The organism is Rhizobium sp. CCGE531 (assembly GCF_003627795.1).
GTDB lineage: Bacteria > Pseudomonadota > Alphaproteobacteria > Rhizobiales > Rhizobiaceae > Rhizobium.
Map to the genome: position 1 here is coordinate 895,673 of NZ_CP032684.1, position 114,164 is coordinate 1,009,836.

The 114,164-nt window shown below is 61.0% G+C and carries 104 protein-coding genes and 1 riboswitch (2 of these 105 running past the window's edge); of the genes, 62 read left to right on the forward strand and 42 right to left on the reverse strand.

What is annotated here, in order from left to right:
- The 3 genes from CCGE531_RS04425 to groES all read right to left on the reverse strand — a co-directional run.
- Positions 1-317, reverse strand: partial view of a hypothetical protein gene (locus CCGE531_RS04425; protein WP_205586471.1) — the 5' portion only. 130 nt of this gene lie to the left of the window's left edge; the window shows 317 of its 447 coding nt (coding positions 1-317); the start codon lies at positions 315-317; its stop codon lies off the left edge, out of view.
- A 689-nt stretch (positions 318-1,006) separates the two neighbouring features.
- Positions 1,007-2,647 (reverse strand): chaperonin GroEL, encoded by a 1,641-nt coding sequence (gene groL / locus CCGE531_RS04430; protein WP_120663095.1) that lies wholly within the window; start codon positions 2,645-2,647, stop codon positions 1,007-1,009.
- A gap of 76 nt (positions 2,648-2,723) precedes the next feature.
- Complete coding sequence (groES, locus tag CCGE531_RS04435) at positions 2,724-3,020, reverse strand: co-chaperone GroES (RefSeq protein WP_034508496.1); 297 nt, start codon at positions 3,018-3,020, stop codon at positions 2,724-2,726.
- 390 nt (positions 3,021-3,410) lie between these two features.
- Between groES and CCGE531_RS04440 the strand changes: the two genes are divergently transcribed.
- The 6 genes from CCGE531_RS04440 (at position 3,411) to CCGE531_RS04465 (ending at position 10,998) form a co-directional block, all read left to right on the forward strand.
- Entirely contained in the window at positions 3,411-4,259 is an 849-nt protein-coding gene (locus CCGE531_RS04440) for a TIGR01459 family HAD-type hydrolase (RefSeq protein WP_120663096.1), read from the forward strand.
- A gap of 15 nt (positions 4,260-4,274) precedes the next feature.
- Entirely contained in the window at positions 4,275-5,258 is a 984-nt protein-coding gene (locus tag CCGE531_RS04445; protein WP_120663097.1) for a bifunctional riboflavin kinase/FAD synthetase, read from the forward strand.
- A gap of 131 nt (positions 5,259-5,389) precedes the next feature.
- Positions 5,390-5,587, forward strand: coding sequence for a DUF3311 domain-containing protein (locus tag CCGE531_RS04450; RefSeq protein WP_047627888.1), 198 nt, complete (start codon positions 5,390-5,392; stop codon positions 5,585-5,587).
- Positions 5,577-7,052 (forward strand): sodium:solute symporter family protein, encoded by a 1,476-nt coding sequence (locus CCGE531_RS04455; RefSeq protein ID WP_120663098.1) that lies wholly within the window; start codon positions 5,577-5,579, stop codon positions 7,050-7,052. Before CCGE531_RS04450 ends, CCGE531_RS04455 begins: the two co-directional genes overlap by 11 nt.
- A gap of 299 nt (positions 7,053-7,351) precedes the next feature.
- Positions 7,352-10,234, forward strand: coding sequence for an isoleucine--tRNA ligase (gene ileS / locus CCGE531_RS04460; RefSeq protein WP_120666485.1), 2,883 nt, complete (start codon positions 7,352-7,354; stop codon positions 10,232-10,234).
- 134 nt (positions 10,235-10,368) lie between these two features.
- The gene (locus tag CCGE531_RS04465; protein ID WP_120663099.1) at positions 10,369-10,998 is read left to right on the forward strand and encodes a hypothetical protein; all 630 of its coding nucleotides are present in this window, start codon (positions 10,369-10,371) and stop codon (positions 10,996-10,998) included.
- 36 nt (positions 10,999-11,034) lie between these two features.
- Here CCGE531_RS04465 and CCGE531_RS04470 read toward each other — a convergent pair whose 3' ends face one another.
- Entirely contained in the window at positions 11,035-11,493 is a 459-nt protein-coding gene (locus CCGE531_RS04470; RefSeq protein WP_120663100.1) for a nucleoside deaminase, read from the reverse strand.
- A 72-nt stretch (positions 11,494-11,565) separates the two neighbouring features.
- Between CCGE531_RS04470 and CCGE531_RS04475 the strand changes: the two genes are divergently transcribed.
- Genes CCGE531_RS04475 through CCGE531_RS04485 form a run of 3 tightly spaced genes read left to right on the forward strand, consistent with a single transcriptional unit; the run spans position 11,566 to position 15,051 of the window.
- Positions 11,566-13,593: a pseudouridine synthase gene (locus CCGE531_RS04475; RefSeq protein WP_120663101.1), complete on the forward strand. Its 2,028-nt coding sequence runs from the start codon at positions 11,566-11,568 to the stop codon at positions 13,591-13,593.
- Between the two features lie 6 nt (positions 13,594-13,599).
- A complete protein-coding gene (gene rsmD, locus CCGE531_RS04480) occupies positions 13,600-14,166 on the forward strand; it encodes a 16S rRNA (guanine(966)-N(2))-methyltransferase RsmD (RefSeq protein WP_120663102.1) in 567 nt (188 codons plus the stop codon).
- A gap of 18 nt (positions 14,167-14,184) precedes the next feature.
- Positions 14,185-15,051 carry a patatin-like phospholipase family protein gene (locus CCGE531_RS04485; RefSeq protein WP_120663103.1) on the forward strand — a complete coding sequence of 289 codons (867 nt, stop codon included), beginning with the start codon at positions 14,185-14,187 and terminating at the stop codon, positions 15,049-15,051.
- A gap of 159 nt (positions 15,052-15,210) precedes the next feature.
- Here the strand turns inward: CCGE531_RS04485 and CCGE531_RS04490 are convergent, their stop codons facing one another.
- Entirely contained in the window at positions 15,211-17,031 is a 1,821-nt protein-coding gene (locus CCGE531_RS04490) for a monovalent cation:proton antiporter-2 (CPA2) family protein (RefSeq protein ID WP_120666487.1), read from the reverse strand.
- Positions 17,032-17,181: 150 nt separating this feature from the next.
- Between CCGE531_RS04490 and CCGE531_RS04495 the strand changes: the two genes are divergently transcribed.
- The 6 genes from CCGE531_RS04495 (at position 17,182) to lpxK (ending at position 23,052) form a co-directional block, all read left to right on the forward strand.
- Positions 17,182-18,534 carry a TldD/PmbA family protein gene (locus tag CCGE531_RS04495; protein WP_120663104.1) on the forward strand — a complete coding sequence of 451 codons (1,353 nt, stop codon included), beginning with the start codon at positions 17,182-17,184 and terminating at the stop codon, positions 18,532-18,534.
- A 27-nt stretch (positions 18,535-18,561) separates the two neighbouring features.
- Positions 18,562-19,371, forward strand: a complete 810-nt coding sequence (locus tag CCGE531_RS04500; protein ID WP_120663105.1) for a 3'(2'),5'-bisphosphate nucleotidase CysQ — start codon at positions 18,562-18,564, stop codon at positions 19,369-19,371.
- A gap of 61 nt (positions 19,372-19,432) precedes the next feature.
- On the forward strand, positions 19,433-19,675 hold the full coding sequence (locus CCGE531_RS04505; protein ID WP_120663106.1) for a DUF4170 domain-containing protein: 243 nt from the start codon (positions 19,433-19,435) through the stop codon (positions 19,673-19,675).
- Between the two features lie 179 nt (positions 19,676-19,854).
- Positions 19,855-21,174, forward strand: a complete 1,320-nt coding sequence (waaA, locus tag CCGE531_RS04510; RefSeq protein WP_120663107.1) for a lipid IV(A) 3-deoxy-D-manno-octulosonic acid transferase — start codon at positions 19,855-19,857, stop codon at positions 21,172-21,174.
- A 12-nt stretch (positions 21,175-21,186) separates the two neighbouring features.
- Positions 21,187-21,918, forward strand: a complete 732-nt coding sequence (locus CCGE531_RS04515) for an HAD family hydrolase (RefSeq protein ID WP_120663108.1) — start codon at positions 21,187-21,189, stop codon at positions 21,916-21,918.
- A gap of 84 nt (positions 21,919-22,002) precedes the next feature.
- Positions 22,003-23,052 carry a tetraacyldisaccharide 4'-kinase gene (gene lpxK, locus CCGE531_RS04520; protein WP_120663109.1) on the forward strand — a complete coding sequence of 350 codons (1,050 nt, stop codon included), beginning with the start codon at positions 22,003-22,005 and terminating at the stop codon, positions 23,050-23,052.
- 28 nt (positions 23,053-23,080) lie between these two features.
- On the opposite strand, the gene CCGE531_RS04525 is transcribed toward lpxK, so the two are convergent.
- Both CCGE531_RS04525 and mutL read right to left on the reverse strand, forming a co-directional pair.
- Positions 23,081-23,311 (reverse strand): DUF2093 domain-containing protein, encoded by a 231-nt coding sequence (locus CCGE531_RS04525; protein WP_120663110.1) that lies wholly within the window; start codon positions 23,309-23,311, stop codon positions 23,081-23,083.
- Positions 23,312-23,520: 209 nt separating this feature from the next.
- The gene (mutL, locus tag CCGE531_RS04530) at positions 23,521-25,353 is read right to left on the reverse strand and encodes a DNA mismatch repair endonuclease MutL (protein ID WP_120666489.1); all 1,833 of its coding nucleotides are present in this window, start codon (positions 25,351-25,353) and stop codon (positions 23,521-23,523) included.
- 343 nt (positions 25,354-25,696) lie between these two features.
- Between mutL and CCGE531_RS04535 the strand changes: the two genes are divergently transcribed.
- Both CCGE531_RS04535 and CCGE531_RS04540 read left to right on the forward strand, forming a co-directional pair.
- Positions 25,697-27,430, forward strand: a complete 1,734-nt coding sequence (locus CCGE531_RS04535) for a response regulator (RefSeq protein ID WP_120663111.1) — start codon at positions 25,697-25,699, stop codon at positions 27,428-27,430.
- Between the two features lie 125 nt (positions 27,431-27,555).
- Positions 27,556-28,911: an EAL domain-containing protein gene (locus tag CCGE531_RS04540; protein ID WP_120663112.1), complete on the forward strand. Its 1,356-nt coding sequence runs from the start codon at positions 27,556-27,558 to the stop codon at positions 28,909-28,911.
- A 207-nt stretch (positions 28,912-29,118) separates the two neighbouring features.
- On the opposite strand, the gene CCGE531_RS04545 is transcribed toward CCGE531_RS04540, so the two are convergent.
- The 5 genes from CCGE531_RS04545 to CCGE531_RS04565 form a co-directional block, all read right to left on the reverse strand.
- Positions 29,119-29,751, reverse strand: a complete 633-nt coding sequence (locus CCGE531_RS04545) for a PRC-barrel domain-containing protein (RefSeq protein ID WP_120663113.1) — start codon at positions 29,749-29,751, stop codon at positions 29,119-29,121.
- A gap of 353 nt (positions 29,752-30,104) precedes the next feature.
- On the reverse strand, positions 30,105-30,992 hold the full coding sequence (locus CCGE531_RS04550) for an SMP-30/gluconolactonase/LRE family protein (protein ID WP_120663114.1): 888 nt from the start codon (positions 30,990-30,992) through the stop codon (positions 30,105-30,107).
- Between the two features lie 3 nt (positions 30,993-30,995).
- Positions 30,996-31,631, reverse strand: coding sequence for a 2-dehydro-3-deoxy-6-phosphogalactonate aldolase (locus tag CCGE531_RS04555; RefSeq protein WP_120663115.1), 636 nt, complete (start codon positions 31,629-31,631; stop codon positions 30,996-30,998).
- On the reverse strand, positions 31,631-32,563 hold the full coding sequence (locus CCGE531_RS04560; protein WP_120663116.1) for a 2-dehydro-3-deoxygalactonokinase: 933 nt from the start codon (positions 32,561-32,563) through the stop codon (positions 31,631-31,633). The genes CCGE531_RS04555 and CCGE531_RS04560 overlap by 1 nt, the downstream gene beginning before the upstream one ends.
- Before the next feature lie 23 nt (positions 32,564-32,586).
- Positions 32,587-33,357, reverse strand: coding sequence for an SDR family oxidoreductase (locus tag CCGE531_RS04565; protein ID WP_120663117.1), 771 nt, complete (start codon positions 33,355-33,357; stop codon positions 32,587-32,589).
- Positions 33,358-33,484: 127 nt separating this feature from the next.
- Between CCGE531_RS04565 and CCGE531_RS04570 the strand changes: the two genes are divergently transcribed.
- The 13 genes from CCGE531_RS04570 (at position 33,485) to CCGE531_RS04630 (ending at position 46,523) form a co-directional block, all read left to right on the forward strand.
- Complete coding sequence (locus CCGE531_RS04570; RefSeq protein ID WP_120663118.1) at positions 33,485-34,294, forward strand: IclR family transcriptional regulator; 810 nt, start codon at positions 33,485-33,487, stop codon at positions 34,292-34,294.
- Positions 34,295-34,617: 323 nt separating this feature from the next.
- Positions 34,618-35,355 (forward strand): LuxR family transcriptional regulator, encoded by a 738-nt coding sequence (locus CCGE531_RS04575; protein ID WP_120666490.1) that lies wholly within the window; start codon positions 34,618-34,620, stop codon positions 35,353-35,355.
- A 583-nt stretch (positions 35,356-35,938) separates the two neighbouring features.
- Positions 35,939-37,087, forward strand: a complete 1,149-nt coding sequence (gene apbC, locus CCGE531_RS04580; protein WP_120663119.1) for an iron-sulfur cluster carrier protein ApbC — start codon at positions 35,939-35,941, stop codon at positions 37,085-37,087.
- A gap of 414 nt (positions 37,088-37,501) precedes the next feature.
- Positions 37,502-38,479 carry a magnesium transporter CorA family protein gene (locus tag CCGE531_RS04585; RefSeq protein ID WP_120663120.1) on the forward strand — a complete coding sequence of 326 codons (978 nt, stop codon included), beginning with the start codon at positions 37,502-37,504 and terminating at the stop codon, positions 38,477-38,479.
- Positions 38,480-38,496: 17 nt separating this feature from the next.
- Complete coding sequence (locus CCGE531_RS04590; protein ID WP_120663121.1) at positions 38,497-40,398, forward strand: potassium transporter Kup; 1,902 nt, start codon at positions 38,497-38,499, stop codon at positions 40,396-40,398.
- A 140-nt stretch (positions 40,399-40,538) separates the two neighbouring features.
- Positions 40,539-41,312, forward strand: coding sequence for a hypothetical protein (locus CCGE531_RS04595; RefSeq protein WP_120663122.1), 774 nt, complete (start codon positions 40,539-40,541; stop codon positions 41,310-41,312).
- Between the two features lie 116 nt (positions 41,313-41,428).
- On the forward strand, positions 41,429-42,607 hold the full coding sequence (locus CCGE531_RS04600) for a cell wall hydrolase (RefSeq protein ID WP_120663123.1): 1,179 nt from the start codon (positions 41,429-41,431) through the stop codon (positions 42,605-42,607).
- Between the two features lie 311 nt (positions 42,608-42,918).
- Positions 42,919-43,263 carry an AtpZ/AtpI family protein gene (locus CCGE531_RS04605; protein ID WP_120663124.1) on the forward strand — a complete coding sequence of 115 codons (345 nt, stop codon included), beginning with the start codon at positions 42,919-42,921 and terminating at the stop codon, positions 43,261-43,263.
- Positions 43,264-43,341: 78 nt separating this feature from the next.
- Positions 43,342-44,094: a F0F1 ATP synthase subunit A gene (locus CCGE531_RS04610; protein ID WP_120663125.1), complete on the forward strand. Its 753-nt coding sequence runs from the start codon at positions 43,342-43,344 to the stop codon at positions 44,092-44,094.
- Between the two features lie 66 nt (positions 44,095-44,160).
- Positions 44,161-44,388, forward strand: a complete 228-nt coding sequence (locus tag CCGE531_RS04615; RefSeq protein WP_004109844.1) for a F0F1 ATP synthase subunit C — start codon at positions 44,161-44,163, stop codon at positions 44,386-44,388.
- Positions 44,389-44,466: 78 nt separating this feature from the next.
- Positions 44,467-45,060, forward strand: a complete 594-nt coding sequence (locus CCGE531_RS04620; protein WP_120663126.1) for a F0F1 ATP synthase subunit B — start codon at positions 44,467-44,469, stop codon at positions 45,058-45,060.
- 3 nt (positions 45,061-45,063) lie between these two features.
- Entirely contained in the window at positions 45,064-45,555 is a 492-nt protein-coding gene (locus CCGE531_RS04625) for a F0F1 ATP synthase subunit B (RefSeq protein WP_120663127.1), read from the forward strand.
- Between the two features lie 200 nt (positions 45,556-45,755).
- Complete coding sequence (locus tag CCGE531_RS04630; RefSeq protein WP_120663128.1) at positions 45,756-46,523, forward strand: phosphotransferase; 768 nt, start codon at positions 45,756-45,758, stop codon at positions 46,521-46,523.
- Positions 46,524-46,628: 105 nt separating this feature from the next.
- Here the strand turns inward: CCGE531_RS04630 and CCGE531_RS04635 are convergent, their stop codons facing one another.
- Positions 46,629-47,288 (reverse strand): ribonuclease HII, encoded by a 660-nt coding sequence (locus CCGE531_RS04635; RefSeq protein WP_120663129.1) that lies wholly within the window; start codon positions 47,286-47,288, stop codon positions 46,629-46,631.
- Between the two features lie 105 nt (positions 47,289-47,393).
- Positions 47,394-48,551: a PA0069 family radical SAM protein gene (locus CCGE531_RS04640; RefSeq protein WP_120663130.1), complete on the reverse strand. Its 1,158-nt coding sequence runs from the start codon at positions 48,549-48,551 to the stop codon at positions 47,394-47,396.
- 240 nt (positions 48,552-48,791) lie between these two features.
- On the opposite strand from CCGE531_RS04640, the gene CCGE531_RS04645 reads away from it, so the two are divergent.
- Entirely contained in the window at positions 48,792-49,310 is a 519-nt protein-coding gene (locus CCGE531_RS04645; protein ID WP_120663131.1) for a glycosyl transferase, read from the forward strand.
- A 178-nt stretch (positions 49,311-49,488) separates the two neighbouring features.
- Complete coding sequence (locus CCGE531_RS04650; RefSeq protein ID WP_120663132.1) at positions 49,489-49,803, forward strand: hypothetical protein; 315 nt, start codon at positions 49,489-49,491, stop codon at positions 49,801-49,803.
- Positions 49,804-49,933: 130 nt separating this feature from the next.
- On the opposite strand, the gene moaB is transcribed toward CCGE531_RS04650, so the two are convergent.
- The 4 genes from moaB to CCGE531_RS04670 all read right to left on the reverse strand — a co-directional run bounded on the left by moaB (position 49,934) and on the right by CCGE531_RS04670 (position 54,407).
- On the reverse strand, positions 49,934-50,491 hold the full coding sequence (moaB, locus tag CCGE531_RS04655) for a molybdenum cofactor biosynthesis protein B (protein ID WP_120663133.1): 558 nt from the start codon (positions 50,489-50,491) through the stop codon (positions 49,934-49,936).
- Positions 50,491-51,405, reverse strand: a complete 915-nt coding sequence (locus tag CCGE531_RS04660; protein WP_120663134.1) for a 4-(cytidine 5'-diphospho)-2-C-methyl-D-erythritol kinase — start codon at positions 51,403-51,405, stop codon at positions 50,491-50,493. Before CCGE531_RS04660 ends, moaB begins: the two co-directional genes overlap by 1 nt.
- Before the next feature lie 7 nt (positions 51,406-51,412).
- Positions 51,413-53,266: a tetratricopeptide repeat protein gene (locus CCGE531_RS04665; protein WP_120663135.1), complete on the reverse strand. Its 1,854-nt coding sequence runs from the start codon at positions 53,264-53,266 to the stop codon at positions 51,413-51,415.
- 124 nt (positions 53,267-53,390) lie between these two features.
- Positions 53,391-54,407, reverse strand: a complete 1,017-nt coding sequence (locus tag CCGE531_RS04670; protein WP_120663136.1) for a polyprenyl synthetase family protein — start codon at positions 54,405-54,407, stop codon at positions 53,391-53,393.
- Positions 54,408-54,515: 108 nt separating this feature from the next.
- Between CCGE531_RS04670 and CCGE531_RS04675 the strand changes: the two genes are divergently transcribed.
- From CCGE531_RS04675 to CCGE531_RS04690, 4 genes are all read left to right on the forward strand, one after another.
- Complete coding sequence (locus tag CCGE531_RS04675) at positions 54,516-54,746, forward strand: DUF2007 domain-containing protein (protein WP_120663137.1); 231 nt, start codon at positions 54,516-54,518, stop codon at positions 54,744-54,746.
- An 8-nt stretch (positions 54,747-54,754) separates the two neighbouring features.
- Positions 54,755-55,531, forward strand: a complete 777-nt coding sequence (locus tag CCGE531_RS04680; RefSeq protein WP_120663138.1) for a methyltransferase — start codon at positions 54,755-54,757, stop codon at positions 55,529-55,531.
- Positions 55,532-55,638: 107 nt separating this feature from the next.
- A complete protein-coding gene (locus CCGE531_RS04685) occupies positions 55,639-56,499 on the forward strand; it encodes a S49 family peptidase (RefSeq protein WP_120663139.1) in 861 nt (286 codons plus the stop codon).
- A 16-nt stretch (positions 56,500-56,515) separates the two neighbouring features.
- The gene (locus tag CCGE531_RS04690; protein WP_113383928.1) at positions 56,516-56,707 is read left to right on the forward strand and encodes a hypothetical protein; all 192 of its coding nucleotides are present in this window, start codon (positions 56,516-56,518) and stop codon (positions 56,705-56,707) included.
- Positions 56,708-56,844: 137 nt separating this feature from the next.
- On the opposite strand, the gene CCGE531_RS04695 is transcribed toward CCGE531_RS04690, so the two are convergent.
- Together CCGE531_RS04695 and CCGE531_RS04700 are read right to left on the reverse strand one after the other, a co-directional pair.
- Positions 56,845-57,141 carry a hypothetical protein gene (locus CCGE531_RS04695; RefSeq protein ID WP_245458978.1) on the reverse strand — a complete coding sequence of 99 codons (297 nt, stop codon included), beginning with the start codon at positions 57,139-57,141 and terminating at the stop codon, positions 56,845-56,847.
- Complete coding sequence (locus CCGE531_RS04700; protein ID WP_245458981.1) at positions 57,131-57,442, reverse strand: hypothetical protein; 312 nt, start codon at positions 57,440-57,442, stop codon at positions 57,131-57,133. The genes CCGE531_RS04695 and CCGE531_RS04700 overlap by 11 nt, the downstream gene beginning before the upstream one ends.
- 107 nt (positions 57,443-57,549) lie before the next feature.
- Between CCGE531_RS04700 and CCGE531_RS04705 the strand changes: the two genes are divergently transcribed.
- The 9 genes from CCGE531_RS04705 to CCGE531_RS04745 all read left to right on the forward strand — a co-directional run bounded on the left by CCGE531_RS04705 (position 57,550) and on the right by CCGE531_RS04745 (position 66,867).
- The gene (locus CCGE531_RS04705; protein WP_120663141.1) at positions 57,550-58,509 is read left to right on the forward strand and encodes a glycine--tRNA ligase subunit alpha; all 960 of its coding nucleotides are present in this window, start codon (positions 57,550-57,552) and stop codon (positions 58,507-58,509) included.
- A 206-nt stretch (positions 58,510-58,715) separates the two neighbouring features.
- Positions 58,716-59,267, forward strand: coding sequence for a LemA family protein (locus tag CCGE531_RS04710; protein WP_120663142.1), 552 nt, complete (start codon positions 58,716-58,718; stop codon positions 59,265-59,267).
- Between the two features lie 87 nt (positions 59,268-59,354).
- Complete coding sequence (locus CCGE531_RS04715; RefSeq protein WP_205586489.1) at positions 59,355-60,611, forward strand: 3-phosphoshikimate 1-carboxyvinyltransferase; 1,257 nt, start codon at positions 59,355-59,357, stop codon at positions 60,609-60,611.
- 94 nt (positions 60,612-60,705) lie between these two features.
- Positions 60,706-62,652, forward strand: coding sequence for a DUF2207 domain-containing protein (locus CCGE531_RS04720; RefSeq protein ID WP_120663143.1), 1,947 nt, complete (start codon positions 60,706-60,708; stop codon positions 62,650-62,652).
- The gene (locus CCGE531_RS04725) at positions 62,646-63,185 is read left to right on the forward strand and encodes an endonuclease domain-containing protein (protein ID WP_245458983.1); all 540 of its coding nucleotides are present in this window, start codon (positions 62,646-62,648) and stop codon (positions 63,183-63,185) included. The genes CCGE531_RS04720 and CCGE531_RS04725 overlap by 7 nt, the downstream gene beginning before the upstream one ends.
- Position 63,186: 1 nt before the next feature.
- Complete coding sequence (locus CCGE531_RS04730; protein ID WP_120663144.1) at positions 63,187-65,679, forward strand: glycine--tRNA ligase subunit beta; 2,493 nt, start codon at positions 63,187-63,189, stop codon at positions 65,677-65,679.
- A 60-nt stretch (positions 65,680-65,739) separates the two neighbouring features.
- Positions 65,740-66,060, forward strand: coding sequence for a type II toxin-antitoxin system RelE/ParE family toxin (locus CCGE531_RS04735; protein ID WP_120666496.1), 321 nt, complete (start codon positions 65,740-65,742; stop codon positions 66,058-66,060).
- 1 nt (position 66,061) lies between these two features.
- Entirely contained in the window at positions 66,062-66,379 is a 318-nt protein-coding gene (locus CCGE531_RS04740; protein ID WP_120663145.1) for a transcriptional regulator, read from the forward strand.
- Positions 66,376-66,867 carry a DUF523 domain-containing protein gene (locus CCGE531_RS04745; RefSeq protein ID WP_120663146.1) on the forward strand — a complete coding sequence of 164 codons (492 nt, stop codon included), beginning with the start codon at positions 66,376-66,378 and terminating at the stop codon, positions 66,865-66,867. Before CCGE531_RS04740 ends, CCGE531_RS04745 begins: the two co-directional genes overlap by 4 nt.
- A 69-nt stretch (positions 66,868-66,936) precedes the next feature.
- Here CCGE531_RS04745 and CCGE531_RS04750 read toward each other — a convergent pair whose 3' ends face one another.
- The 3 genes from CCGE531_RS04750 to purD form a co-directional block, all read right to left on the reverse strand.
- Positions 66,937-68,751 carry a methyl-accepting chemotaxis protein gene (locus CCGE531_RS04750; RefSeq protein ID WP_120663147.1) on the reverse strand — a complete coding sequence of 605 codons (1,815 nt, stop codon included), beginning with the start codon at positions 68,749-68,751 and terminating at the stop codon, positions 66,937-66,939.
- 374 nt (positions 68,752-69,125) lie between these two features.
- Entirely contained in the window at positions 69,126-69,548 is a 423-nt protein-coding gene (locus CCGE531_RS04755) for a plant virulence effector HPE1-like domain-containing protein (protein WP_120663148.1), read from the reverse strand.
- Between the two features lie 111 nt (positions 69,549-69,659).
- Positions 69,660-70,928: a phosphoribosylamine--glycine ligase gene (gene purD, locus CCGE531_RS04760; RefSeq protein ID WP_120663149.1), complete on the reverse strand. Its 1,269-nt coding sequence runs from the start codon at positions 70,926-70,928 to the stop codon at positions 69,660-69,662.
- 243 nt (positions 70,929-71,171) lie between these two features.
- Between purD and CCGE531_RS04765 the strand changes: the two genes are divergently transcribed.
- Together CCGE531_RS04765 and CCGE531_RS04770 are read left to right on the forward strand one after the other, a co-directional pair.
- Positions 71,172-73,481 carry a Tex family protein gene (locus CCGE531_RS04765; RefSeq protein ID WP_120663150.1) on the forward strand — a complete coding sequence of 770 codons (2,310 nt, stop codon included), beginning with the start codon at positions 71,172-71,174 and terminating at the stop codon, positions 73,479-73,481.
- Positions 73,482-73,626: 145 nt separating this feature from the next.
- Positions 73,627-74,886: a cyclopropane-fatty-acyl-phospholipid synthase family protein gene (locus CCGE531_RS04770; protein ID WP_120663151.1), complete on the forward strand. Its 1,260-nt coding sequence runs from the start codon at positions 73,627-73,629 to the stop codon at positions 74,884-74,886.
- An 81-nt stretch (positions 74,887-74,967) separates the two neighbouring features.
- Here the strand turns inward: CCGE531_RS04770 and CCGE531_RS04775 are convergent, their stop codons facing one another.
- Complete coding sequence (locus CCGE531_RS04775) at positions 74,968-75,402, reverse strand: hypothetical protein (protein ID WP_120663152.1); 435 nt, start codon at positions 75,400-75,402, stop codon at positions 74,968-74,970.
- A gap of 311 nt (positions 75,403-75,713) precedes the next feature.
- On the opposite strand from CCGE531_RS04775, the gene CCGE531_RS04780 reads away from it, so the two are divergent.
- A complete protein-coding gene (locus CCGE531_RS04780) occupies positions 75,714-76,496 on the forward strand; it encodes a MipA/OmpV family protein (protein ID WP_245459070.1) in 783 nt (260 codons plus the stop codon).
- A gap of 179 nt (positions 76,497-76,675) precedes the next feature.
- On the forward strand, positions 76,676-77,635 hold the full coding sequence (ubiA, locus tag CCGE531_RS04785) for a 4-hydroxybenzoate octaprenyltransferase (protein WP_120663154.1): 960 nt from the start codon (positions 76,676-76,678) through the stop codon (positions 77,633-77,635).
- 122 nt (positions 77,636-77,757) lie between these two features.
- Here the strand turns inward: ubiA and CCGE531_RS04790 are convergent, their stop codons facing one another.
- On the reverse strand, positions 77,758-78,324 hold the full coding sequence (locus CCGE531_RS04790) for a DUF6101 family protein (RefSeq protein ID WP_120663155.1): 567 nt from the start codon (positions 78,322-78,324) through the stop codon (positions 77,758-77,760).
- A 317-nt stretch (positions 78,325-78,641) separates the two neighbouring features.
- Between CCGE531_RS04790 and CCGE531_RS04795 the strand changes: the two genes are divergently transcribed.
- Positions 78,642-81,149, forward strand: a complete 2,508-nt coding sequence (locus tag CCGE531_RS04795) for a DUF1217 domain-containing protein (protein ID WP_120663156.1) — start codon at positions 78,642-78,644, stop codon at positions 81,147-81,149.
- Positions 81,150-81,370: 221 nt separating this feature from the next.
- Positions 81,371-84,361, forward strand: coding sequence for a DNA translocase FtsK (locus tag CCGE531_RS04800; protein ID WP_120663157.1), 2,991 nt, complete (start codon positions 81,371-81,373; stop codon positions 84,359-84,361).
- 326 nt (positions 84,362-84,687) lie between these two features.
- On the opposite strand, the gene CCGE531_RS04805 is transcribed toward CCGE531_RS04800, so the two are convergent.
- The 4 genes from CCGE531_RS04805 to CCGE531_RS04820 all read right to left on the reverse strand — a co-directional run bounded on the left by CCGE531_RS04805 (position 84,688) and on the right by CCGE531_RS04820 (position 88,409).
- Positions 84,688-85,239 carry an MOSC domain-containing protein gene (locus tag CCGE531_RS04805; RefSeq protein WP_120663158.1) on the reverse strand — a complete coding sequence of 184 codons (552 nt, stop codon included), beginning with the start codon at positions 85,237-85,239 and terminating at the stop codon, positions 84,688-84,690.
- 68 nt (positions 85,240-85,307) lie between these two features.
- Entirely contained in the window at positions 85,308-86,738 is a 1,431-nt protein-coding gene (locus CCGE531_RS04810; protein WP_120663159.1) for an FAD-binding oxidoreductase, read from the reverse strand.
- 20 nt (positions 86,739-86,758) lie between these two features.
- Positions 86,759-87,733, reverse strand: coding sequence for an L-threonylcarbamoyladenylate synthase (locus tag CCGE531_RS04815; RefSeq protein WP_120663160.1), 975 nt, complete (start codon positions 87,731-87,733; stop codon positions 86,759-86,761).
- 58 nt (positions 87,734-87,791) lie between these two features.
- The gene (locus CCGE531_RS04820; RefSeq protein ID WP_120663161.1) at positions 87,792-88,409 is read right to left on the reverse strand and encodes a DUF6656 family protein; all 618 of its coding nucleotides are present in this window, start codon (positions 88,407-88,409) and stop codon (positions 87,792-87,794) included.
- A gap of 348 nt (positions 88,410-88,757) precedes the next feature.
- A riboswitch (cobalamin riboswitch) is annotated at positions 88,758-88,962 on the forward strand.
- 96 nt (positions 88,963-89,058) lie between these two features.
- Between CCGE531_RS04820 and CCGE531_RS04825 the strand changes: the two genes are divergently transcribed.
- A complete protein-coding gene (locus CCGE531_RS04825; RefSeq protein WP_120663162.1) occupies positions 89,059-90,303 on the forward strand; it encodes an aromatic ring-hydroxylating dioxygenase subunit alpha in 1,245 nt (414 codons plus the stop codon).
- Between the two features lie 2 nt (positions 90,304-90,305).
- The gene (locus tag CCGE531_RS04830; RefSeq protein WP_120663163.1) at positions 90,306-91,394 is read left to right on the forward strand and encodes a hybrid-cluster NAD(P)-dependent oxidoreductase; all 1,089 of its coding nucleotides are present in this window, start codon (positions 90,306-90,308) and stop codon (positions 91,392-91,394) included.
- A gap of 100 nt (positions 91,395-91,494) precedes the next feature.
- Here CCGE531_RS04830 and CCGE531_RS04835 read toward each other — a convergent pair whose 3' ends face one another.
- A complete protein-coding gene (locus tag CCGE531_RS04835) occupies positions 91,495-92,439 on the reverse strand; it encodes a GH25 family lysozyme (RefSeq protein ID WP_245459072.1) in 945 nt (314 codons plus the stop codon).
- Between the two features lie 304 nt (positions 92,440-92,743).
- On the opposite strand from CCGE531_RS04835, the gene CCGE531_RS04840 reads away from it, so the two are divergent.
- Positions 92,744-93,220 (forward strand): BA14K family protein, encoded by a 477-nt coding sequence (locus CCGE531_RS04840; RefSeq protein ID WP_120666498.1) that lies wholly within the window; start codon positions 92,744-92,746, stop codon positions 93,218-93,220.
- 132 nt (positions 93,221-93,352) lie between these two features.
- On the opposite strand, the gene CCGE531_RS04845 is transcribed toward CCGE531_RS04840, so the two are convergent.
- Positions 93,353-94,354, reverse strand: coding sequence for a transporter (locus CCGE531_RS04845; protein WP_120663165.1), 1,002 nt, complete (start codon positions 94,352-94,354; stop codon positions 93,353-93,355).
- A 287-nt stretch (positions 94,355-94,641) separates the two neighbouring features.
- Here CCGE531_RS04845 and CCGE531_RS04850 point away from each other — a divergent pair, with 287 nt between their 5' ends.
- Both CCGE531_RS04850 and CCGE531_RS04855 read left to right on the forward strand, forming a co-directional pair.
- The gene (locus CCGE531_RS04850; protein WP_120663166.1) at positions 94,642-96,420 is read left to right on the forward strand and encodes an acyl-CoA dehydrogenase; all 1,779 of its coding nucleotides are present in this window, start codon (positions 94,642-94,644) and stop codon (positions 96,418-96,420) included.
- A gap of 9 nt (positions 96,421-96,429) precedes the next feature.
- A complete protein-coding gene (locus CCGE531_RS04855; RefSeq protein ID WP_120666500.1) occupies positions 96,430-97,182 on the forward strand; it encodes a crotonase/enoyl-CoA hydratase family protein in 753 nt (250 codons plus the stop codon).
- Positions 97,183-97,432: 250 nt separating this feature from the next.
- Here the strand turns inward: CCGE531_RS04855 and CCGE531_RS04860 are convergent, their stop codons facing one another.
- From CCGE531_RS04860 to CCGE531_RS04870, 3 genes are all read right to left on the reverse strand, one after another.
- The gene (locus CCGE531_RS04860; protein ID WP_120663167.1) at positions 97,433-97,741 is read right to left on the reverse strand and encodes a GIY-YIG nuclease family protein; all 309 of its coding nucleotides are present in this window, start codon (positions 97,739-97,741) and stop codon (positions 97,433-97,435) included.
- A gap of 334 nt (positions 97,742-98,075) precedes the next feature.
- On the reverse strand, positions 98,076-99,326 hold the full coding sequence (locus CCGE531_RS04865; protein ID WP_120663168.1) for a class I SAM-dependent RNA methyltransferase: 1,251 nt from the start codon (positions 99,324-99,326) through the stop codon (positions 98,076-98,078).
- Complete coding sequence (locus CCGE531_RS04870) at positions 99,323-100,063, reverse strand: TlyA family RNA methyltransferase (protein WP_120663169.1); 741 nt, start codon at positions 100,061-100,063, stop codon at positions 99,323-99,325. Before CCGE531_RS04870 ends, CCGE531_RS04865 begins: the two co-directional genes overlap by 4 nt.
- A 112-nt stretch (positions 100,064-100,175) precedes the next feature.
- On the opposite strand from CCGE531_RS04870, the gene CCGE531_RS04875 reads away from it, so the two are divergent.
- The gene (locus CCGE531_RS04875; protein ID WP_120663170.1) at positions 100,176-101,183 is read left to right on the forward strand and encodes a DUF4424 domain-containing protein; all 1,008 of its coding nucleotides are present in this window, start codon (positions 100,176-100,178) and stop codon (positions 101,181-101,183) included.
- 232 nt (positions 101,184-101,415) lie between these two features.
- Positions 101,416-103,362, forward strand: coding sequence for a methyl-accepting chemotaxis protein (locus tag CCGE531_RS04880; RefSeq protein WP_120663171.1), 1,947 nt, complete (start codon positions 101,416-101,418; stop codon positions 103,360-103,362).
- Between the two features lie 299 nt (positions 103,363-103,661).
- Here the strand turns inward: CCGE531_RS04880 and dxs are convergent, their stop codons facing one another.
- The 4 genes from dxs to CCGE531_RS04900 all read right to left on the reverse strand — a co-directional run bounded on the left by dxs (position 103,662) and on the right by CCGE531_RS04900 (position 107,907).
- Entirely contained in the window at positions 103,662-105,578 is a 1,917-nt protein-coding gene (gene dxs, locus CCGE531_RS04885) for a 1-deoxy-D-xylulose-5-phosphate synthase (RefSeq protein ID WP_120663172.1), read from the reverse strand.
- 125 nt (positions 105,579-105,703) lie between these two features.
- Positions 105,704-106,627, reverse strand: a complete 924-nt coding sequence (locus CCGE531_RS04890) for a pirin family protein (RefSeq protein WP_120663173.1) — start codon at positions 106,625-106,627, stop codon at positions 105,704-105,706.
- Between the two features lie 84 nt (positions 106,628-106,711).
- Entirely contained in the window at positions 106,712-106,963 is a 252-nt protein-coding gene (locus CCGE531_RS04895; RefSeq protein WP_095434136.1) for an exodeoxyribonuclease VII small subunit, read from the reverse strand.
- A 2-nt stretch (positions 106,964-106,965) separates the two neighbouring features.
- Entirely contained in the window at positions 106,966-107,907 is a 942-nt protein-coding gene (locus CCGE531_RS04900) for a histone deacetylase family protein (protein ID WP_120663174.1), read from the reverse strand.
- A gap of 167 nt (positions 107,908-108,074) precedes the next feature.
- Between CCGE531_RS04900 and CCGE531_RS04905 the strand changes: the two genes are divergently transcribed.
- Positions 108,075-108,476: a thioesterase family protein gene (locus CCGE531_RS04905; RefSeq protein WP_120663175.1), complete on the forward strand. Its 402-nt coding sequence runs from the start codon at positions 108,075-108,077 to the stop codon at positions 108,474-108,476.
- A gap of 8 nt (positions 108,477-108,484) precedes the next feature.
- Here the strand turns inward: CCGE531_RS04905 and CCGE531_RS04910 are convergent, their stop codons facing one another.
- Genes CCGE531_RS04910 through CCGE531_RS04920 form a run of 3 tightly spaced genes read right to left on the reverse strand, consistent with a single transcriptional unit; the run spans position 108,485 to position 110,350 of the window.
- Complete coding sequence (locus CCGE531_RS04910; protein WP_120663176.1) at positions 108,485-109,042, reverse strand: biotin transporter BioY; 558 nt, start codon at positions 109,040-109,042, stop codon at positions 108,485-108,487.
- A 28-nt stretch (positions 109,043-109,070) separates the two neighbouring features.
- Positions 109,071-109,673 (reverse strand): energy-coupling factor transporter transmembrane component T, encoded by a 603-nt coding sequence (locus CCGE531_RS04915; protein WP_120663177.1) that lies wholly within the window; start codon positions 109,671-109,673, stop codon positions 109,071-109,073.
- A complete protein-coding gene (locus CCGE531_RS04920) occupies positions 109,673-110,350 on the reverse strand; it encodes an ABC transporter ATP-binding protein (protein WP_120663178.1) in 678 nt (225 codons plus the stop codon). The genes CCGE531_RS04915 and CCGE531_RS04920 overlap by 1 nt, the downstream gene beginning before the upstream one ends.
- A gap of 107 nt (positions 110,351-110,457) precedes the next feature.
- Here CCGE531_RS04920 and CCGE531_RS04925 point away from each other — a divergent pair, with 107 nt between their 5' ends.
- The 3 genes from CCGE531_RS04925 (at position 110,458) to CCGE531_RS04940 (ending at position 113,658) form a co-directional block, all read left to right on the forward strand.
- Positions 110,458-111,648, forward strand: a complete 1,191-nt coding sequence (locus CCGE531_RS04925; RefSeq protein WP_162943846.1) for a winged helix-turn-helix domain-containing protein — start codon at positions 110,458-110,460, stop codon at positions 111,646-111,648.
- 86 nt (positions 111,649-111,734) lie between these two features.
- On the forward strand, positions 111,735-112,814 hold the full coding sequence (locus CCGE531_RS04930) for a dipeptidase (protein ID WP_120666502.1): 1,080 nt from the start codon (positions 111,735-111,737) through the stop codon (positions 112,812-112,814).
- Between the two features lie 298 nt (positions 112,815-113,112).
- The gene (locus CCGE531_RS04940) at positions 113,113-113,658 is read left to right on the forward strand and encodes a GNAT family protein (protein WP_245458985.1); all 546 of its coding nucleotides are present in this window, start codon (positions 113,113-113,115) and stop codon (positions 113,656-113,658) included.
- Positions 113,659-113,863: 205 nt separating this feature from the next.
- Here CCGE531_RS04940 and ribB read toward each other — a convergent pair whose 3' ends face one another.
- A protein-coding gene (gene ribB / locus CCGE531_RS04945; protein ID WP_120663182.1) for a 3,4-dihydroxy-2-butanone-4-phosphate synthase crosses the window boundary here: on the reverse strand, positions 113,864-114,164 show its end. Its footprint extends 803 nt past the window's final position; the window shows 301 of its 1,104 coding nt (coding positions 804-1,104); its start codon lies beyond the right edge, outside the window; it ends in the stop codon at positions 113,864-113,866.

Sequence of the window (114,164 nt, forward strand, 5' to 3'; positions counted from 1 at the left end):
TAACCGCCGGCGCCGAGCGTCGTGGTGGAATAGCAGAAACAGGAATTGGTGGTTGCCGCCTGTTCGAACAGATCGAGGATACGCACTCGATCATGGGCGTCGTAGCAGTGCATCAGGCTCAGGAGACCGCATTCCGAGGAAGTCAGGCCATGCAGCATCGTGCTCCATTGCCCAAGCTTGATGATGCCGCTCGACAGATCGCCCGTCCAGCCCTCGGAAACGCAGAACTGCGCGAGCAGGTCAGGATTGTGACCGTCAAACTCCAGCGAGCCCGGCGCAAACGGTGCGGCAAAATTGGCCTTGGCAATCTTGAACAAGATGATCCCCACTTGAGCGCATAGTCCTCCTGCGCTTCATCCAAATTCCCATGCATCTTCCGGTTGGAATGTCTTCCCGCACGCCGCGCTCCACGAAAAAGCGAGGCATTCGGCTCCATTGATTCCATTTTTCGCCGTGCTTCTTCCGGACTGTCGATCCCGTCCGCGAAGTCATTTCAAGTAAAAAATCCGGATGCCCATCAACTCTCAAGCTCATGACTGTGCACGGGCACTGATTAAGCCTGCCGAAAATAAGTAAAATTTGCGTGCATCGCAGCTAACCCTCCAAAGTCGCCGCGCCGGGATTTATAAGAGCTTTTTTGAAAACGGCAATGGGGCAATTTGCGTAAATTTGCGCTACCGTGAAACTTGCCGGACTTATATCGGAACATAGAGCGGTTCAGCTTTTCACGGAATCTCTGAACCGCTCTATCTCTTTGTTGTCTCGCAATTCCGGACGGAAAACCGCTACGCACTTTTCCTGGAATTGCTCTAGGCGCGCAAACGAAAAGGGCGGCCCGAGAGCCGCCCTTCGTCAATTCCGGATGTCGGATTGAACAATGGTTATAAGGCTAAAGCCTTATCACATCATGTCCATGCCGCCACTTCAGGCCGCTTGGCGGCCTGAAGCATCAAAGATGCATGGGCGAAGCTTTATGGACATTCCCGTGATGAGGCCGTTGGCCTTGTCACATCATGTCCATGCCGCCCATGCCGCCCATGCCGCCCGGCATGCCGCCAGGGACATCCTTCTTCGGCAGTTCGGCAATCATGGCTTCGGTGGTGATCAGCAGCGAAGCAACCGAAGCCGCGTCCTGCAGAGCCGTGCGAACGACCTTGACCGGGTCGACGATGCCCATGGCGATCATGTCGCCGTAGACGCCGGTCTGAGCGTTGTAGCCGAAGTTGTCTTCGTTCTTGTCGAGGATCTTGCCGACAACGATCGAAGCTTCATCACCAGCGTTTTCAGCGATCTGGCGGCAAGGAGCCTGCAGAGCGCGACGAACGATGTTGACGCCGGCTTCCTGGTCGTCGTTTTCACCCTTGACGGTGATCTTGACGGAGGAGCGCAGCAGAGCAGTGCCGCCGCCCGGTACGATGCCTTCCTGAACGGCAGCGCGCGTCGCGTTGAGAGCGTCGTCGATGCGGTCCTTCTTTTCCTTGACTTCGATTTCCGTCGAGCCGCCAACGCGGATAACGGCAACGCCGCCAGCGAGCTTGGCAAGACGTTCCTGCAGCTTCTCGCGGTCGTAGTCGGAGGTGGTTTCTTCGATCTGGGCCTTGATCTGGGCAACGCGGCCTTCGATGTCGGACTTGGCGCCGGCGCCGTCGACGATCGTGGTGTTTTCCTTGGAGATCGAAACCTTCTTGGAACGGCCGAGCATGTCGAGGGTAACCGACTCGAGCTTGATGCCGAGGTCTTCGGAGATGACAGTGCCGCCCGTCAGGATGGCGATGTCTTCCAGCATGGCCTTGCGGCGATCGCCGAAGCCCGGAGCCTTGACGGCAGCGATCTTCAGGCCGCCGCGCAGCTTGTTGACGACGAGCGTAGCAAGAGCTTCGCCTTCGACGTCTTCAGCGATGATGAGGAGCGGCTTGCCGGTCTGAACGACGGCTTCGAGAACCGGGAGCATGGCCTGCAGGTTCGAGAGCTTCTTCTCGTGCAGCAGGATGAACGCGTCTTCGAGGTCGGCGATCATCTTTTCCGGGTTGGTCACGAAGTAGGGGCTGAGGTAGCCACGGTCGAACTGCATGCCTTCGACGACTTCGAGTTCGGTTTCGGCGGTCTTGGCTTCTTCAACCGTGATGACGCCTTCGTTGCCGACCTTCTGCATGGCTTCGGCAATATCGAGACCGATCTGCTTTTCGCCGTTTGCCGAGATCGTGCCGACCTGTGCGACTTCTTCCGACGTGTTGATCTTCTTGGCCTTGGCCTGGAGATCCTTGACGACTTCGGCAACGGCGAGATCGATGCCGCGCTTCAGGTCCATCGGGTTCATGCCGGCCGCAACGGCCTTGGCGCCTTCGCGAACGATGGCCTGGGCGAGAACGGTTGCGGTCGTGGTGCCGTCGCCGGCGATGTCGTTGGTCTTCGAAGCAACTTCGCGGACCATCTGGGCGCCCATGTTTTCGAACTTGTCTTCGAGTTCGATTTCCTTGGCGACGGTGACGCCGTCCTTGGTGATGCGCGGAGCGCCGAAGGACTTGTCGATAACGACGTTACGACCCTTCGGGCCGAGCGTGACCTTCACTGCGTCAGCGAGGATATCGACGCCACGAAGCATCTTTTCGCGGGCGTTGCGGCCGAATTTTACTTCTTTAGCTGCCATGTCTAAAAACTCCTGAATTCGCATTGTCCGGGTTTATGGCCCGTCAGCTGTATCGGAAAAGGGGAAATCGGCTGGATTAGCCGATGATGCCCATGATGTCGGCTTCCTTCATGATGAGAAGGTCTTCGCCGTCAAGCTTGACTTCGGTGCCCGACCACTTGCCGAACAGGATGCGGTCGCCGGCCTTGACGTCGAGCGGGACGATCTTGCCGGAGTCATCGCGAACGCCGGAGCCGACGGCGACGATTTCGCCTTCCTGCGGCTTTTCCTTGGCGGTGTCGGGAATGATGATACCACCCTTGGTCTTTGCTTCGGACTCGACGCGACGAACGACGACGCGGTCATGAAGGGGGCGGAAATTGGTGCTTGCCATTGTCTAATCCCTCGATCAAATGACATTCACGGATCAGCGGGGGATCCGTATGGGCTATGTTAGCACTCAGCCTTTGGGAGTGCTAGCGACGGTGATTTAGGGGTGGCTCCCAGACGAGTCAAGAACAGCACTGTGAATTTTTTGCGGCGCGCCTCGGCTTGTGTCGAGGATAATTAACGGCGCTGGTGACCATCGTGGCTATCTTGTCAGGTGGGCGCCCTGCTTTTCACGTCCGGGGCGAAAGCCCGGATTGTCTCTCATTGATCGTCATCTTCCCGTTCCGGAGCCGCTTTCCGGGCCTTGTGCGTCGCAAAAACCTTGCGGGCCGCTCTTGTAATTTGCCGGCCGGTTTGCGATGTCAGCCCGTGATTTATTAGGTGCGAGGACGGCATGGGCAAACGGATCGAAAGCTTTCGCGAAATCGGCGGACTTTATGATGTGGCGCTCTGCGATGTCTGGGGGGTGCTGCACAACGGCGTCTCCGCCTATGAGGAAGCCCCCATCGCGCTGGAAGCCGCCCGCGGCGAAGGGCTAGCCGTCGTGCTCATCACCAACTCTCCGCGCGTTGCTCCCAAGGTGGTCGAGCAGTTGCGGGCGATCGGCATTCCCGACAGCGCCTACGATCGCATCGTCACGTCGGGCGATGTGACGCGTAAGCTGATCGCCGCAGGCCCGAAGAAGGTATTTCTCCTCGGTCCGGAGCGGGATACCGGCATCCTCGAAGGTCTTGATGTCGTGCGTGTCGATGCGGGCGAGGCCGAAAGCATCGTCTGCACTGGCTTCTTCGATGACGAGACCGAAACGCCCGACGACTATACCGATATGCTGACGGCCTGGTCGGCCCGCAACGTGCCGCTGATCTGCGCCAATCCGGATCTCGTGGTCGAGCGCGGCCACCGGATGATCCCCTGCGCCGGCGCCATGGCCGCCTATTACGAGCGGCTCGGGGGTGAGACGCGCATCGCCGGCAAGCCGCACCAGCCGATCTATGATGCAGCGCTCGCCGCGGCGCGCGAAGTGCGCAGTGAATTCCCGCTGTCCCGCGTGGTCGCGATCGGCGACGGCATGCCGACCGACGTGCGCGGCGCGCTCGATTATGGCCTCGATCTCCTTTATATCAGCCATGGCATCCACGCCCGCGAATATGTCGTCGAGGGGCATACGGATGAGGCCGCCCTCGGTGCCTTCCTGGCACGCGAGCAGGCTTCGCCGAAGTGGTGGATGCCGCGCCTTGTCTGAGGAGAGTGGCAGACGATGACCGTTTTCCATCGCAACGAGACCCGCGAGCCGCTTCCCGATGCCTTGAAGGGCGGTGTCATCGCCATCGGCAATTTCGACGGCGTGCATCGTGGCCATCAGTCCGTGCTCACGCGCGCGCTGGAGATCGCCAGGGAACGCGGCATTCCAGCTCTCGTGCTGACCTTCGAGCCGCATCCGCGCACCATATTCAAGCCCGAGCAGCCGGTCTTTCGGCTGACCCCAGCGCCGTTGAGGGCGCGTCTCCTGGAAGCGCTCGGCTTCAACGCCGTCATCGAATATCCCTTTGATCGCGCCTTCTCGCAGCGTTCGGCCGATGAATTCGTCCATTCGATCCTGATCGACTGGCTGCATGCCTCCGAAGTCGTCACCGGCTTCGATTTCCATTTCGGCCACGATCGCCAGGGCGGTCCGGCTTTTCTCATGAACGCCGGCAGCCACAACGGTTTCGGCGTGACGCTCATCGATGCCTTCCGCGATGAAAATACCGAGGTCATCTCGTCGAGCCGCATCCGCGCGCTGCTGGCCGAAGGCGATGTTGCTCAGGCCGCCGGCCTGCTTGGATACCGCTTCACCGTCGAGGCGCCCGTCATCGGCGGCGAGAAGCTGGGCCGCACGCTCGGCTTCCCCACGGCAAACATGCAGCTTCCATCGGAAATATCACTGAGATCAGGCATCTATGCCGTGCGCTTCCGCACGGCCGATGGCGTCATCCGTGATGCTGTTGCCAGCTACGGACGCCGCCCGACGGTAACAGACAACGGCGCCCCGCTGCTCGAGACCTTCGTCTTCGATTTCAGCGGCGATCTCTACGGCCAGATCTGCTCGGTCTCCTTCTTTGGCTACCTCCGCCCCGAACTGAAGTTCGACGGCCTCGACCCGCTGGTCGCACAGATCCGCAAGGATGAGGAAGAGGCGCGGGCGCTGCTCGCCGGCGTTCAGCCGCTCAGCGATCTCGATCGCATCATCGCGTTCAGCTGATTTTATTCGGCATTGCTGCGCGCAAGGATTGCGGCGGTGCAGTATGTTTTTGCCTTGAGCGGGTAGGAAGATGCTGCAATGCTCGCAGCTGGGTGCGAGTCGCCGCGCCCGTTTTCCGAAAGGCGCACGAGATGGATAAACGTTTCGGAACGGCGGCCTGCTGGCTGCTCGTTATTCCTTATATTGGTTTGCTTTGGGTCCCCTTTTACAACAGCCACGATCCGGTTCTGCTCGGGTTTCCGTTCTTCTATTGGTATCAGCTGGCCTGGGTGCCGATCACCGCCATCCTGACGTGGATCGCCTATCGGAGCATGCGCCATGACGACTGAGATCGATATGACCGCACTCGCCGTCTTCATCTTCTTCCTGGCGCTCGTGACCGTGATGGGCTTTGTCGCGGCGCGCTGGCGCCGACCGAAGACCCTTGCCCATATCGACGAATGGGGCCTTGGCGGACGCACTTTCGGTACCTGGATCACATGGTTCCTCGTCGGCGGCGACTTCTACACCGCCTATACCGTCATTGCTGTGCCGGCCCTGGTCTATACGGTCGGCGCCTACGGCTTCTTCGCGCTGCCCTATACGATCGTCGTCTATCCCTTCGTCTTCATGGTCATGCCGCTTCTGTGGAAGCGCGCGAAGGATCATGGCTATGTCACCGCTGGCGATGTCGTGCATGGCCAATACGGCTCGCGCGCGCTCGAATTGGCGGTTGCGCTGACCGGCGTCATCGCCACCATGCCCTATATCGCCTTGCAGCTCGTCGGCATGACGGCGGTCTTCAAGGCACTCGGGCTCCACGGCGAACTGCCGCTTGCGGTGGCCTTCATCATTCTGGCGCTCTATACCTATTCGGCCGGTCTTCGCGCGCCGGCGCTGATCGCCTTCGTCAAGGACATCATGATCTACATCGTGGTGATCGCAGCCATCGCCCTTATCCCCGCAAAGCTCGGTGGCTACGCCAATGTCTTCGCCGCGGCCGATGCGGATTTCCAGGCCAAGGGTGCGGGCAGCCTGCTGCTCGGCGGCAACCAGTACGTCGCCTATGCGACGCTTGCACTCGGCTCGGCGCTGGCCGCCTTCATGTATCCGCATACGCTCACCGGCATCTTTGCCTCCAACAGCGGCAATACCATCCGCAAGAATGCGGTGCTGCTGCCGGCCTATACGCTGCTGCTGGGTCTCCTGGCTCTGCTCGGCTATATGGGCCATGCAGCCCATCTGAAGCTGGACAGCGCCAATGACGTCGTTCCGGCGCTGTTCCAGACCTTGTTCTCGAGCTGGTTTGCGGGCTTTGCCTTTGCGGCGATTGCCATCGGTGCGCTCGTGCCGGCGGCCGTGATGAGCATTGGCGCCGCCAACCTCTTTACGCGCAACTTCTGGAAAGCCTACATCGATCCGCAGGTTTCCGATGCCGGCGAGGCAAAGGTGGCCAAGATGACCTCGCTCGTCGTCAAGGTCGGCGCGCTTCTAGTCATTATTTTCCTGCCGACACAGTTCGCGCTCGATCTGCAGCTGCTCGGCGGCATCTGGATACTGCAGACGCTGCCGGCCCTGGTCTTCGGCCTCTATACCAAGTGGTTTCGCGCGCCGGCCCTGCTTGTCGGCTGGTTCGTCGGCTTCTTCGGCGGCACCTATCTCGTCTGGGATGCCGGCTGGAAGCCGCTGCATTTGGTTCCGTTCGGAGACGCAAGCTTCACTGTCTATACGGGGCTGCTGGCGCTCGTGGCAAACATCCTTGTCTCGGTGGTCCTCAACGCCGTCATGCCGGCGCGAGCGACGGCACGCGCCTGACCGAAGCAATCTCCTATAGGCCGCGGGCGGAAACGTCCGCGGCTTTTCTATGGATTGCCGCAACTGTTTTCTCTTCCTTTCCTTGGAAAAAACGCCTATGAACCGGCGACCATGACCCAATTTCGGCCGAGCCTATCGATACGAATTATTGGCCCGGCCTTCCGCGCGCTGTAAGCTGCCGGAAGGTCCGGGTTTTTGGCGTCTCGTTCACGAGACGCTTTCCGCCGCCGAAAAATCCCCATATGGCTGCGCCAGTTCAGGCGCAAGACGCCCGAGACACCGAGGCAATTGTCACGACTATGACCGATACCGCTGAAAAGATGGATTACTCCAAGACCCTTTACCTGCCGGAAACCGATTTTCCGATGCGTGCCGGGCTGCCGCAGAAGGAGCCGGAGCTGGTGAAGCGCTGGGAGGAGATGAGCCTCTACAAGACGCTGCGCGCCTCCGCCGCCGGCCGCGAGAAGTTCGTGCTGCATGACGGCCCTCCCTATGCCAACGGCAACATCCATATCGGCCATGCCCTCAACAAGATCCTCAAGGACGTCATCACCCGCTCGTTCCAGATGCGCGGCTATGACAGCAACTACGTTCCCGGCTGGGATTGCCACGGCCTGCCGATCGAATGGAAGATCGAGGAAAAGTACCGCGAGAAGGGCAAGAACAAGGACGAGGTTCCGGTGAACGAGTTTCGCCAGGAATGCCGCGATTTTGCCGCCGGCTGGATCAAGATCCAGTCCGAGGAGTTCAAGCGCCTCGGCATCACGGGCGATTTCGAAAATCCCTATCTGACCATGAACTTCCATGCGGAATCCCGCATCGCCGGCGAACTCCTGAAGATCGCCCGCACCGGCCAGCTCTATCGTGGCTCCAAGCCGGTCATGTGGTCGGTGGTCGAGCGCACGGCTCTGGCGGAAGCCGAGGTCGAATATGCCGACGTCGAGAGCGACGCGATCTGGGTGAAATTCCCGGTTGCCGAAGGCTCGGCTGATCTCGTCGGCGCCTTCGTCGTCATCTGGACGACCACGCCCTGGACGATCCCCGGCAACCGCGCGATCGCCTATTCCTCGCGTGTGTCCTACGGGCTTTATGAAGTCACGGAAGCGGCTAATGATTTCGGTCCTCGCCCCGGCGAGAAGCTGATCTTCGCCGACAAGCTGGCTGAGGAATCCTTCGCCAAGGCAAAGCTGCAGTACAAGCGCCTGGGCGACGTCACCGCCGCCGATCTCGCCGCACTCACCTGCGCGCACCCGCTGGCCTCGCTCGGCTACGGCTTCAAGGTTCCGTTGCTCGACGGCGATCATGTGACCGACGACGCCGGCACCGGCTTCGTGCACACGTCTCCCAGCCATGGCCGCGAAGACTTTGACGCCTGGATGTCGCATGCGCGCGACCTCGAAAAGCGGGGCATCTCGTCCACCATCCCGTTCCCGGTCGATGACGCCGGCTTCTATACCGCCGATGCTCCCGGCTTCGAAGGCGGCCGCGTCATGGACGACAACGGCAAGAAGGGCAATGCCAACGATCTCGTCATCAAGGCGCTGATCGAGACGAACACGCTGTTTGCGCGCGGCCGGCTGAAGCATTCCTATCCGCATTCCTGGCGGTCGAAGAAGCCGGTCATCTTCCGCAATACGCCGCAGTGGTTCGTCTATATGGACAAGGACTTCGCTGACGGCTCGACGCTGCGCTCGCGCGCCCTGAAGGCGATCGACGATACGCGCTTCGTGCCATCAGCCGGCCAGAACCGCCTGCGCGCCATGATCGAGCAGCGTCCGGACTGGGTTCTGTCGCGCCAGCGCGCCTGGGGCGTACCGATCGCGATCTTCGTCGACGAGCATGGCAATATCCTGCAGGATGATGGTGTGAACGCCCGCATCCTCGAGGCTTTCGAGCAGGAAGGCGCCGACGCCTGGTTTGCCGAAGGCGCGCGCGAACGCTTCCTCGGCGAAAAGGCCAACGAGCCCTGGACGCAGGTCATGGACATCCTCGACGTGTGGTTCGATTCCGGTTCGACCCATTCCTTCACGCTGGAAGACCGCCCGGACCTGAAGTGGCCGGCGGACGTCTATCTCGAAGGCTCCGACCAGCATCGCGGCTGGTTCCATTCGTCGCTGCTCGAAAGTGCCGCGACGCGTGGCCGTGCGCCATACGATACTGTCGTCACGCATGGCTTCACCATGGACGAGCATGGCCGCAAGCAGTCGAAGTCGCTCGGCAATGTCGTCGCTCCGCAGGACGTGATGAAGGACGCCGGCGCCGATATCCTGCGTCTCTGGGTCATGACCACGGATTATTGGGAAGACCAGCGCCTCGGCAAGGCCATCATCCAGACCAATGTCGATGCCTATCGCAAGCTGCGCAACACCATCCGCTGGATGCTCGGCACGCTGGCGCACGACAAGGGCGAGGTGATCGCCTATGTCGACATGCCAGAGCTGGAGCGGCTGATGCTGCATCGCCTCGCCGAGCTCGACGAGCTGGTGCGCGAAAGCTACGACGCATTCGACTTCAAGCGCATTGCCCGCGCCCTCATCGATTTTGCCAATGTCGAGCTCTCGGCTTTCTATTTCGATGTTCGCAAGGATGCGCTCTATTGCGATGCGCCGTCGAGCCCGCGCCGCCGCGCCTCGCTCGCCGTCATCCGAACGATCTTCGATTGCATGGTGACATGGCTGGCGCCGATGCTGCCGTTCACGACGGAAGAGGCTTGGTTGTCGCGCAACCCGTCGGCGGTCTCCGTTCATCTCGAGCAGTTCGTGACCATTCCCGCCGACTGGAAAAACGAGTCGCTGGCCGAGAAATGGAAGAAGATCCGTGCCGTGCGCAGCGTCGTTACTGGCGCGCTGGAAATCGAGCGCAAGGACAAGCGCATCGGCTCCTCGCTGGAAGCCGCCCCGGTGGTCTATATCGCCGATCCGGAGCTGTTGAAGGTGCTCGAAGGGCAGGACTTCTCCGAGATCTGCATCACGTCGGGCATCACCGTCCTTGGTGGTAAGGGTCCGGCCGATGCCTTCCGCCTCGAAGATGATGCCAAGGTCGGTGTGGTTCCGAAGCTTGCCGAAGGCAGCAAATGCGCCCGTTCCTGGCGCATCACCACCGATGTCGGTTCCGATCCGGAATATCCGGATGTCTCGGCTCGCGATGCCGCGGCATTGCGCGAGCTGATGGCTGTCAACTGAAGAAACTTGCCGGATGAATTGCCTTTGCGGCGTTCATCCGGTAAAACCTGCCTGAAAATGGCCCGATTTTTGCGGCAGTTGCCGTCAAATGGGGTCTTGTTACGTTTATTCCGGCATGGCTGGGAAGGGTTTTCATGAGAGCGATGCATAGCGTTCGTGTCGGCGTCAGCTTGGCGGCACTTGTGATTGGCTGCGGTGCCATGTCCGGCTGCCTGAGCAGCCCGACTTACGGCACCGACAAGACGGCCGGCGTGCAGCTCCTGGATGACCTTGGCGATATCGCGTCTGTTTCGGCCGCAACGCCGAAAGAGAAGGGCGTGAAATATCCGAACCGCCCCGGCCTGGTCGTCGGTGGTGCAAAGGATACTCTGACCACGCCGCAGCAGTCGCTTGCAAGCAAGGACAATCCGGCCTGGCTGGAATCGCCGGAGGATGCGCGCAAGCGTCTTGCCACGGAAGCTGACGAGAAGAAGAACGACGTCAACTATCGTTCGCCCCTGGCTCAGGCCGACAGCGGCAGAAACCGCATGACCGAGGCGCAGCAGACGGCTGCCTATCGCGCCGCGCGTCAGGATCAAGCCGGCACCTATATCAACCAGCGCCGCTATCTGATCGACCCGCCGCAGCAATATCGCGAGGTTGCGGATCAGGCTGCCCTCAACGATCTTGGCACGCCCGAATCCAAGAAGGAAAAGAAGCGCAAGAAGGATGCGGAGGCTGCGCAGCAGTCCAACAACAGCAGCTGGTGGAAGCCCTTCCAGTAAGAAGTTCTCAAAGCGGCGGCTCTAAACTGCCGCTTTTCAGTCTTCGGAGCGTTTCGCTTGAAAGAAGCCTCTGAGGATATCGGCGGATGCGGTCTCGCCGAGGCCGGAATAGACCTCCGGCGCATGATGGCAGGTCGGCTGATGATAGAAGCGCACGCCGTTGTCGACGCCTCCGCCTTTCGGATCTTCGGCGCCATAGTAAAGACGACGGATGCGCGCGAACGAAATGGCCGCGGCGCACATGGTGCAGGGCTCCAGCGTGACGTAGAGATCGGCGCCTGCAAGACGCTCCTGGCCCAGCTCTTCGCAGGCCAGGCGGATGGCGACGATTTCCGCATGGGCTGTGACGTCGTGGAGTTCACGGGTGCGGTTGCTGGCGGTGGCGATGACCTTGCTGTCGAGAACGATAACGGCGCCGATCGGTACTTCGCCCCGCTCTCCGGCGCGGCGCGCTTCGGCCAAAGCAAGCTCCATGAATTGATTTGTAGCCGCCATTCAAGATTTTCCACTTAACCGCAAGGGCGTGACCTGATAGGAACACGCGTTAAAAATTCAGGCAAACAACAAATGACGATGAATGACAAGCCCAAGCGGCCTGGGCCTAAACCCTTTGCTCGCGACAAGCAGATGAAATCGGATGGCGCGAAGCCGGCAAAAGCCGCAACCGTCAAGGCCGCGGATGAAACCGTGGCAGGAGATGGGAAGGCCGAGCGCATTTCCAAGGTGATGGCGCGCGCCGGCGTGGCGTCGCGCCGCGATATCGAGCGCATGATCATGGACGGCCGCGTCAGGCTGAACGGCGTGCCGCTGGATACGCCTGTTGTCAACGTGACGCTGGCCGATAAGATCGAGGTCGACGGCGTGCCGATCCGCGGCATCGAGCGCACGCGCCTGTGGCTCTATCACAAGCCGGCCGGCCTGGTGACCACCAATGCCGATCCGGAAGGACGCCCGACTGTTTTCGACAATCTGCCGGAAGAGCTGCCACGGGTCATGTCGATCGGCCGCCTCGACATCAATACCGAAGGTTTGTTGCTGCTGACCAATGACGGCGGCCTGGCCCGCGTTCTGGAACTGCCGACGACCGGCTGGCTGCGCCGCTATCGCGTCCGCGCCCATGGCGAGATCGATCAGGAAGCGCTGGACAAGCTGAAGGAAGGCATTGCAGTCGACGGTGTGCTCTACGGCTCGATCGAGGCGACGCTCGACCGCACGCAAGGCTCCAACGTCTGGATCACCATGGGCCTGCGCGAAGGCAAGAACCGGGAGATCAAGAATGTCCTCGGCGCGCTCGGCCTCGAGGTCAACCGCCTGATCCGCATCTCCTACGGCCCGTTCCAGCTCGGCGAGCTGCCGGAAGGTCACGTCTTGGAAGTGCGCGGCCGCACGCTGCGCGATCAGCTTGGCCCACGTCTGGTCGAGGACGCCAAGGCGAATTTCGACGCGCCGCTCTACAATGCCCCGGCCGTTGCCGAAGCCGAAGAGGTGGATGCCAAGCCGGTTCGGACGGTCAAGGAAGAGCGTCCGAGGCGCGACCGCGAACGTCCCGAAGATAAGCGCGAACGCGCCTTGAGCCGTCTCGACACGAAGCGTGATGCCAAGCGCGACGATCGTCGCGAAGGCGGCCGCGATGGTGGTCACAAGGACGATGACCGTCAGAAGCGCCAGCCGCTCGGCCCGCGCCGCAGCGCCAATGTCTGGATGGCGCCTGGTGCCAGGCCGCTCGGTGAAAAGGCCGCGGCCAAGGCTGCCAAGAATGTAAAGACCGCCTCCCGGCGCGGCGAACCTGAACGCCCGCAGCGCAGTGGCTTCGACCGCCCGGACGAAGGCCCGCGCGTTCGCGTCAACCGCGTGGCCGAGGCGGATGGCGAATGGATTCGTTCGAGCGAGGAAGCTCCGCGCACGGGGCGTGGCGATGACCAAGGTTCGGACCGCAAGCGTTCCGATCGTCCCCGTGGCGACCGCCCGTTCGGCGATCGTCCTCCGCGGGGCGACCGGCCTTTTGGCGACAAGCCTCGCGGTGATCGTCCCTATGGTGACAAGCCACGTGGTTCGCGGCCGGAGGGCGGTGATCGTCCTCGCGCTAAGTCTTTCGATGGCGAAGGCCGTTCCGAGCGTCCTCGCGGTGATCGCCCGTTTGGCGACCGTCCGCCTCGCGGCGACCGGCCTTTCGGTGACAAGCCTCGTGGTGATCGCCCCTATGGCGATAAACCCCGTGGCGATCGTCCCTATGGCGAACGCCGGCCCCGCGCTGAGGGTGATGAGCGTCCTCGCGCCAGAGCTTTCGATGGTGAGCAGCGTTCGGAGCGCCCCCGTGGTGACCGTCCATTTGGCGATCGTCCGCCGCGTGGTGACCGGCCCTTCGGTGATCGCCCTCAAGGCGAGCGCTCTTTTGGCGACCGGCCGGCCGGCAAGCCCTTCGGCAAGAAGCCGGGCGGCGGTAAATCCTTTGGTGGCAAGCCGGGCGGGAAGCCCGGTGGCTCGCGTGGCTTTGGCGGCAAGCCGGGTGGCGCAGGTCGCCCATCCGGTGGTCCGCGCGGCGGCTCCGGTCGCGGTGGCCCCGGCAGGGGCGGCCCCAAGGGCGGCAGGGGCTGACGCGCGGTGAGGATCGTCGGCGGTGAATTTCGCGGTCGCTCTCTTGCAACGCCGAAATCGAACGATATTCGTCCGACGGCGGATCGCACGCGCGAAAGCCTGTTCAACATCCTGAGCCACGCCTATCCTGAAGCCATAGACGGCACCCGGATGATGGACGTGTTTGCCGGCACCGGCGCCGTCGGGCTGGAGGCGGCCTCGCGCGGCTGCCGTCATGTGCTCTTCGTCGAAAGCAGCGTCGAGGGCAGGGGCCTTCTCTGGGAAAACATCGATGCGCTCGGCCTGCACGGCCGCACGCGCATGCTGCGCCGTGACGCGACGGATCTCGGCAGCGTCGGCAATCTCGAACCTTTCGATTTTGTTTTCGCCGATCCGCCTTATGGCAAGGGATTGGGCGAGAAAGCCTTTGCCGCGGCGGCGGCGGGCGGCTGGCTGGTGCCCGGCGCGCTTGCGATCATCGAGGAGCGTGCCGACGTCACCGTTGCCGCGCCGTCGGATTTCCTGTTTCTGGAGGAACGGACCTTCGGCGACAGCAAGATGCATTTCTTCCGTTATCAGCCGCGGACGGCCTGACGGAGGAAGGAGAAAGATATGGGCGATTATGCTGATTTTGTCGGCAGCGATTACCCGGTTGCCGCCTCCGGCATCCCGAGCGTCGCGGTCGCCTTCGGCTGCGGCGGCGCGCGCGGGCTCGCCCATATCCACATCATCGAGGCGCTGGACGAACTCGGCATCCGCCCGGTCGCGATAGCCGGCTCTTCCATCGGCTCGATCATGGGCGCGGCCATGGCGGTCGGCATGAGCGGCGCGGAAATCCGCGACCATACGCTCGCAACGGTCGGCAATCGTCCCGCCGTGCTCAACAAGATCTGGAGCTTGCGGCCGGTCAACATGCGCAGCATCCGGTTCGGCCAGTTCAATCTCGAACGCATCCTGCGCACGTTCCTGCCGACCACATTCCCGGAGAATTTTTCGGAACTGCACATACCGCTGAAGGTGGTGACAACGGATTACTACGATCAGGCCGAAGTCGTGATCGAGAAGGGCGAGCTCTTTCCGGTGCTTGCCGCTTCCGCGGCCATTCCCGCCGTTTTCATGCCGGTCAAGCTCGGAGACCGCGTGATGATCGACGGCGGCATCATGAATCCGGTTCCCTATGAGCATCTGGCAGGCCTTGCCGATATCATCATCGGCATCGACGTCGTCGGCGGCCCGGAAGGCGCCGGCCGGCATATTCCGAACCGGATCGAAAGCCTGTTCGGCGCCGGCCAGCTCACCATGCAGTCCAACATCGCGCTGAAGCTGCGGCTGCAAGCGCCGCAGATCTTCCTCCGCCCGGCCATCGGCCGCACGGGCGTCCTCGATTTCCTGAAGGCGCGCGATATCCTCGCCATGTCGGCCGGCATCAAGGACGAGCTGAAATTCGCCCTCGATCGTGTGATGACGGCGAAGAATTAGGGCATTCCACCGGAATCGAGCAGCGCTACTTTCCCCGGCTATACAAACGACAGCGCCTGGAGCATTTCCGCTTTTCTTCGAATCGCGAAAACGCCCTATCTTCTTGTTTTGCTACGCATTCCGGACGGAAAACCGCTGCGCACTTTTCCTGGAATTGCTCTAAACCCGCTCCGGCTCCTCCTGGGGCAAAACGACGAGATCGTCGGCGTCGCTGTAGGTATCGGCGGCGCGTTTCGGCTTGACCAGCGGTTCGGGCTTGACCGGGCGGGAATAGAGCATGTCGGTGCCTGCCTGTAGTCCTTCGCTGACCTGCAGCACCAGCCTTTGCTCATCGCGCTTGCGGATGTCTTCGCCGATCTCATAGGCTTCGGCCTCGCTGACCCCGAGTGCTTCCAGGGTGCGGCGGCCGAAGAGCAGGCCGGATTCCACCGTCTCGCGCAACTCGTAGTCGACGCCCTTGCGACGCAGGTCGATCGAATGAACGCGGTCATAGGAGCGGACGAAGATGCGTGCGTGCGGATAATCCGTTTGCACGAGCTCGACGATCTTGTCTGTCAGCTCGCGCTGATGCGTGCTGACGATGACGATCTTGGCGCGGTCGATGCCCGCCGATCGCAGCACTTCCTTGCGGGTGCCATCGCCGAAATAGATGCGGAAGCCGAAGCTCGATGCCTGGCGGATGCGATCGGCGGAGAAATCGATGACGGTAACATCCCGGCCGCTGGCAAGCAGGATCTGCGCGGCGATCTGGCCGAAGCGCGAAAAGCCGATCATCAGCACTTCGGAACCGGCGCCTTCGAAATCCTCGTCCAGCTCCTCCTGCGTGTCGCCCTTCATCAGCCGCTTCGCAAGCGCGGAACTTAGCGGTGTCAGTGCCATCGACAGCGTGACGATGGCGATTAGCATCGAGGCGGTGTTGGCCGAGAAGAGGCCGCCGCTGGCACTGGCGGCGCTGAAGAGCACGAAGCCGAATTCGCCGCCTTGCGGCAGGAGGCCTGCGATGCGGACGGCATCATTGTGCGGCGAGCCCGTCACGCGGCAAAGGGCATAGATCACGATCGCCTTGATGATCATCATGACCGGTACGGCAAGCAGGATCAGCACCCAATTGTCGAGGATCACCTCGAGTTTCAGCGACAGGCCGACGGCAATGAAGAAAATGGCGAGCAGCACGCCGCGGAAAGGCTCGATATCCGCTTCCAGCTCGTGACGATAGGAGGATTCGGCAAGCATCACGCCGGAGAGAAAGGCGCCCATTGCCATGGAGAGGCCGGCAAGCTGCATCAGCGTTGCCGATCCCATGACGACGAGGAGGGCGGCGGCAATCATCGCTTCGCGCGCGCCGGTGCGCGCAATCACCTGAAACAGTGGCGTCAGCAGATAACGGCCGGCGATGACCATTGCCGCCACCGCCCCGATGGCGATCGCAAGATCGGGGAGCGGATTGGTGGTTTCCTTCGGCCCGTCGAGAACGGTGATGAGCGCCAGCAGCGGCACGATGGCAAGGTCCTGCAGCAGCAGCATCGAGAAGGAACGCTGCCCGTATTTCGTATTGACGTCGCCCTGCTGTTCCAGGATCTGCATCGCAAACGCGGTCGAGGAGAGCGCCAGGCCGAAGCCGATGATGATGCTGCCCTTCCATCCGGCAATCCCGCCGAAATAGGCGGCAAGCATCAGGGCAAGACCACTTAAGATCACCTGCGCCGAGCCTAGGCCGAAAATATCCCGCCGCATCTGCCAGAGGCGCGAAGGCTTCAATTCGAGGCCGATGATGAACAACAGGAAGACGACGCCCAGCTCCGCCACGGCAAGCACGGCTTCGCTGTCGCCGATGCCGTGCAGGACAGGGCCGATCACGACACCGGCCGCCAGATAGCCAAGCACTGTCCCCAGTCCGAGTTTTTTGAAGATCGGCGCCGTAACGACGGCACCTCCGAGCAGCATCAGGGTTTCGGTGAAGAGACTATTGGTGGCGGACATCGTCTGTTTCTTTCCATGGGGCAGGCGGTATTGCGGCGCATGATTATGATAAACAACCATGCGTGAAGGGATTAGAACAAGAATCGGCTTTGCCGCCCTTGATGCTTCATGTAGTGCACAATAAATGGAACGCGAAGGAAAGGCCAAGTCATGACCTCTGAAATCGATTCCGCCACTCTGCTTTCCCGCGCCAGCCAGTTGATCGATCTCGCCCGGAAGGCCGGCGCGGATGCGGCCGATGCCGTCGTGGTCCGATCGCGAGCCCATTCCGTCAGCGTGCGCCTCGGCAAGGTCGAGGGCACGGAGTCCTCCGAAAGCGACGATTTTTCGCTGAGGGTCTTCGTCGGCAACCGGGTGGCCAGCGTTTCGGCCAACCCCGGCTTCGATCTGACCGCTCTTGCCGAGCGCGCGGTCGCCATGGCGAAAGTGTCGCCGGAAGATCCCTTTGCCTGCTTGGCCGATGAGGCGGATCTCGCCAGGAACTATCCCGATCTCGAATTGTTCGACCCGACCGAGGTTTCCTCGGAGCAGCTGCGTGAAGCAGCCCTTGCGACCGAAGCGGCGGCACTCGCCGTTTCCGGCGTCACCAATTCTTCCGGGGGCGGCGCCTCGGCCGGCATGGGCGGTCTCGTGCTCGTCACGTCGCATGGTTTTGCCGGTCACTATATGGGCTCGCGCTTCGGACGGTCCGTCAGCGTCATTGCCGGCGAAGGCACCGGCATGGAGCGCGACTATGATTTCGACAGCCGCCTCTATTTCGCGGAGCTGGATGCAGCTGAGGAGATCGGCCGCCGCGCCGGCGAACGCGTGGTCAAGCGCCTCAATCCGCGCCAGGTGCCGACGGACAAGAACGTCACTGTCGTCTTCGATCCGCGCGTGGCGCGCGGCTTCGTCGGCCACATTGCCGGCGCGATCAACGGCGCTTCCGTCGCCCGCAAGACCAGCTTCCTGCGCGACAAGATGGGCCAGCAGGTGCTGAAATCAGGCCTCTCGATCACGGACGATCCGCTGATCGTGCGCGGCCCGTCCTCGCGCCCCTTCGACGGCGAGGGCGTATCCGGCAAGCGGCTCGTGATGATCGAGGATGGCGTCCTGAAATCCTGGTTCCTCTCCACGGCGACGGCGCGGGAGATTGGCGGCGGCCTGAAGACCAACGGCCGTGGCGTGCGCGGCGGCACGGCGGTATCGCCCGCATCCACCAACCTGGCGCTGGAGCCGGGCGATATTTCGCCGGAGGAATTGATCCGCAGCGTCGGAACGGGCTTCTACGTCACCGAGTTGATTGGTCAGGGCGTCAACATGATCACCGGCGAATACAGCAGGGGCGCGACCGGCTTCTGGATCGAGAACGGTGAATTGACCTTCGCGGTTTCGGAGGTGACCATCGCCTCCAACCTGAAGGACATGTTCATGCGCGTGACGCCGGCAAGCGATATCGATCGCGATTTCGGCGTCGCCGCTCCGACGCTTGCGATCGAAGGCATGACGCTGGCTGGCCGCTGAGAAACGAGCGGAGATTGGAATTCGTGAATGATCGATAGCCAGAAGGCCGGCCGATTGAGCGATGTGGACCTGATCGTGGGTGCTGCGCTCGAGGCGGGCAAGATCGCTCTCGGTTTCTTCCGGCAATCGCCGGAGGTCTGGTGGAAGAACAATGGCCAGTCCCCGGTCAGCGCCGCCGACTTTGCCGCCAATGAAAGCCTTGCCGCCACCCTGCGCTCGGCGCGGCCGGGTTATGGCTGGCTTTCCGAGGAAACCGATGACGATGCCGCACGGCCGAAGCACGCGACCGTTTTCGTCGTCGACCCAATCGACGGCACCCGGGGCTTTCTCTCGGGGTCGGATCTCTGGTGCGTCAGCGTCGCCGTCGTTACAGACGGGCGGCCCGTGGCGGGCGTTCTCTACGCGCCGGCGCTTGACGAACTGTTCGTGGCGACGGCCGATGGGCAGGCTTTGAAGAATGGCGAGCCGATCAGCGTTTCCCGCAGGGTCGGCGATGGCATCCATCGTCTTGCGACCGGCGAGGATATGCTGATGGGCTTCGATCCGGATTTCCGCAAGACGGTCGAGCGGGTAAAGCATGTTCCCTCGCTTGCCTATCGTCTCGCCATGGTGGCGGACGGGCGGCTGGAAGGGACCATCGTCAAGCGCAACTCGCATGACTGGGATCTGGCGGCTGCCGATCTCATTCTGGAGCGGGCCGGCGGCGCTCTCGTGGATCTCGCGGGCAATGCCCTGCGCTACAATCGCGCCGAGGTATCGCATGACGAACTTTGCGGAGCATCGGCATCGCAATTACCGGAGTTTCTCCGTCAGCTTTCCCACCGACGAGACGGTTGACCTTTTGGTCAAAATCCCTCAGATGAAGAGCGGAGGGGGACGACAGTAGAAAGAGACGAAAATGACTGATACCGGCAAAAAACAGCTCCTGCACCTAGTCTTCGGCGGTGAACTGGAAAACCTCGAAGAAGTTCAATTCCGTAATCTCAACGAGCTCGATATCGTCGGCATGTATCCCGACTATGCGAGCGCGCTGACGGCATGGAAATCCAAGGCGCAGCAGACTGTCGACAACGCCCATATGCGTTATTTCATCGTCCATCTGCATCGTTTGCTCGATCCGCAGGAAAAAGCGGCATCTTGAGGTCGCCTCATACCGAATTAGCATTTGATATCTCCATCCGGTGAGGCGTTCTCGCTTTAAATCCGGCCATGAAGCAGTATCCTTGACACAATAAGAACGAAAATCCGGCTGCTTATTCGGCCGTCTGACAATCGGGATTTGGCATAGATGATGATCAGCTGGGATCGGAGGCGATCGAAATGAGTAGCCTCAGGGCGCGTCTTGCCTTGAGCGCCTATCGTTTTGGCGGGATCGCCGTCTATCCGTTCATCGGGCCTTATCTTGCCGTTCGCGCGGCGAAGGGCAAGGAAGAGAGTTCCCGCAAACTGGAGCGTTCCGGCTATGCGAGCGCCAATCGTCCGCAAGGGCCGCTGATCTGGTTCCATGCGGCAAGCGTCGGCGAGACGTCTGCCGTCATCCCGCTGATCCGTGAAATCCGCCGCCGCGACATTCACGTCATGCTGACGACGGGCACGATCACCTCGGCCAAGGTCGCGCATCAGCGCCTCGGCGAGGAGGTCATCCATCAATATGTTCCTCTCGATCTCAAGCCGGCCATAAAGCGCTTCATCGACTACTGGCAGCCCGATTGCGCCATTTTCGCCGAATCCGAGATCTGGCCGACGACCATCACGGAGCTCGGCCGCCGGCGCATTCCGCAGATCCTCGTCAATGCCCGCATGTCGGATCGCTCCTTTGCCCGCTGGAGCCGCCATCCCACCCTTGCTGAGGCGCTGTTTGAAAACTTGGCTTTGGTCGTGGCCCAGTCGGACCTCGACGCCGAACGTTTCCGTGATCTCGGTGCCGTGCAGGTGATCAGGTCGGGCAATCTCAAGGTGGATACGGACGCGCCGTCCCACGATGCATCGACGCTTGCCGGCTACATGAAGCAGGTCGGCGACCGCAAGACCTGGGCCGCGGTCTCCACTTTCGATGGTGAGGAAAATGCCGCGGCATCCGTCCATAAGATGCTGAAGGAGCACAACGGCCAGCTCACCATCATCGTGCCGCGTCATCCCGAGCGCTGCGACGCGATCGAGGCGATGCTCGTGGAACAGGGCCTGAAGGTAGCGCGCCGCACCCGCAGCGATATTCTCTCGCCTGAAGTCGACGTCTTCCTCGGCGACACGATCGGCGAGATGGGGCTTTACCTGCGGATGACCGAAGTCGCCTTCATGGGCAAATCGCTGTTCAACGAAGGCGGCCAGAATCCGCTCGAGCCGGCCATGCTCGGCTGCGCGATCCTGACTGGCGGTCATGTCCAGAACTTCCGCGACTCCTATCAGTTGCTCGCCCGCCGCGGCAGCGCCCGAATGGTGCGTGATACCGAGATGCTGGCGCGCGGCGTGCATTATTTGCTGGCCAACGACACGGCGCGACGCAGCATGATCGACGCCGGCTTCGCAGCCGTGCATGAGATGCGTGGTGCACTGGCGGCAACGGTGAAAGGGCTGGAGCCCTATATCAATCCGCTTTCGGTGAAGGCGCGGCTGATGCCGAAGACGATGGCGAACGGTTAAGAAGGCAGGGGCATGGCGGCGGTCAAGCTGGGAGCGATTGCGGGCATTCTTTTCGACAAGGACGGCACGCTGCTCGACTATGACCAGAGCTGGCTGCCGGTCAATCGCGAGCTTGCCAGGATCGCCGCTCACGACGATCCGCTTCTCGCCGACCATCTTCTCTCCGCATGCGGCATGGACCCGATCTCCGGCCATATCGTGCCCGACAGCCTGCTGGCAGCCGGCAACACCAGGCAGATTTCCGAGGGGTTGGTGGCCGCCGGCTCGAAAATGGATGTCGCCGAGCTGGTGGAGAAGCTCGATGTGCTCTTTGCGCACGCGGCCGACTTCTCGTCGCCGGTCACTGATCTCGCCGGTTTCTTCCGCCGACTGCATGAACGGGGCTACAAGCTCGGCGTTGCCTCCAGCGACAACGAGCGCTCCATCCGCCAGACCGCCCGCCGCTTCGGCTTCATCGATTATCTCGATTACATCGCCGGCTATGACAGCGGTTTCGGCACCAAGCCGGAGCCGGGCATGGTGCTCGGCTTCTATGCGGCGACTGGTCTTTCGCCGGCGCAGGTCGCCGTCGTCGGCGACAACAATCACGACCTCCATATGGGGCGCAATGCCGGCGTCGGTCTGACCGTCGGCGTGCTGACGGGCACCGGCTCGCGCGAAACACTGACGGCCGCATCGGACTATTGCCTCAACGACATTACCGAGCTGGAAAACCTGCTCATGCCGGTCGCCCAATCGGCCTGATCCTGGCAATGGCTTGCTTTTTCACGCAATCTGGCTTTTCTTGCCGGTTTATCGCAGGCACAAGAATAGGGCTGGATTAGAGGTATGGTATCGGAAGCCCCACCTTTCTGGTGGCGAAAACCGGATTGGCGCGCCTGGGGGCTCTCACCCTTTTCTTTCCTGTATGGCCGCATCGCCGGGCACCGGATGGTGCATGGCAAACGTGCTTCCGTGCCGGTGCCGGTCATCTGCGTCGGCAATTTCACGGTCGGCGGCGCCGGCAAGACGCCGACGGCGCTTGCGCTCGCCCAGGCGGCAAAGGCAAAGGGGCTGACGCCGGGCTTCCTGAGCCGAGGCTACGGCGGCTCGCTCGATATCACGACGGTCGTCGATCCCTCGCATCACCACGCCACGGCCGTCGGCGACGAACCGCTGCTGCTTGCCCGCGAGGCGCTGACGGTGATCGCCCGTCGGCGGGCCGATGGCGCGGAAAGGCTCGTGCGCGAAGGCGCCGACATCATCATCATGGATGACGGTTTCCAGAGCGCGCAGCTCGCCATCGACTACGCTCTTGTGGTGATCGATGCCGGCAGAGGCATCGGCAACGGCCATCTCGTTCCTGGCGGTCCGGTGCGCGCGCCGCTGCGCACCCAGCTTCTCTATGCGTCCGCTCTCTTGAAGGTTGGTGATGGCAACGCCGCCGATCGCGTCGTTCGGCTTGCGGCAAGGGCCGGAAAGCCCTTCTTTGCCGCGAGCGTCAGAGTGCGCGGGCAGGAAGATTTGTGCGGCCGAAAGGTGCTTGCCTTTGCGGGCATTGCCGATCCGGCCAAGTTTTTCCGCACGGTCGAGACGCTGGGCGCCGATATCGCCGTTAGGCGCAGCTTCGGGGATCATGAACATCCCGGCGAAGACGACGTTTCCGATATGCTCGATATAGCCGCGCGCGAAGGGCTGGAGATCGTCACTACGTCGAAGGACTATGTACGCCTGATCGGGCATCATGGCCGCGCCGACGAATTGCTGCAGCGCTGCAGGGTAATCGAGATCGACATGGTCTTTGCCGATCCGCAGGCGCCGGCACTGATCATCAACAGGGCCATTGCAGCCGCGCGCGAGCGCCGCTTGCGGGAAAAACGCAGCAGCAAAACGGCTTAAAGCCAAGGCCGCTATCTGGCGAGAGAAATCAGCGCTTCTGGTTGGGCAGCGCGCCGGCGCGCTTTTCGGCCTCGAGCGAGATGATGACGTCGGCATAGGGCTCCTGTCGGGCAACGCTCCAGTAGCGCAGCTCGTCGAGCGCGATGTGCTTTCCGGTCATGGCGCAGACGACATAGGAGCCCGGCATCAGGATCTGGAAATCGCCGTCGAGATAGCGAATCTTCGCCTCGCGGTTTCCATGTCCTTCGAAAAGATTCATCTGATGCCGTCCTTGATCTCTGTCATCTGTTTGCCATACCGCACTACAGCGCCGCGCGTCAAATACGACGCGCAAAGGTCGCTGTAGCACTTCAAAGCTGCTGCATAATTTTGTCTTTAAATCGATTTCGGCTTAAGGACAAAATTATGCAGCGGGCGCGACTTTTCCAGACTATTTCCCGGAAAAGTTCCTTTCGAAAATGGCCTGCGTCAGCTGCGCCCGAAGAGCCGCTCGATGTCCGAAAGCTTCAGCTCTATATAGGTCGGCCGGCCGTGATTGCACTGTCCGGAGCCGGGCGTGGCCTCCATTTGCCGCAAAAGCGCATTCATTTCTTCCGGACGCAGGCGCCGGCCAGAGCGCACCGAACCATGGCAAGCCATAGTCGCGGCGACATATTCCAGCTTGGCGGCCAGCCCGGAGGCCGTATCCCATTCGGCGATCTCGTCGGCCAATTGCCGGACCAGGCCTTGCGCATCGACCTCGCCGAGCATCGCCGGCGTCTCCCGCACGGCGATGGCACCGGGACCGAAGCGTTCGATAGCGAGCCCAAGCTCACCAAGTTCCTCGGAAAATCCCATCAGCCGGTCGCAATCCTCTTCGGGCAGGTCGACGATTTCGGGAATGAGCAAGACTTGCGAGGACAGGCGTTTCGAATGCAACGCCTTGCGCATGGCCTCGAAAACCAGCCGCTCATGCGCGGCGTGCTGATCGACGATGACAAGCCCGTTCTCCGTCTGGGCGACGATATAGTTCTCGTGCAGCTGCGCGCGGGCAGCGCCCAGCGGAAAGCGCGCCGGTTCCTCGGCACGCACCGGTCCCACCGGGGACACCACGTCGGCGCGCGCGGTGGGCATGGCAAGGCCCTCGAAGGCGGCCTGTGGCTTCTCGGCAAATCCGTAGCCGGCCGTAGCCGCGGCTCCTTCATAGGGGCGAGAGGGTGACGTTTCGGCCGTCCATGGGGTCGGCGCCGGCGAGGACCGCCAACCCGGCTGGAAGCCGGACCGGCCGGCGGTAAACGCGCGCAGCATGCCATCCGCGCCGGTCGTGGCGGCACGGTCGCCTTCGCGCGCCAGCGCTTCGCGCACCGCGCCGACGATCAGGCCGCGCACCAGCCCGGGATCGCGGAAGCGCACATCGGATTTCGCCGGATGGACGTTGACGTCGACCAGCGCGGGATCGAGCGTCAGCGAAAGCACGGCGACGGGATAGCGTCCGGCGGGGATGGTTTCGGCATAGGCGCCGCGGATCGCTGACAGGATCAGCTTGTCCTGTACCGGCCGGCCGTTGACGAAGGCATATTGATGGGCGGAGTTGCCGCGATTGAAGGTCGGCACGCCGGCAAAGCCGGTGAGGCTCACATCCTCGCGCACCGCATCGAGCGCGATGGCATTGTCCTTGAATTCGGCTCCGAGCACCTGCGCCATGCGGGCGAGATGATCGTCGCCGGTCGCCGGAAATTCCAGCGTCGAGCGGTCGCTGCCCGACAGCACGAAACGCACGCGCGGAAAGGCGATTGCCATGCGTTTGACGATTTCGGTAATCGCCGCCGCCTCCGCCCTCTCGGTTTTCAGGAATTTCAGGCGCGCCGGCGTCGCGAAGAACAGGTCGCGCACTTCGACGATCGTGCCGGGATTGGCAGCCGCCGGGCGTAAGTGCAGAACCTTGCCGCCGGCAACGGCGATCTCGGCGCCGCCGGTTGCACCCGCCCTGCGGCTCGCGATCGAGAGCTTCGCCACCGAGCCGATGGAAGGCAGGGCCTCGCCGCGGAAGCCGAGGGTGCGGACGTCGTCCAGCGTCTCGGAGATCTTCGAGGTGCAGTGGCGCCGGACCGCGAGTTCAAGGTCCGCCTCCTCCATGCCGGAGCCGTTGTCGGTCACCCGCAGCAGCGCCTTGCCGCCGCCCGCGGTGGCGATTTCGACGCGGGTCGCACCGGCATCCAGCGCGTTTTCGATCAGCTCCTTTGCGGCGCTTGCCGGGCGTTCGATCACTTCGCCGGCAGCGATCTGGTTGATCAGTGTTTCGGAGAGTTGCTTGATGGCCATGCTCTCATTGTCGTGGATTCGCGGCAGCGTGGAAAGAGGAAAGGCAATTGGCCCATCTTCTTTCACCGTTTCCGTCTATGGGCTTTGTTCAGAAATTTAATCAATGCTTAAGGGAATGATGACAGGTTGTGGGAAAGAAGCTTGAAATGACTACAGGTGGCGCGCTTCGTGCATGCCGACGGCTCTTGATGGCAGGTTGGTGGCCGTCAACTTTCATGAGCCAGGTGCCATCTGCTTCAAGTGCACAGGCCAGCATGCAACTTTTCAAACATCCCTTTGTAGAGCGAACGCCGCCCTGTCGGTGGTCTTGCCGTGAAACTGGTTGAGTGTAGGAATCGGACGAATGACTGCCGAGATTGACAAGGCAGCCCTGGCAATGATGACTGCGGATGCGCCCTTCGGCGGCAATCTGCAGGCGATGTTCTTCGACGCTTTCTGTGACGGTCTTTCCAGCGCCTTCTTCGCCTATGACAAGAACGATCTGTTGCTGTTCGCCAGCCGTCAGGTTCTGAATTTCTTCCCGATCCAACCCGAATACCTGCAGCCATCGACCCGATTGCGCGACTTCCTCGGCGCCGTCTTCGACACGGGCGTGCGGCCTCAGGCAAATCAGGCCAAGACGGCCGCCAACCGCGATAGCTGGATATCGCAGCGCATTGCCTCGCACTGGCGCGAGCGCTTGGAGACGACGGAGCATTTCATCGACGACCGCTGGGTGCGCATCAGCAAGCGGCGACTGTCCTCCGGCATCGGCTTCTGCATCATCTCCGATGTCTCCGAAATGAAGAAGCGCGAGGAACAGTGGCGCGTCGACATGGAGCGCGCGCAGCTCACCGAGGATATTCTCGACAACCTGCCGTTTCCGGTTTTCGTGAAGGACCAGAATCTCATCTATGTCGCGGTCAACAGGGCGTTCTGCGACAAGTACCAGACCGCGGCCGATGAGGTGCGGGGCCGCAAGAGCATCGATCTCTTTTCCACGGATATTGCCAATCGCTTCCATGAGAGCGACCTGCATGTGATCGAAACCGGCGAGATGTCGATCTCGCGGCAGCGCCAGATTGCCCGCGACGGCATCGAGCGCGATATCGTGACGCGCAAGCAGCGCATCGGCAAATCCGGCCGCTATTTCCTGGTCTGCACCATGCAGGACCTGCCCAAGGACGGTGGCGATTTCGATGAATTCGCCCTTGCCTCGCATATCCGGGAAAACAGCGACCGCTCCTATCGGCGTGCCTATGTTCCCATGGCCGCCTTGCAGACCATTTCACGCCGTCCGGCCGCCATGGAGACCTTCGTCCCGGAAAATTTCAGCGGCCGCAAGGTTCTCGTCGTCACGCCCGATTTTGCCGCGGAAACGGCCGCGTTGAAAACGCTCGAGAAATACGGTTTCGAAGCCTGCGTTGTTCACAATGAGAACGAAGAGGCGGCGTTTCTGGATGTGGCGAGCGCGCACGGCGTCAAGATCGATCTTGTCATCGTCGACAACCAGTTGGGCAAGCGCGGCATCGACTTGGCCGAACGGCAGAACCTTGCCGCCCTGTCGCTGGATGGCTCGCAGCTTGCCACGGAACTTGCCTTCCTGATCGCCCGTCATTTCAACCGCAATATCCGCGGCGAGCCCGGGAATGTTGCGGAAGCGGGGCTCCTGCCGGAATGGCGGCGCACGGCCGGCGACGATCGCCGCGCGCAGATCCTCGTCGCCGAAGATAATGACATCAACCAGATCGTCTTCTCGCAGATCCTGGAGGGACTGGGATACAGCTACGTGATCGCCGCAAGCGGCGATGAGGCGGTGCGGTTGTGGCAGGAGCATCGCCCGGAGTTGATCCTGATGGACATTTCGCTGCCGGGCTTGAACGGCTTCGAATCCGCCAGGCTGATCCGCGGCACTGAAAAGGACACTGGCTCCCATACGCCGATCATCGGTGTGCTGACGCAGGCCTTCGAGTGTGATCGCAAGGAGTGTGCGGATGCCGGCATGGACGATTTCATCCTGAAACCGGTTAGCCCCGATATCATCGAGACGGTGTTCCAGAAGTACATGCGCAGCCCTCACAAAGCGCAAAATAGATAGATGTTACAATGAGATCATCCGTGACGGCAACTTATCGCCGGCATTGATTCACCGTTCTCACGCTATCCTTTGTTAAGACTTCGCCGTCATGCTTTTGCAGGGTGGAGAAAACGTCGGGACCGAATATGAAATCGGCTGAAATGCTGCCAGGGCCAGTCATTCAGGAGCCACAGGCAATCGCTTATACCGATCCGCTCACCGGCTTGGGCAATCGACATCGCATGCGCGAACGCACGCGCTCGATTTCGCTCGAGCGGGCCAGCGATCCGGCACCCTTCACCATCGGCATCGTCAATCTGGATGCCTTCAAGCCGATCAACGACCTGTTCGGCGTCGAAGCCGGTGACGAGATTCTCTGCCAGGTCGCACATCGCCTCAAGGCTTGCATCCCCGACGGAGCGATGGTGACGCGCCATGACGGGGACGAATTCGCCTTTGTTCTTCCCTTGGTCTTCGAGCGCGTCGGCGCCGAGAAGTTCGGGCAGATGATCCGCGAGGTGCTTTCGGCACCCTATGATCTCGGTGATCGCAACGTCAGGCTTTCCGCCTCTTTCGGCTTCGCCATCCATCCTTTCGCCGGTGAGGAATTCGACGATCTCCTGAAGAATGCGGAAACCGCGCTCTACCGTTCGAAGCGTCGCGGCCGCGGGCAGATCACCGTCTATTCCAAGGAAATCGCTCAGGAAATGAAGCGCGCGACGCAGCTGGAGCAGGCGCTGCGCAATGCCATCATTTCGGATGCCATCGATGTGCATTTCCAGCCAATCGTTTCGCTCGCCAACAACATGGTAGTCGGCTTCGAGGCGCTTGCCCGCTGGAACGATCGGGATCTCGGCTTCGTTTCGCCCGCTGTCTTCGTGCCGCTCGCCGAAGAGCGCGGCTTCATCGATGCCCTGTCCGAAACGCTTCTGCGAAAGGCGGCGGAGGCAGCACTTTCCTGGCCGCGCGAGCTTTTCCTGTCCTTCAATTTGTCTTCGGCGCAATTGATGGATCCCGGCACCAGCAGCAGCATCCTTGCCATCCTTGCGCGTGTCGGCCTCGATCCGCATCGCCTCGAACTCGAAATCACCGAAACCGCGGTCGTGAGTTCGGCCGATACGGCGCATCGCATCATCGCCGATCTCCGCGCAGCGGGTGCGCGCATCTCCCTTGATGACTTCGGCACCGGTCAATCCAGCCTTGGGCGCTTGCGCGAATTCATCTTCGACAAGGTAAAGATCGATAGGGCCTTCGTCTCTCGCATGAATTCGGATCGGGTATCCGAACATATCATCAAGGCGGTGCTCGCCATGTGCGAGGGGCTCGAACTGCGCGTGGTCGCGGAAGGCATCGAGGAACATGCCGAAGCGGCGAAACTGAAGGCGCTGGGCTGCGCCATGGGGCAGGGCTATTATTTCGGGAAGCCGGCAGATAGCGCCGCGACGCTTCGTTATCTGCAAAGCCATTATTTCGACGTCAGCACCGAACGCGAGATCGCCTAAAGGGCATCGTCATCGCAAAAACGCTGCACACTTTTGCGACATGCCTTGGGCAAGTCCGGCAAAAGTGCATAGCGCTTTCCATCCGGAATTGCCTAAAAAAGATGGAGCGTTTTCGCTTTTCTAAAGAAGGGCATAAAGGCTCTGTGCCAGCAAAGAAAGCGGCGGCCGGTGAGGGCCGCCGCTTCTGTATTTCGCCTGACCATCATATTACTTGTTGGTCGACGAAGTCGTGGTGTTGTCCGTCGCCGGCATTGTCGGCGTACCCGCCGAGCTTGCCGCCTTGTCGGAAGCCTGCATTGCCAGCGTCTTGAATTCCGGCGCGGCCTTCAATGAGCCGGCCGTTTCGGTCGTCGTGAGCTTGATGGTGCCGTCCTGCGGGTTCTGCGCGGCATTGATCTTGCCGAACGGTACGGCGACGCTTTTCTGGCCTATGCCAAGGAAGCCGCCGACGCCGACGACAGCGGCGACAACACCGCCCTGCTTCTGCAGGATCAGGTCGTTGATGCTGCCGATGCTTTCATTCTGACCATTATAGACAGACTGGCCCATATAGGTCTTGGCGCTGATCTGGTCAGCCGACTGCGTAGTCATGTAGCCGCCAGCCTGTTCAGTGCCTGTCGTCGAGGCAGGCGCCTGGGCCTTGGTTTGCGGCATCGCGTTATCCGGCTTAGTGGCATCCGGCGTCGCCGGTGCGGATTGCGTCAGCGGCGCTTTGTTGCCGGTATTGCCAGCGCCCCCATTCGACGGTTGCTGCGCCTGAGCGAACGCCATCGGCGAAAGCACCGAGGCCGTGGCGAAGATTGCGCCTGCAGCGACAGAAGTGAAGAGTTTCCCGGTCATCGTGAACCTACCTTTCATTCTGATGGGCATGCTTAAACGAGCGCGCATGCTTACCAGCGCGAGTGGAACCTCTATTTGCCGGCCTCTATCGTGCCGGTCATAAGAACAAATGGTTCACTGAGGTTTTGGTTCCGTCAAAAGTTGCAGGAGCCAATGGATATAAATTGAAAATTGGAATAATATAACATTAAAACAATAGGTTGTTGTTTTGAAAAACAACCTGGGGGACTGTCTGGATCAGAGAATGATCAATGCGGATTTCAGTTTTTTCCGCAAGCTGGCGGAGCCTGATACCGCATTGATCACCGAAGCAATGCCATCTTCAGCGCCGAATGGCTGAAAACGGATTTCTATCAGAGCTTGTATTGGGGGTCAAAGACGCCCTTCACGGTCAGGCCGAGTTCCAGGAGCGCGCCGGCCTGGGGCTGCATGGAACGGGCTTCGTCGTCCAATCCTTCCCAGGCGGTTGTCACCGCCAGCCGGTCCGCATTCTTGCCGATGAAGGCCGGGCAGGAGGGCTGCATAGCGGGCACGCGATGGCGCTCGATGCGCAGGCCATCCGGGCTGTAGCGGTCGACGAAGCCGGAGCCCCAACGCGCATTCCAGATATAGCCGTCGGCATCGCAGACCGAGCCGTCGAGCCCGCCCGGATCCTCCATGCTGTCGACCATGACGATCGGCTCGCCCGCCGGAAGCCCCGTTTCGGGGTCGACGAGCACGCGCATGAGCTGGCTGACGCGCGTATCGGTGAAATAGCCGATCGTGCCGTCGGGCGAAAAGCAGATGGAGTTCGGAATGCTGATCTGATCGAAGATCTTGGTGACCTTGCCGCCGGCAACATGATAGATGGCGCCCGCCTGCATCTCGGCGCGCTTGCCCATGGTGCCGATCCAGAGTGATCCGGAAATATGCGTGCGCCCATCATTGGAGCGGTTCTCCGGCTTGTCCGCCTCGATCGCCGCATAAAAACTCAGCTCGCCGGTTGCGATGTCGCGGAGGAAGAGACCCTGCTCCGTGGCGATCATCTGCCGTTCCGCATCGACGCGGGCGAGCACGCTTGCCATCATCGGCAGCTCGTGAACCTGCTTCTTGCCGGTCGGCAGGTGCAACTCGTGCAGTTCCTTGCCGAGAATATTGAACCACCAGACGGTGTCCGTGTCGGGGTCGTAGGTCGGGCCTTCACCCAGGACGGATGAGGTATTGCAGAGAATATTGCCCTGAAAATCATGAATATCGGTCATAGATCAGGCTCCTAGGGCTGCATCATAGGCGTAAATGGTGGCCTTGCCGCGTTCGGCAACCTCCGCTGCGGTCATCCCCGGCTTGTAAAGGCTGGTGCCGAGGCCGAAAGCCAGAATGCCGGCCTTGGTGTAATCGGCGAAATTCTTGTCCGAAACGCCACCGACCGCGGCGATGACAAGCTCCGGCGGCAGGACTGCGCGGATGGCGGTAATGCCGGAGGCGCCCAGCACGCCGGCGGGGAAGAATTTAAGGCCGGTGGCGCCGGCGCGGGCGGCGGAAAGCGCTTCCGTTGCGGTGAATACGCCCGGCATCGTCACCATGCCCTTGTCGCGGGCGCGGCTGATGACCGCGGGCTCGACATTCGGTGTGACGAGCAGCTTGCCGCCGGCGCCGTCCAATCGGTCGACATCCTCGACCGTCAGCACGGTGCCTGCGCCGATCAGGCAATCGGCGGGCGCCATCTTGGCGGCGATTTCGATGGAGCGGAAAGGTTCTGGCGAATTCAAGGGAATTTCGATCGCGCTAAAGCCGGTCTCGATCAGCGCGCCGACGATATCGGCCGTTTCCTCCGGCTTGATGCCGCGAAGAATGGCAATGAGCGGGCGCTTCATGGGCGGGAAGGGGATGCGGGTCGTCATCAGCTTTTGCTTTCTTTTTTGAACCAGATCGCTTCGGCCGCGGCGGAAAGCCCGCGACGGACGGCGGCGTCGGCGTCGATGGTTTTGTAGGTAAGAGATAGGGCGCGGAACGCATCCTCATAGAGAGCCTGCAGGCGGCCGGAAGCGACAAGTGTAATGGTCGCGTTCTGCCCGGCGGAGGCCAGCGCGCCGGCAATCTCCGTCCCGATCAGGGTTCCTGATATCAGCGCCTGCGCACCGGCAGCCGTCAGTCCGTGCAAAAGTTGGCCGGAGCGCGCGGTGAACAACAGGTTGGTCGACAGGGCGGGTTTGTCGAACGCTGCCCTGAGGGCCATCTCGAATGCCTTCGCATCGGCAGGCATGTCTGCCGCGCCGGCAACGGCATGCGACAGGATGCTGTGCTTGGTGATGATGTCGAAGAGCTCGCCGGTCATGAAGGTGGAGAAGCCGGTTACGTAGCCGTCAAGCACGCGCACCCATTTCGAATGCGTTCCCGGCATGCAGACGAGCTGTTCGCCCTTGGCATCGGCGGCGATCGTGCCGAGCAGCTGCGTTTCCTCGCCGCGCATGACATCCGGCATCTCCTTGCTGCGTTGCGCAAGGCCGGGCAGGATGCGGATGTCGCGGGATTGTCCGGGCACGGAGACGGCGCCGGTGAGGATCGCTGCAAGCGATGCCGGCGTGCCGATATATCCGGCCTCCACCCAGCCCTGCCGCGCTCCGGCCATGCCACAGACGATGACGGGGATATCGCCGGGCGCCGAGACGGCTTCTAGATGGGCCTGCAGGACCTTGGCAAAGCCGGTCTGGGCCGCCGCCGTCATGCCTTCGCCGCTCCGGCGCTCCGCCAGAATGCTGGCGTCCTCGCCGATCAGCCACAGACGGAAACTGCTGGTGCCCCAGTCCACCGCGACATATGCGGGCTTAGTCATGAGAAATGCTCCAAAGTCTTTCGTTAGAAGATGCCGCCATCGACGGTGATGGCTTGTCCGGTCATGGCGCCCGAGCAGTCCGACGCCAGGAAAAGCACCGGTCCGACCATATCGTCGGCGCTCAGCACGCGCTTGAGACACTGCCGATCCATTGTCTTGGCCATGCCGTCTTCGGTCAGCCAGAGGTCGAGCTGCCGCTTGGTCACGATCATGCCAGGCAGAACGGTGTTGACGCGAATATTTTCAGGGCCGAGACGCCCGGCAAAGCTCTTGGTCAGGCCGATGATACCGGATTTCGCCGCCGCATAGGAGGACAGCAGCGGCGGGTTGGTCTTGAAGACGATCGAGGAAAAATTGATGATTGCGCCTCCGCCGGCGGCCCGCATGCCGGGGACCGCCGCCTGTGAGACGAAGAAGACCTGTTTGAGGTTGATCGCCTGGTTGTTGTCCCAATATTCCTCGGTCGTTGTGTCGATGTCGTGCCGGTCGTCCCAGGCTGCGTTGTTGACGAGCACCCGGATCGCGCCGAGATCGGATTCGACTGCCGCGACCGTGCTCTTGATAGCGCCGACGTCGCGCAGGTCGGCGTGATAGAAGGTGACGGGATGGGCGGATCCTGCCGAAATCCTGGCGGCCAGCGCCTTGCTCGGCTCCTCGGCAACGTCGATGAAGGCAACCTTCGCACCTTGCCTGGCGAAACCTTCCACAAGTGCTGCGCCGATGCCGGAGCCGCCGCCGGTGACGAGCACGGTTCGATCTTTCAGGTCGGGAAATTGCGCTTGCGTCTCAGTCAAGATCTCTCCTCCGGGATAGGTAGCGAAGTTCCATTATTCGGAACATTATTTGACTATATGGAATTATCGGATTACCCTTCCATCGTGTCAAGGATAACGCTGCGGTGCCAGCGATAAATGAAAGGGCATGGATCTGAATTCGCAAGACGTGAAGGCGAATGGCCGCCGCGACCGGGAGACCGGAACGCTTGGCAAGCTCGTCGCGCTGCTCGATCTCGTGGCACTTGCCGATGGCCCCATGCGCTTTACGGATATTCTTTCGCTGTCCGATCAGCCGCGCGGCACGCTGCATCGCCAATTGTCGCATCTCGTCGAGGAAGGCCTTCTGGAGGTCGATCGCGACGGTCGCTATCTTATTGGTCTTAGGCTTTTGACGCTCGCCTCGCGCAGCTGGGCGCGCAATGAATTCCGCGCCGTGGCCGAGCCGCATTTGCAACGCCTGCAGGACGTGACCCGCGAAACCGTGCATCTCGGCGTTCTGCATGACGCGGAGGTCATCTATCTCGACAAGGTTGAAGGACGACAGTCCGTGCGCATGTATTCGCAGATCGGCAATGCCTCGCCGGCCTATTGCACCGGCGTCGGCAAGGCGGCACTATCCGCACTCGACGATGCCGAGCTTGCGATCCGCATCGCCGATCTCGAATTCCGCCCCTATACAGAGCAGACGCTTCGCAACGCCGCGGAGCTGCTCTCGGATATTTCGGAGATCAGGCGGCGCGGCTATGCGTTCGATCTCGAGGAACACGAGAACGGCATATGCTGTGTTGCGGCCCCGATCCGTTCGGATGACGGTCATATGCTGGCCGGCATCTCGGTCACCGGGCCGGCCTATCGTGTCACGTCGCAGAGCTTGCAGGCATGGGCGCCGCTGGTGGTGGCTACGGCTGATTCGATCATGATGGATATGCGCAATCGCATGGGGCCGAAACGCTAGTTCCGCAAATTCTCGTCGCGGCCGCCCAGGCCTTGTCAATTTTAATGCTGCCAATGCCGGACCTTAGCCAAATTGCCCGTTTAACTTGAATTTTATTGTTGAGATATGCGTAAGAGCTGCCATTATCCGCAAATGATTGCTGGAATCATCGAGGATTTGGCGAGGTTATGACCGGACGACGTAGTAACGATCGTTGAAGCTGCCATGAATTTCGAAAACTTATATTTCGGCAGGTGCCTGATATCGGCGCTGGTACGTTAATCGCGTGGGACAAGATACGGAAATTTCGTATTTTTTTCCTCTTTTACTAAAGAAGACTGATGATGGCGGCACTGGTACAGGCGGGAACGCCCCCTCGCGGCGAGGACTATATCGAGGAAATCGGCAGGCTGAAGACTCAGTTTGATGTGTTCCGTTTCATGAAGGGGCTGACCGAGGCCTATCGTTGCCGCGCTTTCATGGTGCTCAATCTGCCGCCGATTACCTCTTTCGAACTGCAGAGCAATTCGGTGATCAACAACTGGCCGGCCGAGCTGCTGTCGATTTATGATCAGGAGGGCCTGCTGCCGACCAGCCCCCCATTGCTGCGCTTGCGCAGTTCCACGCTTCCCTTCATCTATGAGGTGGTGGCGAGCCCCAATCGCGAGGCAGGCAAATCGCATCTTGTCGTCGCCCTGTTCGAACGCTTTCGCATGATGCGATTCCTCTATCTGCCGACCCATGATGCCTCCGGCCTCCGCGGTGCGGTCTCTCTGGCCGGGGATCGCGATCTCTTTTCGTCCGATGAGATCAAGGATCTCTCCTACATCGCAATTCACGTCTTCGATCGGCTCGCCGAAATCCGCAATCTCGACGTTCGCGTCGTCGATGCCCTTACCGATCGCGAGATCGATTGCCTGAATTGGACTGCGGCGGGAAAGACCAGCGCGGAAATAGCCGAAATCCTTACGCTGTCGGAGCATACGGTCAACCATTACCTCAACCGCGCTACCAAGAAGCTCGACACCGTCAACCGCACGCAGGCTGTTGCCAAGGCGCTGCGCGTTGGGTTGATCAAGTGATCCTTGCGGGGCTCGCTGATGTGCCGCCGTCAGTTTTAATTGCCGGCGGGACGCGGCGTATTGACCGCAATTCGGGCAGCTCCTGAATGAATTTTGTGCGCTGCGAATAAAATATGATGAAGAGCATCGGCGACGCCCGTCGCATCATGCCGGGAATTCCTCATCAAGTATTTGAAATGCGGTGATTTCTTCAATTTTGTGAAAACTGGCATGCTTCCTGCTTGGTATATGGCAGAGGTCCAGAGGGGACTTTGATAACAGCGCCGATGAAACGAGCGCGGATCAAACGACCGTCGCCGATGCCGTCGCCATAGCTTCTCCAGGCGAAGGGTGTTGGCGGCGGTTGTTGCCTATTTGGCACGTTCACACTGATCGAAGCGGCCGATGAGGCGATTTTCCCAACCTTGCCCTATTCCTTCCGAGCGGTTGCCTATGTCGGCCGGCCGCAACGAAGGCGCTTTTTATCGACAGCGCCTTGGATTTCGTTTGGCGAAGTCCCGCCGCTCCACTATCTAAGCCGGAAAGCGTGCGGCCCGTGTGGCCGATCCTGCGCTCTGGATGAAGATCGTGCAGTGAGGGTGGAATGGCAGACATCACCAAGGAACAGGTGCTGGAAACGTTGAAGACGGTTCGCGGCCCGGACCTGGAGCACAATATCGTCGAACTCGGTATGGTGTCGGATGTCTTCATTTCCGACGGCAAGGTCTATTTTTCCATTACCGTTCCCGCCGAGCGCGCCAAGGATCTCGAGCCGATGCGCCTTGCCGCCGAGCGCGTCATCAAGGAGATGCCCGGCGTCAAGGGCGCCATGGTCGCTCTGACGGCCGACAAGAAGGCGGGCGCGCCCGCCGCCCGGCCGGCGCCCGCGCAAGCTGCCCCCCACGGCCATTCCCATCCGCATGGTCAGCAACAACAGCCCCGCGCCGCCAAGATCGGCGTGCCGGGGGTGAAGGCCATCATCGCGGTTGCCTCGGGCAAGGGCGGCGTCGGCAAATCGACGACGGCGGTCAATCTTGCCCTGGGCCTGCTTGCCAACGGTCTGCGCGTCGGCATTCTGGATGCCGATATCTATGGCCCTTCGATGCCGCGCCTCTTGAAGATTTCCGGACGTCCCACCCAGATCGACGGCCGCATCATCAATCCCATGGAGAATTACGGCCTCAAGGTCATGTCGATGGGGTTCCTCGTGGAGGAAGAAACCGCAATGATCTGGCGCGGGCCGATGGTGCAATCCGCGCTCCTGCAGATGCTGCGCGAAGTCGCCTGGGGCGAGCTCGACGTCCTGGTGGTGGACATGCCGCCCGGCACGGGCGACGTGCAGTTGACCATGGCGCAGCAGGTGCCGCTTGCCGGCGCCGTCATCGTTTCGACGCCACAGGACCTCGCCCTGATCGATGCGCGCAAGGGCCTGAACATGTTCCGCAAGGTCGAGGTTCCCGTCCTCGGCATCGTCGAGAACATGAGCTACTTCATCGCGCCGGATACCGGCGCCCGCTACGATATTTTCGGCCATGGCGGCGCGCGCAGGGAAGCCGAGCGCATCGGCGTGCCTTTCCTCGGCGAAGTGCCGCTGACCATGGGCATTCGGGAAACCTCGGATGCCGGCACGCCGCTCGTCGCTGCCGAGCCGAACGGGGTCATTGCGAACATTTATCGCGAGATCGCCGCCAAGGTCTGGAAACAAGTGGCGAGCACACCGCAGCGCGCTGCCCCGTCGATCGTATTCGAATGATTCACAGAGACATATCTGCTTTCTGTATAGCGACGGATTGTCTTGTCGGCATCCTGTGCTATGACTTCGCAGGATCATCGAAACTGCGGTGAAATCGCGCAATGAAGAGGTTGTGACTTGATTCTTTGCGAGCTTTGCTGCATATGCGCCGCCGGCGTGGAACTGGTCGAGCATTTCCGATGACCGCCCTCCGCCGCATGGTGGTTTTATTTCGTCCGAGCAGGCGGCTTCGCCAGGACGGACGAAGGATTGGTACAGCAGCGCAATGGAACATGGACACGGATTCCCGGCCGGACCGGCGGGATACGACCGGGGTTTTATGAGCTTTTTTCATTGGCCATTGGTGGGATCGCAGCGAGTGCGCGCAAAGTGCCTCGGCCGTAGTGCCGTCTCCGCTGTCGTGGGAGCAAGCAGTTGATAACTGCCTATTGCTCAGATTCCAAACCGCTTCAACTCCCCGATCTCTCGGCCGCCGACCGCTTGCCTGACAATGCCACTTGGATCGACATGGTCGATCCCACGCGTGAGGAAGAGGCCGATATCGAGCGCCTGCTTGGGCTCGAGGTCCCGACGCGCGAGGACATGAAGGACATAGAGCCCTCCAGCCGGCTCTATGTCGAGAACGGTTCGGTCTTTCTGACCGCCTCGCTGCTGTGGAAGGCCGATACCAATCTGCCGATGCTCACCGATGTCGCCTTCATTCTGACGGAACATCGGCTGGTCACCATCCGCTACGCACAGCCGAAATCCTTCGCATTGTTCATAGCTGCTCTGCAGCGCATTCCGCAGGAGCGGCGCACGGGTGTCGCGCTCCTTGCCAAACTTCTCGAAACCATCGTCGACCGTACCGCCGAGGTGCTTGAACAGACCGTCGCCGGTGTCGATATATTGTCGGTGCACGTATTCGGCGATCGCGTGAAGAAGGTCCGCCGCCCGGCAAACTACCTGGAAGAAAAGCTCAAGGACATCGCAGGCTATCACCGCACGCTCAGCAAGGTGCGTGACAGCTTGAGTTCGCTATCCCGGCTGCTGACCTTCCTTCATACCATCACCGCCATGCAGCAGGACCGTGAGGCCAAGGACCTGTGCCGCAATGTTGCGCGGGATGTGCAATCCCTGTCCGAACATGCATCCTTCGTCGCGGGAAACATCACCTTCCTGCTGGATGCATCGCTCGGGCTGATCAATATCGAGCAGAATGCCATCATCAAGATCTTTTCGATCGCTTCCGTGGTGTTCCTGCCGCCGACGCTTGTCGCGTCCGTCTATGGCATGAATTTCGAGCATATGCCCGAGCTGCATTTCGCCTACGGCTACCCGGCATCGTTGTTGTTGATGGTGGTTTCCGCCATCGTTCCGTTTTTCTTTTTTCGCTGGAAAGGCTGGCTCTGAGAGTCTAGTGATCCTGAATGTCTAACGAAACCAATCATTCTCCCGACGGGAAAATGAACGCTCGTAAGCTCGCATACCTCGCCCTCGGTTCGGTCGGCGTGGTCTATGGCGATATCGGTACGAGCCCGCTCTATGCCTTTCGCGAAGCACTGAAGCCGGTAGCCGCTGACGGTTTGACGCGCGGCGAAGTCATCAGCGTCGTCTCGCTGATGTTCTGGACGCTGACGATCATCGTCACGATCAAATATGTCCTTTTTCTGCTCCGCGCGGACAATGACGGCGAAGGCGGCACGCTGTCGCTGCTGGCGCTGCTGATGAAGACGGCAAACGGCCATACCGCCATCCTGATGCTGCTGGGCCTGCTGGGCGCAGCACTCTTCCTCGGCGATGCGATGATCACCCCGGCGCTTTCGGTTCTGTCGGCTGTCGAAGGCCTGAAGCTGGTCACGCCGACGCTGTCAGACTATATCGTCCCCATATCGGTTGCGATCCTGGCGCTGCTTTTTGTGATCCAGTCGCATGGCACCGGTGCGGTCGCCCGCTTCTTCGGTCCGATCACCGCCCTCTGGTTCATCGTCATGGCCCTTGCCGGCATCATGCACATTTCCGATGATTACAGCATCCTGGCGGCGTTCAATCCCTGGTATGCGGTGAGCTTCCTCATGCGGGAAGGCTTTCTCGGCGTCGTGGTGCTCGGCGCGGTGTTCCTCACGGTCACCGGTGCCGAGGCACTCTACGCCGACCTTGGCCATTTCGGCCGCCGTCCGATCCAGTGGGCTTGGTTCGTGCTGGTGTTTCCGTCACTGACGCTGAACTACTTCGGCCAGGGTGCCCTCGTGCTGCGCGAGCCCATGGCCATGTCCGATCCGTTCTTCCTGATGTTTCCGCATTGGGCGATCCTGCCGGTGGTCATCCTCGCCGCCATGGCGACGATCATTGCCAGCCAGGCTGTCATCACCGGCGCGTTCTCGCTCACACGCCAGGCCATCCATCTCGGCTTCCTGCCGCGCATGGAAATCCTGTTCACCTCTGAGACCAATACCGGCCAGATCTTCCTGCCGTCGGTCAACACCGTGCTGTTCTTCGGCGTCATCTTTCTGGTCCTGGCCTTCAAGACCTCGGATGCCCTGGCGACGGCCTATGGTATCTCGGTCACCGGCGCGATGGTCGTCACATCGATCATGGCCTTCGAATTCGTCCGCGTTCGCTGGAACTGGACGCTGCCGATGGCTGTTGCCGTGCTGACGCCGTTGCTGCTGCTGGAATTCGTCTTCCTCGGCGCCAATCTGATCAAGATTCATGATGGCGGCTACGTTCCGGTGCTGATCGCAACCGCTTTCACCGTCATCATGTGGACCTGGCGCCGTGGCACCGCGATCCTGATGGAAAAGACGCGGCATACGGATATCCCGCTGTCGTCCTTCGTCAGCTCGATCGAGCGCAAGAGCGACCACTCGCCCGCCCATGTGCCGGGCACGGCGATCTTCCTGACGAGCGATCCGGAATCCGCGCCGGCCGCGCTGCTGCATAATCTCAAGCACAATCATGTCCTGCACGACAAGAATGTGATCCTGACGATCCGCACCACCAACAAGCCGCGTGTCCTCCAGGAGGACCGCTATTCGGTCGAAAAGGTTTCCGACCGCTTTTCGCGCGTCGAGCTGCGCTTCGGCTTCATGGAATCGCAGAACGTCTCCCAGGCACTCGCAACCCTGCGCAAGACCGGCCTGAAGTTCGACATCATGTCGACCTCCTTCTATCTCGGTCGCCGCAAGCTCGTGCCGGACGCCAAGTCGGGCATGCCGCACTGGCAGGACCGGCTCTACATCGCGCTCGCCAATGCCGCGACCGACCCTTCAGACTACTTCCGCCTGCCGGCCAACCGCGTGGTGGAACTGGGCTCGCACGTCATCATCTAAGGCTGATTTTATCGCCATTCGTTCGAAGGCCCGGTGGACATTCACCGGGCCTTTTGACTTTTCTGTTGCGTAAGTGGGATGCGATGAAGTTCAATTTTAAGGAGAATCGCCACGGTACATTTTCGGGAGGATGCTTGCTGATGCTCAAAGAAGCCTTTTCGATCGCACGCCGCAATGTGGTTATCTACATAACCTATGTGTTGCTGCTGTTCGCTGCTCAAATTGCCGACGAATATCTTAAGGGATCCAGCTCAACCGTAGTCAGTACGTTTTTATTGTGTACGCTCTCAATGAATGTACAAGAATCTATTTTGTGGAATCTTGATTTCAAGGCAACAGTCAAACATGGTGATTTCAAGCTCCTGAGGTTCTTTTTCAAACCTGGTGGTTTCTCGCTCCTGAGCTTCTTTTTTAAGAGCGCGGCTCTTTTCCTGATTGCGCTTCTCATCATGCTGCCTTTTCTTTATTTCCTATTGAAAGGCCGCGACCTCTTTTCCTTTGCTCTCTGGTCCATATTTGCGGGCATGTTGATATTTTCCGCGATCTTCAGCATCGTCATGGCATTCTTCGGCACCTGGCTTCCCGCGGGACTGCACGGCGTTAACTCAAGTTTTGGCGATGCGTTCCAAAGAGGAAAAGTGCGATTCTTGGCGACGTATGGGCGCGTTCTGGCCGGAGTGACTATGCCTGTGCTCGCCGCGATGGCGGCCGTCATCGTGTCGGCTATTTTCACCGGTCCCGATTTGTTGATGGATGGTCGACCGAATATCCCGTTGGCCGTCGTAATGATCATTTCCCTGAGCTTTCAGGTGATGGGCTGGACTTATATCTCCGTCGTCCTGACGAGACGCTATATGGAAGCGGAGCACATCGATGCGCCGCCAGCCGTTAAAGAGCTCCTTGCCGTTGTCTGAGACGGCGTGCTCGCACATTTCATTCCTGCACGTGGCCTTGTCCGAATTAACCATCCATCAAGGTTAATGGGAGATTATTCCGGCTCCTGGTTTCGAGTGCCGTTTGGAGTCCGGTGTTGTCCCGCTCGCGTTATGTCAGCCGAAAATTGAGTTTCTTGCCGAAAAACTGGACTTCGCCGGCCGTCTTCGGGCTCTGTGCCTGGCTGATCTTCCCGTCTCCGGCCGCCTACGGCGATCTCGCGGGCCTGCTTGCGGGCATCGACAGGGAAGGGGCGAATTGGCGCATGGTGATGACAAGTTCGCCGGCCGGCTCCACCCATCAGGCGGAATTGGCCTTCGGCGATGCCAGGGCAGCCGCTGCAGTGGGCGACGGCGGCCTGGTGCTGCCGGATGGACGCCGGGTTGCTTTCCAGTCGGAGCAAAAAGGCAGCGATCCCCGACCGGATGAAGATCGGATCAACCGCCAGGACAAGAAAGGCCGCGTCGTTGCCGTTGCGCCGATGCAGCCGCCGAAGGATTTCTCCGCGGGCTCCGTATTGGAGCGGCAAAGCATGCTGTTTCGGCCGGAATCCGATACCGGTGAGCGCACCGCCTTCCTGAGGCCGAAGCTCGACGGCAAGGAAATCCAGATTGCCACCGCCTTCTACAAGAAGCAGCCGCCGAAGCCGGACGATAGCGTGCCGGCCTATCTGGCAAACCTCATCACCAATCGGAATGCCGATGTTCTGGCTGCAGCCTATGCATCGCCGGCGCCGGACTATGCCCGGGTCTCGCCTTTCGATTCCATCCTCGCCAAGGATCAGGACGGCGAGGGCCGTTTCGTGCCGCAGATCGGACCGAAGGATCATCTATGGGCAGCCAATGTCCTGCCGCCATCTGTATTTTCGTCCGATGAGCAGCAATGCCTTGCGACCGGCATCTATTTCGAGGCGCGCGGCGAGTCTGTAAAAGGGCAGGCGGCCGTTGCCCAGGTCATCCTCAACCGTGTCCGTAATCCCGCCTATCCCAAGACCATCTGCGGCGTCGTCTATCAGAACGAGGATTGGCGCAATGCCTGCCAGTTCTCCTTTGCCTGCGATAACGTCAAGGATCGGGTCAATTCGCCGGAACACTGGCGCATCGCCCGCCAGGTCGCGATGGCGGTGACGGCCGGCAAGATCTGGTTGCCGGAAGTCGGCTCCGCCACCCACTACCATGCCGTCTACGTCCGGCCGAAATGGGCGGCCGAGATGGTGAAGGTCGGCCGCATCGGCATGCATATCTTCTACCGCACCTATGGCGGCGGCTGGAGCTGAAGCGTTCGAAGTTTGTGGATTGGCGCCCGGGAGTGCCGTGGCGGCTGGCAAAAAAGCCACAGAAAAGCATGGGCTGAAGAGGATTCTTCGGCTCAGTTTTCGTCCGGTACGGCTCTTTCACTCTAAACTCATGATTTAATTGGGCTAATTTATGGCTGGACAGATGTCGTCTACGCCTTGACTATGCTTTTTCCTAAAACTATGTTGCGCGCGACTTCAAAACGGGCCGAAAGGTGGCGAAACCTGCTGTTCGTTTACGCGTTGACCGGGGTATAGGGATAACGCGCGACGAAAAGGAGGAGGATGTCACCATGACGGACGACCGCGACGAAAGTCTGGAACAGCGGCGGGCGCAGTTGGGAGCCGAATTGGCGAGCAAGCGCGCTGCCGCGAAAGAGGATGAATACGGGGAGGTTCGCGCCGAGGAAGGCCGTAAAGGCTATGCTCAGGCGATGAAGCTTTCCAGCGAATTCATTGCCGCCATCATCGTTGGCGCTGTTCTGGGCTATGTCTTCGACCGTTTTGTCGGTACGGCGCCGTGGGGCATGATTATCTTGCTGCTTCTCGGATTCTGTGCCGGCGTGCTGAATGTGCTGCGCTCCGCGGGCAAGGTGGCGACACCGGCGCTGGATGAGCAAGGCCGAGACAAGAAATGAGCGGAAGCGACGCTGCGGCGCCGTTTCCAGGTGAGAGGCATCCGCTCGCTCGAGCGGGAAAATGAAAGAGAACAAGCGGTGGCAAACGGACCTACCCATCAGTTCCTGATCTTCAAGATTATTCCGATCGATATCGGTGGAATTGATTTTTCGTTCACCAACGCTTCCTTGTTCATGGTCGCCTCCGCGGTGATCTCTGCCGGCTTCCTGTATTTTGCCAGCGCGCAGCGTAGCGTTATTCCGGGCCGCTCTCAGTCGGTTGCGGAAATGGCCTACGAGTTCATCGCCTCGATGCTGAAGGAAGGGGCGGGAACGAAGGGAATGAAGTTCTTCCCGCTGGTCTTCTCGCTCTTCATGTTCGTGCTGACGGCAAACCTGCTCGGCATGGTCCCTTATTTCTATACCGTCACCAGCCAGATCATCGTCACCTTCGCCTTAGCGTTGCTGGTCATCCTGACGGTCATTCTTTATGGCTTGATCAAGCACGGCTTCGGCTTCTTCAAGCTCTTCGTGCCGCAGGGTGTTCCGGGCATCCTTCTGCCGCTGGTGGTGGTGATCGAAATCATCTCCTTCCTGTCTCGGCCGATTTCGCTCTCCGTTCGTCTTTTCGCCAACATGCTGGCCGGTCATATCACGCTCAAGGTGTTCGCAGGCTTCGTCGCCTCGCTCGGAACCCTTGGCGCGCTCGGCATCGGTGGCGCAATTCTTCCCCTCATCATGACCGTCGCCCTCACCGGTCTCGAGTTCCTTGTCGCCTTCCTCCAGGCTTACGTCTTCGCGGTGCTGACTTGCATGTACCTCAACGACGCGATCCATCCGGGTGGCCACTAAGGATAAAGACATTGGCGTCTAAGGGCGTCAGTCATTCACCGCACAACCATTTCAAAGGAGTTCAACATGGACGCGGAAGCAGCAAAGTTCATCGGCGCAGGTTTGGCTTGCTTTGGTATGGCCGGCACGGCTCTCGGCCTCGGCAATATCTTCGGCAGCTACCTGTCCGGCGCACTACGCAATCCGTCTGCTGCTGACAGCCAGTTCGGCCGTCTGGTATTCGGCTTCGCCGTTACGGAAGCTCTGGGCATCTTCTCGCTGCTCATCGCTCTCCTCCTGCTCTTCGCCGTCTGATATCAGCGGCGTCATAGATCACGGTTCGCGGGCAGCGAGCCGTGATTCTTTGCATTTGCAGACCACCTGGAGGTGAGCATGTTTGTGACCCCGGCATATGCTGAAGAAGCACCGCCGGCCGCCGGCGAGGTGCATACGGAAACGGGTGCGCCGAATGAAGGCCACCACACCGGCGTTTTTCCGCCGTTTGACCATACGACGTATCCGTCACAGCTGCTTTGGCTGGTGATCACCTTCGTCATCTTCTACGTGGCCATGCAGAAGATTGTCATTCCGCGCGTTGGCAGAATCCTGGAAAGCCGGCACGACCGGATCGCTCAGGATATCGAGGAAGCTTCTCGCCTGAAGGCCGAAGCCGACGCCGCCGTCGCGACCTATGAAAGCGAATTGGCTGCCGCGCGCGCCAAGGCGAATTCGATCGGCGCCGGTGCCCGCGATGCTGCCAAGGCCAAGGCCGAGGAAGATCGCAAGACGATCGAGGCAAGCCTTTCCGAAAAGCTCAAGGCTGCGGAAGCCCGCATCGCCGAGATCAAGACGAAGGCTTTTGGTGATGTCGGTGCGATTGCGGAAGAAACTGCTTCTGCTGTCGTTGAACAGCTGGTCGGCAATGTCGCCGGCAAGGCTGATGTCGCTTCGGCTGTCGCCGCAGCGTCTGCGAAGCGGGAGGGCTAAGTTATGACTTTTGGTCTTGACGAAACTTTCTTTGCATTTGTTGCGCTCATCATCTTCATCGGTCTCGTCGTCTACCTGAAAGTTCCGGGTATGATGGCGAAGTCGCTGGACGACCGCGCCGATCAGATCCGCAACGAACTGGCGGAAGCCAAGCGTCTGCGCGAAGAGGCTCAGCACCTGCTGGCCGAATATCAGCGCAAGCGTAAGGAAGCCGAGGCTGATGCAGCGAATATCGTCGCCGCAGCCGAGCGCGAAGCCGAAATGCTGACGACTGAAGCCCGGAAGAAGACGGAGGAATTCGTCGCCAACCGCACGGCTCTCTCCGAGCAGAAGATCAAGCAGGCCGAAGCCGACGCGATGAAGGCGGTTCGTTCCGCCGCCGTCGATTTGGCGATTGCCGCTGCTGAATCGGTGCTTGCGAAAAAGGCCGATGGCAGCATCCAGTCCGGCCTCTTCAACGATGCCGTCAAGGAAGTGAAGACGCGGCTGAACTGAGCGCGCGGAACATCGAGATTTGAAAAAGCCCTGCTTAGGCAGGGTTTTTTTGTTGGTGGGAGGGGCTGGGGCCATCCTCGAACCAAGAGAGCGGGTGGTGAGGCACCTCATTCAAATCTCCGATTTGATAGCGCATCCTGCCTTCGCAGGTTGATCATCGCCGCAACGAACGGCTAGATCAGGAGACTGGGGGAGGACAGATGCAGCCAGCGACAGACGACGGGCCATTTCGCCAAGGCGATATTATCGTGAGGCCGGTCCGCCCTTGGACACCGGGCGTGCACGCTCTGCTGGCTGCCTTGCCGCTGCATGGCTTTGATGCCGCCCCGAAGCCGGGCGGATTTGATGACGTCTGGGAAAGAGTGAGCTATCTGCCTGGTGTCACGGGCGATCTTGATAGCAATATCGAGATGCGCTCGGAGAAGGCCGTGCAATCGGCCGCCCGATTGCTGGGCCGGTATCATCATAGTTCCGCGCTGGTCTTGCACGATCTTGCCGCAACGTGCTCCTGGCAGCTACCACCCCGGCTGCCGGCCGAGGTCATCTGTCACGGCGATTTCGCACCCTACAATGTCGTCATGAACGACGGCGAGGTGACCGGGATCATCGATTTCGAGGCAGCCCATCCCGGTCCACGGCTTTGGGACCTAGCCTATGCGGTCTATCGCTGGGCGCCATTGTCCTCGAGTATGGCGATGGAAGAAGGGTTGGATCGTCTTGCGAGCCAGATCCAGCGTGCGCGAATCTTCGTCGATGCCTACGGATTGCCGGTTGAGGAGCGCAGTTCACTTCCGGCCGCCATCGTCGAGCGGCTCGAAGCGCTATTGGCCTTCATGGAACGGGAAGCTGCGCGCGGCATCGCGCGTTACCGCCGGAATCTGCAGGATGGGCATGACCGGATCTACAGGGAAGATATTGCCTATATTGCGAAATGGTCGCCGGAGATCGTCGCGGGGCTGACGAATTGAGACCTTGAGCAATTCCAGGAAAAGTGCACAGCGGTTTTCCATCAGGAATTGTGCGAAAACAAAGTGATAGAGCGGTTCAGAGATTCCGTGAAAAACTGAACCGCTTTAGACGGCTTCCCTCTTGAGCGGGCGGAAGCTCATGCGATGCAGCGAGCAGGGACCATGTTGCTCGATGCCGGCGCGATGCTGCGGAGTGCCGTAGCCGGCATGGGCTGCAAAACCATAGGCGGGGAAAACGACGCCTGCGCGTGTCATCATCCGGTCGCGCGTCACCTTGGCGACGATCGAGGCGGCTGCGATCGAGAAGGAGCGTGCATCGCCCTTGATCACTGCTTTTCCGGGGCAGGCGAGCCCTGCTGGCACATCGAGCCCGTCGGTCAGCACATAGCTTGCCGGAACCGCCAGCCCGCAAATGGCGCGGCGCATCGCATCCAGGCTTGCCTTGCGGATATCGGTCGTATCGATACGGGTTGCGCTCGATGAGGCGATGGAGATCGTCGCCGTCGCCAGGATTTCGACGAACAGTTCCTCGCGTCTGGCGGCTGTCAACTGTTTGGAATCGTTCAGCCCATTCGGAATGCGCTCGGGATCGAGAATGACGGCAGCCGCCACGACCGGTCCTGCGAGCGGGCCTCTGCCAGCCTCGTCCGCCCCCGCGACCGGCCAATGTCCGGCGCGTCGCGCGATCAGTTCCAGCTCGAAGGTCGGGACGAGCGGGATGTCCTCGAATAGCATTGGAGAATCGGGTGGTGTGCTGCGTGGCATGCGGCGAAGCTCGCACACCACCCGATCTCCTGCAAGCCCCCGGTGGATCAGGGCGGCGAACCGGAGGGCTTTTCCAGCGGGTACAGGGAAAACCCGCAAGGAATGTCAGAGCAACGACAGCTGGACGCCGCTGCCGTCAGGCGGCACGAACAGGTCATCGCGCAATGCGATATTGCGACGTGTGAGTTCGAGCCGACGCGTCGCCATTTCGAAGCGGCGGCTGATCTGCCAGGCATAGGGGCCGGCGCCCTTCATGCGCTTGCCGAATTCGGCATCGTAATCCTTGCCGCCGCGCATCGAGCGGATCAGCGACATCACATGGCGATAGCGGTCCGGGTAGTGCTGCAGCAGCCAGTCGCGAAACAGAGGGCTCACCTCCAGCGGCAGCCGCAGGATGACATAGCTTGCCTCCAGCGCGCCGGCGGCCTTGCCGGCATCGAGAATACGTTCGATCTCGTGGTCGTTGAGCGCCGGGATGATCGGCGCCACCATGACAGAGGTGCGAATACCGGCCTCGCTGAGCGCCTGGATCGCCTCCAGCCGTCGTGGCGGGGTTGCTGCCCGTGGTTCCATGGTGCGGGCCAGCTTCCGGTCGAGCGTCGTCACCGATAATCCCACCCGCACCAGGTTCTTGGCGGCCATTTCCTGGAGAATGTCGATATCGCGCATGATCAGCGCCGATTTGGTGACGATGGCAACCGGGTGGTTGGCCCGGTTCAGCACCTCGAGGATCTGGCGCATGATCCGCCATTCCTTCTCGATCGGCTGATAAGGGTCCGTATTGGTGCCGATAGCGATGACGCGCGGCTTGTAACCGGGCTTCGCCAGCTCGCGCTCCAGCAGCTTGGCCGCATCCGGCTTGGCAAACAGCTTCGATTCGAAATCCAGCCCCGCGGACAGGCCCATATAGGCATGCGTCGGCCGCGCGAAGCAATAGATGCAGCCGTGCTCGCAGCCGCGATAAGGATTGATCGAACGATCGAAGGGAATATCGGGCGATTCGTTGCGCGTGATCGCGGTGCGCGGCTTTTCCACCTGCACCTCGGTTTTGAAGGGCGGGAGCTCTTCCCATGTATGCCAGCCGTCGTCGACAGTCTCACGTTGCTGCGGCTCGAACCGGCCGCTCGGATTCAATCCGGCGCCGCGTCCGCGTCGGCGCTCCGCGTCGACCCTGAGACCTGCGTCGGTGATCAAAGCATTGGCAACATCTGCCGTATTGGCTGGCGCGAATGCGGCCTGCCCTGCAAGGGATTGCTCGTTCATCGGTAGCTCCAGGGCGGTTCATGCCATCGCATGCCGCGTCTAAGATGATTAAATTCCTATCCGACAAATGAGAACATTGCAAGAACAAAAAATCAAGATCGCCGTCTTCCGTCTCCCGCATTCGAGGCGTTTGGTGACGGCGCGGCGCGGTTTCGGGGTGGTGCATCAGGCTTTTCTTAAACGTTCCGGCCCAAGGGTTAGACGCTGGCAAAAAAATATGCGCCGCTCTATAAATGGGCAATGTTGACGGTCATCATCGAATGCCAGGATCACGAACCCGAGCTGGCGCAGACATTGGCGGCATTGGTGGCAGGCGCGATCGAGGGGCTGGTCTGCGATGTCGTCGTGCTCGACCACGGCTCCAGCGACGGAACATCCCGGGTGGCGGATGCCGCTGGATGCCGCTACTATTCGCAATGGGATATCAAGGACATATTGCGCTCGGCGCGCGGCGACTGGCTGCTATTGGTCGAGCCGGGTGCGCGGCCGCAGGCGGGCTGGATCGATGAGATCGCGGAATATGTCTCCCTGAATAAGGCACCGGCCCGCTTCACCGCATCGCGCGGTTATCGCCGGCCTTTCCTGCAGCGCATTCGCAAGGCCAAGCCGCCTTTGGAGCTGGGATTGCTGCTATCAAAGGCTCAGGCCATCGCCGTCGCCAGAACCGGTATGCGGCTGGCCGAATTTGCCAAGGGCCGGAAGGGCCGGAACCTTTCAAGCGAGCTCATCCCCTCGTGGGTGGCGCGGGCGGCTCGATAGCGCTGGGTGCTCCATTCCAGATTTCATTTGAAAAGTTGCAAATACCTGCGATAATTTTCCCGTGGCGGCACCTTACGCGTGTCGCGTCGGGCGGTCGACCATAAGATGCCGATATGCGGCGGAACAGGTCAGCGGCACACTCCTTGTCCGCCGGGATACCGGCGAAAGGAGGTGCGTCATGAAACGCACGATGCTTTACCGCCTCATGGCAATGGCTCTCATGCCAATTGCAATTCTTTATCCCGGCGTTGCAGATTCCCAGGCGAAGCTGGTTTGCGCCCAGCGCGTCGATATCGTCGCCTTTCTTGGCGATCATCTTTCCGAAAAGCTTTCGGCGGTCGGCAAGCTCGATCCCAATACGATCGTGGAAATCTATGCCGCCGAGAGCGGTAGCTGGACGCTATTGATCAGCGACGCCTCGGGCCGTAGCTGCATCATCCTCAGTGGCGATAATTGGGAATCAATTCCTGCCTTGCCGGAGCCGAAGGCATAGCAGGCTGATAATGTCCTGCCATGCGCAGGATCTACTGACAGCGCCGCGCGTCTTTCAAGACGCGCCAAGGACGCTGCAACATTTGAAATGCTGCATAATTTTTCCCTTAAAGCGATTCCGATTCAAGGAATTATGCGATGGAGCCGGCGCCGCGCCTCAGATGCTCGTCGAGGCGTGGCATGATTTCCACGAAATTGCAGGGCATATGGCGGTAATCGAGCTGCGCCTTGAGGATACCGTCCCAGGCATCCTTGCAGGCGCCCGGCGATCCCGGCAGTACGAAGATGAAGGTGGCGTTGGCGACGCCGCCGGTTGCTCGCGACTGGATCGTCGCCGTGCCGATCTTGTCATAGGAGATGCGATGGAAGACCTCGGAGAAGCCGTCCATACGCTTCTCGAACAACGGCTCCAGCGCTTCGGGCGTGACATCGCGGCCGGTAAAGCCTGTGCCGCCGGTGGTAATCACCACGTCGACCGCATCGTCCTTCGTCCAGGCTTCCACTTGCGCGCGGATGCGCTCCTTGTCGTCGGGAACGATGGCGCGGGCCGCCAGCCTGTGGCCGGCTTCGGCAATACGCGCGACCAGCGTATCGCCGGACTTGTCGTCGGCGAGCGTGCGCGTATCGGAAACGGTCAGCACGGCGATGCCGACGGGAATGAAGGATCTTTTGTCGATTGAGCCCGCCATCATGCCTCTCCCGCGATTGTTTCCGTTACCTGGAAATACCAGTCCGGCCTCTGCCTGTGAAGGGAAACGGCAGCAGCCTCCGCTTGTTCGATGCTTTCGAAAATCCCGAAGCAAGTAGCTCCGGAGCCGGACATGCGAGTCACGATCGGATTTTGGCTTTCGATCAGACCGGAAAGCACCGAAATCTCACTGCAGATCGAGCGTGCCGGCGGTTCGAGATCGTTGCGCAGGTTCCGGATCATCTCGATCCACTCGCTGGAGCCGCGCGGCATCTGCGTTGGAAACAGCAGCGGCGGATTGTCCTTGCGGGAGAGATGGCGAAACACGTCCGGCGTCGAGACGCCGACGAGCGGATTGCCGAGAACCATGGGAAAGGTGGGAAACGCCGGCAGCAAGTCCATCGCCTCGCCGATCCCGCGCGCCACCAGCGGCTCGCTGGCAAGGCACATCGGCACATCGGCGCCAAGCTTCAAGGCGATTGCCTTGACCTTCTCGTCAGGCAACGTGAGCTGCCACAGCCGCATCAGCCCGCGCAATGTCGCGGCCGCATCCGCCGAGCCCCCGCCGATACCCGATGCGATCGGCAGGTTCTTTTCGAGATGGATATGAACGGCGGGTGCATCGAAGCCAGCCGCACGGGCAGCCTGCCGCAACAGATCCCGCGCCTTGAGCACGAGATTGTCGCCGGCCTCGGCGTCGGCGGAAAGAAGCGGGCCAAAGCGCCCGGAGAGGCTGAATTCATCTTGCTCGCTGGCACGAAAGCCGAGACGGTCTCCATGGCCGGCAAAACTGACAAGCATGTCGAGCAGATGATAGCCGTCGGCGCGGCGGCCAGTGACATGCAGCGCAAGATTGATCTTTGCGGGCGCTTCCTCTGTGAGGTCGAAATCGCCCGCTGCCAAGATCGTGTTCATGGAAGTCTTAGGACTTCTTGTCGATCGGCGCCGGAGCGTTCGTGTCGGGCGAGGGTGCTGGCGCGGGATCGGGTTGCTTGCTCTTGTCGACGGTCCTCGGATCATTGTCGAGCGTGGGCAAGCCCTTCTCGACCTTTTCCTTGATCCTCGGAATATCTGCTTCTTCCGGCTTCGAGGCCAGCGCACGATTCCACTGGTAGACGGCTTCGAGCTTGCGATTGACACGCCAATAAGCGTCGCCCAGGTGGTCGTTGATCGTCGGATCGCCGGCCTTGAGCTGTGCTGCCCGTTCCAGCTCGTTCACCGCGTCGTCGAAGCGATTGAGACGGAAATAGGCCCAGCCGAGCGAATCGACGATGTAGCCGTCATCCGGCTTCAGGTCGACGGCCTTCTTGATCATGTTCAGGCCCTGGTCGAGGTTCGTGTTCATGTCGACCCAGGAATAGCCGAGATAGTTCAGCACCTGCGGCTGATCCGGATTGAGCTCCAGGGCCTTCTTGAAGTTCGGCTCGGCATCCGGCCATTTCTTCAGCCGCTCATAGGCAATGCCGCGCTGGAAGAACACGGCCCAATCGCTGCGCTTCGGCGCCGGGCCGATGATCTGCACGGCCTTGTCGTAATTCTCGGCCATGGCCTGGAAGTCCTTGGCGTCGGAAAGAACGCTGCCATAGGCGAGATAGCTGCGGACATCGTTTGGATCGGAATCGATCAATGCTTTCAGATGTTTACGAGCATCGTCGACCTTGCCGGATTGGGCAAGCGCAAGGCCGAGCTGCAGCTCGGAAATGCGGGCCATCGGCGAATCGTCCGGCACCTTCTTGTAGAAGGCGATGGCGCGATCGGTCTGCTCCTGCTTTTCAGCCAGTCCGCCAAGCAGAACCAGCGTATCGGCGGCCTTCGGATCGAGCGAATTGGCAATCTGCAGGTAGAGCGAGACGACATCCTCGGCGCCGTCGCGGTTCAGCGCGGCACCGATGGTGAAGAGCACGGCGGCCGCGCCCTGGCTGGCATTGGTGACCTGCTGGTCCGGCGTATCGCCCTTGGTGATGCTGTCGCGCAGCGCATTCAGCGGTGCGTAGTTGCTGACGAGATTGTCGCCGACCGAGATCGTATCCAGCGCCTTCTGCTTGTCGCCGGCCTTGGCTTCCAGGCGGGCGAGCGCCATGACGGCGCGCATGAAGGTATCGGGAGCCGTCGCACCCCCCGTCTTGTCGAGGATTGCGTCGTTAAGGTGCGAACGGGCCGATTTCAGATCGCCCATCGTCAGGGCTATGGCGCCGGCATGATAGTTCTTGAAGATGTTGAACCAGTCCGGGCCCTTCATCTTGTCGATCATCGAGATCGCTTCCTTGCCGCGGCCGGATCCGGCGCGGGCCCAGGCGGAGACCAGGTTCGTCATCATCCGGTCGAGATCGTTCGGACCGTTATATTTGAGGATTTCCTGTGCCGTCCGGTATTCATGACGGCGGATGGCATCCATGCCGCGCACGATCGTGGTGACCCGCTCGACGGAAGGATCGCTCTTCAGCTCGTTGGCGTATTTGACGCCCTCTTCGAGATTGCCGTTGAGCAGCAGCGAAATCATCAGCCGCTGGCGGATTTCCGGATTGCTGGGGTCGATCATCAGCGCCTTTTTATAAAGCGCGATGGCGGTATCGTAGTCGTGGTCGACATCGGCCGTACGGGCAGCCAAGAAGGCGCCGGCGAACGTATCGACGCTATCCGGATCGAAAGCGACCGGGGTGCTGACCTCCGGCGCTACCGGCTTATCCTCTGCGCGCGCGCCAGTCAGGGCCGACACCGAAAGGATCGCCGCCAAGGCTACGCCCGAAAGGAAACGGATGGCAAGTCTCTGCCGCATTAGAAAGCCTTTCATCAAGGGAATGGCCGGCGAAATCGCCGGCGGCACAACGCATTCGTGTCAACTGATTCACAACAGGATGGCTTTTTTGAAGCGGCCCCGCAACAAATTCGGGTCGCCGCTATCAATTAACGCGTTCGATGCAGAAATCGATCACTTCGAGAAGTGCTGATTTCCATGGCGTTTCCGGCAATGGCGCCAGAGCGTCGCGGGCGATGGTGCCGTAGTGCACGGCGCGTGCGATTGTGTCGGCCAGCGCGCCGTATTTCGTGATCAGGCCGAGGGCCTTCTCAAGATTTTCGTCGCTGTTGTTGCCGGTTTCGATAGCGTCACGCCAGAAGGCGCGTTCCTTCTCGGTGCCACGGCGATAGGCGAGAATCACCGGCAGCGTGATCTTGCCCTCGCGGAAATCGTCGCCGACATTCTTGCCGAGATCGGCAGCCTTGCCGCCGTAGTCCAGCGCATCGTCGACGAGCTGGAAGGCAAGACCGAGATTGGTGCCGTAGGACTTCAGCGCATTACGCTCCGCCTTGCCGGCATTGGCGACGATCGGGCCGACTTCGGCCGCAGCGGCGAAAAGCGCTGCGGTCTTGGCGCGGATGACCGAGAGATAATCATCTTCCGTCGTTTCCATGTTCTTGGAGACGGAGAGCTGCAGGACTTCGCCTTCGGCGATCACGCAGGCAGCCGAGGACAGGACGTCGAGAGCATCGAGCGAGCCGACTTCCACCATCATGCGGAAGGCCTGGCCGAGCAGGAAGTCGCCGACCAGAACGCTTGCCTGATTACCCCAGATCATGCGGGCAGTCGACCTGCCGCGGCGCAGATCGCTTTCATCGACCACGTCGTCATGCAGCAGCGTGGCGGTGTGCAGAAATTCGACCGACGTCGCGAGCTTGATGTGATTGTCGCCCTGATAGCCGTAAAGTGCGGCGGAGGCGATCGTCAGCATCGGCCGCAGGCGCTTGCCGCCGGAGGAGATGAGATGCTCTGCAACCTCGGGGATCATCTGCACATCGGAGCCGGCCTTGGACAGGATGAGCTGATTGACGCGTTCCATGTCCGCCTTGGTCAGATCCACCAATGGTTTGATGGATGCCAGTTTATTCTTGCTTTCTTCCAGCGGTATCACGACGCCCAACGATCCGGACTCCTGTTCATTTTCTGCAAAGCACAATAAGAAGGGGCGAAAGAGGCGGCAAGAGGCGAATTGTCTCGTCGCGTAAATTTGACAGGAATTCTAGGGCTTATGCACGAGCTGATCCGCACCAACGACCCGGTCCTTCTCTCCTTCGCGGAGAGCCTGATGAAGGATGCCGGAATTCATTGCCTGGTGGCGGATCAGGCGATGAGCATCCTGGAGGGATCTCTCGGCATGCTGCCGCGCCGTTTTCTGGTAGAGGAACAGCGTGCCGATCAGGCGCGGCGCATCCTGATCGATGCGGGCCTCGGCGACGAGCTGCGCCCGGCGCGGACCTGAGGTCCGCCATGACCGGCAACCCCTCGGAAACCATTGATGCCTTTCATCGCGGCGCTTTCCATATCGTCCAGCCGAAGGGCAGGGGGCACCGCTCCGGCATGGATGCCATGCTGCTGGCGGCACTCGTCGCCGACGACCGCACGATCAGGGTGGCCGATCTCGGCGCGGGGGCGGGGGCGGCCGGAATGGCCGTCGCGTCTCGCCTCGACCAGGCGAAGGTCGTGCTGTTCGAGCGCTCGTCCGACATGGCCGAGTACGCCCGCAAAAGCCTGCTTCTGCCGGAAAATGCCCGCTTTGCCGATCGTATCTCGGTCATCGAAGCCGACGTTACGCTGACCGGCAAGGATCGTAACGAGGCGGGCCTGGTCGACGACAGCTTCCATCATGTCATCATGAACCCGCCCTTCAACGATGCCAGCGACAGGCTGACGCCCGATGCGCTGAAGGCCGAAGCGCATGCCATGACGGATGGGCTGTTCGAAAAATGGATACGCACGGCGGGCGCGATCATGATCCCCGGCGGCCAGCTCTCACTGATTGCCCGGCCGGAATCCATCGGCGAGATCATCGCCGCCTGCGGCCGCCGCTTCGGTGGCATCGAGATCACGCCGATCCATCCGCGCGAAGGCGAGAATGCGGTGCGCATCCTGGTGACGGGAATAAAGGGTTCGAGAGCGAGGCTGGCGCTGCGTGCGCCCCTGATCATGCACGGCGAGGGAACGCATAAATTCTCCGATTTCGTCGACGATCTGAACAATGGCCGCGCCGCCTATCGGCGCCGATAGCGCGCAGCTTCGGTGAATCTGTTCACGAAATGCGATCCGCAATGTTGCGTTTGCCGTTTCCATGCATACATCACGGGGCAGCAAACATCATGATTCAGGGATGACGAATGGTTGGGTTCTTGAGACGCATGCTTCCGAAGCGCTTCCGCAAGGAACGGGTGATCGTCCCCGTTGTCCGCCTGAGCGGCGTCATCTCCTCCGGCGGCGGGCCGCTGCGGCAATCGCTGAACCTGGCGGGCGTGTCGCAGGCGCTTGAAAAGGCTTTCGACGTGAAGGCAGCGCCTGCCGTTGCCATCGTCGTCAATTCGCCGGGCGGCTCTCCGGTGCAATCGCGGATGATCTACAATCGCATTCGCGATCTTGCCGCCGAGAAAAACAAGAGGGTCTTGGTTTTCGTCGAGGATGTCGCCGCGTCCGGCGGCTATATGATCGCGCTCGCGGGCGATGAGATCATTGCCGACGCCACGTCCATCGTCGGTTCCATCGGCGTCGTTTCCGGCGGCTTCGGTTTTCCGGATCTGTTGAAGAAGATCGGCATCGAGCGGCGCGTCTATACCGCCGGCGAGAACAAGATGATCCTCGATCCGTTCCAGCCGGAGAAGGAAAAGGACATTGAATATCTGAAGAGCCTGCAGCTCGAGATCCACAAGGTCTTCATCGATATGGTGCTTGAACGGCGGACTGGAAAACTCTCGGCGGACGAAACGGTGTTCTCCGGCCTCTTCTGGACCGGCGGTCGTGGGTTGGAGCTTGGCTTGATCGACGGCCTCGGCGACATGCGTCAGGAATTGAGGAAGCGCTTCGGCGACAAGGTCAAGCCTACATTGATTACCACGCCGCGCAGCCTTTTCGGTCGCAAGGCTCCGGGCATTTCGCTTGGCGGTATGGACGGCCTCGGCGCCGGGCTAGCATCCGGGCTTGCCGAAGCGGCAGAGGAAAAGGCATTGTGGAGCCGGTACGGATTGTAATCGGGAGCGCTGCCTGATGCCCCAAATCATCTTCTTCATCATCGCCGTCGGCGGCATCTGGTTCCTCTATCGCCGCTTCGTGCGCGATGCCCGGAGGCTTGCCGAGAAATCCCGCCGCGCCGAAACGGAACGCCGCACCGGCGCCATGGGAACCTTGGTCAAAGATCCGAAGACGGGAGAATATCGTGTGAAGCGCGAGGATGAATGACAGTGGCGATCAACGGCGAGGAACGGCTGAAGATACTGCATAAGCTCAGGACTTTTAAGCTGAAACTGCCGGATAATTGGACGTTCAATCGTGAAGAGGCTAACGCACGGTTTGATGAAAACGCTAGCGTCGCTCCTTTATCCGATCCCCCCAGTCCGCGCCTGCGTAGCTGATGCAGATGACGTTAACGGGCGCAGTCTGTTCGTTGACCGTGAAGCAGACGACTGCTTTTTCCGCCGCAGGAATGGCGCGTAAACCGGGATGTCGTCGCGTATCGTTCCGATATGGGGAAAATCGGTCAGCGAGTTCAATTTCTTCTCGATTTGCTCGATTTTGCTTTCGGCTATGGCATAGCCTGCATATTCGCCAATCAGTATCGTGATATTAAAAAGGTCGTCTCGAACGAGGGGATGGCGATGAACCTCATACGCCATTCTGCTTCTCATCCATTTTCTTGCGGATGAGAGCTCGGACGTCGTCAAATAAAGTGTCGCCCTTTAGTGGTATCCATTGATCCTGAGGCAGCTCCATCCGGCGGCGAATTTCGTCCGCCATGCCGGAAACCGCATCGGCCGGCGCATCATCATGGTGCCTTATCTGCTCGATCTGCTCGATCGCAGCTTCGACAAGGCTGGAAATCGATGAAAAGGCACCTTCTTCGACCATCTTTTCCGCAAGGCGGAGATGGTGCTCGGACAATGTGATTTCGGTTTTTACGTTCATTGTCTTTTCCAAGGCAGCGCAAAGACGCATAGCGCTATCTATACGTCATCTCTTGACCCTTGTCTCCTATCGTGGCACCTGTCGCGCCACCCTACACCAAGCAGATAGTAGCTGATCCCATGACTGCCAACGTGCCCGACCACATGAACCCGAAGCGCTCGTTTCAGGCGTTGATCCTGACGCTGCACAATTATTGGGCCGACAAGGGTTGTGCGGTTCTGCAGCCCTACGACATGGAAGTCGGCGCCGGCACGTTCCATCCGGCGACCACGCTGCGTTCGCTGGGTCCGAAGCCTTGGCGGGCCGCCTATGTCCAGCCGTCGCGCCGTCCGTCCGACGGCCGCTACGGCGAGAACCCGAACCGCATGCAGCACTATTACCAGTATCAGGTCATCTTGAAGCCCAATCCGCCTAATCTGCAGGAGCTTTATCTCGGCTCCTTGAAGGCGATCGGCCTCGATCCGCTTCTGCATGACATCCGCTTCGTCGAGGACGACTGGGAAAGCCCGACGCTCGGCGCATGGGGCCTCGGTTGGGAATGCTGGTGCGACGGCATGGAGGTCTCGCAGTTCACCTATTTCCAGCAGGTCTGCGGCATCGAATGCGCGCCGGTCGCCGGCGAGTTGACCTACGGTCTGGAGCGTCTTGCGACCTATGTCCAGGGCGTCGACAGCGTCTATGACCTGAACTTCAACGGCCTCGAGGGCGAAGAGAAGATCACCTATGGCGATGTCTTCCTGCAGGCCGAGCAGGAATATTCCCGGCATAATTTCGAATATGCCAATACCGAGATGCTGCACCGCCATTTCATAGATGCCGAGAAGGAATGCCAGGCATTGCTGGCCGCCGGCGCGCCCGGCGACAGCGAGAACCATCGCCTGCACAAATGCGTCTTTCCGGCCTACGACCAATGCATCAAGGCGAGCCACGTCTTCAACCTGCTCGATGCCCGCGGCGTCATCTCGGTGACGGAACGCCAGAGCTACATCCTGCGCGTGCGCACGCTGGCCAAGGCTTGCGGCGAAGCTTTCCTGCTGACAGATGCCGGCGGCATCAACTGGAACCAGCAGGCCGCGTAAGCCTGAAATGCGACCGGAGCGTTTGGGCAGGCGCTCCTCAAAGCCGTCGTTCGTGGCGTATGCTTTCTTCAGAATTCCGAGGCAAGTTTCCCCAGGATTGGACGCCGCTAGCCCAATCTTGGCCTTCCACCGCCGTTAAAGCCGGGTGACATTGGCGTGAAATCTGCCTAGTGTCCCTGTGGTTGCAGTCGCCACGGGGATTTCAGATGCTTATTCTTCTCGCGATCATAGTGCTGGCCGCGCTCTATGCCGTCTTCGCCTATAATGGGCTCGTCCGCGCACGCCAGGTGGCGGAAGAGGCCTGGTCCGGCATCGACGTGCAATTGAAGCGCCGCGCTGATCTCATCCCCAACCTGATCGAGACGGTCAAAGGCTATGCCGGCCATGAACGCCAGACCTTGGAAGAGGTTGTTGAACTGCGCAACAAGGCGCAGGCCGTGCCGGCGGGGGATGTCGCCGCCCGAGGTCAGGTGGAGGGCCTGTTGTCGCAGGCACTCGGCCGCGTGATCGCGCTCGCCGAAGCCTATCCCGACCTCAAGGCCAATACGAACTTCCTCGAATTGCAGCGCTCGCTGGAGGGCGTGGAAGGCGAAATCCAGATGTCGCGCCGCTATTACAACGGTGCTGCGCGCGATCTGAACGTCAAGGTCGAGACCTTCCCGAACAATCTCATTGCCGGTCCCTTCGGCTTCGTCAAGAAGGCCTATTTCGAGATCACCAACGAAGCGGATCGCGCCGTTCCCACGGTCAAGTTCTGAGATTTCCGCTATCGGTTTTTCATATCAGGCGGTAAAGGATGCCGACCGCCGGCCATCGGCCGTTTTCCTGACTGACCAAAGAGAATGATGATGGGCAGAGCCAAACTCACGATTATCCCGCCGAGCAAGCCTTTGACCGGACGCGCCATGCCGCCGGGATCGAAGTCGATCACCAACCGCGCGCTGCTGCTGGCAGGTCTCGCCAAGGGCACGAGCCGGTTGACCGGCGCGTTGAAGAGCGACGATACCCGCTATATGGCCGAAGCGCTGCGCGCCATGGGCGTCGTCATCGACGAGCCCGACGATACGAGCTTCATCGTGACCGGCAGCGGCAAGCTGAGGGCGCCGGCGGCCCCGCTTTTCCTCGGCAATGCCGGCACGGCAACACGCTTTTTGACCGCTGCCGCCGCTCTGGTGGACGGCAAGGTCGTCGTCGATGGCGATGCCCATATGCGCAAGCGGCCGATCGGTCCGCTCGTCGACGCGCTACGCTCGCTCGGCATCGATGCTTCGGCCGAAACAGGCTGCCCGCCCGTGACCGTCAACGGCACAGGTCGTTTCGAAGCAAGCCGCGTTGAGATCGATGGCGGCCTTTCCAGCCAGTATGTTTCGGCGCTCTTGATGATGGCCGCCGGCGGCGATCGCCCGGTCGATGTCGAATTGCTTGGCGAACATATCGGCGCTGTCGGCTACATCGATCTCACGGTTGCTGCCATGCGCGCTTTCGGCGCCAAGGTCGAGCGTGTGAGCCCGGTCGCCTGGCGCGTCGAGCCCACCGGCTATCATGCGGCCGACTTCGTGATCGAGCCGGATGCCTCCGCCGCGACCTATCTCTGGGCGGCCGAAGTGCTGAGCGGCGGCAAGATCGATCTCGGCACGCCGGCGGAGCAGTTCTCGCAACCGGATGCGAAGGCCTATGATCTGATCTCGAAGTTCCCGCATCTGCCTGCCGTCATCGACGGTTCGCAGATGCAGGACGCCATTCCGACGCTCGCCGTCCTGGCGGCCTTCAATGAAACGCCGGTGCGCTTCGTCGGCATCGAAAACCTGCGCGTCAAGGAATGCGATCGCATCCGGGCGCTGTCGAGCGGCCTGTCGCGCATCGTTCCGAACCTCGGCACCGAAGAGGGTGACGATCTGATCGTCGCTTCCGACCCAAGCCTCGCGGGCAAGGTTCTGCCGGCCGAGATCGACAGCTTTGCCGATCATCGCATCGCCATGAGCTTTGCGCTCGCCGGCCTGAAGATCGGTGGCATCACCATTCTCGACCCCGACTGCGTCGCCAAGACCTTCCCGTCCTATTGGAACGTGCTGGCGTCGCTGGGTGTCACCTACGAAGACTGACGCTCCGCCATCTCAAGGGAAGGCTGAGCGCGGACATATTCCTGACGTGAAGCGGCGCCGGCAACGGCGTCGCAGCCATCCTTTTGGGGGAGTGATGACACGGCTTTGCGGGTTCTTCCTGGCTCTGTGCCTGCTGCTATGCGCAACGGCGGTAACGGCCGCCGAACTCATCACCAACTTCGATCAGGCGTTTGACCTGCATCGTGACGGCTCCATGCGGGTCGTCGAGACGATCTCCGTGAATGCGGAAGGGCGTGATATCCGCCGCGGTATCTTCCGGGATTTTCCGCTGACAACGACCGATGCCAACGGCCGCGAGATCGAGGTGGATTTCAAGGTCGTGTCCGTCGAGCGCGACGGGCAGCCGGAGGATTGGCATAGCGAGCGCATCAAGGGCGGCGAGCGCATCTATATCGGCAAGGCCGATCGAAGCCTCAACTCAGGACCCCATACATTCCGCCTCACCTACGACACCAATCGTCAGATGCGCTATTTCGACGATCATGACGAGCTTTATTGGAACGTGACAGGCAATGGCTGGCTGTTCCCGATCGTCAATGCCAAGGCGACCGTTACATTGCCCGATGGCGTCGGGCCTCAGCAGCTTGCTTTCTTCACCGGGCCGCTCGGTGCTAATGGCAAGAACGCCAGCGCTAGCGCGCAGGGCAGCATCGTCACTTTTGTCACGACCAGGCCGCTCGCCATGGCCGAAGGCCTGACGATCGCCGTCAAGCTGGCGAAAGGGACGATCGCGCCGCCGAGCGCAAGCCAGCAATGGGGCTGGTTCCTGCGGGATCATCTCGACACGACTATTGCCATCGGTGGGCTGATCCTGCTGTTTGCCTATTATATGCGCAGTTGGATTGCCGTCGGCCGCGATCCTGCGCCCGGTGTCATGGTTCCGCGCTGGGATCCGCCTGAAGGCATCTCGCCGGCGCTGGTCAATTATATCGACAATAAGGGTTTCGCCAGCTCCAGCTGGACGGCATTCTCGGCGACGGCGATCGATCTCGCCGTGCGCGGCTATGTCATCCTCGACGATCTCAAGGGAAAAGTGGTTGTCCGCCCCACAGGCAAGGCCGGCAGCGATCTGGGTGGCGGCGACAAGGTGCTGATGCAGGCTGTCGGACCATTCTCACCGCTTGTCATCGACAAGGAAAATGGCGAGGCGGTGCAGCGGCTCGGCTTGAAGTTCCGAAGCGCGATCGAGCACGACCATCGCAATGAGTATTACAAGGCCAATGCGCTCTACGTCATTGCCGGCATAGCGCTCTCGATCCTCATCCTGGCGTCCATCGTCATCTTCGGTCGCCTGCACGAGAATGCCCTGCCGCTCATCATCGTACCCGGCTTCCTGTCGATTTTCGTGACGCTCTTCGCCAGTTCTATCGGCCGCAGGTTTCGCAGTCGAAATGCCAGCCTCGCCCGGCGCGTCATTTCCGTCCTGGTCTTTGCCTTCTTCGGCTTCGTCTTCGTATCGACTGCTGTCAGCGGCCTTGCCGCCGCGGTCGTGCCGCTATGGGAGGCGGGCTTGCTGCCGCTGGTGGCCGGCATTGTCGGCATCTTCGCGCTGAACGTCGTCTTCTATTTCCTGATGGGCGCGCCGACGCCGCTCGGGCGAACGTTGATGGATGGCATCGCCGGGCTCCGGCAATATCTGACCTTGGCCGAACGCGACCGGATGAACATGCAGGGCGCGCCGCAGATGTCGCCGCAGCATTTCGAAAAGCTGCTGCCCTACGCGGTCGCGCTCGGCGTCGAAAAGCCCTGGTCCAGCGCTTTCGAAACCTGGCTCGCCACAGCAGCGGGAGCGACCGCGGCGGCCGCCTATGCGCCGGTCTGGTATTCCGGCAACTTCAACCCCGGCAATATCGGCGGAACCATCGGCGACTTTTCCTCCTCGATGGCCTCCACCATCGCCTCGACCATTCCCGCACCCGTATCCAGCTCCTCCTCGGCCTTCGGCGATGGGGGAGGCGGTGGTGGTGGCGGCGGGTCCTCCGGCGGCGGCGGAGGCGGTGGAGGTGGTGGCGGATGGTGAACAGACACCCTCCCCCTCAAGGGGGAGGTGTTGGTCTCGATGCATCAATTTCGCTGTCTCAACAACACGGAGATTCTGTGCCCAAAAACCCTTCCAAGCTCGACCGTTTCAAAATCGCCAACAGCCGGCGTCTGCGCGCTGGTTCGACCGATGCGGAAGCGAAGCTTTGGAAGCACTTGTGGCGCATCCCGATCGAAGGGACGCATTTTCGCCGACAGGTTCCGATCGGGCGTTATTTCGCTGATTTCGCTTGTCATCAGATAGGTCTGATTATCGAGCTTGATGGCGGCCAGCACGCGGAAGAGACGGCGAGGCGTTACGATGCCGAGCGCACGGCCTTTCTTGAAAGCCAGGGTTACCATGTCGTCCGATTCTGGAATGCCGAGGTCATGGATGAGATCGAGGCTGTCCTGGATACGATATTTGCCATTGTGCAGCAGCGACAAATTTTGCTAGCAGAGGCCGACTGTTTTCACCCCACTCCGGCACGCCGTGCCGACCCTCTCTCTCAAAGGGAGGGTGAGGAACCTTGACATGCCCGATCTCCTGCTCGAACTCCGCTCCGAGGAAATTCCCGCCCGTATGCAGCGCAAGGCTGCCGGTGATCTGAAGAAGCTGGTGACCGATGCGCTCATCGAAGCAGGCCTTTCCTATGAAGGTGCCAGGGAATATTGGACGCCGCGGAGGCTGACGCTGGATATTCGCGGCCTGACGGCGCGCTCGGCCGATGTGCGCGAGGAGCGCAAGGGACCGCGCACCGACGCCAATGAGAAGGCGATCGAAGGCTTCCTGCGTGGCGCCGGCCTCTCCTCCATTTCCGAAGCACAGGTGAGTAGCGACCCGAAGAAGGGCGATTTCTACGTTGCGGTCATTTCCAAGCCCGGCCGTGCCGCCGAGGAAATCGTCGCCGCCGTGATGCCCGATATCGTCAGAAATTTCCCCTGGCCGAAATCCATGCGCTGGGGCAAGGCATCGGCCAAGCCCGGCTCGCTGCGTTGGGTGCGCCCGCTGCAGTCGATCGTCTGCGTCTATGGCACCGAGCATGAAGAAACCACGGTCATCCCCTTCGAGATCGACGGCATCGTCGCCTCGAATGTCACCTACGGCCATCGCTTCCATGCGCCTGACGCGATCACGGTTAAGCGTTTCGAGGACTATGTCGCGAGCCTGGAAAAGGCCTATGTCGTCCTGGATGCCGAGCGCCGTAAGGACATCATCCTACACGACGCCCGTGATGTCGCCTTTGCCAACGGCCTGGAACTGGTCGAGGACGAAGGCCTGCTGGAAGAAGTATCCGGCCTCGTCGAGTGGCCGCAGGTGCTGATGGGCTCCTTCGAGGAAGACTATCTGTCGATCCCGTCTGAGATCATCCGTCTGACCATCAAGACCAATCAGAAGTGTTTCGTCACCCGCCCGCAAGGTTCCCACCTCCCCCTTGAGGGGGGAGGTCGCAGCGAAGCTGCGGGTGGGGGTGATCTCTCGTCTCAACAAAATCACCCCACCCCGGCACTGCGTGCCGACCCTCCCCCTCAAGGGGAGGGTGCTTTGTCCAACCGCTTCATTCTCATCGCCAATATCCAGGCGACAGATGGCGGCAAGGAAATCATCCACGGCAACGGCAAGGTCGTGCGTGCCCGCCTGTCCGACGCGCTGCACTTCTGGAAGCGTGACCAGGGCGATCTGCCCGATCTTGAAACGCTGGAAGCCGCCGCCGCCAAGTTCGGTCTCGACCTGAAGAAGCCGCTCGATCAGCGCATGGCCAAACTCGATGCGCTTGGTGTTACTTTCCATGCCAAGCTCGGCAGCCAGGGCGAGCGTGTCGCCCGCATCCGGGCGCTGGCCGCCGACCTCGCCAAGATCACCGGCGCCGATGCCGCCCTGGTCAACCGCGCCGTCGTGCTCGCCAAGGCTGACCTGCGCACCGAAGCCGTTGGTGAATTCCCCGAGCTGCAGGGCCTCATGGGCCGGAAATATGCCTCGCTGCAGGGTGAGAATGCCTCAGTGGCAACCGCGATCGAAGATCACTACAAGCCGCAGGGTCCCTCCGACCGCGTTCCCGAGGACAAGGTGGCGATAACAGTAGCACTCGCCGACAAGCTGGATACGCTCGTCGGCTTCTGGGCGATCGACGAAAAGCCGACTGGCTCTAAGGACCCTTATGCGCTGCGCCGTGCGGCTTTAGGCGTTGTTAGGATTCTGCTCGAACGAGGCGTGCGGGCAGATCTTCTCAAAGTCATGAATTGCGCTGTCAGAATTTATGCGATGGCACAGATGGAGAAAATAAGACAAATTCATCAGTTCCAAGGAAACCCCTCCGAACAGCGCGAGTTTCTGGACCATCATCGAATTCCGTATATGCGTGCCTTTAACGCCTCGACTGGCATCACCTCAGGCGTTACGGGACACCCCTCGTATTTCAATTTCGTTTGGTTTAGCGCAGACTTATTTAGGGAGATGGCTGATCTTTTTCCGATTTGGCAGCACGAGTATTCACCGTTAAGCGGGGAGAGCGACCTCCTTGCCTTCTTCCACGATCGTCTCAAGGTCTACCTGCGCGATCTCGGCGCTCGCCATGATCTCATCGACGCCGTGCTGACGCCGGAGACGGACGATCTGCTGATGATCGCCCGCCGCGTCGAGGCGCTGACCGCCTTCATCACGTCGGAGGACGGCAAGAACCTGCTCGCTGGCACCAAGCGCGCCACGCAGCTTCTGGCCGCCGAAGAGAAGAAGGGCACCGTCGTTGCCGATAGCGTTTCGGAAGCCTTGCTGAAGCTCGATGCGGAAAAGGATCTCTTTGCCGCCGTCAAGGCAGCCTCCGCCGAGGCCTCCGATGCGATCGCCAAGGAAGACTTCCGTTCGGCCATGTCAGCCCTTTCCAAGCTGCGTGCGCCCGTCGACCGTTTCTTTGAAGACGTACTCGTCAATGACGAGGATGCCGCCATCCGCGCCAATCGCCTGGCACTGCTGCACCTGATCCGCGAAGCGACCGGCACGGTCGCCGACTTCTCGAAGATCGCGGGCTGAGCTGGTACTTGAAGTCTTTTGTGCTTGTTAATGGTAGCGTATATGTTACCATTAACAAGCATGGAACTTATCGAGTATACCGATCGGCAGGGGAAAAGCCCCTTTGCGCCGTGGTTCGCCACAATTGATACCAGAGCAGCTTTGAAGGTGCGCACCGCTGTCGGACGGATTGCGCACGGCCATACGTCGAACGTCAAAAGCGTTGGTGGCGGTGTGATGGAGTATCGCCTGGACTATGGACCGGGCTATCGCATCTATTTCGCTCGTCGCGGCGATAAGCTCATAATCTTGTTAGCCGGCGGAACAAAAAAGCGGCAGCAAGCGGATATTGAGGCCGCACAAGAACGTTGGCTGGACTACAAACAAAGGAAGGGAGACTGACATGGCATTGACGCGAGAATTTAAGGAAACGGTCATGGCCCGTGCTCAGGTCGATCCAGAGTTCCGGGCAGGGCTACTTTCGGAAGCCATCGAGTTACTGCTCGCCGGCGAGATAGATGTGGGCAAGGACGTATTGCGCGATTTCATCAATGCCACCATCGGCTTCGAATCCCTCGCCGAAAAAGTCGGCATCCCGCCAAAGAGCCTGATGCGCATGTTCAGCGCCAAGGGTAATCCGCGTGCCGACAATCTTTTCAATATTATCAGCCAGTTACAGCAATCCACTGGGGTGCATCTCGCTGTCGCGGCGGCTGCATGAAGCCTAAAATCCTCGTCAGCGCCTGCCTCATGGGCCATGCCGTCCGTTACGACGGCCGTTCCAAACCGCTCATCCATCCGGCGCTCGATCGCTGGCGCGAGGAGGGGCGGCTGGTGACGATCTGCCCGGAAATGTCCGCCGGCATGGCCGTACCGAGGCCGCCGGCCGAAATTGCAGGCGGCGCTACCGGCGAAGACGTGCTTGCCGGCACCGCGCGCGTCGCGGAGATCACCGGCGGCGATGTCACGGCGGAATTTCGTCGGGCGGCGGAAAATGCACTGGCGCTCGCGAAAGAAACCGGCTGTCGCTACGCTCTCCTGATCGACGGCAGTCCATCCTGCGGCTCGGGCTTCATCTACGACGGCACATTTTCCGGCGGCCGGCAGAGCGGACGGGGCGTCACGGCGGCGCTGCTGCAGCAAGCCGGTATCGAGGTTTATTCCGATCGAGAGATTGGTCGAGCGGCTGAAGACCTCAGACTGAATTAGCGACTCTCGGCTCAAAAGAAAACCGCCGGACGCAAGCCCGGCGGTTTCTTATTTTCCGGCCTATGCTGCTCAGGCCGCGCGGCGGTGATCCGTTGCCGAGCGGCCTTCGTTGACGCGAAAGCCGCGGATGAGGGCGAGAAGGTCCTCCGTGTCGGCGGCGAGCGTCTCGGCCGATGCGGTGGTTTCCTCGGCCATGGCGGCGTTCTGCTGCGTGGCGGCGTCGAGCTGGTTCATCGAGGACGAGATCGAGCGCAGCGTCGTATCCTGCTCGGAGGCGCTGTGCGCGATCTTCGAGACGATTTCGTTCGCAGCCTTGATCTGGTCAGAGATGCGCTTCAGTGCTTCGCCTGCCTCGCCGACAAGGCGGACGCCCTGGTCGACCTGGCCGGAGGAGCGGGCGATCTGGTCCTTGATCTCCTTGGCGGCGGCTGCCGAGCGCTGGGCGAGTTCACGCACTTCCTGGGCGACGACGGCAAAACCCTTGCCGGATTCGCCGGCACGGGCGGCCTCAACGCCGGCGTTGAGCGCCAAGAGGTTGGTCTGGAAGGCGATCTCGTCGATGACGCCGATGATCTTGCCGATCTCGGCCGAGGATTTCTCGATGCCGCTCATCGCTTCGATTGCCTGGGCAACCACGGCATCGCTGCGCGATGCCTCGGCGCTGACGGCATGAACGCGCTTGCTGGCCTCATCGGCGCCTTCCGCAGTCTGGCGGACGGCGACGGTGAGCTCGTCCAGTGCTGCCGAAGTCTCTTCCAGGCTGGCGGCCTGGCGCTCGGTGCGCTGCGACAGTTCGTTGGAGGCGCGACGGATCTCTTCCTTGCTGAGGCCGATGTCGTTGCCCTTGGCATTGACGCGTCCCATCGCGGCTTCGAGATGCGACAGCGCCTCGTTGAAGTTGCTGCGAAGGCCGGCATAGCTGGCACCGAGGTCGCCGCAGCGTATCGTTAGGTTCCCCTGGGCGAGGTCCTCAAGCGCCCGGCCGATGATGGAGACGACGCGCGCCTGTTCGCGGGCCTCGTCCTGCTGCTGGCGCAGGTTCTGTTCACGCTCGTTGCTGATTTCGAGTTCCTGTGCTGCCTGGCGGTCGGTCAGCATATGACGTTCACGAACCTTCTCCTGCAGCGCCTGCGTCGCCTTGGCCATCAGGCCGATTTCGTTGCGCATCTCGGCATGTGGGATGACCATCTTCACGTCTTCGTCGGCCACTGCCTTGAGGGCGGCATGAACTTCGGCGAGCGGCTTCGTGATGCCGCGGATAAAATAGAAGGCGGCGGCGATGCCGACCACGAAGACGAGGCCGCAGATGAGTAGGGCGCGCCACATCGTCGCGTTGATCTGCTCCTGCAGGTCATCCATGTAGACGCCGCAACCCAGCACGATCTGCCAGGGTTCGAAAGCGGCCGAGTAGCTGCCCTTCAGGAAGAAGTCGCTGTTAGGATGACCAGGCTTGTTCCAATAGTAGATCGTGCGGCCGCCACCCTTGATGGCCTTTTCCACCATTTCCTTGCTGAAATGGGTGCCGTTCTTGTCGACTTGGCCGGACATGTCCTTGCCGATGTTGACCGGGCTCGGGTGAATGCGCTGTACGACATTGTAGTCGAAGCCGAAGAAATAGCCTGATGGCGCGAAGCTGACATGCGACAATATCTTGAAGGCCTCGGCCTGGGCGGCCTCATGCGTCATCTCGCCGGATTTTTCGCGCTGATAATACTGGTTCAAAACCGAGATGCCGGATTCGACCTGCGTGCGCAGCATGTCGAAGCGGTCGTCATAGATGGAATCGGCCTGCGACCGGATCTGAAAATAGGTGGCCACGGCGAAGGCGGCCATCAGGACGCCGAGCAGGGCAAATAATTGATGCGCAATCTTGAGATTCTTCATAGTGCCTCTCACAGGTAGGTGAATACCGGGGCGGTATCCTACCGCCTGTGCGATCGCCTGAGAGATTCTCAATACGTTTGCCGCCGCTCGAATGACATGCTGCTGTCCGGTGATGAGTAAAATCGCCGTTTATGTCTAAAAAATCTTTAATTTTAGGGGTTTGGTTGTATTTTTCGCGAGTTGTAACCGGCGATATGCTGCCTTGATATCGATAATACTTAGGCAGGCTTACAAATAACTTCAGCCGTTCCACTTCGTCTCCTTGTAGTTTAGGAAAGACGAATATTTATGTATATTGTACGTGCTTGGCGAACCGTTGCTCCCTTGGCTGAGCGACCGTCGGCGAATGCCTGGGAACGATCGGCTCTTGCGGGCTATTGACGCAGCTGGAAGCCTGAGAGGTCGAGGGGTTTGGAAGCCGCCGCCACATCCGGCAGGGCTGCGGTTTTTACCGCCAGGTCGATGCCGTCGCCAGACCCACCGGCGGCAGCCAGGGCTTCCGGTGTCGGCTTGCTGACGAACATGACGGGGGATCCGCCCATCCAGGCTTCGGTCCGTACGACCCTCTTTTCGCCGTCTACGCTGCGAACCACGACCGATTGCGTGCCTGGCGCCAATGTCGGCACGGTATACTCCTTTTCAGCCACTTTCGGCTTGAGGGGAGGGCAGTTGGCACAGTTCTTATCGATGATGCTGCTGTCGCCGCTCTGCATCGTGCCGTCGATAGACTGGATGGAGGAGGCCATGGCGGAGCCGCCGGCCAGAACGCATGCCAAGGTCAGAAAGAAGGAACGCATAACAACAACTCCGTCTATGGTGACGAAGACTTTATCGGGCCTTTATTTCCATCCCGTCAGGAGATTAGGTAAAAATTGAATGGACTTGCACTTACGGAAGCGCCGCGATGTTTACTTTTCGCGCTCGACGGCACGCCAGCCGATGTCGCTGCGATAGAAGCCATTGTCCCATTTCACCTCGCCGGCCAGGGCATAGGCGCGTTCTTTTGCTTCGCCCACTGTCTTGCCCGTCGCCGTGATGTTCAGGACGCGGCCACCGGTTGCGACCAGCGCGCCGTCCTTCAGGCCTGTGCCGGCATGAAACACCTTGGCGCCGTCGCCGTCGGCCGGCAGCGCCGCGATCGGCGTGTTCTTGGCATAGGAGCCGGGATAGCCTTTCGAGGCCATGACGACGGTCAGCGCCGGATCGTCGCTCCATTCGGCCGTCACCTGATCCAGCGTGCCGTTGGCGCAGGCAAAGAGCAGCGGCAGCAGATCGCTCTTCAGCCGCATCATCAGCACCTGGCATTCGGGATCGCCGAAACGGACATTGTATTCGATGAGCTCGGGGCCTTTGGCGGTAATCATCAGCCCGGCGAAGAAGACCCCGCTGAAGGGATGGCCGCTTTCCGCCATGCCGCGCATCGTCGGCTCGATGATCTCCTTCATGGTGCGCTCGACCATTTCGGATGTCATGATGGGGGCGGGGGAATAGGCGCCCATGCCGCCGGTATTCGGCCCGGTATCACCGTCGCCGACGCGTTTATGGTCCTGCGCGGTCGCGAGCGCCAGCACATGCTTGCCGTCGCAAAGGCAGAAGAAGCTCGCCTCTTCGCCGTCGAGATAGGCTTCGATCACTACTTCGGCGCCGGCCTCGCCGAAGGCACCCTCGAAACAATCGTCGATTGCCGCAAGCGCTTCGTCGACCGTCATCGCAACGGTGACGCCCTTGCCCGCGGCAAGGCCGTCCGCCTTCACGACGATCGGGGCGCCCTCAGCGCGAACATAGGCTTTCGCCTTGGGTGCATTGTTGAAGCGCTGGTAGGCCCCGGTCGGAATATTGTAGCGGGCACAGATATCCTTGGTGAAACCCTTGGACCCTTCCAACTGGGCGGCCGCTGCCGACGGGCCGAAGACGGCAATGCCGGCGGCGCGCAGTTTATCGGCAATGCCGGCAACCAGCGGCGCTTCCGGGCCGACCACGACGAAGTCGATGGCCTTTTCCTTGCAGAAGGCGACGACGGCGTCATGATCGTCGATATCAAGTGCTACGAGCGTGGCGTGCTCTGCAACACCCGGATTGCCAGGTGCGGCATAGAATTCCGTCATGAGAGGCGATTGCGCCAGTTTCCAGGCCAGCGCATGCTCGCGTCCGCCCGATCCGATCAACAGAACTCTCATGGCTTGCCCTCTCGTTGCATCCATTTGCGCGGTTAAGCGGGGTTGGGCCAAAGGTCAAGCGGCAAATCCTGTGGAGGCGGGGCCTGCAACATTGCCTTGCCTTTTTATCCCGCTAAAGCGGAAGCGGCTTCTGCTTCGCGCCATCTCCTGCCCGGATTGGCGTGTTCGGTGGCGAAAACCGCTTCTTATGTCCGCGGGATCATGCTTATGGTCCCTTCACGATCGTTCAGCTCAGAGAGACACATGGCCGCCGATATTCGTTCCCTTGCCGCAACCATCGCCGCCGAGATCAATTCCCGCCCGGATCAGGCCAAGGCCGCCATCGAGCTGCTGGATGAAGGCGCGACGGTGCCGTTCATTGCCCGCTATCGCAAGGAAGTGACCGGCGGCCTGGATGATACGCAGCTTCGCAACCTCGCGGAACGGCTCGTCTACCTGCGCGAATTGGAAGGCCGTCGCGCCACCATCATCGAATCGATCAACGGTCAGGGCAAGATGACCGACGAGCTGATGGGCAAGATCGCAACTGTGGCCACCAAGTCCGAGCTGGAAGATCTCTATCTGCCCTATAAGCCGAAGCGCCGTACCCGCGCCGAGATTGCGAGGGAGCGTGGCCTCGGTCCGCTTGCCGAAACCATCCTTGCCGATCGTTCGAAGGAGCCTTCCGCGCTTGCCGAAGGTTTCCTGACCGCCGATGTGGCCGACGTGAAGACGGCGCTCGAAGGCGCGCGCGACATTATCGCCGAAGGCATTGCCGAAAATGCCGCTCTGCTCGGCAAGCTGCGCAATTACATGAAGACCAATGCCACGCTGAAAGCTGCCGTCGTCGACGGCAGGCAGGAGGCCGGCGCCAAATTCTCGGATTATTTTGCGCATCAGGAACGCTGGGCGACGGCTCCGGGCCACCGCGCGCTCGCCATGCTGCGCGGTTGGAATGAAGAGGTGCTGACGCTGAACATCGAAATCGATACCGATGCCGTCTCGCCCAACAAGCCGGTCGAGCGCATGGTCACCTCGGCCTATGATATCGGCGCAAGCCGGCCCGGCGACCGCTGGCTGACGGAAGTCGCGAGCTGGACGTGGCGCGTGAAGCTTTCGATGTCGCTGTCGCTCGACCTGATGCGCGAATTGCGGGAGAGGGCGGAGGAGGAGGCGATCCATGTCTTCGCCCGCAATCTGAAGGATCTTTTGCTGGCTGCCCCCGCCGGTTCGCGCGCCACCATGGGTCTCGATCCCGGCATCCGCACCGGCGTCAAGGTTGCCGTGGTCGACGGCACGGGCAAGCTCCTGGAAACGACGACAGTCTATCCCTTCCCGCCGAAGAACGACGTGCGCGGCACGCAGGCCGCACTTGCCTCGCTCATCCGCAAGCACAAGATCGAGCTGATCGCCATCGGCAACGGCACCGGCAGCCGCGAAACCGAGAAGCTGGTGACCGACATGCTGGCCGAATTGCCGGCGCCGAAGCCGACCAAGGTCATCGTCTCCGAAGCCGGCGCGTCGGTCTATTCCGCCTCGGAAACGGCGGCGCTGGAGTTCCCCGGTCTCGATGTCTCGCTGCGCGGCGCCGTCTCCATCGCCCGCCGCCTGCAGGATCCGCTGGCGGAGCTGGTGAAGATCGAGCCGAAGTCGATCGGCGTCGGCCAGTATCAGCACGATGTCGACCAGCAGAAGCTGTCGCGTTCGCTGGATGCGGTGGTCGAGGATGCGGTGAATGCCGTCGGCGTCGATCTGAACACGGCCTCGGCGCCGCTGCTTGCCCGCGTCTCGGGCCTTGGCACGTCGATCGCCGATGCCATCGTCAGGCATCGTGACGGAGAGGGTCCGTTCGAGACGCGGCGCGATCTCTTGAAGGTCGCGCGCCTCGGCCAGCGCACCTTCGAGCAATGCGCCGGCTTCTTGCGTATTCCCAACGGCAAGGAGCCGCTCGACGCCTCTGCTGTGCATCCCGAAGCCTATGGCGTCGCCAAGAAGATCGTCGCCGCCTGCGGCCGTGACCTGCGCACGCTGATGGGCGATACGGCGGCGCTGAAGGCCGCCGACCCCAGGCAGTTCATCGACGATAAGTTCGGTCTGCCGACCGTGCGCGACATCATCTCCGAACTGGAAAAGCCGGGCCGGGATCCGCGCCCGAGCTTCAAGACGGCAACCTTTGCGGAAGGCGTCAACGAAATTGGCGACCTCAAGCCTGGAATGCTGCTGGAAGGCACCGTGACCAATGTCGCCGCCTTCGGCGCCTTCGTCGATATTGGCGTCCATCAGGACGGTTTGGTGCATGTCTCGCAGCTGGCGGACCGCTTCGTCAAGGATCCGCACGAGGTCGTGAAGGCCGGCGACGTCGTCAAGGTCAGGGTGGTGGAAATCGATGTGAAGCGCAAGCGAATCGGTCTCTCGATGCGCAAAGACGGCGACACCGTGGCGGCTCCGTCCGGGCGTGAGTCGCGCGAGCAGGGTGGCGCGCGCAACGCTGGCGTTAGGGGGAATACCCCTCCGAAGGCCGAGCAACAGGGCAGTTTCGGAGCCGCTTTGGCCGACGCACTTAAACGAAAATAAGGACTTAGCGGAACTCCGTGCAAGAATGTCACACTCTGGCAGCGTTGTTGCCGGAGTGCGAATGACTGCGAAAAGGTAAGCTTGCCACAATGCTGTGAGGCGCTAAAGTCTGCCTTAATGTCATGTCATAACATTCGAGGCGTCCATGGCGTCGGCACTCTTTTCTCTCGTCAAGAAACTCATCCGTAAAGGTTCACTTAGGCTTACGCTCGCATCCGGCGAGACCCATATGGTCGGCGACGGAACCGGCGAGACGGTGGCCGTTCGTTTTGCCGATCAGCAGGCGGAAGATGCAGTCGCTCGCGATCCGACGCTCAGGCTCGGCGAAATGTATATGGAGGGCCGCTTCATCCTCGAGCAGGGGGATATTTATGAATTCCTCTCGCTGGTGAAGCAGAATACCACCAACGAGATTTTCGATTTCCGCATGGCGGCGCTGCTGCTCGGCCGTATCGCCCTGCAGCAGATCAAGAGCCGCTCGCCGATCAACCGCAACAAGTACAATGTTGCGCATCACTATGATCTGTCGGCGAAGCTGTTCGATCTCTTCCTCGATGAGGATTGGCAATATTCCTGCGCCTATTTCAATCCGCCCGGCATCAGTCTGTACGAAGCGCAATTGGCCAAGAAGCGCCATATTGCCGCGAAGCTGCTGGTCGAGCCCGGTCAGAAGGTGCTGGAGATCGGCTCCGGCTGGGGCGGCATGGCCATGTATCTTGCCGAGGCCTATCCCGGCCTCGACGTGACAGGCATTACGCTCAGCGAAGAGCAGCTGAAAGTATCGCGTGACCGCGCGGCCAAGCGCGGCCTCTCCGATCGCGTCCGCTTCGAGCTGCAGGATTATCGCTACATGACCGGCAGGAAGTTCGACCGCATCGTCTCCGTCGGCATGTTCGAGCATGTCGGCATCGGCGACTACGGCAAGTTCTTCCGCAAGGTTTCGGAGCTGCTCGACGACAACGGCGTCATGCTGCTGCATTCGATCGCGCGTCCGAAGCCAAGCTATGCTACCAACGCCTTCATCGAGAAATATATTTTCCCGGGCGGCTACATTCCGTCGATCGGCGAGACCACGCCGCCGCTGGAAAAGGCGGGCTTGCTGACGAGGGACGTCGAGACCCTGCCGATGCATTATGCCTATACGCTGCGGCACTGGCGCAATCGCTTGGTGGCACGCAAGGCCGATGCCGTCGCGCTCTACGACGAGAAGTTCTTCCGCATGTGGGAGTTCTATCTGGCCGGCTCCGAAATGGGCTTCCGTTGGGATGAATTGTTCATCATGCAGATCCAGATCGCCAAAAACCAGTTCGCCGTCCCGGACAATCGCAATTACATCTGGGAACGCGAGGCGAAGTTGAAGGAGTTCGAGGCAGGGCGCGCGCCTCTGGAGAAGGTGACGTTCTGACCGTCTATAGAACGCCGGACCGTGGAAGCCCACGGTCCGGCGTTTCTGCTTTTGCTCTGCCAGCCCGCGTCCGGAAGGTCGTTACCTGCCGACGTGGACGATAAATGTGCCGTCTTGCACAGTTCCGTCGGTATTCAATCCCGTCAGGCGCATGGTGAATTGATCCGTGCCCGAGAAACCAGGGTTCGGCGTGTAGTAGACGATGTTCCCCTGGACCGTCTTGCCCGAGCACAGATAGGCGTTGCTGTCCTTCGGAAACTTTGCTGCGACCGGGCCGTGCTCGACGTCAACCTTGCCATGGGCAGGCGCCTTGACGACGCCCGTATAGGGAAACCCTGCAAAAGTGCAGTCCTGTTTCACAAGAGAAGCGCTTGTGATCTTCGTCTTCTTGCCGGGTGCGATTTGGCGTGAAAACTGGCTTTGTTTTGCCCCGCCTATCGGGGCGCTGACGCAGCCGGAAAGCGCTACGCCGGCGCCAAGGAGGAGACCCAGGGAAATCAGCGATATGGTCTTCATTCGTTTCTCTTTTTGGAAAACAGGGGGCTGCGAAATGGCTGGCGAAAGAAACGCCCGCCATTACTTATGCCCGCCATTACTTATGATTGAGTAACTCAAGCATCTATTAAATCACCGCGACAGATCACCGCATGCCCGATACCGTCGCCCACGCAACCTGAATTTGGCTCTTTCACCGAATTCAGGTTGCGTGGTTAAGAGAGCGGTAACGCGATCCGAATAATTTGCGGCAACTCTCGGGCTGCGTTCAGAGCCCTTTGTATTGCGTATCATGGAGTTGCAGTGTGTTTGCAAAGTCGCGTTTTCTTTTCATTTTCGGCCTCTCCGTCGCCTATGCCGGCGCCGCTTCCGCGGGCGATGGTCAGCATTTCTGGTCGGGCAATTGGTACCTGAGCGTCGGTGCGGCCGGTTTTTCAGCGCCGAAATTCGAAGGCGGCAGGCACAACAAGCTGCAGTGGTCGCCGCTGGTCTCGATCGGTCGGCAGGGTCCCGGCCCGCGCTTTTCCTCGCGCAACGACAATCCGTCCTTCGCCCTGATCGAGAGCGATGCCTTCCGCATCGGTATCGTCGGCAAGTTCGTGCCGAGCCGCGACAGCAGCGACGGGCGCGAGCTGAGGGGGCTGAAGAAGGTGAAATGGGGTGCTGAAGTCGGTGGTTTCGCTGAAGCCTATCCGACCGACTGGCTGCGCGCCCGCATCGAAGTCCGGCAGGGTATTCGCTCTCATAGCGGCCTCGTCGCAGATGCGGCCATTGATGCCTTCACCGATATTACGCCGGAGCTGCGCCTCTCGGGTGGCCCGCGCATGACGATGGCCACCAACGACTACTTCAACACCTATTACGGTGTCGATGCTCGTGAATCGGCCGCTTCCGGCCTCGGCCGCTACAATCCGGGGGGCGGGGTGAAGTCCGTCGGCGTCGGCGGCGCCTTGACCTGGAAGGCATCGGAAAACTGGACCACGAGCACCTTCCTCGAATATACCCGGCTCACCGGCCCCGCGGCCGACAGCAGCCTCGTGCGCGAGCGCGGCGACCGCAACCAGCTGCTGATCGGCGTCTCGGCGAGCTACAAGTTCAATTTCACGACGAACTAAGAAATGGGCGGCGTCAGAGCATGATGCCGAAAGGTGTCTGAGCGGTTTTCGGACGACATCATGCTCCAATTCTTTGATTTTAGAGCGGATTCAGATTTTAGGTCGCTGCGACCTAAAATCATCTGACTCTAACGCCCCGCCGCTTGACCTCCGGCGCCGGATATCACTACTACTCGCCTATGCAAAACATAGGCGACAATGGGCGCGTTGCTGACGCGCCATCCGGCAACTGGGTCTATCGCGTCCTGCCTCCGTGGCTGTGGCCCTACGCCCAGCTTGCGCGCTGGGACAGGCCGATCGGCTGGGAGCTCCTGATGTGGCCGTGCTTCTGGTCGGTCGCGCTGGCCGCCAATGCCTCCGTCGCTATGGGGCACGGCTCGCCGGGCTTCGTGGTGATCTACCACCTCGTCCTCTATTTCATCGGCGCAGTCGCCATGCGCGGCGCCGGCTGCACCTATAATGATCTGGTCGATCATGAGATCGACATGTCGGTCGCGCGCACGCGCTCGCGCCCGCTGCCATCGGGCCGCGTGACGCGCACGCAGGCCAAGGGCTTTATCGCGCTGCAGGCCCTGGTCGGTCTGCTGGTACTGCTGCAGTTCAATTGGTTTGCCGTCGTTCTCGGCGTTTCGTCGCTTGCCATCGTCGCGCTCTATCCTTTTGCAAAGCGCTTCACCGACTGGCCGCAATTCTTCCTCGGCCTTGCCTTTTCCTGGGGTGCCCTGATGGGCTGGGCCGGCCTTTTCGGCAGCCTGTCCTTCGCTCCGATCGTATTGTACGTCGCCTCCATCCTGTGGACGATCGGCTACGACACGATCTACGCGCATCAGGACAAGGAGGACGATGAACTCATCGGAGTGCGCTCGACGGCGCGGCTCTTCGGCGACCAGACACGACTATGGCTGGTCGGCCTTTATGGCGCGACATTGCTTCTGATGCTGGTGTCCTTCGCGCTGGCGGGAGCAAGCTGGCTTGCCTATCTCGGCCTGCTTGTCGCCGGCGGCATGTTCGCCTACCAGATTGCCGTGCTTGACATCAAGGATGGCGAGCAGTGCCTTGCCCTGTTCAAATCGAACAATCGTGTCGGCCTGATCATCTTTGCCGGTCTCTTCCTGTCGTTCCTGTTTCTGATTCCGTGAGGGGACTGGATCCGGGCGAAAGCGACAGCAAAATTTGGCTAACGCCATAAAAGAATTCGGCCGCGGGATTGTTCGTCCCACGGCCGGTCTTTCCGAATGACCAGATTTCGAGCTGATGCGGCTCAACGCCTTGCGATGATCTCGCGGCCTTCGATCTTCATCTTGATGCCGAGCTTGCCCGTCGTGCGGCGCACGAGGAAACGCGGACGGCGATTGGCGAAATAGGAATGGCGGCGACGCGGCTGGCTGTCCTGCGAGCGGACGCCGCCGAGATGCTCTTCCAGCGGGCGGGCAACGCCGTCGGCTTCGATCATCAGCATCGGAATGCGGAAGGCTTCCGACCAGGAGCGCCAGTCGGCGGCGATGTCGCTCAGGTCGTGGGCGACGAGAAGGGGGATGCAGAGATCCGGATCGGAGTGATGCAGTTCCAGCGTCACGGTCACTTCGCCGTCGCCATGGTCGATGGCGCGGGCGGCGACACCCTTGAAGGCACGTTTCGGCAAGGCGACGGACAGCGGCAGGCCGCTGGACGGCAGGATCTTGCGCAGCACCGCGCCGCGCTCGTCGATCGTAATGGTGACATCACCTACGGCACCTTGCATGGCGTAGCTGACCTGTTGCGGGAAACGCGCCGGATCAAGCCGCAGTGTGGTTCCAGCCCAATCGGGCTTCAGGACGGTATTTGTCATCGATTTTCTACCCTTGCTTTACCTGAGAGCCGGTTGTTCCGGTCTTCTCTCGGAGAACTTTTGTCCTCTCGTTGTTGGGCAGATTAGGCGCCGTCCCTTCCAGACAGCTTAAAAATCGAGGTTAAGAAAACTTTGCGTCCTCAAATGGTTAGCGAAATCGAATGCATCAGGGTTTCCATAAGATGAATACACGGCAGGGCGGTACGTCAATATAGTGCGCGCATAAGGCGAGCCGATGTAAGTCTCAGGTAAGGTTTGTATGAAATAATGGCAACTAGATTCGTCCCCTTTATTAGAGATCTATTGGGATTGTGCTGATGATTTCCACTTATCTTGGTTATACGATCGCAACCAGAGATATGGCGACCTCGCTCAACCAGGTGGCGTCACAGTCGCAAAACAAGCGTTTGATCGACTATTACAAGGCCAATATCGGCAAAGTAACCGACGTCGATGGCCTCCTGAATGACTATCAGCTATACAGTTACGCCATGGAAGCCTACGGGCTTTCGGACATGACCTATGCCAAGGCCTTTATGAAACAGGTCCTGACCAGCGACCTCAGCGACTCCAGCAGTTTCGCAAATAAGCTGACCGATCCGCGCTACAAGGAAATGGCCGCCGCGTTCAATTTCGGCACGGGCAGCACGAATACGGCACAGACCAGCGCGCAGGAAGACGATCTCATCGGCCTTTATCAGCAGTCGTTTACGAATGAGGAGACGTCCGCTGCGACCGAAACGAGCTACTACAGCCAGAATATCAGCTCCGTTAAGACCGTCGATGATCTCCTCGGCAATACCCGCCTGCGCAACTATGTCCTGCAGGCCTATGGCGTCGATCCGACCTATGCGTCGAACTCCATGCTGAAACAGATGCTGACGAGCGATCCCAGCGATCCCAACAGCTATGTCAATCAGAACGGCAGTGCCGCCGACAAGGCCCTGGTCGCGGAATTCAATTTCAATGCCGACGGCACGGTCAAGACATCGACGTCGGACAGCGATACGGCCTATTACGAGGCGAATATCGGCAAGATCACCTCCGTCGATCAGCTGACGTCCAATCCGCAGCTGTTCCAGTACGTCAAGACCGCATTCGATATCCCCGCCTACATCACGGCCGATCAGTTCAATGCTTCGGCCAAGGATGCGGGTACGGCGAGTTCGAACGGCTTGACCGATGTCATGGCCCAGTTCAATTTCCAGAGCGATGGAACGGTCGCCTCCGGCTCGCAGGCGCAGACGTCGGATCAGATCAGCGCCACGGCGACGGCCTATGCCGCGAACTATCCGGGAGGCCCGCAGACCCTCGGCCAGCAGGCCGATGTGATGAGCGCCTATAATTCCACCGTGCCCTCGTTCGTCACGAGCGTCGGTGCCGCCGACAACGATCTCTATTACAAGAACCACATCGGTTCGATCACCTCGGTCGACCAGCTGACCTCGGACACGCGCCTCTTCGATTATATCAAGAAGGCCTATAACATCGATCCGACGACACCTGCGATCGTCTTCAAGAACGCTTTCACCGATCCGTCGACCGCGGCCGTCTTCGGCCTGACGGATGTCGTCTCGCAGTTCAATTTCCAATCGGACGGCACGCTCGCCGCCGGCCAGACCGCGCAGTCGCAGGGCGAGATCGACACGGCCTCCAAGGCCTATATGAGCACCTACCAGTCATCGCAGTCGACCCTGACGACGGATGCCGTCAACAACTACAAGAACCGCATCGCCAACGTGAAGACTATCAAGGATTTCTTCGCGAGCAACACGAGCGACAGCGTTTCCTCCAACGATAACGCGCCGGAGCTCTACCAGATGGCGCTGCGGGCCTATGGGATCGGGGACAGCGAGGTTACCAAGTCCCAGCTGACGAAGATTCTCGAAAGCGATCCTTACGATCCGAAGAGCTATGTCAATTCGCTCAAGGATCCCCGTCTCACCGAACTTGCCAAGGCCTTTAATTTCGACGGCAAGGGCAATCTGAAGCCTCCGATCCAGTCTCTGTCGCCGACGCAGGTCAACAGCTATATCTCGCAATATTCCAGCCGTGCCACGACCGGGCTGACTGGCGCGGAGCTGACCAAGGCAACGAGCGACGCCAAGGATGCAGGCACCTATTTTGCGACCAATATCGTCAAGGTGACCAGCGTCACGGATCTTCTGGCCGATAGCAAGCTCACGAACTTCATCCTGAAGGCCAACGGCATCGATCCGAAGAGCGTCGATACGGCGACGTTGAAGAAGGCGTTTGCTTCGGATCCCTCCGATTCGAAGAGCTTCGTCAACACCGACGACGGCGCCAAGTTCAAGAGCATCGTCGACGCTTTCAATTTCGGCACGGATGGCAAGCTGACCGACACCAAGCTCGGCACGGCGCAAAACCAGGGCGCACTCGCTTCGACCAATGATCTCTTTCTGCATCAGACGCTGGAAGATCAGCAGGGCGATACCAATCCGGGCGTGCGCCTGGCGCTCTATTTTCAGCGCAAGGCGGCCGATATCAACTCCGTCTATGACATCATGGGCGATGCGGCGCTCTATGAGGTGATTACCACGAGCTACAATCTGCCGAGTTCGATTTCCAGCATGGATGTCGATACGCAGGCCAAGATGCTCAGCAAGTTCGTCGACGTGACCGACCTCCAGGATCCGGACAAGGTCAACAAGCTGCTGCAGCGATTCTCGGCGATGTATGACCTGAAGAACAATACGACCTCCTCGACATCGCCGGCGCTTTCGATTCTCTCGGGCTCTTCCTCGAGCATCGGCATCAGTGCCGACACGCTGCTTTCCATCGCGCAACTGTCCTCGCCGAGGTAACGCGTCAAGCAAAAAATTTAACGTGTGTTCCTGCCGCGCTTCAGCGCGTCGGGGATGTCGCCATGTGCTTGTTTCCACGGGGTGTTCGAGATTTTTTCGCCTTCTTTGAATGCGTGTGGAATGGCGGCTTTCCACAACGGCAGGAAGGAACTTATTAACCATCCTTGCCCTATTCGATTTGAGAAGCCAACGGCAATATCAATGACTGGGTTGCAGGTCTCATGCGTCTTTCCCGAACGACACTTTCCAATACGTCTCAAGGCGTCCAGCCGGAGGGCGATCTTGACCCGGAGCAGGCGGCCGAAGAGGCGCGCCGAGCCGAGCAGATCGCTGCTCGCCGCGCGTTCCTGGAAGAGAAGATTCGCAGCGCCCGCGAAGCCAAGCGCCAGGCTGAAGAACAGCGCCGCGCCGAGGAAAAGCGCCTTGCCGAAGAGGTGAGGCAGCGCACCGCCGCTGCGCCGCCGCCGGTCGTGGAAGCGCTGCAGGCCGCCGCTATCGTAAGCGAGCAGGAAATGCCCGTTCTGCCGCAGGGAATCTCCGCGGAAGATCTCGCATCGCCGGGCTGGCAGAACGCGTTCCTGATGGGGCCGAACGTACGGTTCACCCGCACGCGCGAAAACGAAATCATCAGCCGCCGTCCGCCCGCCGAGCCGAAGCCCGAGATTCGCCAGCAGGTCTCCGCGCACGCGATCATGCGGATGATGGAGGCGCCGGTCGTCGAGGCGCCCGCCGCGCCGGCTGCAACCCCGGCTGCAACCATTGTCGTTCCGCCCGCGCGGCGGGACGAGTTCTATCTGCCGCCGCTCGAGGACATGCCGCTGGTGGTGGGAAGCTACATGCCGACAGTAATTCAGAATTCTCCGGCAACCGCGCCGGACGCATTGGAGATGACCGTTATCGCTACCGCATTTTCGAAAGCTCCCGCGATCGCGCTGGACGCTTCACCAGTACAGTCAAGTGTTCCCGAGTCCCTAGCCGCGCCTGTGGTCGAGTCGCGTCTTGTCCATCTTTCCGATTTCGCCTTCTGGGATGCGATGCCGTTCGACGGCGAGTTCGTCTCGGCCCTCAGGGGTGAGCCGAAGCAGCCGGCAATGCCGCCCAAGCCGGAAGTCGATGCCGAATCGATCATTGCGAAGTTCCGCGTCGTCGAATGCCGCCGCCCGGTTGGTGCCAGCGAGCAGCCTTTTATCGCGTCGTCTCCGGCAGCCGAAATCGTAGCTCCCGTCGAAACCGCTTCCAGCCTTTCAGCGACGCATCTCAGCACGCCGGCCATGGACGAGCTTGCCGCGCTTGAGGCTGCCGTTCTGGCTCCTCTCGTCGAGGCGGCGCCCGTCGTTGTCGAAGCACCTGCTGCCGAGCCGCAGGCTGCGGTGGCGCCGACCAAAACATTCACGCCGCCTGCTTTCGTAACTGCGGTCTATGGGTCGGAAGCCGCTCCGGTTATCGAATCCCGTCCAGCGCCGATGATGGTCGTCGCGCCGATGCCGGCCAAGGTCGCAGCCCCTGCGCCGGCCGCGCCGGTTGCCAAGGCTACGCCGACGATTCCGGCGGTCGAAGCCGCAGCCCAGCGCCTGATCGATGCACCGCCGTCACGGGTTGTGCCACGCCGCCCCGCGTCGCTGACGCCGCCCGAGTGGCGGCCGATCGCTCCCAGCGTTGATGGCGAATACGAGCTGCCGCCGCGCGAACTGCTGCAGGAACCCGTCGCCCGTTCCGGCGTGATCATGACGCAGGAAACGCTGGAGCAGAATGCCGGCCTGCTGGAAAGCGTGCTCGAAGATTTCGGCGTCAAGGGCGAGATCATCCATGTCCGTCCCGGTCCGGTCGTCACGCTCTATGAATTCGAGCCGGCGCCTGGCGTCAAATCCTCGCGCGTCATCAATCTTGCAGACGATATCGCCCGTTCGATGTCGGCCCTGTCCGCTCGCGTCGCCGTCGTTCCCGGCCGCAACGTCATCGGCATCGAACTGCCGAACGTCAACCGCGAGACCGTCTATTTCCGCGAGATGATCGATTCGCCCGATTTCGAAAAGAGCGGCTATAAGCTTGCCCTCGGCCTCGGCAAGACGATCGGCGGCGAACCCGTCATCGCCGAGCTTGCGAAGATGCCGCATCTGCTTGTCGCCGGCACAACCGGTTCGGGCAAGTCTGTCGCCATCAACACCATGATCCTGTCGCTGCTCTACCGCATGACGCCTGAGCAGTGCCGCCTGATCATGGTCGATCCGAAGATGCTGGAACTTTCCGTCTATGACGGTATCCCGCATCTCCTGACCCCCGTCGTCACCGATCCCAAGAAGGCCGTTATGGCGTTGAAATGGGCGGTGCGCGAGATGGAGGATCGCTACAAGAAGATGTCGCGCCTCGGCGTGCGCAATATCGACGGCTACAACAGCCGCGTTGCCTCCGCCAAGGAAAAGGGCGAGACGATCCACGTCATGGTCCAGACCGGCTTCGACAAGGGCACCGGTGCCCCGATCGAAGAGCAGCAGGAAATGGACCTGACGCCGATGCCCTATATCGTCGTCATCGTCGATGAAATGGCCGACCTGATGATGGTCGCCGGCAAGGAGATCGAAGGCGCGATCCAGCGTCTGGCGCAGATGGCGCGTGCCGCCGGTATCCATTTGATCATGGCGACGCAGCGTCCCTCGGTCGACGTCATCACCGGCACGATCAAGGCGAACTTCCCGACGCGTATCTCCTTCCAGGTCACGTCGAAGATCGACAGCCGCACCATTCTCGGCGAGCAGGGCGCCGAACAGCTCCTCGGGCAGGGCGACATGCTGCACATGGCCGGCGGCGGCCGTATCTCCCGCGTTCACGGCCCCTTCGTCTCCGACGAGGAAGTCGAGAAGGTGGTCGCGCACCTGAAGCTGCAAGGCCGTCCGGAATATCTCGACACGGTCACGGCCGACGAGGACGAAGAAGACGAGGAAGAGGACACGGCCGTCTTCGATAAGGGCGCGATTGCCTCGGAAGACGGCGATGATCTCTACGAGCAGGCGATCAAGGTGGTCATGCGCGACAAGAAGTGCTCGACCTCCTACATCCAGCGTCGCCTTGGCATCGGCTACAACCGCGCCGCCTCGCTCGTCGAGCGCATGGAGAAGGACGGCCTGGTCGGTCCCGCCAACCATGTCGGCAAGCGCGAGATCATCACCGGCAACCGCAATGGCGGCGGCAATTCGGGCAATGAGGATTTTGAGTGATTGAGTAGGGGGTGGCTTCGATAATCGCGGAGAGTGCGCACCCCCCTCTGTCACTGTCGTGACATCTCCCTCACAAGGAGGGAGATCGTTGGGAGTTTGCCGCTCGTAGCTCACAAAATAGCGAGCTGCAATTTCAATGCGTTCGATCTTTGCTTAAGGCGAGGGGGTGCCTCAGGTTACCAATCTCCCCCCCTTGTGGGGGAGATGTCACGAAAGTGACAGAGGGGGGTATCAGAGGTTCAGCATACTCAGAGCTAGCTGGCCGGGCCCTGCCACCATCATCCACAAGCATGCCTGCCTGACCCATAACGGCGTCGATCTCGATATCAAACACGCTCGAGCTTGAGATGCGGCAGCGGCGGCAGCTCGATGCGGATGGCGTCGTCGGGTTGCACGCAACCACCCTGCGAGACGATGCCCATGATGCCGGCCTTGCGGACCAGACCGCCATCGGCATCTTTGTCCAGCACCGCGTGCAGCAGGCCCTTTTGAAAATCGTCGATCTGCTTGCAGGGGTTGCGCAGGCCCGTCACTTCGACAATCGCTTCCTCGCCCAGATGCAGGCGCGTGCCTTGAGGCAGGGAAAGCAGGTCGATCCCTCGGGTCACGATATTCTCGCCCATGTCGCCCGGCATGACGGAAAATCCCTTTTCCGTGAGCTCGTCGAACAGCTCTTCGTGGATGATATGCACCTGGCGCAGATTGGGCTGGGTCGGATCGACGGCGACGCGCGAGCGGTGTTTCACCGTCACTCCCATATGTGCGTCGCCTTCCACGCCAAGGCCTGTCAGCAGTTGAATGTGATCCTTGGTCTGCTTGCTGAACTCGTGCACACCGCTGCTGCTCACTGATGTCACATATATGCGCTTGTCGCCCATGCTGAACCCTTCCATGACAACCTAGATTCAGAGCGTGTCTCGCGGCCGTTAAGGCAGCCAACCAGCTCTCAGACCTTGAGGACCTTGCCGGGGTTCATGATCCCGGCCGGGTCGAAGGCCGTCTTGATCCGGCGCATCAGGTCGATCTCGATATCGGAGCGGATCGACGCCAGCTCGTCGCGCTTCAGCTGGCCGATGCCGTGCTCGGCCGAGATTGACCCGCCATGCCGCAGCACCAGCCCGTGCACGATCTCGTTCATCTCGCGCCAATGGCCGATGAACTCCGCCTTGTCGGCGCCGACGGGCTGCGAGATGTTGTAGTGGATATTGCCGTCGCCCATATGGCCGAAAGCGCAGACGCGCGCGCCCGGCATGGCGGCGACAACGGCTTTTTCGGCTTCCGCCATGAATTGCGGGATCTGCGCCACCGGCACGGAAACATCGTGCTTGATCGAGCCGCCTTCTGGCTTCTGCGCGTCCGACATGCTCTCGCGCATGTGCCAGATGGCCTTCTGTTGCGCCTCGGAGCTGGCGATGGCCGCGTCCTGGACCAGGCCGTCTTCGTAGCCCTGTTCGAGCAGCGTCGTCATCATCCGCTCGGCCGTTTCGGCCGAATCGGAAGTGGAAATGTCGATCAACACATACCAGGGATGCGCCGTCTCCAGCGGATCGCGCACGCCCGGAATATGGCGAGTGGTGAATTCGACGCCGATGCGCGGCATCAGCTCGAAGCCGGTCAGCGCCGTGCCGCACAGGCTGGAGGCATTCTTGAACAGCGTCAGCGCGTCATCGACCGATTGCAGGCCGGCAAAGGCGACTTGATGGCCGAGCGGCTGCGGGAAGAGCTTCAGCACCGCGCCGGTGATGACGCCGAGCGTGCCTTCGGCGCCGATGAAGAGGTCGCGCAGGTCGTAGCCGGTATTGTCCTTCTTCAGGCGGCGCAATCCGTTCCAGATCTCGCCCGTGGGCAATACGACTTCGAGGCCGAGGCAGAGCTGGCGCATATTGCCATAGGCAAGAACAGCCGTGCCGCCGGCATTGGTGGAAAGGTTGCCGGCGATGCGGCAGGAACCTTCGGAGCCGAGCGAAAGCGGAAACATGCGGCCATGCTCGGCCGCCGCCTTATGCACATCCGCCAGGATGCAGCCGCCGTCGACGATTATAGTGTTGCCGATCGGATCGATATCGCGGACGCGGTTCATGCGCTCCAGCGACAGGATGATGTCGGAGCCGCCCTCGCGCGGCGTCTGGCCGCCGACAAGACCGGTATTGCCGGTTTGCGGAACGATCGCTGCGCCGGTCTCGCTGGCAAGCTTGAGGATCGCGGAAACCTCTTCCACCGAGCCAGGCTTCAGCAGCATCGGCGAAGCGCCATGATAGAGACCCCGATTTTCCACCAGATGCGGCGCAATTTCCGCAGGGTCCCGCACGGCATGTTTTTCACCGACGATGGCGGCGAAGCGGTCGAGGAGGGCGGAAGAGGGGGCGGTGCTGCTCATGGTGTGTCCTTTGGCCGGATTTAGTCTCTGGGCGCGGCTGCGCGGCGCAGCCGGTCGTTGATGGCCTCGCCGAGGCCCTCGTCAGGAATATGCGAAAACGCGATGGTCGTAGCACCCGTGGCATCGGCGCGCTTCATGAAGTCGAAGAGGTTTGCGGCGGCCTCCGAAAGATCGCCGCTGGCGCTCAGATCCAGCACGGCGACAGCCTTTTCGATGCCTGCGATGTCGGGCGTCCCGAAGCGGATCAGCGCCTCGCTTGCGGAAACCTCCATCGCGTCGAGCCGCACGGCTGCCCCTGGTGCATAATGCGAGGCAAGCATGCCGGGCGCCTCGATGGCGGCTGAAGCCTTCTTCTTGCGCTTCAGCGCTTTGCCCGCCACTCGCTCGATCTCGCTGGCCGCGAGGCCACCGGGCCGCAAAAGACGCATCTCGCCGTCCTCGACCTTGACGATGGTCGACTCGACGCCGACGACCGAGGCGCCGGCATCGAGGATGAGTGTAATCCGCTCGCCTAGATCGTCATCGACATGATCGGCGCTTGTGGCGCTGATCTTGCCTGACGTATTGGCGCTCGGCGCGGCAAGCGGCCTGTCGAAGGCGCGGATCAGCTCGCCGGCAAAGCCCTGGGGCACGCGGATGCCGACTGTATCGAGCCCCGCAGTCGCCAGCGGATGGATGCCGCTATCAGGCTTGAGCGGCAGCACCAGCGTCAACGGGCCGGGCCAGAAGGCTTCCGCGAGCTTGCGCGAGATCGGGTCGAAGATGGCATAGCGCTCCGCCATGGCGAGATCGCTCATATGGCAGATCAGCGGATTGAAGCGTGGCCGTCCCTTCGTCTCGTAGATCCGGGTAATGGCTGTGGGATTGGTGGCATCGGCGGCAAGGCCGTAGACCGTCTCCGTCGGCAGCCCGATTGGCAGGCCCTCGGCAAGGGTTGCCGTCGCGACCTCTATCGCCGTTTGCGGATGTTCGAGAATATCTATGTGTCGCGCCATGGCCTGCCTGCTTGCAGTTCAGGCCGTTCTTATGCTCTTCGAGTTTTCGGATCAATCGTCAAAGCTGGCGAATGATGTCGCGAAGCTGCTCGTTGCGCGCGCCGAGCAGGAGAACGTTGCGGATGGCGATCTGCGGATCGTGGGTGTGGAACAGCACGCCGTTGCCGCGAATGTCGCGATTGATCGTCAGCTTCTTGTCTTCCGCTTGCCTGTCCGGATGGATGGCGACGGCGAAATACATCCGCGAATATTTGAGGCTGATGTCCTCGAAGAAGTTCTCTTCCTGGCCGATGCGGGCAAAGAAATTGGCGATATAGAAGGCCCAGTTCACTTCCTCATATCGCGCGAACTGAGTCCGCGCGGCCGTCACATGACAATAGCCGAGATGCGGCGTGTCCTTCAGCGTGTGATGAAAGATGAGTTTCGGAAAGCGGATGGACTTGTGGAAATTGTTGAGCCGGTCATGGGTCTTTTCGCCGGCGTCGCGGAGCTTCAGCGCCGTGCGCTCGGCCACCTGTTCATGGGTGAGGTATTCCCGCTCTTCCGCCAGCCAATGCGGCCTGTTGCGGTTGATGCGGCCGGTGCGCAGGAACTCGCTGTACCCCGTCGTCGATACCGCTGGCGCCGGTTCGGGCTCGGCGGGCTTCCCAGCGTCGAAATATCTGAGTTTGGCCATGCCGGACCTCGCTATAAACTCTTTAGGCGACATGATGGATCATGGAGCTTGAGCCGAGCTTAATCGCGCCGGACCGAAAGCTCCCGATGGCGGCTCTGCTGGCGCTTTCCGCCGCCCAATCATTACCCTGATTATCGGCCGTTCGCGGGCCTGTCGCAATCAGGATAAAGCGTCATCGGCGGAATGCGCATGCGATGCGCGGGCCTTCTCCCATGCAAGCACCTAAGAGATTGAATCACCTTTCTATATTGTCACGACATGCAACCGTCCCATCGTCCGGTTTCGCCTGTCGTCAATTTCGAAGCGGATGTCGCATTGCAGCACAGCGGCCGATCGGGCCGAGGGATATGATGACATCAATCTCAAGGTGCCGTCTGCTAGGGAGACGGAGAATTGGGAAGCCGGTCAAAATCCGGCGCTGCCCCCGCAACGGTGGTGGAGTAAGGCATGGCGAATTAAGCCACTGGGTCGATCGACCTGGGAAGGTGCCATGGGGCTCTGGAAACAGGGCCGCTCCAGAGCCCGGAAACCAGCCTTGGGCACATATGGTTTACTGATCGCGGCGGGCGGTCGGGACATTGCTTTCGGCTGTCTTCAACCAGCCATGCATGTCCTTCGCCCGTTTCCTGGTACTGCGAAGGATAGGCAAATGGATATCGGCAGCAAAGTTCTGCGGCAATTGAAGAACCACCGGACGGGTTTGAGTCTGGAGCAACCATTCTATACCGATCCGGATTACTTCAAGCTCGATATGGAGACGATCTACTATCGCGACTGGCTGTTCATCGGCCATGATTGCGAAGTGCCGCGCGCGGGCAATTATTTCACCGTCCAGATCGGCGATTATCCCGTCGTCATCGTTCGCGGTCGCGATCAGGTCATCCGCGCCTTCCACAACAGCTGTCGCCATCGCGGCTCGCGTGTCTGCTCGACCGAACGCGGCTCCTCGGCAAAGCTCGTCTGCCCCTATCACCAGTGGACCTACGAGCTTGACGGCTCGCTGCTCTTCGCCCGCCAGATGGCCGAGGATTTCGACAGGAGCCAGCATTCGCTGAAGCCGGTTCATTGCGAAAGCGTCGGCGGCTACATCTTCGTCTGCTTAGCGCAGAACGCTCAGGACTTCGCGCCGGTTCGCGCGTCGATCGAGCCTTACATGGCACCGCATCGCATCAGCGAAGCCAAGGTTGCCTTCCAGAGCACCATCATCGAAAAGGGCAATTGGAAGCTTGTCTGGGAAAACAACCGCGAGTGCTACCATTGCGCAGCCAATCACCCCGAACTTTGCCGCACCTTCCCGGAAGCGCCGACCGTCACAGGCGTGCAGGGCGCGATGAACGACCCCGTCATCACCGAGCACTGGCAGCGCTGCGAAGCTGCCGGCCTGCCGAGCGAATTCAAGATCTCGCCGGATGGCCAGTTCCGCGCCGCGCGCATGCCGCTGATCGAAGGGGCCGAGAGCTACACCATGTCCGGCCAGAACGCCGTCAGGCGGCCGCTTTCACCCGATGTGACGATCAACGGCATCGGCACCATGCTGCTGTTCCATTACCCGACGACGTGGAACCACATTCTCGGCGACCACGCGATTTCGTTCCGCGTCCTGCCGATCAGCGCCGAGGAAACCGCCGTCACCACCAAGTGGCTCGTCCACAAGGATGCCGTCGAGGGCGTCGACTATAATCTGGAAGAGCTGACCCACGTCTGGACCGAAACCAACGATCAGGATCGCCGTATCGTCGAGGAAAATGCCTTCGGCATCCGCTCGCCGGCCTATGAGCCCGGCCCCTATTCGGAGATCCATGAAGGCGGCGTCATGCAGTTCGTCGAATGGTACACGACGTTCATGATCAACCGGCTGCAGGGCGACCAGGCCAAGCTGTCGGCGGTTGCCTGAACATGAACATGGCCGTTCCCCTTTCGCATCGCCACCTCGACCAGATGCAGCCCTGGAGCGACAGGCAGCATCTGCTTGAATGCCTCTCGGCAACGCCCGAAGCGCCCGACGTGATGACCTTCACGTTCCGGTCCGACGAGGACAACTGGTTCCGCTATCTGCCGGGCCAGTTCGTGACGCTGGAGCTGCCAACGGCTCCGGAGCCGGTCATGCGCACCTATACGCTGTCGTCGACGCCGTCGCGGCCCTTCTCGGTCGCCGTGACGGTGAAGGCACAGAAGGACAGCATCGGCACGCGCTGGATGTTCGAGAACCTGAAGCCGGGCATGCGCGTCAAGGCTTTCGGCCCGCTTGGCGATTTCAGCCATATCCGTCATCCCGGCGAAAAATATCTCTTTGTCTCCGCCGGCTCCGGCATCACGCCGATGATGTCGATGACGCGCTACATGGCCGACACGGCGCCGCTGTCGGATATTACCTTCGTCAACTGCTCGCGTAGCCCGGCCGACATCATCTTCCGGTCCGAGCTCGAATATCTCGCCCGCTTCATGCCTAACCTCAATCTCGGCCTGATCGTCGAGGGTTGCGGCCGCACCGATCTCTGGTCGGGATTGAAGGGACGCATCGACAAGGCGAAGATCGGCCTGCTGGCGCCCGATTTCATGGATCGGACCATCTTCTGCTGCGGCCCGGAAGTCTTCATGGACGCCGTGCGCTCCATGCTGGAGGCGCATGGCTTCGACATGTCGCGCTACCACCAGGAAAGCTTCCAGCCGGCGAATGCGGCAACGCCGCTTGCGGAGGTTTCCGATGATGCGTCGGGCGAGGCTGCGACGACGATCCGTTTCACGATGGCCGGCAAGGACGTCGTCTGCGCGGCGGGTCAGACCGTGCTGCAGGCCGCGCGCGGCGCCGGTGTGCGCATCGGTGCGGCCTGCGAATCGGGGCTCTGCGGCACATGCCGGGTGCTGAAACTCTCGGGCGAAGTCGAGATGAGCCACAATGGCGGCATCCTCGATGACGAGATCGAAGAGGGGTATATCCTCGCCTGCTGTTCGCGTCCGAAGACGGATGTCCAGGTCGAGGCCTGAAGCATGGCGCGCAAAGCCGCGCAGCGGTTTTGCGGCAACGACATGCGCAAAGTCAAAATACTGAAGCGCGAAAAGCGAATCGGAAGGATCGCGGCGCGCTTCAGAAATCCTGATAGTTCAGTTCGTTGATCTCGACCGGTTTCGATTGCGGGGTTGATGCCGTAACGACGGGATCGACCATCAGCGAGACGAGCGTCTGCCGTGGCCCGTTGCACGTCGGCGCCTGTGCGATCATCAGGTCGGGCGCCGGCAGCGGCCTGGCCGGCAGGAGATCGCCCTGCGGCCAGATCCTGGCGAGCTGAACCTTCGTCATCGGCACGACATTGACGTCGATATCGGTCAACGTGCCCGGTACGCGATAGGGGCAGCTCTTCTCGGAGCAATTGTCCGAAGAAGCGAACTGCCAGATGGCATAGCTGTCCCAATTGCCGAGCGGAAAGGTGCCCTTCACGTCAGGCTTGTAACGCGCGTACCACAATGGCAGCCGCGATAGCAGCGGATAGTTGTCCCGGTGATCGGCGATGTATCGCGCCGTATTATGGTTGACGTAGAGAATGGGGTAGCGCCCGGTCCTGACCTTGATATGGGCCACGAAGATCTGGGCGTCCTCAAGCGACATGAATTGCGCCGTGTCTATGCCGTCTATGTCGAGTACCATCAGCTCGTCCGGCTGCGGATCGGCATAGTCGAGAAAATGATTGGCCTGATCGATCGGATTGCCAGGCCGTCCCAGGTGATAGGCGCCCCATAACAGGCCATTTGCCTTTGCCAGCATGCGGCGGGTCTGGAACAGCTCGCGGCTGACCGCATATTTGCGCCACATCGTCCGACAATGGGCCACCGTATCGCCGCCGTGGTCGCCGGTGCAGCTGAAGCTTTCGGGCAATCCGTCGGAGGCCTTGGAGATGAAACCGGCGATCCGTTTGTCCTGCAGAAATGCGTTCCAGTCGATGGTGTTCAGCTCGTAAGCATCGACGATGAGGGCGTTTTTCGGATCGCTCCAAGGCTGGCTTTCGCCGGCCGAAGGCTCGGAGACCGGCCCCATCAGGGTCAGGATCGTCAGCAAGCCGCAAATCAGGAGGTTACTCTGCCGGTATCCCTTCATGAAATAATAGTAAGGATTGCTGGTTAATCTTGGGTTAAGGATGAAATCACTATAAATTCATCGTGGAGCCCCGCATAACTCCTTAAATTGGCAGGGATTTGAGGAACCAAATAACGCGCTGCCACGTTTCTTGTCGTCTACTCGGATATGCGACGAAGCAGGCGGCGAAACCTTGCTCGGGAAGCATTCCCGACATAAATGCTATAGGCTTGAGCATAAGTCGAACCAGGAAATGGAGATGAAGATGCTTGGTTTCCGTGCAAAAATCGCGACCGTCGCCGTAACGGCCGCCGTCGCCCTGACGAGCTTCACACCGTCTTTCGCCATCCAGATGCCCGCCGCGCCGATCGCAACAGCGTATCAGGCCGCGCCCGCCCAGGCCGCGCCCGGCAATGTCGAACAGGTTCAATGGCGCCATGGTGGTTACTATCGCCGCGGCTGGTATGGCGGCTATCGTGGTTATCGGGGAGGCTATCGTGATGGCTATCGCTACCATGATGGCTATTGGTTCCCGCTGGCTGCCTTCGGCGCCGGCGCGCTCATCGGCGGCGCGATCGCCAGCCAGCCGCGCTATTATGAGCCGGCTCCGGCTCCGAGCGCTGAGATCAACCCACGCCATGTCGGATGGTGCGAGTCGCGCTATCGGTCCTATCGCTCCTACGACAACACGTTCCAGCCCAATTCCGGCCCGCGCCGCCAGTGTTACTCGCCGTATTTCTAAAGCAGTTCCGGGAAAAGTGCCGAGCGGTTTTCCGTCCGGAATTGCGAGACAACAAAGAGATGGAGCGGTTCAGAGAGCATCATCAATGCAAGCCGTCCGGTCCATGCCGGGCGGCTTTTGCGTGCTTCGACGTCAGAGAATGCTGACCCGCTTGAGCAGCCACCATGCCAGCAGCATGGAGGCGATGATGAAGCCGACGGCATATTCTGTGCCGCCCGCGCCGCCCGAAAGCGGCAGGTTCGAGGTGTTCATGCCGAAGAAGCCGGTCACCAGCGTCGGCGGCAGCAGAAACGCGGTCATGATCGACAGGATGTAGAGATGGCGGTTGATTTCGGAAGAGAGCTTCGAGTCGATTTCTTCGTGCAGAAGCCTGGCTCGCTCCTGCAATGCATAGACATCGTGTTCGACTGCCTCGAGCCGGCCCGTCAAGCGCCCGGCAACGTCCTCGAAACCGAGTGGCAGTTCCTCATCGTCGGAGGCGGCCGCATGGCGCATCAGCGACAGGACCGTCCGCAGATGGCGATGCAGGCGCACGATCGTCCTGCGGATTGGCGGAAGCCGCGTGCGCTCGTCGCGTGACGTATTCCCGTGGACGAAATCCTCGATGGCATTGAGCTCCTCGCTGATCTCGATGACGATCGAAATCAGGGTGCGCTGGAATTCGACGACCAGCAGCTCGAAAATATCGAGCGGCCGCAAAAACCTCGCGGCGTTTTTGTCGATCAGCATTCGCGCCCGATCCAGGCTACGAAGCGGCTGCAGTCGGCTGGTAATGAGCATGCGGTCAGTCACGGCGAAATGCAGCCAGCCGATATCGTGGGTGTCTCTGGCAAAGTCGCGTTGAAAATCGATCAGCGTGCCGAAGAGCATCTGTTCGTCGACGGTGACCGCCGCATGCGTCTCGTGGCTCGTCAGCGCTATGCGGGCGGCTTCGTTCAGCCCCGGTGCATCATCGAGAAAAGCCGGCACGCGCGCATCGACGAGATTGAGATGCAGCCACAGGAAGCCGTCTTCGGCAAAGAGCGTTGAACGATCGGTATCGTCGGGTAGCCGCTCCGGCTTGGCTTCGCCTGGACGGAGACGATAGGCCCAGATGAAGCCGGGTATGGTGTTGACTGACGTGATCGTGTTCATGGCTGTATCATTCGCGTTGTCTGAACAGTTGCCTTAGTCTTCGTTCATGACGATTGTTTATGCAAGTCCGTGCTTTGGTGGAATAATCGCGGCTGCGGGCGGCGATGTCACAGCCGCGCGGCGCGTGCAAGGCGTAAAGGATGTCAAGGTTCGCGAAAGGGTGGAAATTAACATCTTGCCGCTTCGCTAAAATTGACGTTTACGTAAAAATAAACTAGCTATGACCACAGATGAGCGGTGATCCGGGTGAGGCGGGTCATTGACGGCACCAATGCGGAGGAAACAGCATGTACAAGGCGCCAGTCGAGGAAATCGCGTTCACGCTGAAGCATGTCGCCGGCATGGAACGCGCGATGGAAGAGGGCGTCCTCGGCGATCTGAGCGCCGATGTCGTCGATGCCATCCTTTCGGAGGCCGGCCGTTTTGCCGGCGAGGAGATGGAGCCGCTTGCCGAGATCGGCGACCGACAGGGCGCGCGTCTGGCCGATGGCAAGGTTGTACTTCCCGACGGGTGGGAGAAACTCTATCGCGATTGGATCGCCGGCGGTTGGAACGGCTTGACCGCGCCCGAGGAATTCGGCGGGCAGGGCCTGCCGCATATGCTGAATGTCGCGACGCTGGAAATGTGGAACTCGGCTTCCATGGCGTTCGGTCTCGCGCCGACGCTGACCATGGGAGCGGTCGAGGCGCTGATTGCCCATGGCAGCGACGACCTCAAGAAAAAATACTTGGAAAAGCTCGTCTCCGGGCAATGGTCCGGTACGATGAACCTGACCGAGCCGCATGCCGGTTCCGATGTCGGCGCATTGCGCACCCGCGCCGAACGCCGCGGCGACGGCACCTATCGCCTTTTCGGCCAGAAGATCTTTATTACCTGGGGCGATCACGAGGCGGCCGAAAATATCGTCCATTTCGTTCTCGCCCGTCTTCCGGATGCGCCGGCCGGCACGCGCGGCATTTCGCTGTTCCTCGTGCCGAAATTCCTGGTGAATGACGACGGCTCGCTCGGCGCCCGCAACGACTATTTCGCCCATTCGCTCGAACACAAGCTCGGCATCCACGGCTCGCCGACCTGCACGATGATTTATGGCGATGGAAAATACGGTACTGAGAAGGGCGCCGTCGCCTGGCTTGTGGGCGAGGAAAACAAGGGCCTCGCCTGCATGTTCACGATGATGAACAATGCCCGTCTTGCCGTCGGCATCCAGGGCGTTGCGATTGCCGAGGCCGCGACCCAGAAGGCCATCGCCTATGCCAGGGAGCGGACGCAGGGCCGCGCACCGGGCACGACATCATCGGGCATGAGCCCGATCATCGAGCATCCCGATGTCGCACGCATGCTGCTAACGATGAAAGCGCTGACGCAAGGTTCGCGCGCCATCTGCTACGCCTGCGCCGAGGCGATCGACATGTCGCATCGCGATCCGCAAAAGGGCCGCTTCTGGCAGGAGCGCGCCGCATTGCTCACGCCGATCGCCAAATCCTTCTCCACCGATGCCGGCGTCGATGTCGCCTCGTTGGGAATCCAGGTTCACGGCGGCATGGGCTTCATCGAGGAGACCGGAGCCGCGCGCCTGCTGCGCGATGCGCGCATCGCGCCGATCTACGAGGGCACCAACGGCATTCAGGCGATCGATCTGGTGGTGCGCAAGCTGACGATCGCCAATGGCGATCATATGCGCGGTTTCCTCGCCGAATTGCTTGAGATCGCGGACACCGTCGCGAAATCGAATCTCGATGGCTTCGGCGAGACCGCGCCACGGCTGCGGGCGGCGATTGCCGATCTCGAAAAGGCGAGCGAATGGCTGCTTTCAAAACAGGCTGAAGGCGCCGTTGCCGAGGCTCTGGCAGGCGCCACGCCTTACCAGCGGCTCTTCGGCCTGGTGCTGACCGGATCCTATCTCGCCAAGGGCGGGCTTGCCGATGCGGGGGATGGCGAGGGAGGCAAGCGCATTGCGCTTTGCCGTTTCGCCGCCGAGAACCTTCTGGCTGAAACCGCTGCCCTTGCCGACCGAGTCATTACCGGAGCCGGCAGTCTTGAAGCCGCCCGCATCGCGCTTGCCTAAGGACATATGATGACCGACCATATTCTGATCGAACGCCCCGAGACCGCGCCGCAGGTTCAGGTCATCCGGTTCAACCGACCGGAAAAGAAGAATGCCATCACGCGCGCCATGTATCAGACCATGACTGATGCATTGAAGGCGGCGGAGGAAGCGTCGCATATCCGCGTTCATGCCTTCCTCGGCACGGAAGGCTGCTTCTCGGCCGGCAATGATTTGGCCGATTTCCTCGCCTTCGCCATGAGCGGCAACATGGGACGCGAAGTGATTGATTTTCTCGTCGCGCTGGCGAGCACGAAGAAGCCGGTCGTCTCCGGCGTCGACGGCCTGGCGATCGGCATCGGCACCACGATCCATCTGCATTGCGACCTGACGGTTGCCTCCGATCGCAGCCTGTTCAAGACACCCTTCGTCGATCTCGCCCTCGTTCCCGAAGCGGCTTCGAGCCTGCTTGCCCCGCGCGTGATGGGCCATCAGCGCGCTTTCGCCCTGCTCGCTCTCGGTGAGAGCTTTTCAGCCGCCGAAGCAAAGGAAGCCGGCCTGATCTGGAGGGTGACCGGACCGGAAGCGGTGGAGGCCGAAACGCTGTCGCTGGCCGCCAAGCTCGCCGCCAAGCCACCCGAAGCCCTGCGGATCGCCCGCGACCTGATGCGCGGCCCGCCGGACGCGGTGCTCGACCGAATTCAAAAAGAAGCCGAGCATTTCGCCGCCCAGCTGAAAAGCGCCGAGGCCCGCGCGGCCTTCGAGGCCTTCATGAAGCGGTGAAGCTCAACCCGCCCTCGTGGTTCGAGACGGCCTTTCAGGCCTCCTCACCATGAGGGCTGATCACCGTACCAGCCGACGGGAGCCTTTCGGGCTTTGGCCACTTCACGGGTTTCACTTATCTTGATCATTTTCAGATCCGCAGATCTACTCATGAGGCTGCCGAAGCTGACTCGTTTGAAACGCGGTGACCACTCCGCCCTCATGGTGAGGAGGCCTGAAAGGCCGTCTCGAACCACGAGGGTCAGGCCCCTTAATCCCCATTCAGCTTGCTTTCCACCGGCCCACGACGAGACAAAGCAGGCAAAGCCTCATAGTCTAACGCAATCAGCGCCTCTTTCTTCCGCCGCGACCAGCCCTTGATCTGTCGTTCGCGGGCGATGGCGTCGATGATGCGGTCGTAGACTTCCTGAAACACCAGTTCGACGGGCCGGCGCTTGGCGGTGTAACCGTCATAGATGCCCGCATTGTGCTCCCAAACCCGCCCTTCGATCGGCTGCTTGGTCAGGCCTGTATAATAGGAGCCATCGCTGCAGCGAAGGATATAAACGGTCGCTTCCATGGTAGGGCTCTCAAAGTGGGGACGAGCGATTTTCTACCATTTGGTGTGTCATGAGGTCAATTCTTTTCCCTCATCCGCCCTCGTGGTTCGAGGGTCGCCCTTCGACAAGCTCAGGGCTCCCACCTCACCATGAGGGCTAGCCTTTTACGCATCTCGGTCGCCACTTACCGCCCCGTTGCCGTTCGAGACGCCTCTATAGGCCTCCTCACCATGAGGGCTAAGCTCTTGCGTGTTTCGACCGCGACCCACTCCGCCCTCATGGTGAGGAGCGAAAGCCCGTAGGGCTGCAGCCTCGAACCACGAGGGTCGGCCACTTTACTCGCGATCAAGAGAATTACTTCTCCAGCGCCACTACCACTTCGACATGTGAGGTCCACAGGAACTGGTCGATCGGCGTCACCCGGGTAATGCGGTAACCGCCATCGACCAGCAGCGCGAGATCGCGGGCGAGCGTCAGCGGGTTGCAGGAGACGGCGACGATCTTCTTGACCTGGGATCGGGCAAGCTCCTTGCACTGGAATTCCGCGCCGGCGCGCGGCGGGTCGAAGACGACGGCGTCGTAGACTTTCAGCTCCTGCGTCATCAACGGCCGGCGGAAGAGGTCGCGGCGTTCGACGGAGACGGGTTTCAGCCCCTGCGTGTTACGGGCAGCCTGATCGAGTACCGCGAGCGGCTTTTCTTCGCCTTCCACCGCATGCACGCGCCCGATCCGCGCCAGGCGAAGCGAGAAGGTGCCGCTGCCGGCAAAGAGATCGGCGATGCGCTTTGCCTTGCCGACATGGGCTGCGACCAACTCGGCCATGGCGTCCTCGGCCTGCTTGGTCGCCTGCGTGAAGGTACCCGGCGGCGGCGAGACCTGCACGCCGCCGAAATCGATGATCGGCTTCACCGGCTCCACCAGGGTCTCTCCGTTCAGCGAAAGACGCACGATGCCGCGAAGCGACAACACGGTTTCGATCGTGCCGCGGCGCTGCTTGTCCGAAAGCGACTTGATGCCGTCGACGGCAAGATCGAGGCCGGTCTGCGTCTCCAATACCGAGATGCGGAAGGCTTCGGCATTGATGGCGATTGCCGCCGCGATCGTCCTGATCGCCGGCAAACGGGCCATGATGCCGGGCGAAGCGATGGGACATTCCTCGATGGCGACGATGTGGTGGCTTTCGGCCTGGTTGAAGCCGATCAGCATGTCCTTTTCCGTCTTGCGCGCGGCAAAGACGACCCTGCGTCGCTCGCCCGGATGCGCGGCAACGATATCGTCCACCTCGGGCGTCAGGCCCTTCGAGCGCAGCGCATCGACGACGAGTTGGCGCTTGAAGGCGCGATAGGGCGCGTCGGCATAATGCTGCAGCGTGCAGCCGCCGCAGGTGCCGTTGACACCGTGCGGGCCGAAGTGCCGACAGTGCGGCTCCTGCCGGTCCGGCGAGGCAGAAGCGATCGACATCAGCGTACCCTGGCTTTTCACCCGCGCGATGGCGACGTTTTCGCCCGGCAGCGTGAAGGGCACGTAGACCGGGCCATCGGCGCCGTGCGCGATACCGTCGCCCTGGGCGCCGAGCTTCTGTATGGTGACGTTTTCAGTGCTCATGGCTTGATCCCTGCGAGAAGAAATTCCTGGTTGCCGTCGCCGCCTGTTATCGGAGAGGCGATGAGGCCGAGGCTCTGCCAGCCCATGTCTTCGGTGAACCAGCGCTCGAGTTCGGCCGCAACCGCCGGGGCGGAGGAGGGGTCCTTCAGAAGTCCGGCCTTGCCGATCGCATCGCGCCCGGCCTCGAATTGCGGCTTCACCAGCAGGGCTGCCCGCGCGCCCGATTCGGCAAGCGCCAGCGCCGGTGCCAGAGCCAGCTTCAGCGAAATGAAGGAGACATCGGAAACGACGAACGAGAAAGATTTGCCGATGTCCTCGGCGGTCAGGTTGCGTGCGTTCAGCCCCTCGATATTGGTCACGCGCGGATTGGCCGCTATGCGCGGATGCATCTGGTCGTGACCGACGTCGATCGCCGTGACATGGGCTGCACCACGCTGCAGCAGCACTTCGGTAAAGCCTCCGGTCGATGCGCCGACATCGAGACAGTGCTGCCCCTGCGGATCGAGGCCGAAATGGTCGAGTGCCGCCACCAGCTTCAACGCCGCGCGCGAGACGTAATCCTGCGCGGGATCATCGATGCTGATCTGTGCGTCTTCGGTGAACAGCGCCCCCGGCTTCGTCACGATCTTGCCGTTCACGGTCACCGTGCCGCGCTGGATCGCATCGCGAGCGCGCGAGCGGCTGGCGAAGAGCGAGAGGGTGACGAGAAGCTGGTCGAGGCGTTGCGGTTCAGACATGGGCTGTCCATGCCGGGCAATGGGCCATGTTGCAAGCCTTTTATGCTGATATCGGCGTTGACGCCGGATCGTGGCCGGCCATAATCGCTGCAATCAACGGGCGAGGGGTATCATGCGAAAGATCGGTGGCTATGCGGCGCTATTGGTGATGTCGGCCGCTCCGGCGCTTGCGAACGACACCATGGCCGAGCTGAGAACGGGCGGTCTCGCATATGTCCGCACCGGCGACATCAGCATGGATCAGGAAAAGCTGTTCATTTCGGCGGAGCAGGTCCGCGTCGATTACGTTTTCGAAAATACGTCCGACAAGGATGTCGAAAGCATCGTCGCCTTTCCGATGCCCGATATCAAGGGCGACATAGACAGCATGGTCGATGCCGGAAATGTCGATGCCGACAATTTCCTGGGTTTCACCGTGACGCAGGACGGCAAGGCCATCACGCCGACCCTTCAGCAGCGCGTATCGGTCGCCGGGGTCGACATGACGGATGAGCTGAAGGCACGTGGCGTTCCCTTGTTGCCGCTGAGCAAGGCGGCGACGGACGCAGTCGCCAAGCTGCCTGTCGATGTGCTCGAAGATTGGACGGCCCGGGGCCTGATCGCCGATAACGAATACGATAATGACGGTCAGGGCATGAAGCATCATCCGACGCCGATATGGACGCTGCATACGACCTATTGGTGGCGCACCAGGTTCCCGGCCAAGGCGAAGATCGCGGTCGAGCATCGCTACAAGCCGAGCGTCGGCGGCACCGTGGCCATCACCTTCGCCGGCGAGGAAGACTATCAGAAGCAGCAGCTGCAGGCCTATCGCGCCAAGTACTGTTTCGACGAACCCTTCCTGAAGACGGCGGCCAAGCTCGCCGCCGCAGCCGACAAGGGCGGGCGCGGCTATACCGAAAGCTGGATCTCCTATGTGTTGACGACGGGCGCCAACTGGTCCGGCCCGATCAAGCATTTCGAGCTGACGGTCGATAAGGGCAGCCCCGACAATTACATCAGCTTCTGCGGCAAGGATGTAAAAAAGACCGGCGCGACCACCTTCCAGATGACGGCGCAGGATTTCTATCCCGAACACGATCTGGATGTCCTCATTCTCGCTGCCGTGCCGCCGAATTAGAGCGGCTGGAAGAAGCGATGCGGTTGCGCGTAATTAAATAAATTTAAAGTCCGAGCCTCTACTGATGCCTGTGATTACGGTGATCGTTTTGAGATCATCGCCTGCCATGAAGGCTTCGCGCTTCTGCGTCCCAATCATGCCCTTCCCTGAATTCTTCGAGCATCGGCCGCGTTCCCTCCCAATCGCGGCCTAATGACGCTCGCCAGGACCGGCGCTCAGGAGGCGCTCGCCCATGTTTGCGAAAAAACTCTCGCTGAATGGCAAACTTGCCATCACGTTCACGGCGTTGATCGCCATCTTTGCCTGCGTTTCCGCATTCGTCTATTCCAAGGAAGAAGTGTCCGCCGGTGCTGCCGCCGAGCAGACCAAGTCGCAGCAGCTCGTCAGCATGATCGACGATTCCCTGCAGGCCATGCTGGAACAGGCGGTCAATCTGCGCGGCTTCCTGCTGCTGCGCAGCGAAAGCACCTATGGTGATATCTTCAACAATCGCGAACGGATGTTGAAGAGCATCGCCGCAGCCAAGCAGGTCGCGGCCGATTCCCCGGATCTGCTGCAGGCCATCGACAACATGCAGAAAGCCGCCGATCTCTATTTCCATCAGCTCGCGGAGCCGCAGGCCAAGGCCCGCAAGGAAACCGAGATGCCGCTCGACCAGGTCGTCAAGATCGGTCAGAACGAAACCAAGGGCCAGCTCGATGGCTTCCGCGACGCTGCCGCCAAGATCAAGCAGGCTGCCCGTGCCAAGGCCAGCGAGCTGGCAGCCATGCAGGACGATGCCAACGGCGATCTGCGCCTGACGCTTATCGTCGGCGGCGTCTTCGCGTCGTTCGCTGCCGCCGTTCTCGCCTGGTTGCTGTCGCGCCTCATCGTGCGTCCGATCGTCGGCATGACGGCCGCGATGGGCCGACTGGCGAACGGCGAGCATGATGTCGAAGTCCCGGCCGTCGGCCGTGGCGACGAAGTCGGCCGTATGGCCGATGCCGTCCTGGTCTTCAAGCAGGCCGGGATCGAAAAGCTGCGTCTTGCCGGCGAGACCGAGCGCATGCGCGGCGATGCCGAGCGCGAGCGTCAGATGAACGACGAGCAGAAGGCGCGTGAAGAGGGTGAAATTCGCTTTGCCATGGAAGCACTCGCGGGCGGCCTCTCCGCCCTGTCTTCCGGCAATGTCGCGACCCGCCTGCGCAATAGCTTTACGCCGCAGTTCGATAGCGTCCGCGCCGACTTCAACAATGCGGTGGAAAAGCTGGAAGCCGCTTTGCAATCCGTCGGCCGCAATGCCTCCGCCATCAATGCCGGTGCCGACGAGATCCGCTCGGCCGCCGACGATCTGGCGCACCGCACCGAGCAGCAGGCTGCCGCCGTCGAGGAGACCGCCGCGGCGCTGGAGCAGGTAACGACGACCGTCCGCGACTCCGCCAAGCGTGCCGAAGATGTCGGCCATCTCGTCGAGCGTGCCCGCCTCGGCGCGGAACGCTCCGGTGAAGTGGTGCGCAACGCCGTCTCCGCCATGCAGCAGATCGAAAAGTCCTCGGGCGAGATCGGCAACATCATCAGCGTCATCGACGATATCGCCTTCCAGACCAACCTGCTTGCGCTGAACGCCGGTGTTGAGGCGGCCCGCGCCGGTGATGCCGGCAAGGGCTTTGCCGTCGTCGCCCAGGAGGTCCGCGAGCTCGCCCAGCGCTCGGCCAATGCCGCCAAGGAAATCAAGGCGCTGATCACGACATCGAGCGATCAGGTCAATACCGGTGTGTCCCTGGTCGGCGAAACCGGCAAGGCCCTCCAGTTGATCGTCTCCGAAGTGCAGGAGATCAACCGCCATGTTGGCGCGATCGTCACTGCGACCCGCGAACAGTCGATCGGCCTGCAGGAGATCAACACGGCCGTCAACAACATGGATCAGGGTACGCAGAAGAATGCCGCCATGGTCGAGGAACAGACGGCCGCAAGCCATGCGCTCGCCCGCGAAGCTTCGGCACTCAACGAGCTGCTGCAGCAGTTCCGCCTCGGCGATGCCGCGCAGGCTGTACCCGCGCGTCCGGTCGCGGCGACAGCACGCTCGAGGCCGGCCGCATCTCCGGCCCGCGCTCTTGGGCGCACCATCGCCAAGGCCTTCGGCGGCAAGGCAACGGCGACGGCCGCTGTCGCTGCCCGCGACGACTGGGAGGAGTTCTGATCCAATAACTCTCCCCTTGATGGGGAGGGTTCGGCACGCCGTGCCGGGGCGGGGTAACGACGGCATCCGTCGAAATCCCGTCCCATTTCATGGGAGATCACCCCCAACTCGCCGCTTTGCGGCGATTTTCCCTCAAGGGGAGGGCAATCGCATTCGGCGCCGCACCTTCTCCCCTCGGGGGTCCGAAGGACGGGTTGAGACCCGTGGCTCAACCCCGGCGAGGTGGCCCGAGGGGAGAAGGGTGAGCGGCAACGACCTCATTTCAAATGCGATTGCACTGCCTAAAGGGGGAGGTAAACCTAGCCGGCGGCTTCGACGATGCGGCCGTGGCCGAGCGTGCGGAATACCGTCTGCACGATGCCGGCACGGTCGAGACCGGCCCTGGCATTCATGGCTTCAGGCTTTGCCTGTTCCATCCAGATATCGGGCATGACGAGCGAGCGGATCTTCAGGCCATTGTCGAGCAGGCCCTCATTGGCGAGAAACTGCATGACCTGGCTGCCGAACCCGCCGACCGAACCTTCCTCGATGGTGATCAGCATTTCGTGATGCGCTGCGAGCTGGCGGATGAGGTCGTGATCGAGCGGCTTGGCAAAGCGCGCATCGGCGACCGTCGTCGACAGGCCGGCGGCATCGAGATCCTCGGCTGCAGCTAGGCTGTCGGCCAGCCGGGTGCCGAAGGACAGCAACGCGACTTTCGAACCCTGCTTCACCACGCGCCCCTTGCCGATTTCGAGGATCTGACCCCGTTCCGGCAGCTCGACGCCGACACCTTCTCCGCGCGGATAGCGGAAGGAGATCGGACCGAGATCATAGGCGGCGGCGGTGCGCACCATATGCTTGAGTTCCGCCTCGTCGGCCGCGGCCATGACGACGAAACCGGGCAGGGTGGCAAGAAAGGCGGTATCGAAGGAGCCCGCATGCGTCGGGCCATCGGCGCCGACGAAGCCGGCGCGGTCGATCGGAAAGCGCACCGGTAGGCCCTGGATCGCCACGTCATGCACCACCTGGTCGTAGGCACGCTGCAGGAAGGTGGAATAGAGGGCGGCGAACGGCTTGTAGCCTTCTGCGGCGAGGCCGGCGGCGAAGGTCACGGCATGCTGCTCGGCGATGCCGACATCGAAACAGCGCTTGGGGAAGAATTCCTGCAGCTTGTCGAGGCCGGTGCCGTTCGGCATGGCGGCGGTAATGCCGACGATCTTGTCGTCGAGCGTTGCCTCCTGCACCAAAGCGTCCGCAAAGACGCTGGTATAGCTCGGCGCATTCGGCTTCACCTTTGTCTGCGCGCCGGTGATGACGTCGAACTTGTTGACGCCGTGATACTTGTCGGCGGCCGCTTCGGCCGGCGGATAGCCCTTGCCCTTCTGCGTCACGATATGGATCAGCACCGGACCTTGCGCGTTGTCGCGCACATTGCGCAGCACCGGCAGCAGATGCTCGAAGGAATGGCCGTCGATCGGGCCGATATGGTAGAAGCCCATCTCCTCGAACATGGTACCGCCGGTCACATAGCCCCGGGCGTGCTCGACCGCCCGCGTGATGGCCCGGTCGACCTTCTTGCCGAGATAGGCGGTCAGCTTCTTGCCGAAATCGCGGAAGCCCATATAGGTGCGGCCGGAGGCGAGGCGGGCGAGATAGGCGCTCATCGCCCCCGTCGGCGGGGCAATCGACATGTCGTTGTCATTGAGGATGACGATCAGCCGTGCGTCGAGCGCGCCGGCATTGTTCAAGGCTTCGTAGGCCATGCCGGCCGACATGGCGCCGTCGCCGATGACGGCGATGACGCGGCGGTCGGTCTTATCCAGTTCGGCGGCAACCGCCATGCCGAGACCGGCGGAAATGGACGTCGAGGAATGCGCGGCGCCGAAGGGATCGTATTCGCTTTCGGCGCGGCGCGTGAAACCGGAAAGGCCGTCTTCCTGACGCAGAGTGCGAATGCGGTCGCGACGCCCGGTGAGGATCTTGTGCGGATAACATTGATGCCCGACATCGAAGATCAGCCGATCGTTCGGCGTATCGAAAACGCTGTGGATGGCAATGGTCAATTCGACGACGCCGAGGCCGGCGCCGAGATGCCCGCCGGTGCGCGATACCGCATCGATCATCTCGTCGCGGACTTCGCGGGCGAGCTGCGGCAAGTCCCGGTCCTCCAGCTTTCGCAGGTCGGAAGGATAGTGGACCTGGTCCAGCAGGGGCGTCTCTGGCATTTGTGTCAAGGCGGATGCCTCTTTCTTGCTATTCTTGGGCGGTTGTCCGCCTTTACGTCAAAACAGATTGCGACAAAAGACGCCGAATTCAAGGTGTTCCCGAACAAGAAACATGTGGGAGTGTCATGAACCCGTTAGCCTTCCGGCAGGGGAATGAACTCTTCCTCGTCGCCGGGCACGATATCGAAGCGGCCGGTGCGCCATTCTTCCTTGGCCTTTTGGATGCGCTCCTTTGAGGACGAGACGAAATTCCACCAGATATAGCGCTTCGAATTGAGCGCTGCACCGCCAAAAAGCATGAGATGACAGCCTTTTTCGGCAGCCTCCAGCGTTATCGCATCGCCGGGACGGAAAACGAGCAGTTGATCCTGTTCGAAACGATCGCCGGCGACGATAAGCGAGCCGGAGAGGATATAGACGGCACGCTCCTCATGCGCTGCCCCGAAAGGAAACGCCGTATTCGGCTGGAGCTGGAGATCGACGTAGAGCGTGTCGGAGAAGGATTTTACCGACGACTTCAGGCCCTCGAATTCGCCGATGACAACGCGCCCGGTCACGCCGCCATCGGCGATCGTTGGCAAGTCATCCTTTTCCGTATGGGCGAAGGAGGGATCTATCTCCTCCTTGTCGTCAGGGAGCGCCAGCCACGTCTGCAGGCCGGACATGGCGAATGGGTGGTCGCGCAGGTTTTCCGGCGTGCGCTCGGAATGCACGATGCCGCGCCCGGCCGTCATCAGGTTGACGTCGCCGGGGCGGATCACCTTGGCCGTGCCGAGGCTGTCCATATGGCGGATCTCGCCGTCGAACAGGTAGGTGACCGTGGAAAGCCCGATATGCGGATGTGGACGAACATCGAGCGCCTGCCCCGGCCGTAAAATTGCGGGACCCATGCGATCGAAGAAGATGAACGGTCCCACCAGCCGGCGCCGGCTGCTCGGAAGCGCGCGCCGCACGGAGAAGCCGCCGAGGTCGCTGGTGCGCGGAATGATAAGGTTCTCGATCGCGTCACAGGCGAAGGCATCGCCGGCCTGGGGATCGTTGCCTGGGAAGAAGGACATATCGGCTCTCCTTTCGGTTGGGACACAACCTACCGGGCCAACCTAACGGGAATGCCGGCCAAACTCAAACTTTCCCGCTTCGTCTTAGGCGCCGTCCAGCGCTTCCGTGCCCTGCGGCTTGCCGGCGCGGTCGAGCCGGATTTTCTCGATGCGGTTTTCCGCCGCCGATAGCAGCGCCTCGCAATGCTTCTTCAGAGCCTCGCCGCGCTCGTAGATCGAGATGGATTCATCCAGCGCCACATCGCCGCGTTCGAGCCGGGCGACAATGCTCTCAAGCTCCGCCACGGCCTTCTCGAAGGAATAGCCTGATACATCTGCCTTGGCGCTCTCGCTCATCGTCAACCTTTCATCATGCGTAGAATATGCATCCCCGCCGACTCGGCGAGGCCTTCCAGATCATAGCCGCCTTCGAGCAGGCTGACGACCCGGTTCTTGGCGCTGCGGTCGGCGACCTCGAGCAGCCGTCCCGTCGCCCAGTCGAAATCCTCGCCCGTCAGGTTCAGCTGTGCCAGCGGATCGCGGTGGTGGGCGTCGAAACCGGCCGAGATGATGATGAGGTCGGGGCGGAAGTCATTGAGCGCCGGCAGGACGCGCGACTTGAAGGCCTCGCGGAAATGATCGCCGCCGGTATTGGGCGACAGCGGCGCATTGACGATGGTGTTGTGCGCGCCGCGCTCTTCCTTCTTGCCCGTGCCCGGATAGAGCGGCATCTGATGGGTGGAACAGAAGAGCACCGACGGATCGTCCCAGAAGATGTCCTGCGTGCCGTTGCCGTGGTGCACGTCCCAGTCGACGATGGCGACGCGCTCGGCGCCGTGGGCCTTCTGCGCATGGCGAGCGGCGATTGCCGCGTTGTTGAAGAAACAGAAGCCCATGGCCTTGTTCTTCTCGGCATGGTGCCCGGGCGGACGGGCCGCGACGAAGACATTGTCGGCGGCACCGGAGAAGACGTCGTCGACCGCCGCCATGGCGCCGCCGACGCCATGCATGATCGCCTGCAGCGTCTTCGGGCTGGCATAGGTATCCGCCTCGAGCTGGGTGATCTCGCCGTCGTCGCCTCTGTCCGGTATTGAGCGCAGCACGAAATCCAGATGCTCTTCGGGATGCGCAAGCAGGATCGCATCCTCATGGGCGGGAGGCGCCTTTCGCCGGTCCAGCCGCTCGAAATTCGGATGTTCCAGCGCGATATTCAGCGACCGCAGCCGATCCGGCCGCTCCGGGTGGCCAGGCGGAACAATATGTTCCAGGAAGATCGGGTGTTCATAAAGACGTGTGCTCATGGGGCCAATCTATAAATGAGGTGTGACGCCTATTACAGGACATGGACAATGTCACTACAATGTCAACAACCCGCCTTAACCACTCTCAATGGCGCCCGTTTACTTATCGGGGCGCGGTGTTAAGCTTTTGTTAGGGCGAGTATGGCGTCGGCCAGGATTATTGCGTGATGGCGAGAGCAGAACGATCCGATGTCATCGAGGTAAGGGTGCCGCCGCGCGATATCGACCGGCACGGCCAAATGTTTATCGCCTCCTATATCTCCCAGGCGGAAACGGCGCTCTCGAATTTCTGGCGCACGCGGCCGCTGGTCGACGACGAGCCCCTCTATATCGCTAGGAAAGCATCCTGTTCGCTGCATCGGGCCTTGCACCATGACGATCTTGCCCGCTTTTCGATCAGCGTCAACAAGATCGGCGGCAAGTCGATCGGCTTCATGATCATGGTCGAAACCGGCAATGAACTGGCGGCGGAGGTGGAAATTCTCTGGCTCGCGGTCCGTGGCGAGGAGCACGATCCGGCATCGCTGCCGGAAGACACGCGCGACTGGCTCTATAAATATCTGACGTAAGTCGAGCTTTAGCTCCGCTGCGGCAGAAGCGGATAGCCGACCATGACGGCGCGACCGACGAGCGCCGCGACGACGGCCTTGATGACATCTCCCGGCACAAAGCCCAAGGACCCGAGAAACGCCTTGCTGAAACCGATATTGATGGTCAGCCAGGCAATGCCGAACGCATAGAGCACGACCACACCGCCGATGACGGCGGCGATGAAGAAGCCGACGCCCTGAACGAGGCCGCTCTGTTCCGGCTTCACCAACCTCTCCGAGAAATAGCCGGTGACGAAGGCCGCGAATATCCAGCCGACGAAGAAGCCGGCCGTCGGACCTGCGAAGACGGCGAGGCCGCCGCGACCTCCCGACAGCACCGGCAGGCCGATCGTGACGAGCACGACCACCAGCAGCACCGCGATCGTCCCGCGCTTGGCGCCGAGCACGACGCCGGCGAGCATCACGCCGAGCGACTGCGCCGTGATCGGCACGGGAATGATGCCGATCGGGATGGGCGGCAAGAGGCCGAGCGCCACGATGATGGCGGCAAAAAGCGCCGAGAGGACGAGATCGCGGGTGTTCATGGCGGCTCCTTGCGAAAAAGATCTATGTTCATTGACGCCGAATGCCGCGTGCGTCAATCGCCGCCGCGATATTGTCCGCATCGCGCAGCGTCAGGATGATCAGCGGCGCGAGCGTGGTCGCCAGGCGAACTTTGATTCCGCGGGCCTGATGCGCCTCGCGGATCGCGCGGTAGCGATCGAGAATCTCGGGGACGAAGCGGATCACGAGGCCGATTGCAAGCCCGATATCGGCGGCCTTCAGTAGGCCGAGCTTTTCAAGCGGCGTGGCAAGGATCGTGATCTCGTCGATGAAAGCGGCCATCGATGTCGTCGCCGTCACCGTGGCGGCGAACAGCGCAAGCGCGGTCAATCGCAGGGCGGTGACGATTGCCGCGTGGAGCGGCCCGACCAGTGCCGCGAAAATTGTAAGGACGGCAATCGAGATCAGGATCGGCCGCAGCCGCTTCAATGCGTCTCCGATCGACAGGCCCGTGCGAAAATAGAGGCCGGCGCCGACAAGATTTGCACAGGCAAGCAACGGGATGGACTGGGTCAGGAAAGGCAGAACGCCAAATGCGGCCAGCGCCAGGAGCTTCACGCGCGGGGAGAGCCGGTGCAGCCAGGTATCGACGTCGACATGCAGCGTCTGCATCAGGAGGCCAGCTCCCTGTAGCGCGCAATCGCTTCCGCGGCCGGAGCGTCGGCGACAAGCCGGCCCTGGTCGAACAAAAGCACCCGCTCGAAATCCTCGAGCAGCGGCAGGTCGTGGCTGATGACGATGACCCTTTCCGGCAGTCCCATGATGGTCTTTTGCACCAGCGCCCGGTTCTTGAGGTCGAGCTGGTTCGTCGGTTCGTCCAGAATGAGAATATCCGGGCCGGTCACAAGCACCGAGCAGAGGGCTGCCATCTGCAACTCTCCGCCGGAAAGCTCATGTGCCCGCCGTGCCCCAAGATGGCTGACGCCAAACCGGCCGAGAATGCCCTCGACGGCCGCCTCGATTTCAGCCTTGTCATATCCACGCGCCTTGAGGCCGAAAGCGATGTCGTCGCGCACGATGGGCAGGATGATCTGGTTCTGCGGCGACTGGAAGATATAGCCGACCTTGCCGAGCACTTTGGCAGCCTCGCCGACCGTATCGAGCCCATCGACCGTGACGCGTCCCGCCGTCGGCTTGACGAGCCCGTTGATCAGCCGCGCGAAGGTCGTCTTGCCGGAACCGTTGAGTCCGATGATCCCGACGCGCTTCTCCTGAAGCGTCAGGCTCAGCGGGAAAAGAGCGGTTCGTTTGTCATAGTCGACGCCGGCTTTATCGAAGCGGATGTCCAAGCGGCTTCCCTATTCCATGGTTGTGTCGCGGAGCTATAGCGCATCGCCCCGATTTATCAAATCAACGCCTCTTTGAAAGCATGGGAATTTATGCCTATGATCCGCGCATGACGAATCTGCTCTCGAATCGCGATGCTCGCCGCGTGTTCCTTGCCAAGCAGGGCCTTGCCAATCCGCCGAACCGCGCCTTGACCAAGGCGGGTCTGCTGCAGCTCATCCACGACATCGGCTTCGTGCAGGTGGACAGCATCGCCACCGTCGAGCGCGCCCATCACCAGATCCTGTTTTCGCGCAACCAGACCTACCGGCGCGAGCATCTGACGGAGCTTCTGGAAAAGGACGGCGCGCTCTTCGAAAACTGGACGCACGATGCCTCGATCCTGCCGAGCGCCTTCTTCGTCTACTGGAAGCATCGCTTCCGCCGCGAGGACGAGGCGATTATCGCGCGCTGGCGCAAATGGCGGGGCGAGGGGTTCGAGGCCGCCTTCGACGAGACCTACGAGCGCGTCCTGAAGAACGGCGCGATCACCGCCCGCGAGGTCAAGGCGGAGGATCATGTCTCCGGCGGCTGGTGGAACTGGCATCCGAACAAGACGGCGCTCGAATATTTCTGGCGCACCGGCAAGTTCGCGATTGCCGGCCGCACCAATTTCCAGAAGGTCTACGACCTTGTCGAACGCGTGCTGCCGAGCCATTTCCACGAGCCGGAAGTCGAGCACGACGAATTCGTCGACTGGGCCTGCCGCAGCGCGCTGCAGCGCCTCGGCTTTGCGACATCGGGCGAAATCGCAGCCTTCTGGGATCTGGTGACGCCGCAGGAGGCCAAGACCTGGGTCGAGACGCATCGGGACGAACTGACCGATGTGCTGATTGAGCCCGCCGGCAGCGGCAAGCCGCGGCCTTCCTTCGCCTTCCTTGATTTCCATGCGAGGCTCGATAATCATGCGGAAGCCCCGGCGCGTATCCGCGTCCTCAGCCCCTTCGATCCGACCCTGCGCGACCGCAACCGCACGGAACGCCTCTTCGGCTTCTTCTACCGCATCGAGATCTTCGTGCCGGAACCGAAGCGCGAATACGGCTATTATGTCTTCCCACTGCTGGAGGGCGACCGGCTGATCGGACGGATCGACATGAAGGCCGACCGCAAGGCGGGGACCCTCGATGTCAAGCGCCTGTGGCTGGAACCGGGCGTCAAGGCATCGGCTGGCCGGTTGGAGAAGCTCGAAGCGGAACTGGAGCGCGTCGCCCGCTTTGCCGGTGTCGAGAAAGTGGTGTTTCTCGAGGGCTGGCGGGGATGATCGGCTTCTCCCGTTTCGGGAGATCGGCTGTGAATTGCATTGACGGGAAAGCGAAACTGCCTCTGACCTATGGGGATTGCGATCGCATGGACAATGTTCGGATTTTCGATGGGCACAACGATGCGGTCCAGTTCATGCTGGACTACAAATCTGACGGCCGCGATTTTCTGGCTCGATCGGAAGCCGGACATCTCGATCTTCCGCGAGCACTGGAAGGAGGTTTGGCCGGCGGATTGTTCGCGATGCATGCCTCGCCAGAGCATGAGCCGGTGGATGATCTGACGATCACAGATAATGGATATGAGGTTCGCTATGCCGAAGCCCCGCATCCCGACCATGCGCGGCTGCAGATCGATGGGCAGCTTTCGGCCATAAGGAAGCTGGTTGGGCGCTCGGGCGATAAAATACGCCTTGTATCAAGCGTAGGCGAGATTGAGGCGGCACGACGTGATGCCGCCTTTGCCATCGTGCTTCACATGGAAGGTGCCGACGCCATCGGCCCCGATCTCGGCTATCTGGAGGGCTTGTACGATGCCGGCCTTCGGTCCCTGGGCATCGTGTGGAGCCGCCCGAATATTTTCGGCTACGGCGTTCCGTTCGCCTATCCGAGGTCGCCCGATACGGGGCCGGGACTGACGGATTTGGGAAAGAATCTGGTCAGAAGATGCAATGAGCTCGGCATCATGATCGATGTTTCCCATCTGAACGAGCGCGGATTTTGGGATGTCGCGGCATTGAGCACCGCTCCGCTTGTGGCCACCCACGCCTGCGCCCATGCCATATGTCCATCGACCCGGAACCTCACCGACCCGCAATTGGATGCCATCCGCGATACCGGCGGGGTCGTCGGGTTGAACCTGGCCGTCAATGACATTCGCGCGGATGCCAATCTTGAGGAAGATACCCCGCTCGAGGCCGTTGTTCGTCAGATCGATTATCTCATCGCCCGCGTTGGAGCGGATGGGGTCGCCCTTGGATCGGATTTTGACGGCGCTGTTATGCCTCGTGAGATCAAGGACGCAAGCGGCTTGCCACATCTCATGGATGCCATGCGCAAAAGCGGATTCGATGAACCGATCCTGCGAAAATTCGCCTATGATAATTGGCTTCGCGTATTCGGCCTCACATGGCCGGATCGATCGCGAACTTTGTCACCTCCCCCTTGAGGGGGAGGTCGCCGCATAGCGGCGGGTGGGGGTGATCCTGAGTGTGGGGAGAGATCACCCCACCCGGAGCTTCGCTCCGACCCTCCCCCTCAAGGGCAGGGTGGAATCGGCAAATCTCCGTCTTGGCGATCTTGATGCCGAAGCCCTCCAGGCCGACATAGGGCCGCTTAAGGCTTGTAAGGTCCAGCAAAACCACTTCTATTGGCTCGAGTGCAGCGCGTTTTAAACTTCCGCCAGTGGTGGAGGCCGCGACTCATAGGGTCGAATAGGCGGAAAAGCGCCTGAAATGGGGGGGTCGTTGTTGTCACCAATTCTTGAAGGCAGCAACGTCAGGCTCCGCCCGCCATGTGCCGAGGACGCCGATGTGCGTTTTGCCCTGGGTACGACTGCCGAGATCGCGGAGATGTACGGCGTAAACAAGGACGACATGAAGCCCGTTACCCGGGAGGGCGCCGCCAAGTGGCTGCGATGGCTCACCGATCATCCGCATGCATGGGTCATCGAAATCAATGACGCCTTTGCCGGCGAAATCAGATTGGACAACGTCAATCGCCAGGACCGGCGCGCGATGATGGCAATCGGCATCAACAATCCAGCCTTGCTTGGCAAAGGCTTTGGCACGGAAGCAATCACTCTCCTGCTAAACCATGCCTTCGGCGAGATGGGACTGCATCGCATCGGAATCCGCGTGCTCGCCTACAACAAGCGCGCCATCCGCGCCTATGAAAAATGCGGCTTTATCGTCGAAGGGAGGGAGCGAGAGACCGCTTACGTCAACGGCAGCTGGCACGATGACACCATGATGGGCCTGCTGGATCGAGAGTTTTCGGCGCTGCAGCGCTGAGACTCCTACTGATGCGTCAAGGTTGTGTATCGCCGAAGGAGTTGACGCTGCCAAGGGATGACAGCGTCAATCACCTCCCCCTTGAGGGGGGAGGTCGCGCGGAACGCGCGGGTGGGGGTGACAGTTGGCTGGCTGCAGAAGTTGCCGCGATCACCCCACCCCGGAGCTATGCTCCGACCCTCCCCCTCAAGGGGAGGGTTAAAGATCAGCAGATTTCCGTGGTGGCGATCTTGATGCCGAAGCCTTCGAGGCCGACATAGTGCCGTTCGCGGCTGGTGAGCAGCTTGATCGAGCTGACGCCGAGATCCTTGAGGATCTGTGCGCCAAGGCCGATTTCCAGCCATTCGCTGTCGCGCGCCTGTGCCTCGGTATGGCTTTCGCGTTCGGCCTGGCGCGCCTTGCGGCCATTGTCGAAATGGCCGACGCCGACGGAGCCCTCGCGCAGATAGACGATGATGCCGCGGCCTTCCTCGGCGATCTTCTTCATGTAGAAATCGACCGGACGG

Excerpts from the sequence above, each read along its gene's own strand:
- groL (WP_120663095.1), bottom strand. The coding sequence starts at position 2,647 with ATGGCAGCTAAAGAAGTAAAATTCGGCCGCAACGCCCGCGAAAAGATG.
- groES (WP_034508496.1), bottom strand. The coding sequence starts at position 3,020 with ATGGCAAGCACCAATTTCCGCCCCCTTCATGACCGCGTCGTCGTTCGT.
- CCGE531_RS04440 (WP_120663096.1), top strand. The coding sequence starts at position 3,411 with ATGGGCAAACGGATCGAAAGCTTTCGCGAAATCGGCGGACTTTATGAT.
- CCGE531_RS04445 (WP_120663097.1), top strand. The coding sequence starts at position 4,275 with ATGACCGTTTTCCATCGCAACGAGACCCGCGAGCCGCTTCCCGATGCC.
- CCGE531_RS04450 (WP_047627888.1), top strand. The coding sequence starts at position 5,390 with ATGGATAAACGTTTCGGAACGGCGGCCTGCTGGCTGCTCGTTATTCCT.
- CCGE531_RS04455 (WP_120663098.1), top strand. The coding sequence starts at position 5,577 with ATGACGACTGAGATCGATATGACCGCACTCGCCGTCTTCATCTTCTTC.
- ileS (WP_120666485.1), top strand. The coding sequence starts at position 7,352 with ATGACCGATACCGCTGAAAAGATGGATTACTCCAAGACCCTTTACCTG.
- CCGE531_RS04465 (WP_120663099.1), top strand. The coding sequence starts at position 10,369 with ATGAGAGCGATGCATAGCGTTCGTGTCGGCGTCAGCTTGGCGGCACTT.
- CCGE531_RS04470 (WP_120663100.1), bottom strand. The coding sequence starts at position 11,493 with ATGGCGGCTACAAATCAATTCATGGAGCTTGCTTTGGCCGAAGCGCGC.
- CCGE531_RS04475 (WP_120663101.1), top strand. The coding sequence starts at position 11,566 with ATGACGATGAATGACAAGCCCAAGCGGCCTGGGCCTAAACCCTTTGCT.
- CCGE531_RS04485 (WP_120663103.1), top strand. The coding sequence starts at position 14,185 with ATGGGCGATTATGCTGATTTTGTCGGCAGCGATTACCCGGTTGCCGCC.
- CCGE531_RS04490 (WP_120666487.1), bottom strand. The coding sequence starts at position 17,031 with ATGTCCGCCACCAATAGTCTCTTCACCGAAACCCTGATGCTGCTCGGA.
- CCGE531_RS04495 (WP_120663104.1), top strand. The coding sequence starts at position 17,182 with ATGACCTCTGAAATCGATTCCGCCACTCTGCTTTCCCGCGCCAGCCAG.
- CCGE531_RS04500 (WP_120663105.1), top strand. The coding sequence starts at position 18,562 with ATGATCGATAGCCAGAAGGCCGGCCGATTGAGCGATGTGGACCTGATC.
- CCGE531_RS04505 (WP_120663106.1), top strand. The coding sequence starts at position 19,433 with ATGACTGATACCGGCAAAAAACAGCTCCTGCACCTAGTCTTCGGCGGT.
- waaA (WP_120663107.1), top strand. The coding sequence starts at position 19,855 with ATGAGTAGCCTCAGGGCGCGTCTTGCCTTGAGCGCCTATCGTTTTGGC.
- CCGE531_RS04515 (WP_120663108.1), top strand. The coding sequence starts at position 21,187 with ATGGCGGCGGTCAAGCTGGGAGCGATTGCGGGCATTCTTTTCGACAAG.
- lpxK (WP_120663109.1), top strand. The coding sequence starts at position 22,003 with ATGGTATCGGAAGCCCCACCTTTCTGGTGGCGAAAACCGGATTGGCGC.
- CCGE531_RS04525 (WP_120663110.1), bottom strand. The coding sequence starts at position 23,311 with ATGAATCTTTTCGAAGGACATGGAAACCGCGAGGCGAAGATTCGCTAT.
- mutL (WP_120666489.1), bottom strand. The coding sequence starts at position 25,353 with ATGGCCATCAAGCAACTCTCCGAAACACTGATCAACCAGATCGCTGCC.
- CCGE531_RS04535 (WP_120663111.1), top strand. The coding sequence starts at position 25,697 with ATGACTGCCGAGATTGACAAGGCAGCCCTGGCAATGATGACTGCGGAT.
- CCGE531_RS04540 (WP_120663112.1), top strand. The coding sequence starts at position 27,556 with ATGAAATCGGCTGAAATGCTGCCAGGGCCAGTCATTCAGGAGCCACAG.
- CCGE531_RS04545 (WP_120663113.1), bottom strand. The coding sequence starts at position 29,751 with ATGACCGGGAAACTCTTCACTTCTGTCGCTGCAGGCGCAATCTTCGCC.
- CCGE531_RS04550 (WP_120663114.1), bottom strand. The coding sequence starts at position 30,992 with ATGACCGATATTCATGATTTTCAGGGCAATATTCTCTGCAATACCTCA.
- CCGE531_RS04555 (WP_120663115.1), bottom strand. The coding sequence starts at position 31,631 with ATGACGACCCGCATCCCCTTCCCGCCCATGAAGCGCCCGCTCATTGCC.
- CCGE531_RS04560 (WP_120663116.1), bottom strand. The coding sequence starts at position 32,563 with ATGACTAAGCCCGCATATGTCGCGGTGGACTGGGGCACCAGCAGTTTC.
- CCGE531_RS04570 (WP_120663118.1), top strand. The coding sequence starts at position 33,485 with ATGGATCTGAATTCGCAAGACGTGAAGGCGAATGGCCGCCGCGACCGG.
- CCGE531_RS04575 (WP_120666490.1), top strand. The coding sequence starts at position 34,618 with ATGGCGGCACTGGTACAGGCGGGAACGCCCCCTCGCGGCGAGGACTAT.
- apbC (WP_120663119.1), top strand. The coding sequence starts at position 35,939 with ATGGCAGACATCACCAAGGAACAGGTGCTGGAAACGTTGAAGACGGTT.
- CCGE531_RS04590 (WP_120663121.1), top strand. The coding sequence starts at position 38,497 with ATGTCTAACGAAACCAATCATTCTCCCGACGGGAAAATGAACGCTCGT.
- CCGE531_RS04595 (WP_120663122.1), top strand. The coding sequence starts at position 40,539 with ATGCTCAAAGAAGCCTTTTCGATCGCACGCCGCAATGTGGTTATCTAC.
- CCGE531_RS04605 (WP_120663124.1), top strand. The coding sequence starts at position 42,919 with ATGACGGACGACCGCGACGAAAGTCTGGAACAGCGGCGGGCGCAGTTG.
- CCGE531_RS04615 (WP_004109844.1), top strand. The coding sequence starts at position 44,161 with ATGGACGCGGAAGCAGCAAAGTTCATCGGCGCAGGTTTGGCTTGCTTT.
- CCGE531_RS04620 (WP_120663126.1), top strand. The coding sequence starts at position 44,467 with ATGTTTGTGACCCCGGCATATGCTGAAGAAGCACCGCCGGCCGCCGGC.
- CCGE531_RS04625 (WP_120663127.1), top strand. The coding sequence starts at position 45,064 with ATGACTTTTGGTCTTGACGAAACTTTCTTTGCATTTGTTGCGCTCATC.
- CCGE531_RS04630 (WP_120663128.1), top strand. The coding sequence starts at position 45,756 with ATGCAGCCAGCGACAGACGACGGGCCATTTCGCCAAGGCGATATTATC.
- CCGE531_RS04635 (WP_120663129.1), bottom strand. The coding sequence starts at position 47,288 with ATGCCACGCAGCACACCACCCGATTCTCCAATGCTATTCGAGGACATC.
- CCGE531_RS04640 (WP_120663130.1), bottom strand. The coding sequence starts at position 48,551 with ATGAACGAGCAATCCCTTGCAGGGCAGGCCGCATTCGCGCCAGCCAAT.
- CCGE531_RS04645 (WP_120663131.1), top strand. The coding sequence starts at position 48,792 with ATGTTGACGGTCATCATCGAATGCCAGGATCACGAACCCGAGCTGGCG.
- CCGE531_RS04650 (WP_120663132.1), top strand. The coding sequence starts at position 49,489 with ATGAAACGCACGATGCTTTACCGCCTCATGGCAATGGCTCTCATGCCA.
- moaB (WP_120663133.1), bottom strand. The coding sequence starts at position 50,491 with ATGGCGGGCTCAATCGACAAAAGATCCTTCATTCCCGTCGGCATCGCC.
- CCGE531_RS04660 (WP_120663134.1), bottom strand. The coding sequence starts at position 51,405 with ATGAACACGATCTTGGCAGCGGGCGATTTCGACCTCACAGAGGAAGCG.
- CCGE531_RS04665 (WP_120663135.1), bottom strand. The coding sequence starts at position 53,266 with ATGCGGCAGAGACTTGCCATCCGTTTCCTTTCGGGCGTAGCCTTGGCG.
- CCGE531_RS04675 (WP_120663137.1), top strand. The coding sequence starts at position 54,516 with ATGCACGAGCTGATCCGCACCAACGACCCGGTCCTTCTCTCCTTCGCG.
- CCGE531_RS04680 (WP_120663138.1), top strand. The coding sequence starts at position 54,755 with ATGACCGGCAACCCCTCGGAAACCATTGATGCCTTTCATCGCGGCGCT.
- CCGE531_RS04685 (WP_120663139.1), top strand. The coding sequence starts at position 55,639 with ATGGTTGGGTTCTTGAGACGCATGCTTCCGAAGCGCTTCCGCAAGGAA.
- CCGE531_RS04690 (WP_113383928.1), top strand. The coding sequence starts at position 56,516 with ATGCCCCAAATCATCTTCTTCATCATCGCCGTCGGCGGCATCTGGTTC.
- CCGE531_RS04695 (WP_245458978.1), bottom strand. The coding sequence starts at position 57,141 with ATGGCGTATGAGGTTCATCGCCATCCCCTCGTTCGAGACGACCTTTTT.
- CCGE531_RS04705 (WP_120663141.1), top strand. The coding sequence starts at position 57,550 with ATGACTGCCAACGTGCCCGACCACATGAACCCGAAGCGCTCGTTTCAG.
- CCGE531_RS04710 (WP_120663142.1), top strand. The coding sequence starts at position 58,716 with ATGCTTATTCTTCTCGCGATCATAGTGCTGGCCGCGCTCTATGCCGTC.
- CCGE531_RS04715 (WP_205586489.1), top strand. The coding sequence starts at position 59,355 with ATGATGGGCAGAGCCAAACTCACGATTATCCCGCCGAGCAAGCCTTTG.
- CCGE531_RS04720 (WP_120663143.1), top strand. The coding sequence starts at position 60,706 with ATGACACGGCTTTGCGGGTTCTTCCTGGCTCTGTGCCTGCTGCTATGC.
- CCGE531_RS04725 (WP_245458983.1), top strand. The coding sequence starts at position 62,646 with ATGGTGAACAGACACCCTCCCCCTCAAGGGGGAGGTGTTGGTCTCGAT.
- CCGE531_RS04730 (WP_120663144.1), top strand. The coding sequence starts at position 63,187 with ATGCCCGATCTCCTGCTCGAACTCCGCTCCGAGGAAATTCCCGCCCGT.
- CCGE531_RS04735 (WP_120666496.1), top strand. The coding sequence starts at position 65,740 with ATGGAACTTATCGAGTATACCGATCGGCAGGGGAAAAGCCCCTTTGCG.
- CCGE531_RS04740 (WP_120663145.1), top strand. The coding sequence starts at position 66,062 with ATGGCATTGACGCGAGAATTTAAGGAAACGGTCATGGCCCGTGCTCAG.
- CCGE531_RS04745 (WP_120663146.1), top strand. The coding sequence starts at position 66,376 with ATGAAGCCTAAAATCCTCGTCAGCGCCTGCCTCATGGGCCATGCCGTC.
- CCGE531_RS04750 (WP_120663147.1), bottom strand. The coding sequence starts at position 68,751 with ATGAAGAATCTCAAGATTGCGCATCAATTATTTGCCCTGCTCGGCGTC.
- CCGE531_RS04755 (WP_120663148.1), bottom strand. The coding sequence starts at position 69,548 with ATGCGTTCCTTCTTTCTGACCTTGGCATGCGTTCTGGCCGGCGGCTCC.
- purD (WP_120663149.1), bottom strand. The coding sequence starts at position 70,928 with ATGAGAGTTCTGTTGATCGGATCGGGCGGACGCGAGCATGCGCTGGCC.
- CCGE531_RS04765 (WP_120663150.1), top strand. The coding sequence starts at position 71,172 with ATGGCCGCCGATATTCGTTCCCTTGCCGCAACCATCGCCGCCGAGATC.
- CCGE531_RS04770 (WP_120663151.1), top strand. The coding sequence starts at position 73,627 with ATGGCGTCGGCACTCTTTTCTCTCGTCAAGAAACTCATCCGTAAAGGT.
- CCGE531_RS04775 (WP_120663152.1), bottom strand. The coding sequence starts at position 75,402 with ATGAAGACCATATCGCTGATTTCCCTGGGTCTCCTCCTTGGCGCCGGC.
- ubiA (WP_120663154.1), top strand. The coding sequence starts at position 76,676 with ATGCAAAACATAGGCGACAATGGGCGCGTTGCTGACGCGCCATCCGGC.
- CCGE531_RS04790 (WP_120663155.1), bottom strand. The coding sequence starts at position 78,324 with ATGACAAATACCGTCCTGAAGCCCGATTGGGCTGGAACCACACTGCGG.
- CCGE531_RS04795 (WP_120663156.1), top strand. The coding sequence starts at position 78,642 with ATGATTTCCACTTATCTTGGTTATACGATCGCAACCAGAGATATGGCG.
- CCGE531_RS04800 (WP_120663157.1), top strand. The coding sequence starts at position 81,371 with ATGCGTCTTTCCCGAACGACACTTTCCAATACGTCTCAAGGCGTCCAG.
- CCGE531_RS04805 (WP_120663158.1), bottom strand. The coding sequence starts at position 85,239 with ATGGGCGACAAGCGCATATATGTGACATCAGTGAGCAGCAGCGGTGTG.
- CCGE531_RS04810 (WP_120663159.1), bottom strand. The coding sequence starts at position 86,738 with ATGAGCAGCACCGCCCCCTCTTCCGCCCTCCTCGACCGCTTCGCCGCC.
- CCGE531_RS04815 (WP_120663160.1), bottom strand. The coding sequence starts at position 87,733 with ATGGCGCGACACATAGATATTCTCGAACATCCGCAAACGGCGATAGAG.
- CCGE531_RS04820 (WP_120663161.1), bottom strand. The coding sequence starts at position 88,409 with ATGGCCAAACTCAGATATTTCGACGCTGGGAAGCCCGCCGAGCCCGAA.
- CCGE531_RS04825 (WP_120663162.1), top strand. The coding sequence starts at position 89,059 with ATGGATATCGGCAGCAAAGTTCTGCGGCAATTGAAGAACCACCGGACG.
- CCGE531_RS04830 (WP_120663163.1), top strand. The coding sequence starts at position 90,306 with ATGAACATGGCCGTTCCCCTTTCGCATCGCCACCTCGACCAGATGCAG.
- CCGE531_RS04835 (WP_245459072.1), bottom strand. The coding sequence starts at position 92,439 with ATGGGGCCGGTCTCCGAGCCTTCGGCCGGCGAAAGCCAGCCTTGGAGC.
- CCGE531_RS04840 (WP_120666498.1), top strand. The coding sequence starts at position 92,744 with ATGCTTGGTTTCCGTGCAAAAATCGCGACCGTCGCCGTAACGGCCGCC.
- CCGE531_RS04845 (WP_120663165.1), bottom strand. The coding sequence starts at position 94,354 with ATGAACACGATCACGTCAGTCAACACCATACCCGGCTTCATCTGGGCC.
- CCGE531_RS04850 (WP_120663166.1), top strand. The coding sequence starts at position 94,642 with ATGTACAAGGCGCCAGTCGAGGAAATCGCGTTCACGCTGAAGCATGTC.
- CCGE531_RS04855 (WP_120666500.1), top strand. The coding sequence starts at position 96,430 with ATGACCGACCATATTCTGATCGAACGCCCCGAGACCGCGCCGCAGGTT.
- CCGE531_RS04860 (WP_120663167.1), bottom strand. The coding sequence starts at position 97,741 with ATGGAAGCGACCGTTTATATCCTTCGCTGCAGCGATGGCTCCTATTAT.
- CCGE531_RS04865 (WP_120663168.1), bottom strand. The coding sequence starts at position 99,326 with ATGAGCACTGAAAACGTCACCATACAGAAGCTCGGCGCCCAGGGCGAC.
- CCGE531_RS04870 (WP_120663169.1), bottom strand. The coding sequence starts at position 100,063 with ATGTCTGAACCGCAACGCCTCGACCAGCTTCTCGTCACCCTCTCGCTC.
- CCGE531_RS04875 (WP_120663170.1), top strand. The coding sequence starts at position 100,176 with ATGCGAAAGATCGGTGGCTATGCGGCGCTATTGGTGATGTCGGCCGCT.
- CCGE531_RS04880 (WP_120663171.1), top strand. The coding sequence starts at position 101,416 with ATGTTTGCGAAAAAACTCTCGCTGAATGGCAAACTTGCCATCACGTTC.
- CCGE531_RS04890 (WP_120663173.1), bottom strand. The coding sequence starts at position 106,627 with ATGTCCTTCTTCCCAGGCAACGATCCCCAGGCCGGCGATGCCTTCGCC.
- CCGE531_RS04895 (WP_095434136.1), bottom strand. The coding sequence starts at position 106,963 with ATGAGCGAGAGCGCCAAGGCAGATGTATCAGGCTATTCCTTCGAGAAG.
- CCGE531_RS04900 (WP_120663174.1), bottom strand. The coding sequence starts at position 107,907 with ATGAGCACACGTCTTTATGAACACCCGATCTTCCTGGAACATATTGTT.
- CCGE531_RS04905 (WP_120663175.1), top strand. The coding sequence starts at position 108,075 with ATGGCGAGAGCAGAACGATCCGATGTCATCGAGGTAAGGGTGCCGCCG.
- CCGE531_RS04910 (WP_120663176.1), bottom strand. The coding sequence starts at position 109,042 with ATGAACACCCGCGATCTCGTCCTCTCGGCGCTTTTTGCCGCCATCATC.
- CCGE531_RS04915 (WP_120663177.1), bottom strand. The coding sequence starts at position 109,673 with ATGCAGACGCTGCATGTCGACGTCGATACCTGGCTGCACCGGCTCTCC.
- CCGE531_RS04925 (WP_162943846.1), top strand. The coding sequence starts at position 110,458 with ATGACGAATCTGCTCTCGAATCGCGATGCTCGCCGCGTGTTCCTTGCC.
- CCGE531_RS04930 (WP_120666502.1), top strand. The coding sequence starts at position 111,735 with ATGGACAATGTTCGGATTTTCGATGGGCACAACGATGCGGTCCAGTTC.